The sequence below is a fragment of the Actinomadura gamaensis genome (genome assembly GCF_042652125.1).
GTDB lineage: Bacteria > Actinomycetota > Actinomycetes > Streptosporangiales > Streptosporangiaceae > Spirillospora > Spirillospora gamaensis.
This window is the reverse complement of sequence record NZ_JBHSIT010000010.1, coordinates 112425-224318: the sequence shown is the minus strand read 5'-3', so window position 1 is coordinate 224318 and position 111894 is coordinate 112425. Positions and strand designations below refer to the sequence as shown.

The following is a 111894-nucleotide window of genomic DNA, read 5'->3' as shown; positions in this document are numbered from 1 at the left end:
CCATGCCGCCGCACCCCGCCGCGCCGTGATCCTTTCGGCATGACCGGAGTGCAGGTCGTTCGCCCGGACGAGCCGGACGAACCGGAGGAGCCCGAGGCGGAGGACGAGGAGTGGGTGGACGCCGCCCTCGTCTGTCCGGCGGCGAATCCGAGGAGCGACAGGAGGACCCGTGTCCAGATTCCGACTCACCGCGGCGCTCGCGCGAGCGCGGCGGACCGAGCAGGCGGGGCGACGAAGGCGGCGGGGGATGGGGGCCGCGGTCGGCGTGACCGTGGTGCTGGCGACGGCGGGGGCCGCCGCCGGGACGGCGACGGCGGGACCGGGGGAGCGCGCCCCCAAGCCGCCCGCGCCGCGCGTGGGTCCGAGGCCCGCGCTGCCGGCGAAGGCGTCCGGGAAGGTCGTGAAGAGCGCTGACGTCACGCTCGTCACCGGCGACCGCTTCCGCGTGGACGTCTCGGCCGACGGCTCCCAGCAGGCGACCCCGCTGAGCGCCACCAACAAGCAGGGCGCCACCAACAAGCAGGGCGCCACCGGCAAGCAGGGCGCGACCGGCAAGCAGGGCGCGACCGGCAAGCAGGGCGCGACCGGCACGCAGGGCGGGACGTTCGCGCAGTTCGACTACAACGGCGACACGTACGTGATCCCGGCGAAGGCCGCGCCGTACGTCGGCACGGTGCTCGACCCGCGCCTGTTCAACGTCGGCTACCTGGTCCGGGCCGAGCTGGACGACAGGAACGCCAAGTCGGTGCCGGTGACGGTGCAGGCGTCCGCGGCGAAGGCGGAGGCGCTGCCCGGGACGAGCGTCACCTCGTCGTCCGGCGGGACGGTCCGGGCGAAGGTCACCAAGAAGGACGCGGCCGGGCTCGGCAGGCTGCTGTCGAAGAACTGGCGGACGGCTCGCGACAAGGGCGGCCCGGCCGCGCTGTCAGGCGTGGACCGAGTCGCGCTGGCCGCGCCCAGCGGTGCGCCGAAGCTCCCGCTCGCGCCGCCGCTCGTCCAGCAGCCGTCCCAGCGGACGGCGGCGACGGCCGGAGTCCGCTTCCACAACCTGACCGTCGACGCGATCGACCAGGACGGCCGGCCCGGCGTGATGATCGGGTTCGTCCACAACGTCGACGACGTCGCGCTCGCGGACTTCGGCATCGACTTCCCCGGCGGCGGCAAGCGGGCGTTCAGCGTCCCGGAGGGCACCTACAGCATCGAGGCGAGCGTCTTCACCGGTCCCGGCGACGACCCGGACAGCCGGGCGGCGCTGGTCATCGAGCCGGAGGTCACCGTCAAGGCCGACACCACGGTCGTGCTGGACGCGCGGAAGGCCGTCCAGTACAAGACCGACCTCGCCGCGCCGCCGAAGCCGGACATGCCGCGCATCGACTTCATGTCGTTCATCCGCGCGGACGCGCACGGGAACGAGACCGGCGTCCCGCCGAACGGGCTCGGCGCGCTGCTCGGCTTCTACAACATGCGGCTCGGCTCGGCGGTCTTCAACGGCTATCCGAAGCTCTACGCGACGCCGACCAGGACCGTCACGAAGGGCGCCCTGCACTGGGCAACGACGACCTCGCTGAGCACGGGCACCGAGGAGGCGCTCGGCGCCGGCCCCACCTACAAGATGATCTTCATCTCGGAGGGCTCGGTCCCGGCGGACCTGACGCGCTCGATCGCGCCGTCCGACTTCGCGACCGTGAAGTCGCACCTGCGCAACAAGCCGTGGGACGACCCGTCCGACGGCCCCCGGGACTTCTTCACCACCGCGTTCCTGCCCTGGTCGTACCTCCCGGTCGGCTTCTCGGGGCCCGTGCCGACCGGTGACCGCACCGACTACCTGTACAGCGACGCGCCCGACGAGGTGTTCTGGGAGTGGGGCTACAACCCGGACAAGGGGGAGCGGTTCAACGACCTGCGCCGCACGCTGAAGCCCGGCCAGGTCGTCCAGCAGGAGTTCGCGGCCTGGCCGATCACGCCGTCCATCGCGGCCGACTACCTGGTGACCACCGGCTTCGACATGGGCGGCGGGGGGCACCTCCCCGGCGGCGGCGACGCCCTCGCGCAGGCGTGCGCCGCCTGCCGCCAGGGCGATCTCGGCGCGCTCTTCCTGAAGGGCGGCGCGGACGCCGACCCCACCCACCACTACTACTACGCCCCGGTCGAGGGGAACCGGCTGCGGTTCTACCGGGAGGGCAGGCTCGCCTACGACTCGCAGACCGAACCCGGCGCGTTCAGTCCCGACCCGGCGAACCTGCCGCTGCTGCCGCGCCCCGCGACCTACCGCCTGACCTGGGACCTCGCGGAGCCCGCCACCCCGGACGCCCCCGTCACCACCGACTGGACGTTCCGGTCCGCGCCGGCCGACGCGGCGGCGACCCTGCCGAAGACCGCGTTCTGCGGCCTGGACACCTCGCGCGGCTGCTCGTTCCTCCCGCTGCTGTTCGTGAACTTCGACCTGAAGCTGGACGACGACTCGCGCGCGAAGGCCGGGCAGCCGTTCGACATCGGGTTCCGGGTCTCGCACCAGCAGTACCAGGCCGCGCCGACCGGCGTCACCGCCACCGTCGAGGTCTCCTACGACGGCGGCGCCACCTGGTCGAAGCCCGTGGACGCCTCGGCCGGATCGGACGGCGTGTTCCACGCGGGCGTCACGCACCCGGCCTATGACCGGGACCACCGCTGGGTGTCGCTGCGGGTCACGGCCCGCGACGCGGACGGCTCGTCCGTCACGCAGACGAACGTCCACGCCTACCGGCTCGACGGCTGAGCGGGGAGCTGACATGAGGATCACCAGAACGAGGCTGGCCATGCTCGCCGCCGCCGGCGCGCTGACGTTGCTCGCCGCCGTCCCGCCCTCCGCGACGGCCGCGCCGAAGACCGCTCCGGCGTCCGCGCTCGCGTCCGCTCCGGCGTCCGCACTCGCGTCCGCTCGGGCGTCCGCTCCGGCGTCCGCTCGGGCGTCCGCTCCGGCGTTCGCGCCGGGCGCGGCCCCGCAGGGACGCCCCGGCTGCGCCGCCGCCAAGGGCGACTGCATGCTCGGGGTCGCCAAGCCCAAGGCGGGCAAGGCCCGGACGTTCACCGCGAAGGCGGGCCTCGCCGCCCCCGGCCCCGGACGCGTCGCCGCGCAGAAGGCCGCCGCGGGCGGCATCCCGCCCGGCGGGCTCACGGCCGCCGACCTCCAGGACGCCTACAAGCTGCCGAGCGACCTGCTCGGCGGCGGCAGCACGATCGCCGTGGTCGTCCCGATGGACACCACCTCGGCCGAGAAGGACCTGAACACCTACCGCGCGGCGAACGGCATGCACGTGTGCGACGCCGAGTTCCCGTGCCTGCGCAAGATCGACCAGCGCGGCGGCACGACGCCGCCGCCCGCCAGCCCGAACTGGACGCTGCACACGGCCGTCGGCCTGGACATGGCCTCGGCCGCCTGCCCGAACTGCTCCCTGCTGCTCGTCGAGGCCGACGACGACACCCTCGCCAGCCAGGGCGCGGCCGTGGACCAGGCGGTCGCCCAAGGCGCGCGGACGGTCGTCGTCATGGACGGCTGGTTCCCCGAGTACGAGGGCCAGGACGCGATGGCGCCGCACTTCGACCACCCCGGCGTCGCGATCGTCGCGGCGTCCGGCGACACCGGGTTCAACGGCGGCGGCCACGAGCTGCTGCCCGCCGCGTACCCGACCGTCGTCGCCGTCGCCGGGACGGACCTGTACCGGGACCCGGCGACCAGGCGCGGCTGGGCCGAGACGTCCTGGCGGGCCACCGCGTCCGGCTGCTCGCTGTACGAGAAGCGGCCGTCCTGGCAGCGCGAGGGCGACTGCGGGGACCGCCGGACGGTCGCCGACGTCGCGGCCGTCGCGTCCGACTACACGCCGGTCAGCGCGTTCAACTCCGGCAACGGCGGCTGGGTGAACGTGTCCGGCGGCCCGGTCGCGCCCGCGCTCGTCGGAGGCGTGTACGGGCTCGCGGGCAACCCCGCGTCCACGCCCGCGCCGCAGCGGCCCTACACCCACCGCCGGTACATGTTCGACATCACCTCCGGGACGAACGGCACCTGCGGCGGCAGCATCCTGTGCACCGCGCGGACCGGCTACGACGGCCCGAGCGGCATGGGCGCCCCCAACGGCACCGGCGCCTTCTAGGAGACATGCCATGCGAATTCCCCCACGCTCACGACACCCCCGCGAACGCCTCCCACGCAGACGCCACTCCAGCGAACGCCTCCCACGCAGGCGCCACTCCGGCGAACGCTTCTCACGCAGGCGCCGCCCTGGCGAACGCTTCTCACGCAGTCTCCGCCCGGCCGCGCTGCTCGGGCTCGGCGCGCTGATCACCAGCGCGGTCACCGGCGTCCTCGCCGCCGGCCCGGCGGTTCCCGCGAACGCGGGCTGCTCTCCCGCCTGGAGGCTGGAGACCCCGGCGCACGCCGCGTCCTCCGTCCAGGACGTCCAGGTCCTCTCGGCCAAGGACGTCCGCTTCACCGCCAGCATCGACTTCATGTGGGGCGGCGGCATGTCGGAGTCGGTCTGGAACGGCTCCGCGGTCACCGCCACCGGACCGCAGATCCCTCACCAGCCGAAACGCGGTGGCTTCGCGGGAGGCCACAGCTCGTACGACTCGCCGTCCAGCGGATGGGTGCTCGTCACGCCCGGCGGCGGCACCGGCGACGTCGCGACGACGATCCTGGGCCGGTGGTACGGCGGCCGCTGGACGCTGTACCCGGGCGCGGTCTCGTCCGATCCGGAGAAGAGCCGCGTCCGGCTGTCCGACGTCGCGTCGGTCGCGCCGGACGACGCCTGGGCGGTCGGCGACCTCGACGGGAACGGCGCGCTCATCGAGCACTGGGACGGCACCGAGTGGAAGGCCGTCGACAACCCCGGCGCGTCCTCGCGGGGCGTGCAGCTGTGGCAGGTCAGCGCGTCCTCGGCCAAGGACGTCTGGGCCGTCGGCTTCCGGCGGCTGCCGAACGCCGGGGCGTTCGTCCCCTACGCGCAGCACTACGACGGCGCGAAGTGGTCCGAGGTCACGATGCCGGAGGTCGGCGCGCCCGACGGCGTCGCGAGCACCGTCCTCGCGAAGGGCCCGAACGACGTCTACGTCGGCGGCTGGCGCGGTAGCTGGGGTGACTGGAACGGCTACAAGCCCCTCGTCATGCACTGGGACGGGCAGAAGTGGTCCGTCGACACCGGCCCCGCCGGGGTCGTGAGCGGCGGGTTCATGGACGGCCTCTACGCCCCGGGCCCGAACGACCTGTGGGCCGTGTCCGGTTCGGCCGTGCTGCACCGTACCGGAACGGCCTGGACGAAGGTCACCCCCGAGGGCGCGCAGCCCGGCGGCCCCAACGTCGAGGGGATCCACTACTTCTACACGGCCGTCGGCGGCTCCGGTCCGACCGACGTGTGGGCCGTGGGCCAGGCCATCTCCACCGACCCGTCCCCGACGCCGGGCACGGCCCTGGCGAGCGTCCACACGGCGCTCGCCCACCTGACCTGCGGGAGGAAGTGACCATGCGGCTCACGAGACTGGCCGCCGGGGTCACCGCGGCGGTGGTGGGGGCGGCGTCCCTGGTGACGGCCGCGGTGGCGTCCGGACCGGCGCAGGCGGCACCGTCCCCTGGGGCGAAGCTCGACGGCGACCTGGTCGCCGCCTACTCCCGGGCCGGCGCGACCGGAACCGCGAACCTCTGGGTGCGGATGTCCGACCGGGCCGACCTGGCGGGCGCGCCGAAGCTCAAGGACCGCGCCGTCCGCGGCCGGACGGTCGTGGACGGCCTCAAGGCGAAGGCCGACCGGACGCAGAGCCCGGTCCTGAAGGCGCTGAAGGACGCCGGGCTCACCGGCCGCTCCTACTGGGCGACGAACGCGGTCTACGTCGCGAACGTCCCGGAGAAGGTCGCGCTGAAACTCGCTGCGATCCCGGGCGTGGCGGAGCTCAGGCCGTCCCGCACATACCGGGTGCAGCAGCCGATCGTCTCGCCGAAGCCCGAGCCGAAGGCCAAGCTTGAGCCGAAGGCGAGGCTTGAGCCGAAGGCGAAGGCGAGGCTCAAGGCGGCGGCGGAGTCCGGGGTGGCCTGGGGTGTGGCCGACATCAAGGCCGACCAGGTCTGGAGCCGGACCGGACGGCACGGCGAGGGCCTCGTCGTCGCGAACGTCGACACCGGCGTCCAGTACGACCACCCGGCGCTCGTCCGGCAGTTCCGCGGTACCAACGGCGACGGGACGTTCACCACCGACTACAACTGGTACGACCCGTCCGGGACGTGCAAGACGGCGATGCCGTGCGACAACGCCGGCCACGGCTCGCACACGATGGGCACGATGGTCGGCGACGACGGGCAGGGCGAGCGGATCGGGGTCGCGCCCGGCGCGAAGTGGATCGCGGCGAAGGGCTGCGAGACCGACAGCTGCTCCGACACGAGCCTGCTCGCCGCCTCGCAGTGGATGCTCGCCCCGACCGACCGGAACGGGCAGAATCCCGACCCGGCGAAGCGCCCGGACGTGGTGAACAACTCCTGGGGCTCGCAGCCGTCCAACGACCCGCTGTTCGAGGACGTCCAGCTCGCCTGGGCCGCCGCCGGGATCATGGGCGTGTGGGCCAACGGCAACAACGGCCCGAACTGCGAGACGGCGGGCGCGCCCGGCAGCCGCACGATCAACTACTCGGTCGGCGCGTACGACGCCGGTGGCAAGATCGCCTCGTTCTCCAGCCGGGGCCCCGGCCAGGACGGCACGGTCAAGCCGAACATCTCCGCGCCGGGCGTGGACGTCCGGTCGTCCATCCCCGGCGGCCAGTACGCGACGATGAGCGGCACCTCGATGGCCACCCCGCACGTCGCGGGCGCGGTCGCGCTACTGTGGTCGGCCCGTCCGGAGTACCGGCAGGACCTGGCCAAGACCCGCGAGCTGCTGAACCTGACCGCGATCGACACCCCCGACGACCAGTGCGGCGGCACACCCGAGAACAACAACGTCTACGGCGAGGGCAGGCTCGACGTCCTCGCGGCGGTCACCGCCGGGACCGCCGGGCTGAGCGACCTGTCCGGAACCGTCACCGACGCCGCGTCCGGGCGGCCCCTCGCGGGGGCGACCGTCCACGTGACCGGGCCGATGGACCGGAGCTTCACCACCGGCGCGGACGGCGCGTACCGGTTCCGCCTGGTCGCCGGGAAGTACGAGATCAGCACCACCGCGTTCGGCTACGTCACCGGCACGACCACGCTCACCCTCGCCAAGGACGGCTCGGCCACCCAGGGCGTCGCGCTGGCGCCGACTCCGCGCGTCGACCTGACCGGCACCGTCACCGACGGCTCCGGCAAGGGCGGCGGCCTCCCGGCGAAGGTCACCGCCGAGGACGGCGACGGCCACACCTGGGCCGCGACCGCCGACGCGTCCGGCAGGTACGCCCTGCCGCTCCTGCCGAACCTGTCCTACACCGTCACCTACGCGTCCACCGAGCCCGGCTACGACCCGGCGACCCGCAAGGTCGCGCTAGGCGCGGCCGGCCAGACGCAGGACGTCGCCCTGACCGTCAGCCTCGCCTGCATCGCCAAGGGCTACAAGGTCACCCGCGACGGCAGCACCGAAGGGTTCGACGCGTCGCGCCTGCCGAAGGGCTGGCAGGTCACGAACGTCGATCCGCACATCCCCAACTACGCCTACCAGCCCGGATGGCAGTTCACCGATCCGGGTAAGCGCGGCAACCACACCGGCGGCACCGGCGGCTTCGCCGTCGTCGACTCCCGGCACACCGGCCCGGGGCACGTCCAGGACACCTACCTGACCAGCCCGGTCTACGACCTGTCCAAGCGCACCAAGGCGACCGTCGAGTTCGCCGAGGACCTCAAGCCCGCCATCAACTCCACGACCTCGCTGGACGTCAGCCTCGACGGCGGCCGCACCTGGACGACCGCATGGACCGCGAAGGGCTTCCCGGGCGCGCCCGGACCGTCCGTGCGGGTCGTGCCCGTCCCGCAGGCCAACGGCAAGGCGAACGTCCGCTACCGCCTCCACTACCGGGGCCAGAACTCCGGCTGGTGGGCGGTCGACAACGCCTTCACCGGCGACCGCACCTGCACGCCGTCCGCCAACTGATCCCTAACGGAGAAGCGCCCGAACGAGAGTTCGGGCGCTTCCCCTTTCCCGGTCATGCGAAGGGGTTCGGGACACCCTTGCCCTTCGGCAGGACGGTCAGGTTGGAGATGAGTCCCCTGATGCCGCCGATCCCCTGGAGGCGCGCGAAGGCTTCCGGCGTGCAGGTGACGCGAAGGGCGTACCCCTGGACGTCGCTGACCCAGTAGGTCGGATAGCCGGACCTGACGTAGAACACGGCGTGACCGGCGATGGTCGTCCGGGCGAGGGTGGGATCGTTCTCCACGTGGTCGCCTTCGGCCGCCGGGGTCACGGCGATCGACAGGCCCTTCGCGCCCGGGGCCGTCCCGCCGTCGAGTTCGCCGCCGAAGCCCGGCGCGCCGGACTCCGACTCGGTCGCGTACAGCCCGGTGACGCGGAAAGTCTTGTCCAGCCCCTTGATCCGCACCGGGAAGCTGACCGGGCCCCGGTTCGGCAGCGCGCCGTTCTCCCCGTACCGGATGTTCAGCGCGATCCGGATGATCGTCTGCACGTCCCCGGACACCTGCGGCCCGACGTCGAGCGTCGCCCAGAACCCGGACGGGAGCCGCCAGGTGAGCGTCGCGGTCCCGCGTCCGGGCCGGCTGACCCAGTACCCCTGCATCGTGCCGACCGTGATCCGGATCGCGTTCTGCGGGACGGTCGTCTGCTGCGGCGGGCGGACGCCGAACCGGACCGGCGCGTCGGCGGGGCCCATGTGGAAACCCGGACCGGCCGCCGACAGGGTCCACGTGTACCGGTCCTCGGACGGGGAGACGACGCTCATGCCGATCTCGCGGTAGCCGGAGGGCAGCCAGCCGAACGAGGCCTCCCGGCGGAGGGCGAGCGCGCCCGCCACCCTGGTCTCCCCGGGCGCGACGCCCTGGGCGACCGCCGTGTGGCGGTTCGCCGGGGTTCCGCGGTCCGAGACGGTGTAGGCGACGCCGGCCACGGCGACGCAGGTCGCGGCCACGGCGGCGATCGTCCCCGCCCGGCGGGCGCGCCGGGTCCGGGCGCCGCGGGCGCGGGCCTCGGCGATCCGGACGCGGTCGGACGGCGGGAGCGGGGCGTCCGCGAGGTCGCGCAGGCTCTCGCGCAGGCTCGCGCGGAGGCTCTCGCGGAGGTCGGTCTCGTTCATCGGTCCTCCAGGGAGCCGCGCAGGGTGGCCAGGGCACGGGCGGTCTGGCTCTTCACGTTGCCCTCCGAGCAGCCGAGCACGGCGGCGGTCTCGGTGACCGACAGGTCGCAGTAGTAGCGCAGGACGATCGTGGCGCGCTGGCGCGGGGCGAGCGCGGCCAGCGCGTCGCGCAGGTCGAGGCCGCGGTCCGGGTCGCCGCTCTCGGCGGGCCGCTCCGGGGGCGTGACCAGGGCCGTCCGCCGCCACCACGCCTTGCGCCGCTCCGCCAGGAACTCCCGGACGAGCACGACGCGCGTGTAGGCGTCCAGGCTCTCCGCCCGCCGGGCGCGGGCCCAGTGCACGTACAGCTTGTAGATCGTCTGCTGGGTCAGGTCGTCGGCGGCCGCCCAGTCGCCGCACAGCAGGCGGGCCGTGCGGCGGATCCAGTCGACCCGGCCCGACACGTAGGCCGTGTAGCCGTCCTCGCCGTCCTCCGCCGCGCCATCCTCCGCCGTGCCTTCGGCAGCCCGCAGCGCGAGCTGCTCGCCGGACACGGACGCGGCGGTCATGGGCCGGTCCAATTCGTGCATCGCTTCACACCCACCTGATGGGTCCGGCCGCCCCGCGGGTTGCATGAGGGCCGGGGAAAAACCGCGTCCCGCACGGCCGGTCCGGTCGACCAACTATGCGGGACGCGCGTCGATGCAGGTCACAGCCGTCGATGAGCGATGGGTCACAGTGCGCGGATCACGGTACGCGGAGGCCCGGCCGTCCCCTGACGCGAGGGATAGCCGTAGTCGTGCCAGTGGGTGAGGACGCGCCGCCGGACGTCCTCGGGCCAGCCGTTCTCGAACGAGCCCTTGACCGGACGGTCCCCCTTGGGGAACAGGTCGGCGAGCAGGCAGTTGTGGACGACCTTCCCGGCCCGGTAGGAGTGCTGCTCGGCCTCGGAGAGGTAGACCGAGAGCGCGGCGGTCGGCTCGGCGGGGAAGCGGATCTCACCGTGCTCGGGATGGGTGCGGGTCGCGAACGCCCACACGACCTCGTTCACGTCGGTGATGTCCACGTCGTCCTCGACGAGCAGGATCTTCGGGACGCCGAACCCCGCCTTGCCGGAGAAGACGATCTCGCCGATCCGGTGCGCCAGCTCGGCCGCGCCGATGCCGAGCGTCTCGTGCCAGTCGGCGCGCATCGCCACCAGCAGCCAGTGGTTCGCCGACTCGTAGGAGAACCAGGACGAGGTGACCGGCAGCCCGGCGCGGCGGAGCTGGTAGAGGATCTCGGCGGCGTGCATCGTGCCGGTGCCGGTGTGGTCCTCCTCGACCGGCGGCCCGGCCGCGACGACGGGCAGGATCGCGCCGTCCCGGTGGGTGATCGCCGAGACGTGGAAGACCGGCTTCTCCGAGCGCTCCAGCGCGTTGTAGCCGGGGTACTCGTTCATCGGGCCCTCCATGGCCGTCTCGTCGAGGGCGATGTGGCCCTCGACGACGATCTCGGCCGTGGCCGGGACGGGCAGGTCCACGGTCTCGGCGCGGACGACCTCGACGCCCTCGCCGAACAGCGCGCCGACGAAGTGCGACTCGTCGGCGCCTTCGGGCAGCGGCATCGCGCCCGCGTAGGGCAGGGCCGGCTCGACGCCGAGGGCCAGCGCGATCGGCATCGGCTCGCCGCGCTCGGCCCACCGCGCGCGGATGATCCCGAGGTGCTGCGGGCCGGGGATGAGGCAGGAGAGGCGGTCCCGTCCGGCGATCATCATGCGGTTGACCGACCAGTTCGTCCAGGACCCGTCGGGGGTGCGGGCGATGTTCAGGCCGTACGTCTGGAGGTAGCGCCCGCCGTCGTTGCCGTGGATGAGCGGCGTCGGGAACTGGAACAGGTCCACCTCGTCACCGAGCAGGACGTTCTCCTTGACCGGCGCGTCCGCCCTCGGGACCGTCCGGGGCGGCACGCCCGCCCGGTCGCGCGCCGCGACGACCGTCTCGACGATCTCCCGCCCGGACGCGTCGGCGGGCAGGCCGAGCGCGAGCGCGATCCGCGCCAGCGGGTGCGCCGGCCCGGACAGGCCGCCGGGCGCGCCGAGCACGCGGAACCCGGTGCCCCGGTAGCCGGTGATCGTGCTGAACAGCGGCGCGGCGGCGCGCAGGTCGTAGGAGCGGCGGATGATCGCGCCGATCTCCAGGTTCCAGTCGACCTCGCGCTCCACCCGTTGCAGCTCGCCGATCCTCTCCAGCTCGCCGACGAACTCGCGCAGGCTGCGCAGATGCTTTGCCATGGTCTTCAAGGGGCCTTCCGGAAGGTGTCAGCCGCCCCAGCGGGGCAGGTCGGGGACGTCGATCCCCAGCAGGTCCAGCGCGCGCCCGGCGGTGTGGTCGACGATGTCGTCCACGCTGCCGGGGCGCAGGTAGAACGCCGGGACGGGCGGCATGACGATCGCGCCGGACTCGGTCGCGGCGGTCATCGCGCGCAGGTGCCCGAGCGTCAGCGGCGTCTCCCGGACGAGCAGCACCAGCCGCCGCCGCTCCTTCAGCGTGACGTCCGCCGCGCGGGTCAGCAGGTTGTCGTTCATTGAGTACGCGACGGCCGACAGCGTCCGCACCGAGCAGGGGGCCACGATCATGCCGTCCGTGCGGAACGACCCGGACGCGATGGCCGCGCCGACGTCCGCCGGACGGTGCACGACGTCGGCGAGGGCCGCGAGGTCGCGCGCGCCGAGATCGGTCTCGTACGCGCGGGTCTGCTGCCCCGCGGGCGTGACGACCAGGTGCGTCTCCACGCCCGCCTTGCGCGCGAGTTCCAGCACCCGGATCCCGTACGCGATCCCGGTCGCGCCGCTGATCCCGACCACGAGCCGTCGCACCCGTGCCTCCCGTTCCGGTCCGTTCTGGGGTCGGGCCTCACCCTCGTCCACGGCACCCGGGTGCATCAACGGCGAAGTTCTCGTCGAACGATGAGCCACGCTTCTCGATGCCGTTCCGGGCTCGGCCCGTCAGCGGCGGACGACCGTTCTGGGAGGATTCCGGTGTCCGCCGGGACGGGGTGGGGGAGGGGCGCGATGGAGCTGACCGAACTGGAGGCGTTCTTCGTCCTGTCGGAGGAGCTGCACTTCGGGCACGCCGCCGAGCGGCTGCGCCTGTCGCAGTCGCGGGTCAGCCAGCTCATCCGCGCGCTGGAGCGCGACCTCGGCGCGCCGTTGTTCACGCGGACGAGCCGGAAGGTGGAGCTCACCCCGCTCGGACGGCAGGCCCTGACGATCCTGAGGCCGCCCTACGACGCGCTGCGCGCCGGGTACGCCGAGACCCGCGCGGTCGCGCACGGCGTGGTCGGGCGGCTGCGCGTCGGGTTCCTCGGCGGGGTCAACGGCCCGGCGTTCGCGGGACTGCTGACGGCGTTCGCCGAGCGGCACCCGTCCTGCGAGCTGACGACGCTGGAGGTGCCGATCACCGACTTCTACGGCGCGCTGCGCCGGGGCGAGATCGACCTCGCGCTGACGCTCCTGCCGGTGGACGAACCGGACCTGGAGGTCGGCGACCCGATCGCGTCGTTCGAGCGGGTCGTGGTGCTGCCGGTCGGCCATCCGCTGACCGGCGCGCTCACCGTGGACATCGAGCGGCTCGCCGGGGAGTCCCTGCTCTGCGGCCCGCCCGAGCTGCCGGACGTGTTCCGGCGCGCGTACTTCCCGGCGGCGACGCCGAAGGGCCGTCCGCTGGCGTCCCGCGACGGCGGGCGCACCTACCAGGAGACGTTCACCATGGTCGCGACCGGGCACGGCCTGACCCTCACCCACGCCGGGATCGCCGAGCTCTACCGGCACCCCGGCGTGGAGTTCCGCCCGCTGCGCGGCCTGCCGCCCGCCTATGCCGCGCTGGCCTGGCGCGCGTCCGCCGACAAGCCGCAGATCACCTCGTTCGCCGCCCTGGCGCGCGCCCGGGCCGTCGGCGTCGCCTGACCGGCCTGACCGGCCCGACCGGCCCGACCGGCCCGACCGGCCCGACCGGCCCGAGCGGTCTGACCGGCCGGAGCGATCCCGGCGCGGTTCCGGAGCAGTTCCAGTGTGAGGAAGACGGTCAGTGCGCGGCGTAGAAGTCGGCGACGGCGTGGAACGCCTTCTTCGGCTCCCAGGGCATTCCGGGGTAGGCGGTGCCGAGGCGGTCCTCGTACACCTTGACGATGCCGTAGCTGGCGAGGTCGAGGTCGTCGCGCGGGTCGGCGGCGTCGGGACGGTGCACGTGGTTGTGCAGCGCGAAGGTGAACACGAACGCGGCGTCCACGCCCGCCTCGTCGAAGATCTCCAGGAGTTCGCGCACGTGGGCGGCCTGGCCGTCCTCGTCGCGCTCGCGCGCCTCCTTCAGCCGGACGGGCCCGCGCCGGTCGTCGTACTCGACCAGGTCCAGCCCGTGCGCGCCGAGGTCGCCCGCGCCCCGGTACCCGGCCGACCCGAACTCGGTGACGGCGACCGGCCTGCCCTGCGCGACGATTCCCCGGACGCCCTCGGCGAACCGGTCGGCGATCTCGGCCGAGCGGTAGAGATCGACGGAGACGATGTCGAACGGCGTCCAGTCGACGTTCTCCAGCGGCACGGACGCGTAGGTGAGCCTGCCGCCGAACCGCTCGCGGACGACCTCGGCCGCCTTGCCGAGGAACGCGTTGACGCGTCCGCTGAGCGATCCGATGTGCTCGCGCAGGCGGTCGGGTCGAAGCAGCAGGGCGACCCGGTCGGCGGTGCGGTCGCCGGGCAGGAAACCCTTGTTCATCAGGCTCATCTCGGCTCCGGCGACGAAGACGACCTCGGCCCCGGTGCGCCGCAGCCGCTCGGCGCGCTCCGCGCAGTCGGCGAACAGCGCGAGGATCTCGTCCTCGGCCAGTTCGAGCGGGTAGGGCGAGAACCAGACCTCCAGCCCGAGGCCCGCCGCGATCCCAGCGGCCGTCTCCAGCCGCGCCGGGTCGCCGCCCATGATCCGGACGGCGTCGCAGTGCAGGTCGTCCCGGATGACGCGCAGCTCGCGCTCCACCGTCACCGGGTCGAGTTCCTTGCGCGAGATCCCGCCGCCGTCGACGAACCCCGTGTCGTAGCTGATGCCTTTGGCGCGCATGGCCGTCCACCCTCCGCTTAAGGTACTGGACGTACCTTAAGCGGGGTCGACCGAGGTGGGCAAGGCCGGGCGGGTCGGGTCATCTGAGGCGCTCGCGGACGCGATCGACGTCGAAGCGTTCGGCGGGCGGCAGCGGAGCGCCCACGGACTCCCGGATCGCCTCGGCCTCCGCGAGCAACCGCGCCGCCTCCGCGAGCAGCCGCGCAGGCTCGGCGGGCGGCGGCGCGGGCTTGCCGTCCCGGGCTGCGGCCTGCGCGTTCTGGGCGGCGAGGCTGCGTGCCCCGGCGAGGCCCTCCAACGCGAGCGCGACCGCGCGCGGGTCGTCGGTCTCGCGCGCGGCCTCCAGGGCGATCGCGTGCAGGCGCGCGGCGGACTCCGCGTCGCCGCGCTGCTCGGCGACGAAGCCGAGCTGGGTGTGGATGAACGCGATGCCCGCCGTCCCGCCGATGCCGCGCAGCCACGGCAGCCTGCCGCGCAGGTGCGCCTCGGCGGCGTCCAGGTCGCCGCGCCTGCGGGCGACCAGGGCGAGGCCGATCGCGGCGAACTCCTCGGCCGACCGGGACGACCGGTCGCGGGCGATCTCCAGCGCGCGTTCGTGCAGGTCGTGCGCCTCGTCGAGGTCGCCGTCCAGGAGCGCGACGCGGCCGAGCCCGGACAGCGCGAACGACACCTCGGCCCACATCCCGAGCCGTTCGGCGCGGCTCATCACCTCGCGCCGCATGTGGGCGGCCCGCCGGTAGTCGCCGACGATCTCGGCGTGGCGGGCGACGGCGTCGGCCGCTTCGAGCTCGCCCCACGCGTCGCCGAGCTCGCCGAACAGGCGCAGGCTGCGTTCGGCGTCCCGCTCCATGTGCGCGAGGCCGCCGCCCACCATCCGCAGCTTCGCGCGCGTGCCGAGGACGGCGGCCTCGCCCCACCGATCACCCTGCCGGACGAACATGTCGAGCGCGCGCTCCAGGCGAGCATGGTTCGCGGGCAGATCCCCGTACGGCCAGTGGACGAACGTCAGGAACCACAGCGACCACGCGTCCGCGTCCGGCCCGAGAGCCTCCCTCCGCAAAGTCTCGGACTCTTCGCCTTCGCCCGACAGCATCGTCAGGCCGTTCAGCCAGACGCGCGTCCGGCGGAGCACGGGTTCGGGCGCGTCCTGGGCGAGGGCGAGCGTGAGGTAGCGGCGCGCCTCGTTGAGCCGTCCGCGCAGGAACCAGTACCAGCCGAGCGTGTTCGCCAAGGCCGGGTCGGCCCGGTACTCCAGCGCGGCCCGGAAGTTGGCCGCCTCCTTGTCGAGGCGCTGAAGCCAGGTCTCCTGCTCCGCCCCGCGCAGGCGGGGGACGGCCCGCTCGGCGAACTCCGTGTAGTAACGCGCATGACGCGCGCGCACGAGGTCTTCCTCGCCCGCCTCCCGCAGCCGCTCCAGGCAGTAGTCGGCGACGGACTCCAGCAGCCGGTACCGGCCGTCCTCGGTGAAGACGACGAGCGAGCGGTCCACGAGCCGGGTGAGGACGTCGATCCCCGGATCGCCGCAGACCTCCTCGGCCGCGGCGAGCGTGCAGCCGTCCCGGTGGACGGCCAGCCGCCGCAGCGCGGTCCGCTCCGGCCCGCTCAGCAGCTCCCAGCTCCAGTCGATCACCGCCCGCAGCGTCTGCTGCCGTGCCGGGCCGCCGCGCCGGGTGAGCAGCCGGAACCGGTCGTCCAGCCGCGCGGCGAGGTCGGCCACGCCGAGCGCCCGGACGCGCGTGGCCGCGAGTTCGAGCGCGAGCGGGAGGCCGTCCAGGCGGCGGCAGACGGCCGCGACCGCCGCCGCGTTCTCCTCGCCGACCGTGAAGCCGGGCGCCGCCGCGGCGGCGCGCACCGCGAACAGCCGCTCGGCGTTCCCCGGTCCCAGCGGCCGGACGGCCTGGACGCGCTCGCCCGCGATCCCCAGCGGCTCCCGCGACGTCGCGAGGACGGTCAGCTCCGGCGCGGCGGCGAGCAGCCGTCCGGTCAGGTCGGCGACGGCGTCCACGACGTGCTCGCAGTTGTCCAGGACGAGCAGCGCCCGGCGCGGACGCAGCGCGGACACCAGCCCCTCCACCGGCGAGGACGCGTCGGTCTCGTCCCGGTGGCCGAGCACGCCGGCGACCGCGTCCGCCAGCTCGGACGCGTCGCGCGGGCGGCTCCCGGCCAGCTCCACCAGCCACGTCCCGTCCGGGTACGCCGCCGCCGACCGCGCCGCGATCTCCAACGCCAGCCGCGTCTTGCCGACGCCGCCCGGACCGGTGAGCGTGACCAGCCGCTCGCCGCGCAGCGCCGCCCGCGCGAGCGTCACGTCCCGCTCGCGCCCGACCAGCTCGCCGAGAACGGCGGGCAGATTCGACACCGGAGCCGCGGGCGGATTCGACACCGGACCCGCAGGCAGATTCGACGGCGGAGCCGCGGGCTGGTTCGACGGCGGAGCCGCGGGCTGATCGAGCGTCGGGGTGGCGGGGCGCAGCTCGTCGGCCTGCCGGAGGATCGACCGGTGCAGCGCGGTCAGCTCGGGGCTCGGATCGACGCCCAGCTCGTCGGCGAGGAGCCGCCGCAGCGCCTCGTAGTCCGCCAGCGCCTCGGCCTGACGGCCCGCGCGGTACAGCCCGAGGATGTGCGCCGCGCGAAGCCTCTCCCGAAGCGGATGCTCCGCGACCAGCTCGCCCAGCATCGGGATCTCGCCGATCTCCAGGCGCGCTTGCGCCTGCTCCTCGATCGCGCTGAGCCGCGCTTCTTCCAGAGGAACCTTCGCCGGGATGTCGAAATCGGCGAACGCCGGGCCGCGCCATAGCGCGAGCGCATCGTCGAACAGCTTCACTCGTGCGCGCGCGTCCCGCTCGCCTCGTGCGCGCGCGACCAGCTCGGCGAACTGGCGCGCATCAGTGGCCGCGGCGACGAGGACATAACCGGGTGGCTGCGACTTCACCAGGGCGCGTCCACCGGGTTCGGCGTCGTCCAACGCCTTCCGTAGCTGGGACACGCGCGCCTGCAACGTCCCGAGCGGATTGCGCGGCGGACGGTCTCCCCACAGCTCCTCGACGAGCCGGTCGGACGAGACGACCCCGCCCTCGGCGGCGAGCAGCACCGCCAGCAACAGCCGGACCTTCGCCTCGGGCACCCGGACGGGCTCGCCGCCGTCCGTCCACACCGCGAGCGGCCCGAGCACCCCGAAACGCATGGGCCCCAGCCTACGGACGAACCCGTAGCGCATCCGAAGGGAATCCGTAGCGCCGGACCCGAAGCTGAGGCCACACCAACGAACAAGGAGAAACACCATGTCGGTGACCGTCATCGGGCTCGGCCCCATGGGCACGCGTATGGCCGAGGTCTTCCTGGAGAAGGGCCACGACGTCACGGTCTGGAACCGGACGGCGAGCAAGGCCGAACCCCTCGTCACCAAGGGCGCGACGCTCGCGCCGACCGCCGCCGAGGCACTCGCCGCCAACGAGTTGGTCGTCCTCAGCCAGACCCACTACCAGGCCATGTACGACTCGCTGGAGGGCGCCGAGCACGCGCTGGAGGGACGCGTGCTGGTCAACCTCAGCTCCGGCAGCCCGGACGAGCTGCGCGAGGCCGCGAGGTGGGCCGAGTCCCACGGCGCGCGGCTGCTGCCCGGCGGCATCATGGTGCCGGTCCCCGGCATCGGCACGCCCGTCGCCGAGACGTACATCGCCGGGCCGGAGGACGTTCTCGAACGGCACCGCGCGACGCTCTCCGCGATCACCGCCACCTCCTACGTCGGCGCGGATCCGGGCCTGGCGATGCTCTACTACAACGCCGGGTTCTACCTCTTCGTCGCGACGATGGCGGCGTTCATGCAGGCCACGGCCCTGGTCGCGAGCGCCGGGGTGTCGCCGCGCGAGTACGCCGCGGTCGCGGCGCCGCTCGTCCGCAGCCTCGGCGAGGACGGCCCGATGGGCTTCGTGAAGAGCTCGGCCGAGCAGATGGAGACCGGCGACTATCCGGGCGCCGCCGACACCGTCCTCATGGAAGCGGTCAGCGTCGGCCACGTGGTCGAGTCGGCCCGCGCCGCCGGGATCGACACGTCCGTGCCGGAGGCGGTCAAGGCCCTGTTCGACCGCGCCGTGGACGCGGGCCACCGCGACGAGGGCCTCGGCGCGATCTACGAAGTGATCCGCAAGCCGTCCGCGTGACCCGCGGCCGGAATCCCCGCGCGGCGGTGTTCGCCGCCGCGTAGGGGATTCCCTGTGGCCACCACGGAGATTCTCACCTAACCGGACGGCCTGACATCATGGGAGAGGATCCGGCCCGACCGGCGTCCCAGCGGAGCGGAGGAGACATGGCCGCGTCGTTCCAGTTCTCTCCCGAGCAGTTCCTCTCCGACCTGAAAACGACGGCGGACGCCCTCGGCGCGCCCTATTCCGAATCCGTCGCGCGGGCCGTCCTCGACGCCTATTCGGACTGTTTCCGCAGTGGCGCGGTTCTCTGGCGGGCCACCGACCGGGCGGACGACCCGCTGAACTACCGCTTCTACGAACGGCGCCACACCGACACGGTCGGGGCGGCCGTGCGCGCCGGGCTGCTCCGCGCCGACAACCCGCTGATCGGCCTGATCTCGTCCTGGAGCGCCCTGTACGGCGCCGAGTCCACCGAGCTGGTCGACTTCGACGCCGGGCGGGGGATCGCGAAGACCTGGGTGTTCCTCGGAGGCATGCGGCCGGTCGGTGAAGTGCTGGGCGCGCCCGCCGTTCCGGAGGCGTTCCGCCGGCACGAACCCCGTTTCCGAGCCCTGGGCCTCACTTCGGTCAGGCATGTCGCCGTCGACTATCCGGGGAACACCGCGAACCTCTATTTCAGAACGTCCCACAGAATCACCAGGGACGACGCCGAGCGCCTCATTTCCCTCGCGCACGGAAAGCCGCCCGGCCCTTCGCTGTTCACCGACATGCGCACCTTCACCCCGCCCGACGGCTACACGTTCTCCGTCACGATGGGGCTGGCCGACGGCGAGATCCAGCGGGTCGGCTTCTACGCCCTCCGGCTTCCGGCCGGCCGCCTCCCCGCCGTCGGCGAACGCCTGACCTCGTTCTTCCGCACCTCCCCGTCGCGCGACGACGAGGAGACGAACATCGTGGCCTGGTCCTTCGGGCGGGGCGGGGAGAACTACATCAAGGCCGAGCACAGCTACTGCGGCGGCCTGTCCGGCCTCATGAAGTCCTGGCGCAGCCCCATGACGGCCGCCCGCTGACCCGCCGGGTCAGCGCACCGGGCGCGGCGCGGAGCGGAAGCCGAGGAACAGGATCAGCGCGAGGCCGGCGGCCACGTCCGCCGCCCTCGGCACGGGCACGGTCACCCACTGGCCGAGGGAGACCAGCAGCGGCGCGGCCAGCAGCGCGCCCACGCGGCGTCCGTGCGGGGTGCGCAGGCCGTTCAGCACGAGCGCGGCGAGGATGACCGTCCACGCCTCCTCGTAGTACGGCGTGTCCCCGGCGATCACCGCGCGCAGCGCCGGGTCCTCGATGCCGCCGAGCACCTGCGCGGTGAACGCGGCGGCGGCGAAGCCGAGCATGAGGAGGGTGGCGGGACGTCCGAGCACCCGCGCCCCGCGCCGCGGCCCGTCCGAGAACGCCAGCGCCGCCATGGTCAGGACGGGGGTGACGAGCCCGAACGCGATCAGGCTCAGGGACGACGGGGTGGCCGGCGCGCCGCTGATCGTCCAACCGCAGAGCAGGGCCAGGCCCCCGACCGCGAACCACCGTCCGAGGGAGCCGCCCCACCAGGCCAGTCCCAGCGCGATCGCCCCGGCCGTCCAGAGCGGCGTCGCCCAGACGACGTACGACCAGAAGCCGGAGTGCAGGGGGAGCGCGCCCGTCGCGGTCTTCACGACCAGCTTCGCGAACGACGCCGTGGCGACCGTCAGCAGCAGCGGCGCGACCAGGCTGACGACGGCCAGCGCGTCGCGCCACTCGGGGGCGGTGTAGGGCCTGCCGAGGCCGCGCAGCCGCACCTTGAGGCCGCCGGCGACCAGGTCGAGGGCCTCCCGCGGGCCGCCTCCGCTCTCGGCGAGGACGGCCAGCATCTCCTCGCCGTACTCGGCGCGGTGCCGGCGGGGGTAGGCCCGGAGAAGCCGGCCGTTCCACCGGTCGTTCACGCGATCCCTCCCGCGGCGCCGAGCCGGGTGGCCGCGGCGTCGGCGCCGCGGCGCATGCGGCGTACCTCGGCGGCCAGCGCGTCCGCCCCGGCCGCGGTGATCCGGTAGTAGCGGCGGAGGCGGGTGTCCACGACCTCCTCGCGGTCCACCTCGATCAGCCCCTCGCCGCGCAGCCGGTCCAGGGCCGCGTACAGCGTGCCGGTGCGCAGCCGCACCCGGCCCTGGGAGATCTCCGCGGCGTCGGTCATGATCCCGTACCCGTGCTGCGGCCCCTCGGCCAGCGCGGTCAGGATCAGGAAGGTCGGTTCCTGCATCGCCCGTGTGGTCATGCGATCAACATATGCCGATGATCTACCTATCGGCAAGGCGGGCCGGAGATCACGTCCGGGGCGCTTCCCCCGGCGCTCCGGACGCCGGCCCCGAAGCGCCGGGCTCCTCGGCGGACGCGAGGGGGAGGCGCATCACCAGGCGGGCGCCGCGCGGCGAGTCGGCGACGACCAGGTCACCGCCGTAGATGCGGGCGATCTCGCGGGCGATGGGCAGGCCGAGGCCGGTCCCGGCGGGGTCGCGGCGCCGGGACTCGGCGAGCCGCGCGAACCGCTCGAAGACGCGCTCGCGCGCCTCGGGCGGGATGCCCGACCCGTCGTCGCGGACCTCCAGGACGGCCTCGCCGCCGTCCGCCGCGACGAGCACCTCGACGCGGCTCTCGGCGTGCCGCTCGGCGTTGATGAGCAGGTTGCCGAGGACGCGGCTCAGCCGGATGCCGCTGGCCCGCACGACCACGCCCTCCTCCAGCCGCGTCGCGACCGGCACCCGCCAGGGCCGGGTCGCGACCTCGCGGCGGGCCAGGGCGGCGAGGTCCACCGGCTCGACGGTGGCGGGGGAGCGGGCGTCCAGGCGGGAGAGCTCCAGCAGGTCCACGACGATGTCGTTGAGGCGCAGGCCGTCGCTCAGCGCGTCCCGGACCATCGGCTTCCAGTCGGCGTCGCCCGGCTCGTCGAGCAGGAACTCCAGCCGGGTGTTCAGGCCCGCGATCGGGTTGCGCAGGTCGTGGGACGCCTCGGAGACGAACCGCCGCTCCCGGTTGGTGGCCTGCTCCAGCCGTTCCAGCGTCGCGTTGACGGTGGCGGCGAGCCGCTGCAGCTCGCCGCCGGTGTGCGGCTCGGGCACCCGCCGGTCCAGGCCGCGCGCGGTGGTGATCTCGGCGAGCTGCCGCCGGATCAGCTCGACGGGCCGGAACGCGCGGCCGATCGTCCGCCACGTCCACCACGCCGTCAGCGCGAGCAGCGCCAGCATCGCGGCCCCGACCTCGAGGTACAGCCACGGCGTGGTCAGCGGCCGGGTCACCGGCTCGGCGACGTAGACGACGGCGGTGGCGGGGTACATCCGGCCGCCGATCCGCAGCCCGACGAGCTGGACGCACGACGGCAGGAACCTCGGGCAGGCCGTCTTGCCGATGAGCAGGTCCGTCCGCCGAGCCTCGACGGGGTTCAGCTGCGGGTCGCCGGAGAGGTCCGGCGAGGCGGCGACGACCCGCCCGTCCGGCGCGACGATCTGGATCAGGGACGCCTCGCCGGGACGCGGGTCCACCGGCGTGGCGATCCGCCGCGCGGTGATGTCGTAGACGACGCGTTGCAGCGTCGTGTAGGCCTGCTGCCGGGCCGACGAGCGTCCCGCGAAGACGAGTAGCTGCGCGGCCAGGACGGTGCAGAGCAGGAGCAGCGCCCCCGACATCACGACCGTGATGACGGTGGCGCGCCCGCGCACCGACAGGAACGCGCGCACGGCCCACCGGTGAAGCCTGCCGCCGCCCTCCTCGTCCACGCTGCCAGGTCTAGTGCGTCGGGACGCGCCGCTTCGAGCGGCCCGCAGCCCCATTGCGGAACCATGGAGCCCGGTTGACCGGATGCGACCGGCGCCCTCGCACGGCTGTCCCGAAGGGCAGGTGCGACGTCCCGTCCAAGAGGAACTCACTCTGGCTGGCGTGCCGGTTCGTGCGTTAGGCTCGCCTTTATTCAGGACACGCGTCCTGGAATTTGAGACAGGAGGGTCCATGGCCATCACGGGACTGGGACACACCGGGCTCTGGGTGTACGACCTGCCGCTGATGCGGGACTTCTACGAGCGGGTGCTCGGCCTCACGGTCACCGACGAGGACGCCGGCCTCGGCATCGTCTTCCTCAGCGCCCGGCCGCGGGAGGAGCACCACGAGTTCGTCCTGCAGAAGGGCCGGACGGCGGCCCTCGGCGACAAGCAGCAGCACCAGATCTCCTGGCGGGTCGAGTCGCTGGCGGACCTGCGCCGCTTCCACCGGGTGTTCGCCGAGGAGGGCGTCCGCGTGCAGCAGGAGGTCACGCACGGGAACGCGTTCGGCATCTACTTCTTCGACCCCGAGGGCAACCGGAACGAGGTGTACCTGCGGATCGCGCGGGACGTCCGCCAGCCGTTCCGCAAGACGATCGACTTCGGGCTGCCCGAGGACGAGATCCTCGCCGAGGCCGAGCGGCTGCTCGCCGACGGCGGCCCGGCCTACCAGCCCGTCCAGTAGCGCGGCGCGATCCGGGGCTCCGGAGGCGCCCCCCACCGGAACACCGGAGCCCCGCGACCCGGAGCCCGCGGCCCGGAGCCCCGCGGTCCGGAGCCCCGCGGTCCGGAGCCCCGCGGTCCGGAGCCCCGCGGTCCGGAGCCCCGCGGTCCGGAGCCCGGCAGGGGGTCAGGCGTCGAGCAGGCCCAGCCGCTCGCTGATGGTCGCGGCGGCGTGGGTGACCTCCCGGACGATCTCCGGAAGGTCCTCGTCGGGGACGCGGTGGGACAGCGCCGCGATGCTGACCGCCGCCACGACGCGGTGCTCGGTGTCCCGGATCGGCGCGGCGACGCCGAGGACGTCCGGGTCGAGCTCGCCGCGCGTGACGGCCGTCCCGTCCCGCCGGATCCGCGCGAGCCGGCCGTCCAGCGCGTCCGCGTCGGTGACCGTCGCGTCGGTGAAGCGCGGCAGGCCGCTCTGCCCGACGGCCCGCTCGATCTCGTCCGGCGGCGCCCAGGCCAGCAGGACGAGCGCGGCGGCCCCGGCGTTCACCGGCAGGACGTGCCCGCGCTCGTAGGAGAGCCGGACGGGCTGGTCGGCCTCCTCGCGCTCCAGGCACACGACCGTCGCCCCGGCCCGCCGGGTCAGCAGCACGGTGTGCCCGAGCGCGTCCGACAGCTCGCGCATGACCGGGCGCGAGACCTCCGACAGCCCGATCCCCCGGCGCGCGATCCGGGCCAGCTCGAACACCCGCGGCCCCAGCCGGAACCCCGACGGCCGCTGCTCCTCCACGAATCCGGAGCCGACCAGGCTCTGCAGGTACCGGTAGGCGGTCGAGCGCGCCACCCCGAGGTGGTCGGCGACCTCCTGCGCGCCGATGACGGTCCGGTCGTCGGCGAACATCATCAGAATGTCGAGGGCCCGGTCGGCGGTGGAGTTCCGGCCGCGGTATCCGTTGGTCCGCTCGGCGCTCTGGCTGGTCATGACGACCACGGTACCGAAGCGTGGACGGGTCAGGCGCGGCCCACGGCGCGGCGCAGGACCGCGCGGGGATCGGCGGGGGAGCCGCCGGTCGCGGACCAGGCGACGTGCTGGTCGGGGCGCACGAGCGCGAGCGCGGCCGGCGGATGGTGGAACGGGTGCAGCGGGACGTTCTCGGCGGCGGCGGCCTTCATGAACTCCTCGGCCTCGGGCTGCTCCAGGTCGCCGACCAGGGTGAAGCCGCGGCCGAGGTGGTCGAAGAGCGAGTCGCCGGGAGCGAGCCAGCGGTGTTCGAGGCGTCCGCCCGCCGGGCCGGTGACCAGCGGGGTGCCGCGGTAGGTGTAGCCGAGGACGAGATCGAGGCTGTGGAACTCGGCGTCCTTGGTCTCCTGGACGGCCCGCGCGACGGCCGGGCGGGCCGCGGCGAACTCGGCGCCGGTGCCGGCGAGGCGCGGGTCGGCGAGCTCGGGCGCCAGGGTCGCCATGTTGCGGGCGGCCTCCTCGATCGTCCGCGCCGCGATCGGCCTGCGCTCGGCCTCGTAGCTGTCCAGCAGCGCGGGCGGGGCCCAGCCGGACAGGACGGCGGCGAGCTTCCAGCCGAGGTTCACCGCGTCGCCGACGCCGGTGTTGAAACCGTGCCCGCCCCACGGCGGGTTCAGGTGCGCGGCGTCCCCGGCGAGGAAGACGCGGCGCGTGCCGTACCGGTCGGCCAGCAGCATCTTCGCCTTCCACGGGTCGGTCGCGACGATCTGTGCGTCGATCTCGGCGTCGATGTCCGCGCCGACGAGGGCGCGCACCAGGCCCAGCGGGTCGGCCTCGCCCTCCTCCTGGCCGACGCCCTGGGCGATGCACCACCACAGGTCGTCCAGGTCGAGGCGGCCGACGAGTCCGGGCCGTCCGGGATGGAGCACCCAGTAGTGGACGGCCGGACCGTGCGGGACGCGGTCGGCGAGGCCGGGGGCGCGGAAGACGATGTTGAAGTTGGGCCGCTCGTCGGCGGCGCCCTCGTAGACGGCGCCGATGGCCCGGCGGACCGTGCTGCCCGCGCCGTCCGCGCCCACGAGGTAGTCGGAGCGCATCTCCTCGGCGGCTCCGCCCGGACCGGAGAGCAGCGCGGTGACGCCGTCGTCGTCCTCGGTGAGGGACGCGACGGTCCAGCCGGTGCGCAGCTCGGCGTGCGCGGACGCGGCGACCGCCTCGCGCAGCACCTGCTCGACCGCGGGCTGGCCGATCTGCTGCCCCGCCTCGGCCGCCAGGTCGTCGCCGGCGAGGTCGAGGCCGAAGCAGCCGCGGAACCGGGTGATCTCGCGGCCGAGCAGTCCGGTGGTGAACACGGCCTCGTCCGACCAGGACACCGGCAGCGCCGCGGCGTCGCGGACCGCGTCCGCGACGCCCCAGCGTCGGAACAGCTCCATCGTGCGCGCCGAGGTCGTCTTCGCGCGCGGGCGCAGCCACGACACCTCCTCGCGCGGCTCCACGACGAGCGAGGCGACGCCGTGATGGGCCAGTTCCAGCGCGGTCGCGAGCCCGACCGGCCCGCCACCGGCGATCAGGACGGGAACGCGCGCGGTCATGCCGTCTCCTCTTCCATGCCGTCTCCTCTTCCATGCCGTCTCCTCTTCCACGGGCGTCGCGCCGATGCTCACCGGCTGTGCGCGCCGGTCATGAGGGCGGCCAGGTCGTCGGGCCGCAGGAACGAGGGCGGGGGCGGCGGCCCCCAGTTGAACAGGCCCTTGGCGCCTTCGAGCGTCTCGGGCGTCCAGAGAGTGTCGTCCAGGACGGCGTCCATGTCGGAGTAGTACTCGGAGAAGTTGCCCGCCGGGTCCTTGAGGTACCAGAAGAAGTTCGACCCGGCGTGGTGGCGGCCGAGGCCCCACACGTGCCGCTCGGGGTGGCCCTCCAGCATCGCCGACGCGCCGCGCCCGACGTCGTCCACGTCGTCCACCTGCCAGGACGTGTGGTGCAGGAACGCGACCGGCGCGGCGAGGACCAGGACGTTGTGGTGGTCGGTCGAGCAGCGCAGGAAGACGCCCGCGTCGCCGATCATGTCGCTGGTCCGGAAGCCGAGGCCGTCGCGGAAGAACGCCGAGGTCGCCGCGTAGTCGGTCGTCCCGACGACCGCGTGGCCGAGCTTGCGCGGACGGACCGGCCCGGTGCGCAGCACGCCCGGCGCGCGCGTCCCGGCGCGCTCGATCCGGCCGGGCCCGTTGTACGGCGTCGCCGGGACCTCCGGCTGCTCCACGCGCGGCTCGACCCGCAGGACGGCCCGCACGCCGGTCGCCGCCTCGCGGGCGGTCAGCGTGCCGGCGCCCCGCTCGGCGGCGACGCCGAGACCCGCCAGGCGGCGGGCCGCGCGGTCCAGGTCGTCGGGGTCGTCCACGCCGACGACCAGCTCGACCAGCCGCCGCGTGGGCGCCTGGACGAGGCGGAGCTGGTCGCCGCCGTCGCGGGTGGCGAACCAGCCGTCCGCGCGGGGGGAGAGGCCGAACTCGGCGTAGTAGGCGGCGGTCGCGGCGACGTCCGGGACGCCGACGGTGACGGAACTGAGGCGGTGCAGGCCCATGGGCTTCCTCCGATCGGGCCGGGCGGGCAGAGCGGGCGGTCAGGCCCGGACGAACGACTGGCGCAGCTCGCCGATGCCCTCGATCCGGCTGACGAGCTCGTCGCCGGGCGCGAGCCACCGCTGCGGGTCGCGGCCGAGGCCGACGCCCGCCGGGGTGCCGGTGAACAGCAGGTCGCCCGGCAGCAGCGTCAGCACCGCCGACAACCGGGAGACCAGGACGGGGATCGAGAAGATGAGGTCGCGGGTGCGGCCCTTCTGGACCTCCTCGCCGTTGATCGCGGCGCGCAGCTCCAGGTCGTCGCGGTCGGGGAGCTCGTCGGGCGTCACGACCCACGGCCCGGTCGGCGCGAACCCCGGGAAGGACTTGCCGAGGCTGAACTGCGGGGCCGGGCCGGCGAGCTGGGAGATCCGCTCGCTGAGGTCCTGCCCGACGGTCAGGCCCGCGACGTGGTCCCAGGCGTCGGCCTCGGCGACGTGCGAGGCGGTGCGTCCGATGACCGCGACGAGCTCGACCTCCCAGTCGGTGTGGCCGCCGTCCGGGAGCGTCACCTCGGTCACCGGCCCGGACAGGGACGAGAGGAACTTGGTGAAGACCGGCGGCAGGCCCTCGGGCACCGCGAACCCGGACTCGGCGGCGTGGGCGCGGTAGTTGAGGCCGACCGCGACGATCTGGCGCGGCGCGGGCACGGGCGGACCGAGCCGCGCCGCGTCGAACTCCCGGCCCTCGGGCAGGTCGGCGTCGCGCGCCCAGGCGGTGAAGGCGTCCCAGTCGTCGTAGAGCGCCTGCGGGTCCGGGCCGTAGCGCCCGCCGCTGGCGTCCGCCACGTCCACGGCCCGGCCCCGGACGATCAGGGCCGCGCGTCCGTCAAGGTTGGCTACGCGCATCCTCGCTCCTATTCACCATGATGATTACGGCGATAATGCTGGCCCGGCGGTGAGGGCGTCAAGGGGTCGCACTGATAACGTGCATGACGAATTGCTCGACGCAGGGGAGGGCCGTTGAGGCTCGGACACGGGGGCGGCCCGAGCGCCGGCGGCCGCGCGGAACAGGCCGCCGAGCGCATCGCCGGGCTGGCCCGGAACCGCGAGCCGGGGGCGCGGCTCGGCACCAAGAACGAGCTGCGCGCGCTCTGCGGCGTCTCCGTCAGCACGTTCAACGAGGCCCTGCGCCTGCTCCAGGCGCGCGGCCTGGTCACGGTCCGTCCGGGGCCGGGCGGCGGCCTGTTCGCGGCCGAGCAGTCGCCGATCGTCCGGCTGGGCAACTCGGTGCTCGCGCTGGACGCCGACGAGACGACCGTCGCCGAGGCCATCCGCATCCGCGACGCCCTCGACCCGCTGCTCGTCGAGGACGCGCTCTGGCACGCCTCGCCCGCCGACATCGCCGAGATGCGCGCCATCGTGGACGAGATGGGCCGCTCGGCCGACGCCGGCGACGCGACCGCCTTCGTCCACGCGAACTGGCGGCTGCACCACCGCATCGCCGAGACGAGCAGGCACGTGCTGCTGCGGTCGCTGTACACGAGCCTGCTGGACCTCATCGAGTCGCACACCCTGTCCGTCCTGCCGGACGGGGCCCGGCCGCTCCCGCCCTACCTGCGCGAACGGCACCGCCTGCACGCCGACCTCGTGGACGCCATCGCCGCCCACGACCGCGCGGCGGCGGTGCGGCTGATCCACGAGCACAGCCCGGTCAAGCAGGAGGCGGCGCCCTGACGCGCCGGCGCGACGGGTACCGCGCCCGCCCCTGGCGCGCTCGGCGGCCGGGGATCCGCGGGCGTCTCCGCTCACGAGACCGGCGGCTGGAGATCCGTGTCTTCGCTCATGAGATCGGCGGTAGCGGATCTCCGGGCGTCTCCACTCCTTGCTCTGCCCTGCGCACCAGGTAGTCCCAGCCCGCCTTCAGTTGGCGCTCCGACCAGCACTGCGCGCGCTTGGCCCGCGCCTCGCCGGGGTCGGAGCAGTCGCGGATCGGACCGGCGGCCATCGCGGTGAGCTGGACGCGGCAGGCGCGTTCGAGCAGGACCGCGTGCATGACGGCGGCGTGGACGCTCTCGCCCGCGGCGACCAGGCCGTGCCGGGGCATCAGCGCCGCTGGCGCGTCGCCGAGGGTCTCCGCGAGCGCCCGGCCGAGGGACGCCGTGGAGACGAGTGCGCCGGTCGCGGTGAAGCGCGGCACGTCCTCGCCGCCGAACAGCGCGCCGTCGTGCGAGATGGGCAGCAGCGGCGTGGCGAGCGACGCGAACGCGACGGCCGACTGCGCGTGCGAGTGGACCGTGCAGGTCACCGCCGGGTTCCGGCGCATGACCTCCAGGTGGATGTGGACTTCGAGGTGCGGGGTGCCCTCGCCGTCCAGCACCTCGCCGTCGAACGACACGAGCTGGACGTACCGGTCGCGGGCCTCCTCCAGCCCCCGGCCCGGCGCCTTGATCCAGACGCCGCGCCCGCCGGGGTCGCGGACGGCGACGTGCCCCCACACCATGTCGCCGTGACCGGCCATGGCGAGGACGCGTCCGGCCCGGAGCACGGTCTCCCTCATGCCGCCTCCAGTGATCCGTAGTAGCGGGCGGCTCCCGGGTGCAGCGGGACGGGGCTCCTTCCCATCGCCACCGGATCGAGCGGGTAGGTCAGCGGGCTCCGCTCGGGCGGGAGGTGCCGGTACTGGGCCTCGATCGTCGCGCGGGTCTCGCCGAGGATCCAGGCGATCAGGTAGGCCAGGTCCTCCGGCAGGTCGGAGCGGGTGAGCACGAGGAAGTCGGAGAAGTCGAGGGTCTCGAACTCGGGGCAGTCCGGGAAGTGCCCCTCCGGCACGATCGCTGGCGGCCACCCGAAGTCGTCCGCCAGACCGTCCAGGACGTGGCGCTCGACCGGCAGGAACGCGAGCCGGGAGCCGAACCGCTGCCACGCCGGCAGCATGACCGCCTCGTGGACGATGGCGTCGGCCTCGCCGCTGACGACGCGCTCGAACGTCTGCCACGGACGCTCGTCGGTGAAAATCTCGCCGCCCCACCCGGTCACGTCGATCCCCGAACGGCGGAGGAGCTCGTCGGCGCCCCAGCCGATCAGGTTGGTGCCGTCGTGCGGGCCGGTGGCGAGGCGCAGCCGGGGCGCGGCGGCCCGCAGCTCGGCGAACGTGGTGACGCCGAGGGATCTGTCCACGCCCACCACCAGCCGGTCGCGCTGCGGAAGGCCGCCCAGGGCGCGCAGGTCGGGAACGGCTTCGCCGGCGTAGACGCCCCTGCCGTCCAGCGCGGCGGCGGCGAAGGCGGCCGGGGTGGTCAGCGCGATGTGGACCTGGCCGCGGCCGACCGCGCGCGCGGCGTCGGCGCCGCCGCGTCCGCTGAAGATGCCGACGCGGGTGTGCGGCCCGCAGCGGTCGGTGAGTTCCTGGGCGAGCCAGCCGCAGACGCGGTGCAGGTTCGCGGTGCCCCAGTCCCCCTGGAGGTGCAGGGAGACCGAGCGGCTGAGGGACGGTGCGGATGGAGGCATGCCCGGACTCCATCACAACAATCAATAATAATCAATACGTCTCTAGCCGGCGTTGTGCTCGCGCAGCAGGCTCGTCACGGCGTCGCGGTCGCGCGCGTCCAGGGCGTCCACGAGGGCCACGTGCAGCTCGTGGCGGCGCTGGAGGAAGCCCTTCTCCGGCTCTCCCTCGGGGAGGATCGTCCGGGTGCGCGTCTCGATCACCTCCTGGCTGCGCAGGTAGCAGTCCCGGAGCAGCGGGCCCGGGCTGATGGCGGCCAGCCGCGCGTGGAAGCGCCAGGCGGCGTGCACGTAGGCGGGCCCGTCCAGCCGGTCGGCGGCCTCGCCCATCTCGACCGCCAGGGCGCGCAGCTCGGCGAAGTCGGCGGGGGAGCCGTGCCAGAGCGCGTCCTCGACGATGAGCGGCTCGATCGCCTCGCGCACGCGGAAGGCGTCCTCCAGGGCGGCGCGCGCGGCCGCCTCGTCCTCGGCGTCGGGGGCCGTCCCGCCGTGCGCGGACTCCGGACGCGGGGCCGTGTCGGGAGCGAACAGCCCGCCGCCCGGCCCCGGCCGGACGGTCACCAGGCCGCGTTCCTGGAGCAGTCGCAGCGTCACGTTGAACGTGCCGACCGACACCCCGCACCGCGCACGGACCTGCTCCTTCGTGCCGAGCCGCGCGCCGGGCTCCAGGCGGGCCAGCAGCTCGGAGACGAGCGCCGCCGCCTCCTCCGCGCGACCGGACGGGCGCCGCTCGCCGCGCCCGTCCCGCTCCTCCCGCAAGGTCGCCCTCGGCGCCACGGTGTCCTCCATCGCGATCGTTCGTCCGCGCCGCCTTGACGGCCCGGTCCGGCGCCGTCCATCATACCCGGAAGCATATTCATTATAATTAATTCGTGGACGCGGCCACCGCCGCGCCCCCGAGGGAGGAGCCCGCCTCCGTGGGACTCGTACACGAGATCATCGACGGCTTCGACGCCGCGGAGCCCGTCCGCCGGGTCGCGCGGCGCGAGGAACTGCTGCTGGGCGCGCCCCTGCCCTCGCCCATGCGACCGCCGCGCGCCTACCGGCCCATCGAGGCCGTCCACTTCCCGGCGCACTTCGTCCCGCAGGGGTTCGAACCGCCCCGCGGCATCTTCGAGAGCGACCACCTGCGGGTCGAGCGGCAGACGATGGCCGGGTTCCGGCAGCCGTTCTACCATCGCAACTGCGACGTGGACGAGCTGTCCTACCAGGTCCACGGCACCCGCACGCTCATGACGGAGCGGGGCAGCCTCGACCTCGTCGCGGGCGACTTCTCCCGCATCCCGGTCACGGTCGCGCACGACAACCACGCGCACGACGACATCCACATCCTGTTCTACGTCCCGGCGCACGTGGAGGAGCTGCGGCCTCCCGTCCGCGCGTCCGAGCTCGTGCTTCCGCCGTTCGCCGGCTGGACGCCCGAGGTGCGCAACCTCATGACGACCGAATGCCTCGGCGGCCCCGAGCACGACGTCGTGATGACGCCCGTCGACGAGCGGTTGCTGCTGGAGCAGGCGAACGCCGAACCGGAACGCATCAACGTGCTCCGGGCGTCCGGCGACGACGGCCAGACCGAGTGGCTGTACCGATCCGCGCAGGTCAGGATCGGGCACACGACGATCGAGCGGTCGGACGGACGCGAGTACCGCACCCACCGCGACGCCGACGACATCCAGTACCAGATCAGCGGGCGGCGCGTGCTGGTCACGCAGCTCGGCGTCCTGGAGCTGGAGCCGGGCGACTTCGTCCGCGTTCCCGTCGGCGTCGCCTTCACGAGCATCGTGACCGAGCCGAGCGCGCACCTCACCGTGCTCTCCGCGCTGGCCGTGCCGCAGGTCGCCGAGACCACCAAGACCGGGACCGTGCTCGGCGTCCCGGAGCTGGACGCGCTGCGCTCCGCCGGTTGACCGTCCCCGCCTCTGACTTCCCCCGCTTGAAAGGTAGGACATGGCCATGGCCGAGATGAGAGCAGCGCGCGCGTACCGGGGATCGGACGTCCTCCATCTGGAGAAGGTGCCCGTCCCGGAGGTGGGCGAGCACGACGTGCTGGTCCGCGTCGCCGCCGCCGGGCTCGCGCCGAGCACCATGAAGCTGCTGGCCGCCGGGATGTTCCGGCACCTGCCGACCGTCCCGGGCCATGAGGCGGCGGGGACGGTCGAGCGGGTCGGTTCCGCCGTCGACCCGTCCCTGGTGGGCAGGCGCGTCCGCGTCCATCCGATGCTGTCGTGCCTGGACTGCGACTACTGCACGAGCGACCGCCAGCAGATGTGCGCGGAGGCCGCGATGATCGGGCAGGGCGCCTTCGGCACCGGGAAGCTGGAGCTGTACGCCCGCTACCACGACGGCGGGCTCGCCGACTTCGTCCGCGCCCCGCACTGGCTGATCGACGAGATTCCCGACAACGTCAGCTTCGACCTCGCCGCGAAGGTGCACGACCTGGGCAACGCCATGCGCGCGCTCAAGTGCGCGGGCGCCCTCACCGGCGCCACCGTGGTGATCACGGCGGCCACCGGCACCATGGGCACCGCGTCCATCGTGCTCGCCGAGCACTTCGGCATCGACCGCCTGATCCTGGTCGGACGCTCCGCCGAACGGCTGGAGGCCGCCCGTGGGCTCGTCCCGCACCTGCGCGCGGACACGATCGCGCTGGAAGACCTCGGCTCCGACTGGGAGACCGCGGGCGGGCTCACCGCGCGCATCCGCGAGCTGGTCCCCGGCGGGCCCGAGGCCGTGCTCGACTACCTGCCCGCGGGGCCCGGCGGCGAGCAGGCGCTCCGGTCGATGGCCAACGGGGGCGTCTTCGTGCACATGGGCGGCAATTCCGCCCCGCTCGCCGTCCCGATGCGGGAGACGATGCTCGGCTGCTGGCGCTACGTCGGCACCCGCGGCTGCACCCGCGACGACACCGACGCCGTGCTGCGCCTGCTCGCGTCCGGGGAGGTCCGGGGCGAGCAGCTGATCACCCACCGGTTCGCGCTCGACGACGTCAACGACGCCCTCACCGCCCTCGCCGGACGCCGCGAACCGATGTGGATGGGCGTCATCCGCCCCTGACCGCGACCGCCCGCCGGAGACCACAACGAACGGAAGCACCGCCACATGACCGAATGGACCACCGCCGAGACCGCCGCCGGGCCGATGCGCGTGTACGTCGCGCGCCCGGACGCCCCCGCGGCCCGCGCCGTCGTCGTCCTGCAAGAGGCGTTCGGCGTCAACGACCACATCCAGGACATCGCGCGCCGGTTCGCGGAGCGCGGCCTCCTCGCCGTCGCCCCGGACCTGTTCCACCGCAACGGCGCCGGGACGCTCCGCTACGACCAGCACGCCGAGGCGATGCCGCTGATCGGCGCGATCGGCGCGGACGACATCGTCACCGACGTGCGCGCCGCGCTGGAGTACCTGGCGGGGGAGGGCGTCGCGCGCGACCGGACCGCCGTCGTCGGGTTCTGCTTCGGCGGACGCGCCGCGTTCACCGCCGCGACCGCGATCCCGGGCCTCGCCGCGACCGTCGTGTTCTACGGCCCCGGCATCGCCGCCGGCCCGCACGCCGTGCTCGACCGCGCGAAGGAGATCGACGCGCCGCTGCTCCTGCACGTCGGCGCGGACGACCCGACCATCCCGGCCGAGCAGGTCGCGGCGATCCAGGACGCGCTCACCGCGGCGGGCGCCGACTTCGTCCAGCACGTCTACCCGGACGCGGGCCACGCCTTCGCCTGCGACGCCCGTCCGCACATGTACCGCGAGGAGGCCGCCTCCACCGCGTGGACGCGCACCCACGCCTTCCTCGACCGGCACCTGCCCCTGGACCGGTAACACGCCCCGCCGCCCCGGCGACCGCGCCTCAGCGGTCGCCGGCGGCGAGGGCCTCGATCACGTGCCGGAGGTGGTCGCGCATCGCCGCCTCGGCCGCCTCCGGATCCCCGGCGAGGACGGCGGCGACCACGCGCTCGTGCTCGGCCAGCGACCGCTGCGGACGGTCCGGACGCAGCGCCAGCCGGAACTGGTGCCGCACGAGCTGCCCGCGCAGCCGCTCGATGGTCGCGACGGCCGTCCGCTGCCCGGAGATCTCCAGGATCCGGCCGTGCAGCAGGTGGTTGAGGTCGGAGTAGCCGAGCGGGTCCCCGGCCTCGACGGCGGCGCGCATCCGGGACAGCAGGCCGGTCAGATCGTCGCGGTCGGCGGCCGTCGCGCGCGCGGCGGCCTTGGCCGCGCACAGACCCTCCAGCGCCATCCGGCACTCGGTGATCTCGACCGCCTCGGCGACCTCGACCACCCGGACCCGCGCGCCCTTGTTCGGCACCCGCTCGACCAGGCCCTCGGCGGCCAGGTCGGCCAGGGCCTGCCGGACCCCCGCCCGGCCGGCGGCGAACCGCTCCATCAGATCCGCCTCGACCAGCCGCTGGCCCGGCACGAACTCGCCGCGCCGGATGCCCTCGCGGATCCCGTCCAGCACCGCCACCTCGGCCATCCACCGCTCCCTTCCCGGCCGGTCCGGCCGGTCCCGCTCCCGGCCGAGATTCTCCCGCACCCCGCGCGCACGCTCGACCGTCCTGTTGTTCACAATATTGTTGACAATTTTAGATACAGAATTCTAGGGTTCCCGGCACATCCCTTCCCCTGCGTCAGGAGCAGCCATGCCCGAGGGACCCGTACTGATCGTCAGCGCGCACGCGGCGGACTTCGTGTGGAGGGCGGGCGGCTACGCCGCGCTCGCCGCCCGGCGCGGCGCCGGCGCGCACGTGGTCTGCCTGTCCTACGGCGAGCGCGGCGAGTCGGCCGCGCTGTGGAAGTCCGGCGCGACGCCGGAGCAGGTCAAGGCCGCCCGGCGGGCCGAGGCCGAAGCCGCCGCGAAGGTGCTCGGCGCGGAGATCACCTTCCTCGACGCCGGCGACTACCCCCTGCCGCGCGCGAGCGAGGAGCTGATGGACGCCCTGGTCCAGCGGATCAGGACCGTCCGGCCCGGCGCGATCCTCGTGCACAGCGCCGCCGACCCGTACAACGCCGACCATCCGCGCGCCGCCGAGCTGGCCCTGGAGGCGCGCATCCTCGCCCAGGCCGAGGGCTACCCGAGCGAGCATCCGGTCATCGGCGCGCCACCGGTCTTCCGGTTCGAACCGCACCAGCCCGAGATGTGCGGCTTCCGGCCGGACGTCCTGGTCGACATCACGGCCGTGTTCGACGTGAAGCGGCGGGCCATGGAGTGCATGAACGCCCAGGAGCACCTCTGGGACTACTACACCGACCTGGCCCGCCGCCGGGGGGTGCAGGCCGTCCGCAACGGCGGCGACCGGGCCGTCCGGTACGCCGAGGCGTACCAGCGCGTCTACCCGCAGGTCGCGGGGGTGCTGGCATGACGCCGACCGTGGTGACCGGAACGCCGCGCGCCGCCGCCGAGGACGTCCGCGCGCTGGGCTGGCACGGGGTCGCGACCGTCCACGAGGCCATGGGCCGCGAAGGGCTGCTCGACCCGTCGTTCCGGCCGATCTATCCGGGCACGCCGCTCGCGGGGACGGCGGTCACCGTGCTGTGCCCTCCCGGCGACAACCTGATGATCCACGTGGCGGTCGAGCAGTGCCGGGACGGCGACGTCCTGGTGGTGGCCACGACATCGCCGTGCACGGACGGCCTGTTCGGCGAGCTGCTGGCCACCTCGCTGCGCGCTCGCGGCGTGCGCGGCCTGGTCATCGGCGCGGGCGTGCGCGACGTGGGCGCGCTGACCGCGATGGACTTCCCCGTCTGGTCCACCGCCGTGAGCGCGCAGGGCGCGGTCAAGGCCAGGGCGGGCAGCGTGAACGTGCCGATCGTGATCGGCGGTCGGCTGGTGCGTCCGGGGGACGTGGTGGTCGCCGACGAGGACGGCGTGGTCACCGTCCCCCGGACGCGCGCCACCGAGGTCGCCGCCGCGGCACGGGCGCGTGCCGAACGCGAGGAACGCACCCGCGCCGCCCTGGCGGACGGCCGGCTCGGACTCGACCGCTACGAGCTGCGTCCGCTGCTCGAACGTCTCGGCGTCCGGTACGTGCCCTACACGGTGGACGAGGACGACCGGTGATCCGGACGGCCGTGCTGCGCGGCGGCACGTCCAAGGGCGTCTACCTCGACGCCGCCGACCTGCCCGCCGACCCCGCCGTGCGGGACGGCCTGCTGCTGCGGCTGCTCGGCTCGCCGGACGAGCGGCAGATCGACGGCATCGGCGGCGGCCACCCGCTGACCAGCAAGGTCGCCGTGGTTTCCCCGGCCGCCGACCCGTCCGGCGCGGACGTGGACTACCTGTTCCTCCAGGTGCACGTGGACCGGCCGCTGGTGTCGGCGGAGCAGCCGTGCGGCAACATCCTCGCCGGTATCGGGCCGTACGCGCGGCTGCGCGGCCTCGTCCCGCCGGACGCCGGGACCGTGCGCATCCGCATGGTCAACACCGGCGGCCTGGTCGTCGCGACGCTCGGCCCGGGCGCGCCGGGCGACGAGATCGAGGTCGCCCTGGAGTTCCAGGAGACGGCCGGATCGGTCTGCGGCAGCCTGCTGCCGACCGGGAACGTTCGCGACGAGATCGACGGCATCCCCGTGACCTGCATCGACAACGGGATGCCGGTCGTGCTGGCCGCCGCCGCCGACTTCGGGCTCACCGGCCACGAGGCACTCGCCGAGCTGGAAGCGGACGGCGCGCTGGCCGCCCGCCGGGAACGGCTGCGGCTGCGTGCGGGGGAGCTGATGGGGCTCGGCGACGTGTCGTCCGCGACCGTCCCGAAGGTCACCCTGATCGCGCCGCCGCGCGGGGACGGCACCCTGACCACCCGCACCTTCATCCCGCACCGCTGCCATCCGGCCATCGGCGTGCTCGGCGCGGTCAGCGTCGCGACCGCCGTCGGGCTGCCCGGTTCGGTGGCCGCTGCTCACGCGACGGGCGACGACCTCGTCCGGCTGGAGCACCCGACCGGCCACTTCGACACGCGCCGCACCTCCTCGGGCGGCGCGGCCGTCCTGCGCACCGCCCGCCTGCTGTCCGACGGGACCGCCTGGCCCCGTTCCCCCCACCCCCACCGGAGCTGACCCATGCCGCAGATCCCGTCCGCCGAGTTCACCGAGCGCTGCCGCGACATCGCCCACGTCGGCTCGGTCGAGCTGTTCACCCCCGACGCCGACGCCACGACCGCCTTCTTCACCGACCTGATGGGCATGGAGGAGGTGGGCCGCGCGGGCCGGTCGGTCTACGTGCACGCGTGGGACGACTACGAGCGGTTCACCGTCAAGATCACCGAACGGGACCGGTCCGGCGTCGGCCGCACCTACCTGCGCGCGGCGAGCCCCGACGCGCTCCGCCGCCGCGTCGCCGAGCTGCCCGGCGGCCACTGGACCAGCGGCGAGCTCGGGCTGGGCGACGTCTACCTGTGCCGGGACCCCGACGGCCACGAGTTCGGCCTGTACTGGGACACCGAGTGGTACCGGCCCACCGGGGCGCGGCGTCCGGCGCTGAAGAACCAGGCCGCCCGCTTCCCCGGCCGCGGCGCCAACGTCCGCCGCCTCGACCACGTCAACTACCTGGCCGCCGACATGCCCGGCGCCCGGACGTTCCTGACCGAGCGGATCCGCGCCAGGCCGACCGAGCAGATCACGCTCGACGGCGGCGAGGTCTCCGGCTTCTGGACGACCGTCTCGGACAAGACCTACGACCTCGTCTACACCGGCGACTGGTCGGGCACCCCCGGACGCCTGCACCACGTCGCGTTCGCCACCGACACGCGCGAGGACATCCTGCGCGCCGCCGACGTCTTCCTCGACGCGGGGATCCACATCGAGACCGGCCCGCACAAGCACGCCATCCAGCAGACGTTCTTCCTCTACGTCTACGAGCCGGGCGGCAACCGCATCGAGCTGTGCAACGCGGGGGCCCGCGTGATGCTGGCCCCGGACTGGCAGGTCGTCACCTGGACCGAGGCCGAGCGTGCCAAGGGGCAGGCGTGGGGCCTGAAGACCATCGAGTCGTTCCACCGCCACGGCACCCCGCCCGTGGACTGACCCGCCTGCGAACCGGGCCGAATAATTCAGCGTGTTCATTACGAACGTCGTGCTCCAGAGGTCTTGACGCCGGGACGACCAGTGAGCATTATCACTCTAATCATTATGACGAATTGAGGTCGTGCCGAGCTTCCGTCCCGTCCGACACGGCTCCCCGCCCCGCTCCGCCCACCCCAGCAGGCCCCGCCCCCGCCCCTTCGTGCCGGTCCGGCGCGGGAGCGGGGCCTTCGCGTAAGGAGAAACCGTGACCGCGACCCTCGCGCCTCCAGCGACACGAACGCGAGCGGGCATGCTCGCCCTGGCGTGCCTCGTCCTCTTCATCGACGGCTACGACCTGTTCGCGCTAGGCACCATCGGCCCGAGCCTGCTGCACGACCGGTCCTGGGGCGCGGCGCCGTCCACGCTCGGCACGCTCGGCAGCGTCACCGCCCTCGGCATGCCGATCGGCTCCGTCCTGGCGGGCTGGACCGCCGACCGGTGGGGCCGCCGCGTCCCGCTGGCCGTGTCGGTCGCCTGGATCTCGGCGTCCATGCTGGTCGCCGCGCTCGCCGGGAACCTCACCCAGCTGGGCGCCTCCCGGTTCCTCACCGGCGTCGGGATCGGTGCGCTCGCGCCGCTGGTCTCCGCGCTGGTCTCGGACGGCGCCCCGCCCAAGCGCCGGACCCTGCACCTCGCGGTCGCGCTCGGCTCCATCGGCGTCGGCGGCGCCGCCTCCGCCCTGCTCGGCCGCTCCCTGCTGCCGGAGCACCCCTTCCAGACGCTGTTCTGGATCGGCGTCCTGCCGGTCGTGCTCGTCCCGTTCATCTGGCTGACGGTGCCGGCGGGCCGTCCCGGCGTGCGCCGTCCTGAGGCGAACCGTCCCGAAGCGGGCCGTCCCGAGGCGGAGCGTCTCGAAGCGGGCCGTCCCGAGGCGGAGCGTCCCGCCCGGCGGCCCGTCGCGGAGCTGTTCACCCCGGCCGCCCGGCGCGTGACGATCCTGCTGTGGCTGGCGACGTTCATGAGCATGGCGCTCGTCTACAGCACCACCGCGTGGCTGCCGACGGTGATGATGAGGAACGGCTACAACATCGGCTCGTCGCTGGAATTCATGATCGCCTTCTCGGTCGGCGCGAGCGCGGGCGGCCTCGCCGTCTCCCTGCTCGCCGACCGCGGCCACCTCAAGCTCGTCACCCTCGGCACCTTCGCGCTGGCCGCGCTGGCGCTGCTCACGCTCAGCTCCAACCAGCCGCGCCCGCTGCTGCTGGTGGTGTCCGCCCTGGCCGGGCTCGGCTCGCTGGGCTGCCAGAACATGATCATCGCGTGCATGTCGGCCTTCCACCCGCCGCACCTGCGCGGCACGGGCCTCGGCGTCGGCCTGGGCGTCGGACGGTTGGGCGCGATCGTCGGCCCGTCCTACCTGTCGGCGGCGACCGCCCTGGTCAGCTCGCCCCGCACCGGCTTCGTCGCCTTCATGATCCCCGCCGTCCTCGGCGCCGCCATCGTCGCCCTCCTGCCCCGCGTCCTGTCCGACCCGGGGGAGTAGGCGGCCGCGCGACCGTTCCGAACCCGCGGAAGCGGTGGCGAAGATCATTCGCGGCTGGCTACGCTTACCGGCCAAAACGGCCTCGCGGGAGCACCTCATCTACACCGACCAGCGCGCGTTCTCGGTCCTGTTCACCTCCGCCGAGCCGGCCGACTGGCAGCCGCTGGTCGCCGCGGCCCCCGACTGCTTCGGCGAGTCGGTGGGCCGGGGGCCCGTGCCCGCGGAGCTGGTGGAGGCGCTCCTCCGGGAGAAGCACTTCGAGGCCCTGCACCATCTGGCCGGCAACTGGGAGGTCGTCGGCGCCGACCCCGCCCTGCGCCGGCGCCTGATCGCGACCGGGCGTCCGGAGGTCGGGCGGACGGTCGTCTCCGGTCCGTCCGGTTCGTCCGCGCCGTCCCGCGGCGGCTGGTGGTCCCTGCGCGAGTGCCGGGACGCGCTGGCCGCTGCGAGCCGGCACGACGGCTGGACGAACCCGGCGGGCGTGCTGACCTACCTGAGGACGCGCCGTCCGCGCGAGCGCCGCGCCCTGGTGGTGTGCCCGGTCGGACGGTCCGCGCGCACGATGCTCGTCGACCTGGCCGACGAGCTCACCCGCGCCGAGCAATTGCGCGCGCTGGTGACCGTCCACGACCGCGACGGCGGGCTGGACCGGCTCCGGGAACTCAACCGGAACAAGCTGCGTGCGGAGGTCGCCCAGGTGCTGCAAAGCGTTCTGGAAAGCGAAGACGCCGCCGTTTTGCGTGCCGCGACGGAAACCGCCGAGGGCACCGAAGGTTTGATCGAGGAATTCCGCGAGTTCGAGACGCGCGCCTACGGTCTGGACATCTATCTCGACATGCTCGGCCTGCGCGATGACCTCGATTGGGAATCGTTGCGCAGCGCGCACGCCGACCGTCCGTTCGGCGAGAGGGCATTGCGGGCGCTGGCGACTCGTCCTGACTGCCCGGCGAATCTGCGCCCGCCGGCGGCCAAGGCGGAGACCGGCGTCGCGGAAGTCGATCTGCGCGCGCTGGTCGCCGAGCATCTCGGCGCCGACGTCGAGGCGTGGCGCACCGTCCGCGCCCGATTGACCCGCTTCAGCGGGGACCTCGCCGAGCTGCTGGCGGAGGTCGGCGCGACGCGCGGCGGCAAGTCCGCGAGCAGTAAGAACAAGGCTTGGCCTGGGGCGGGGGAGATGCCCGCCTGGGATCGCGTCGCGTCCGTTTCGGGGGCTCGCGCCCGGTTCCTGGCCCTGCTGGACGCCGCGCCGACCGAAACGCACCTCATCCTGCTGAAGCACCTGGACGATCGGACGGTCGCCGACCTGTTCGGCCAGGGCTCCTGGCGTCCGGAGTGGCTGGACTTCGCGATGCGGGCCAGGGCGAAGCGCTACCGGCTGGCGCTGGCGCAGCGCCCGGCGCTGACCGCCGAGGCGATCGAGGTCCTCATGGGCCCCGGCGACCCGGCCGTCAACGCGCGGCTGTTCCTGCGGAACGGCGCGACCGGTCCGCAGCGGGAACGGCTCCTGGACGGACGGGTGACCAAGGAACTGGTCGAGCGGCTCATGGAACGCGACGGCGGTTTCCGCAGCCGCGACGCGGTGAGCTGCTCCGACGCCCGGCTCCAGCGGCACATCATGACGGTGGTGCGCGTGCGCGGCCTCACTCCGCAACTGCGGCTGCTGCTCAACCTGTGGGAGCGCGGCGGCCCCGAGGCCGTGGCCGACCTGCTCGACAACGAGCCGAAGGGAGTGAAGTTCACGCGCAAGGCCATCCGTGTCGAAGCGCGCCGGACCCTCACGGAACTGCTCCGGCGGCCGGACGCCGACGCGGCCCTGGACGAGCTGCGCGCCGCGGTCGCCGCGGGCGAGACCGCCGAGGCGCAGCTCGCCCGGTTGCGCGCCAAAGGCGCCAATCCCGGTGCCGAGGTGTTCCGCGAGGCGCACGCGTGGCGCTGGGACGAGATCGTCGCCGAGCACCGGCGCGAGCCGTTCGCCCCGACCGTCCTGCTCGGGTTGAGCGAGATCCCCGAATGCCCGCCGCTCCTCCGGGACGAGGCGGAGCGCGTCCGCTGGCGCTGGCTCCCGGACATTCCCGACACGATCGGGGGCGAGACGCCGGAGGAGGTCCTCGGCGGCGCGGACGCCGGGCCGTGGCTGCCCGGCGCCGTCGCAGCCGGCGCGTTGACCTGGGACGACGTCATCGCGCTCGCCCGTCCCGCCAGCGCCGCGCTCGCCGCGATGGACGTTCCCGAAGCCCGCGCGGCGCTCGCCCCGCTCGTCCGCGAGCACCTCGGCACCGGACGCGACCCCTGGATCCTCGCGCTGCGGATGCTCCCGGACTTCTCCGGCTCCACCCTCGAACTCCTCCGCACCGTCACGGCCGCGATCACGCCGTAGGCGCCGACGGCCCGCGGTCAGAGCCGCAATCCGAGCCGCGCCCGAGCCGCGCCCGAGCCGCGCCCGAGGGTCGCGGTGCGGGACCGGCGGTCAGGAGTCGCCGCGGGCCTTGTGGATCATGTCGCGGACGCGGTCGGTCACCGCGGCGAAGGGCCCCGCGAGCATGTTCTTGGACGCCGACTCCACGCCCGGATGCGGGTGGGTGGGCGCGGTCTTCTCGGCGGCCCGGACGGCGGCGGCGAAGCCCTTGAGCTGCTGCGGGCTGAACTGCTCCCGGAGCCGGTCGAACTCGTAGCGCTCCTCGGCGCGGGCGTGGGTCAGCACGTCCAGGCGCAGCGCGTCCAGCGCCTTGAGGAACCGCGGATCGCCGGTCCCCATGTCCTCCAGCTCCGACAGCCGCTCCTTGGCCTGGCGCTCCTCGGTGAGCCGGTCCTCGACGATCCCGTCCCCGCCGGGGATCTTCCGGACGGTCGGGTGGACGATCTCCTCCTCGGCCGTCTCGTGGATCGCCAGCAGCCGGACCAGTTCCTTGAAGGAGTTCTCGCGGTCCTGCCCGTCGGAGTGCAGCGCCTCGTCGAACAGGTCCCGGATCCGGGCGTGCTGGGCGCGCAGCAGGTCGACGACGTCCTGGGTCGTCTGCGTGTCGGTCGGTGTGGTCTGCATGAGGCCGTCCTTCGAAGAGCGATTGGGCGCCGCCGGCGCACGACGGAGCGGGCCGTACCCGCGGAAATTCCGTCTAAGCTGCGCTCCTTCTCATCAGCGTTCAAGGAATCCGTCAGGAAAATCCGGCCGAGGTGAGGACGGTGATGACGAGGGTAGGGGCAGCGGGGATCATGTCTGCCCGCACTGCCACGAAAGGTGAGCCCGGTGGCGTTCAACCCGCTCGAACACCGCGGAATCCCGCTGGAGGACCAGCTACGGAACTGGGACCAGCTGAATGTGGACCCCGTCGACCCCGACGAGTCCGATCCGTACACCAAATGCCGCATCATCACGATGAACGGGATCGAGGTGGAGGCGATCCTGTTCAGCCACCATTTCGCCCGTGTCTGTCCTGATCTCGACGTCAAGCGGAAGCTCGCCCGCGTCCGGTACATCGAGGCGCAGCAGCAGAAGGTCGTCAACTGGCTGCTGCCCGGCCCCGCGTCGGTGCTGGAGACGACGCTGTCCTACGAGCAGGTCGCGGTCGACCTCACCGGCTGGGTCGCCCGCCAGGAGCCGGATCCCTACCTCAAGCAGGCCTACGAGTTCGGGCTGCTGGAGGACTTCGACCACCTGTACCGGTACGCCAACCTGTACGAGATGATCGAGCACCGCAAGGCCGAGAAGATCGTCGACCAGCTCACCGAGGTCATGCCGGGACGTCCCGGCTACCTGCAGCACCGCGATCCGTTCGACAACGTCCGCGACCACTACGACCGGACGGCGGCGGCGCCGCTGTCCAAGCTGCACGCGCTGACGATCATGTCGGCCGAGCAGCAGACGATGAACTTCTACATGAACGTCGGCCCCATGTACATGGAGCCGATCGCCCGGCGGCTCTACCAGGAGATCGGCCTGGTGGAGGAGGAGCACGTCACCCACTACGAGTCGCTGGTCGACCCGGGCGAGTCCTGGTGGGAGCGGCTGGTCAATCACGAGTACAACGAGTGCTACCTGTACTACTCGTTCATGCAGACCGAGAGCGACCCGCGCGTCAAGGACATCTGGGAACTGCACCTGAACATGGAGCTGGAGCACCTCCACATCGCGTGCGACCTGATGCGCGCCCACGACGGCCGGGACCCCGAGTCCGTCCTGGCGCCCGCGCTGCCCGAACCGGTCACCTTCGAGCCGAACAAGCAGCTCGTCCGCGAGCTGCTGGCGACCCAGATCGACTACACCACGCTCGGCACCGGCTACGTCCAGGACATGCACGAGCGGTTCGAGAAGATGCAGGAGCGGATCAACGCGGCCCGGCCGCCGCAGGAGCTCGTCATCGACGAGCACCGCGCCAAGTTCGGCGACGAGTACCGCCTGGCGACCGACGGCCCGCACCCCGTCGAGCGCCTCCGCGACAAGCCGAAGGCGTAGCCCGCACCGAGGATTCGCGGGGCGGGGGGCGCCCGTCCCGCCGTCGAGGTCCCTTCCGGCCGTGGCCCGGCTCCGAAGAATCATGGCCGGGGGGATTGTCGTCCATCGTTACCTAGGTCATGGTGGACGTATGTATCTCGACATCCTCGTCCTGAGCCGGCTGCGGCAGGGTGCCGCTCACGGCTACGAGCTGCGGCGGCGCATCGAGGCGACGACCTCGTTCGCGATGCACAACAACTCGCTGTACCCGGCGCTGCGGCGGTTCGAGGAGGCGGGGGCGGTCGAGAGGACCACCGAACCGCAGGACGGACGGCCGCCCCGGCACGTCTACCGGATCACGCCCGCCGGGACGCGGCTGCTGCACGACATGGCCGCCGACCTGCCGGACGACCTGGCGGGCAACGAGGGCGAGTTCCTCGTGCGCCTCAGCCTGTTCGACGACCTGGCCCCGCACGAGCGGGCGCGGGTGATCGCGGCCCGGGACCGGGCCGTCGAGCTGCGCCTGCGGCGGCTGGAGGAGATCGACGGGCACGCCGCCGGGGCCGGTTCGCCCTGGGGACGGCTCGTCGCGCGCGAGATGCTCGCCCGCGCCGAGCGCGAACGCGGCTGGCTCGCCGAGCTCGCCCGGCGGGCCGCCGCCCTTGACCCCCCGTCCGAGAGGACACCGTGATGATCAGCTTCACCGGACGCGTCGTGCTCGTCACCGGAGCCGGGCACGGCATCGGCGCGTCCCACGCGCGCGAGCTGGCCGCCCGCGGCGCGAGCGTCGTGGTCAACGACCTCGGCAGCGCCGTGGACGGACGCCCCGACGGCACCGACCCCGCCGCCGGCCTCGCCGCCGAGCTCACCCGCGACGGGCACGCGGCGGTCGCCAGCCACCACGACGTGGCCGCACCCGAGGGCGGGCGCGCCATGGTCGACCTCGCCCTCGACCGTTTCGGACGCCTCGACGCCGTCATCCACAACGCGGGCAACCGCCGCAACCGGCCCGTCGGCCGGACCACGCCCGAGGACCTGGACGCGCTGCTGGCCGTCCACCTGAAGGGCGCCCTGCACGTCGCGCAGCCGGCGTTCGCCGTGATGCGCGACCAGGGATACGGACGGCTCCTGGTCACCGGATCGGGCGCGGGCATGTTCGGCAACGACGGCCAGTGCGCCTACGCCGCCGCCAAGGCGGGCGCGTTCGGGCTGGCCCGCGCCCTCGCCGTCGAGGGAGCACCGCACGGCGTCACCGCGAACGTCCTGCTGCCGACGGCCGCGACCGAGCGGTCCATGGCCGGGCTGTCCCGGCAGGCGCGCACCTCGCTCGGCTCGGCCCGCTCGGGCTTCGCCGCCGCCGCCACCCCGCGGAGCGTGACCGCGCTGGCCCTCTACCTGGTCAGCGAGCAGTGCACCCTCACCAACCGCGTGTTCGGCGCGGCGGCCGGACGCTACTACGAGGCGTTCGTCGGCACGACCCCCGGCTGGCGCGCGCCGGCCCCCGCCACGCCCGACGACGTCGCCGCGCACCTGGACGAGATCCTCGACCGCGACGGCTACCTCGTGCCCGCCCGGCTCGGCGACGACCTCGCCGCCTCGATGCGCCCGCCGGCGCCGTCCGGGCGCGACCTGGTCGGCGCCTACTTCGCCGCCGTCCACGCCCGCGACGCCGCCGCGCTGCGCGACCTGTTCGCCCCGGACGCCCGCGTCGAGCTGCCCGGACGCGTCCTGGACGGCGCCGACGCGATCACCGGCTACTACCGCGACCTGTTCGCCCGGGTGGCGCCCGCGCCGCGTCCGGGCCCCGTCGCCACCGCCGACGGCACCGCCGCCGTCCAGGTCGAACTGCGCCTGGGCGACGCGACGGCGTCGATGGTCGACCTCTTCACCCACGCCCGCGGCCGGATCACCCGGCTCCGGGTCTACCGGCACGCCGCCTGACCGGGCGTCCGGAAGGAGCGGACCACGATGTTCGCCACCGCCATGTCCGCAGCCGCCATGTCCGCAGCCGCCATGCCCGCCGCTGCCATGTTCGACACCGCCATGCTGCCCGTCGCGGCCGTCCTCACCGCGCTGGCCGTCGCCTTCGTCGCGACGCTGATCGTCCGGCACCGCCGGTACTGCCCGATCATCCGCGTCCGTTCCGAGTCGCCGCGACCGCTCGCGCCGGCCCGGAAGGGTCCGTGACCTCCGCGAGTCAGGAGATCTTCGGCGTGGCGCGCTCGATGAGCGGAGCGAGGTCGAGACCGGGCGGGAGGGTGCCGAAGGCGATGCCCCAGTCGCCGGACAGGCGGGTGGCGCAGAAGGCGTCCGCGATGGCCGGATGGCCGTGCCTGACCAGCAGCGAGCCCTGGAGGATCAGGGCGAGCTGCTCGGCGACCCGCCGCGCCCGCAGCTCGATGGTGTCGAAGTCGGTGAGGGCGTCCTTGGCCCGGCGAACGGCGCCGTCGAGCCGCGCGTCCGCCCCGGAGGCGAGTTCCACTTCGGTGAAGAACGCCTCGACGGTCTCGGGCTCCTTCGCCATCGCGCGCAGGATGTCCAGCGCCGCGACGTTGCCGGAGCCCTCCCAGATGGAGTTGAGGGGGCTCTCGCGGAAGAGGCGGGGCATGCCCGAGTCCTCGACGTAGCCGTTGCCGCCGAGGCATTCGAGCGCCTCGGCGGCGTGGGCCGGCCAGCGCTTGCACACCCAGTACTTGCTGACGGCCAAGGCGAGGCGCTTGAACGCCGTCTCGGACGCGTCGCCCCGGACGGACCGGTCGGTGGCCCCCGCGAGGCGGAGCATCAGGGTCGTCGCCGCCTCGGACTCCAGGGAGAGGTCGGCCAGCACGTTGCGCATGAGGGCGTGGTCGGCGAGGTACCCGCCGAAGGCGCGGCGGTGCGCGGCGTGGTGCGCGGCGCGCGTCAGGCCCTCGCGCATCCCGGCGGCGGCGCCGATGACGCAGTCCAGGCGGGTCATGTTGACCATCTCGATGATGGTGCGGACGCCGCGTCCCTCGTCGCCGACGCGGTAGGCGACGGCGTTCTCGTACTCGATCTCCGACGAGGCGTTCGACCGGTTGCCGAGCTTGTCCTTCAGGCGCATCAGGCGCAGCGGGTTGCGGGTGCCGTCCGGCAGGACGCGGGGGACCAGGAAGCACGTCACCCCTGCGTCGGTCTGCGCGAGGGTGAGGAACACGTCGCACATCGGCGCGCTGGTGAACCACTTGTGCCCGACGAGCGTGTAGGTGCCGTCCGGCTGGAGGGTGGCGCGGGTGGTGTTCGCGCGGACGTCCGAGCCACCCTGCTTCTCGGTCATCGACATGCCCGCGAGCAGCGCGTTCTTGGTGAGCGGCGCGCGCAGCCCGTAGTCGTACTCCGCCTTGGCGAGCAGCGGCTCGTACTGGGCGGCGAGCTCGGGGGCCTGCCGCAGCGCCGGGACGGACGCGTAGGTCATCGAGATCGGGCAGCCGTGCCCGGCGTCCACCCGCCACACGTAGAACTTGGCGGCGCGGGCGACGTGCGCGCCGGGACGGTCGTCCGCCCAGGCCGCGCCGTGCAGGCCGTGCGTGACGGCGACGTCCATCAGCTCGTGCCAGGCCGGGTGGAACTCGACCTCGTCGATGCGGTGGCCGTAGCGGTCGTGCGTGCGCAGGATGGGCGGGTTCTCGTTGGCGAGGCGGCCCAGCTCCTGGGCGCGCTCGGTGCCCGCGAGGCGGCCCAGCTCGTGCACCTCGGGGGCGGCCCAGGCGGCGTCCTCGCGGATGAGGCCGTCGAGGAGGGCCTGGTCCTCGGCGAGGTCGTGGCCGAGCAGCGGGGGGACCTGGTTGAACACCTCGTGGGTCGGCACGGCGGCCTCCTGGTGGACGGACGGGCGGTACCCCTCGACCTTACAGAATCCAATCACCTGTAGGGAAGATGTATCACCGTTCCGGGATCCTCCCCGAGGGCGGGACCGATCTCGTTCCCCCGGTGGATTCTCCGGCCCCCGCGGGGGCATAACGTCGGAAGCATGAGTCAGCCCACCCCGCAGCAGGCGCAGACTCCCGCCGCCCCGCCACCGGCGCCCGCTCCACCGCGGGAACCGCTCCCGGTCGCGGAGGTCCGCGCCTCGGACGCCGAGCGCGAGGCGGTCGTGGAGCATCTCCGCGTCGCCTCCGTCGAGGGCCGGCTGACCTTCGCCGAGCTGACCGTGCGCACCGAGGCCGCCTACACGGCGGTCACCCTCGCCGACCTGGAGGCGGTCGTCGCCGACCTGCCCGGCATGGGCGCGCCCGGCGCCGCGCCCGCGCCCCTGCTGAAGAGCCGCCGGTTCAGCGCCGTCCTCGGCGACGTCACCGAGCGCATCGCCGGCCGGATCGACGGGGAGCTGGAGATCCTGGCCGTCCTCGGCGACGTGAAGGTCGACCTGCGCGACGCCCAGGTGCCGGCCGGCGCGGTGAGCGTGCTGGCGAACGCGGTGCTGGGGGACGTCACGCTGATCGTCCCGGAGGGCGCCGTGGTGGAGCTGACCGGGCACGCGGTGCTCGGCGACCGGCGGGTCTCGGCCCGCGAGGCCCCGGCCGGGCCCAACATCCCGGTCGTCCGGGTGCGGGCCAACGCCTACCTCGGCGACATCAAGATCGTCGATCGGGAGCCCGCGTCCTGGTGGTGACGCCGGAGGCCGGTCCCCGCACCCTGGTGGTGACGCCCAAGGCCGGCCGCGCCTCGGCGATATGACGTGAGAGGCCGGTCCCCGCGCTCGCGGGAACCGGCCTCGCGGGAACCGGCCTCTCGGGCGTTCCGGTCAGGCGTTGCGGCGCTGGTAGGCGACGCGCGCGCCGAGCCAGCCGAAGTAGGCGGCCACGCCGACCAGCCCGGCCCGCCGGGTCTTCTTGGTGGTCAGCGCGAGGCCGAGCGCCAGCTCGGTGGCGCCGTTCCGCTTGATCCAGGCCTCGGTGTCCTGCGGGAAGCCCACCCGCGAGATCGGCTCGAACATTTTCGGCGCGGCGAAGTGCGCCGCGCCGGTGGCGGCCAGGGCGATGCCGGCCTTGCGGAGCAGAGCCATGTCGGGACGTCCTCTCATCGGGTGTACTCGTAGTCGTCGAGGTCGAAGGTGCGCGACCGCCGCCAAACGTACAGACCGGACTGCGGCCGGATGTACGGGGCCTCCCCGCGCCGGTCGAAGTAGTAGCTGTTGGACCGCGCGCAGCTCGGCTGGGCGAGGATCGTGCCCTTCATCCGGCGGCGCATGTCGGCGGTGAACGCGTCGTGCGGCCCGCGCCGCACCGCGACCCGCCGCGCCCCGCGCCGCCGGGCCTCGGCGACGACCCGGACGATGTGCGTGGTGCCCGCCTCGATGATCGAGAACCAGGACGCGCCGGTCACCGTGTACGGGCCGTTCATCATCCAGAAGTTCGGCGCGAACGGCACCGACAGGCCCTCGTAGGCGTGGTAGCGCTCGCGGTCCCAGTGCTCGCCCAGCTCGACCCCGCCGAGCCCGACGACCGGGAACGGCGGCGTCGCGCCGGGCTGGAGGATCTTGAACCCGGTGGCGAGGACGAGCGTGTCGACCGGCCGCTCCACGCCGTCCCGGGTGACGATCCCGGACGCGGTGACCCGCTCGATCGGCTCGGTCACCAGCGTGACGTCCGGCCGGGTGAACGCGGGGAAGTAGCGGTTGGAGAACGACGGGCGCTTGCAGCCGAACCCGTAGCGCGGCGTCAGCTTGCGGCGGATCTCCCGGTCCGGGACCTGCCGGCGCAGGTGCGCCCGGCACAGCAGCTCCGTCCCGCGCACGAGGAACGGCGCCTTGCTGTAGTGGACGATCCCGAGCACCATCACGATCTCCGACACCAGGGTCGTCACCAGCCGGACGAGCCGCTGCGCGGGCGGGAACAGCCGGAACAGCCGCCGCACCGCGGGCGGGATCCCGAAGTCGACCTTGGGGAGGACCCAGATCGGCGTGCGCTGGTAGACGTCCAGGTGGGCGGCCCGCTCGGCGATCTCCGGGATGACCTGGAGCCCGGACGCGCCGGTCCCGATCACCGCGACCCGGCGGCCGTCCAGCTCGTGGCCGTGGTCCCAGCGCGCGGTGTGGACGATCTTTCCGGTGAACGCGTCCAATCCCGGAATCTCCGGATTCCTGGGCTGGTCGAGCGGTCCGACCGCGCAGACGAGGAACCGCGCCTCGAACTCCCGGTCACTGGTGGAGATGCGCCACCGGTCGGCGGCCGGGTCGAAGACGGCCTTCTCGGCCCGCGTGTTCAGCCGCAGGTGCGGGCGCAGCCCGTACTTGGTCGCGCAGTGCTCGGCGTAGGCGCGGACCTCCTCGCCCGGCGCGAAGGCCCGCGACCAGTGGGGGTTCGGCTCGAACGAGTAGGAGTAGGTCGCGGACGGGATGTCCACGGCGACGCCCGGATAGGTGTTGTGCCGCCAGACGCCGCCGACGCTCTCCGCCGCGTCCAGGATGACGAAGTCGCGGATGCCGCGCCGCAGCAGCCGGATGCCGACGCACAGTCCCGAGAAGCCGGCCCCGACGATCACGATCTCGGGCATCCGGGCCTCTTCTCACAGCGGGGGTCCTGCGTTCGGATACCGAAGGTATGCGAGTGTTGGACGCGACGTCAATAGTCTCCGCGGGGCCGGGCCGGGGCCCGTACACTGCCCGTCATGGCACGAGCGAGCGGCCCGTCCAGGGCGGAGCGGCAGGCGCGCACGCGCGAGCTGCTCGTCGCCACCGCGCGCCGCCTGTTCCTCCGGGACGGCTACCACGCCACGACGCTCGACCGGGTGGCCGAGGCGGCGGGCTTCTCCAAGGGCGCCGTCTACTCCAACTTCGCCACCAAGGACGAGCTCTGCCAGACGGTCATCGACGAGGTCCGCGCCGAGCAGGTCGGCGCGGTGATCGAGGCGTTCGGCGCCGAGGGCACCGCCGAGGACCGCCTCGCCGTCTTCGACGCCTGGGCCGAGCGGACGATCGGCGACCCGGGCTGGACGCTGCTGGAGGCCGAGTTCGCCATCCACGCCACCCGCCGCGACCCCGAGCTGCGCGAACGCGTCGCCGAGGGCGGCCGTCGCTGGGGCGAGGCCCTGCGCGCGCTGCTCGAAGAGGAGTCGCGGCGGCGCGGCGTCACGCTGCCCCTGCCGTCCGCCGACGTGGCCGAGGCGCTGCTCAGCCTCGGCGTCGGCCTGGGTCTGCGCCGGGCCGTCGACCCGGCGCTGTCGTCCCAGCCGCTCACCGAGGTCGTCCGGCTGCTCCTGACCCCCTGAACCGCGCTGTCAGAGGGGCTGGGAGGGCGGACGGCGGGAGTGGTCGGTGCGCTCGGCGTGCTCGACGCCCTCCTCGGTGGGCGGGAGGGTGTCGGGATGGCGGCGCTTGACGCCCGGCATCCCGGTTCCGCCGGTCTCCTCGCCGGGACGCGCGTCCGGGGTGCGGCCCCGGGCGTCCTCGTCCCTGGTCACCGGCGCGAAGCGCTTGTCGTCGACGTGTTCGGGCTCGTGGCCGGGATCGTCGCTCATGTGGCCGGGATCTTCGTTCATGGCGGGGGGATACCCGTGGGACGGGCGCTATGCCTGAGTTGACCTCCCGCTAACGATCGGCGCGGCATCCTGGTCCAAATTCCGTGAGTTTGTAGGGAACTTTCAGGAATGTTCCGGCATCTTCCTCAGTAAGGATCAACGGCAGGGAGCGCGCCATGGGGACGAGGACGAAGGTGGCCGTGGTGACGGCGGGGGCGGTCACCACGGCCGCGGCGGTGTCCGCGGCGCTGCTCTGGACGGGTGGCGGCGGCCATGGCGCCGCCGCGCCCGTCCGGCTGGACGCGGGGTCGTCCGGGCCCGCCTCCCGCGCCGTGATCGCCGGGCGGTACGTGATGCCGTCGGGCGGCGAGTCGTCGGCGTCCTTCGCCGGGCTCGCCGCCGCGCACGGCCGCGTCTGGATGAGCGGCACCGAAGGGCCGATCGGCAAGGCCGGGTCGCCGACCGGGTTCGTCCTGCGGTACGAGAACGGCCGGCTGACCCGGCTGAAGCCGCCGCTGACGCCGGGCCACAGCGACGGCGGCGCGGTGGCGGCGGCCGGGGACCGCGCCTGGATCCTGGCGTCCGACCGGAAGGCCGGTCCGCTGCTCGCCACGGACGGCCGCGGCTGGCACTGGGACGCCCGTCCCGCCCGCGGCGGCCTCCGCCCCTACACGGTCGCGGCGATCGGCGACCGGGACGTGTGGATCGCGGCGTCGGAGTCCCCGTCGTCCGGCGACAGCAAGGACGTGACGGCGCTGCTGCACTACAACGGCGGCGACTGGCGGCGGACGGACAAGGGCGTCGGCGGCGACTCCAGGCTGAACCTCTTCGACCTCACCGCCCGCGCCTCGAACGACGTGTGGGTCGCCGGGGAGCGCTCGACCAGCACCGGGAAGCTCGACGCGGAGCCCTACCTCGCGCACTGGGACGGGCGTGCCTGGAAGGCCCACACCGCGATCCCGGTCCGGCTCGGCTTCGTCCGGGCCGTCGCACCGCTGAGCGGCACGAACGTCTGGGCGGTCGGCGGCGTCGGCTGCGCCTGCTCGTCCGACGCCGGGCCGCTGGTGCTGCACTACGACGGCCGGACGTGGCGCAAGACCTCGACGAGCGGCCTGAGCCTCGCGCTGCAAGCGGTCGTCCCGGACGGGCGCGGCGGGCTCTGGGGCGTGGAGAGCGACGGACGCGTCCTGCGCTTCAACGGACGCCACTGGAAGGCCGTCGCGCTGCCCGAGGGGGCCGAGGCGTCCGCGCTCTCCCGCGACGCGAGCACCGGCCGCGTCTACGCCGCCGCGGCCCAGCCGATGCGAAACGACAAGGTCACGGGCTTCCTGCTCGAACTCCGCTGACCCCGCCCTCCCGCGGCGCTCCGGCACGTTCCGTACCGGGGTCTCTCCGCCATCTGGTGCATCGGCAGGCGCGGGCGTATGCATGAGAGGTGCAGACCCCGCCACTGCGCGGCCGTGACGACTCCCTCGCGGCCGTCCGCGATCTGCTCCGCCACGGCGGAGCGCTGACCTTCGTCGGCAGCGCCGGCATCGGCAGGACCGCGATGCTGGACGCCGCGTCCGAGCAGGCGACGGCCGACGGCATGACCGTCCTACGCGCGGACGGCGCGCCCGCCGAGACCGACGTCCCTTACGCGGGACTCCATGCGCTGCTGCGCGGCTCGCCCGGCGCCGCGTCCGTCCTCAAGCGCATCGAGGCGGGCGACGCGGGCCTGGCCGTGCCCGCCGAAGTGCTCCGCGTCCTCGGCGAGGCCGCGCCCGTGCTGTGCCGCGTGGACGACGCGCACCTGATGGACCGTCCGACGCTCGACGTCCTCGGCTTCGTGGCCCGGCGCTGTGCCCTGGACCGTGCGGGACCCGGCATCGCGCTGCTCGCGGCGTCCGAGACGCCGGTCGGGCTCGGGGCCGAACGCGTGCTCGCCCCGCTGGACGACGCCGACGCCCGCGACCTGCTGTCCACGACGCTGCCCGGCGAGGTCCGGGACGCGGTCGTCGCCGCCGCCTGCGGGCATCCGCTCGCGATCGTCGAGATGGCCGCCGCGCTCACCCCCGAGCAGCGCGCCGGGACCGTCCCGCCGTCCGCGTGCCCGCCGCGCGGCGGCCGGCTCTGGCGCGCCCTCGCCGCCCGCGTGGACGGCCTGCCCGCCGCGACCCGCGAGGTGCTCCTGCTGCCCGCCGCCGAACCCGGCCTCGGCGTGGACGCGCTGGCCCGGGCGACGGGCACCGGCCCGCTCGCCCCCGCCGAGGCGGCCGGGATCGTGGTCGTCGAGGACGGCCGGGTCCGGTTCCGGCACCCGCTGCACGCCCCGGTGGTCTACGCGCTCGCGCCGCTGGACGCGCGCCGCGCCGCGCACCGGCTGCTCGCCCGCGTCCTGCGCCGCGACGACGACGTGCTGCGCCGCGCGCTGCACCGGGCCGCCGCGCTCGACGCCCCGGACGCCGAGCTCGCCGACGACCTGGAGCGCGCCGCGCTCGCCGCGCGCCCGTTCGCCCGTCCGGCCGAGCTGGCGGACGTCCTGGAGCGCGCCGGTGAGCTGACCGCCGACCACCGCGTCCGCGCCGGACGGCTCGCCGCCGCGGCCGGGGCCGCCTGGACGGCGGGCCGCACCCGCCGCGCCGAACGGCTGCTCGCCCGCTCGCGCGCGCTGCTGCCGGAGGGCGACACGCGCGCGGGCCTGGTGCACGGGAACCTGGAGCTGCGCGGCGGCTTCACGGTCGCCGCGGCCGACGAGCTGCTGTCCGCCGCCACCGACCTCGCGGACCGGGACCGGGCGCGGGCCGTCCGCGCGCACCTGCGCGCCGCCGAGGCCGCCTACCTCGGCGGCGACCACCGGCGCTACCTGGCCGTCGCGCGGGAGGCGGGCGCGCTGCGCCGCCCGGACGACCCGCCCTCGCTGCGCCTGATGTTCGACTACCTCGACGGCGTCGCCGCGACCTTCCGCGGACGGCACCGCGAGGCGGCCGGCCCGCTGCGCCGGGTGCTCGCCCTGACCGGACGCTCGTCCAGCCCGTCCGCGCTGGTGTGGGCGAGCGTGGCGAGCCTGCTGCTGGGGGAGGACGCGCGGGCCGTCCGGCTGGGCGAGCGGGCGCTGGACATCGCGCGCGGGCAGGGCGCGGTCGCGGTCGTCCCGCAGGTCATGGAGTTCATCGTGCACGCGCGGACCTGGATGGGCGACCACGCGTCGGCCGAGGCGGTCGCGGTGGAGGGGCTGCGGCTCGCCGAGGAGACCGGGCAGCCGAACACGGCCGTCCAGCACCTGTCGTCGCTGGCGATGTTCGCCGCGATCCAGGGCGACGCGGACGCCGTCCGGGCGCGGTCGCGGGCCGCGTCCCGGCTCGCCGCCGCGCACCGCGTCGCGCTGGTCGAGGCGCGCGGCGCGCTCGCCCTCGCCCAGCTCGACCTGGCCGCCGGACGGCACGCGCGCGCGGTGTCCCGGCTGCGCGCGGCGGCCTGGACGGCCGCCGGCCAGGGACACCTGGTCGTCCAGGTGATGGCGACCCCGCAGTTCGTGGAGGCCGCCACCCGCACCGGGGACGAGGCGGAGGCGCGGGCGGCGGTCGCGGTGTTCGAGCGGTGGGCGGGCAGCACCGGCAGCCCGGACCGGCTCGCGCTCGCCGCCCGCTGCCGCGCCCTGCTCGCCGCGCCCGCCGCCAAGCCCGAGCTCTACCGGTACGCGCTGGACCTGCACCAGCGCGGGCAGGCCGACTTCGAGCGCGCCCGCACCCAGCTGCTGTACGGCGGGGCGCTGCGCCGGCAGCGGCGGCGCGGCGACGCGCGCGAGCACCTGCACGACGCGCTGGAGACCTTCGAGCGGCTCGGCGCGCGGCCGTGGGCCGAGCACGCGCGGGCCGAGCTGCGCGCGTCGGGCGAGCCGGTCCGCTCGCGCGACGCGGCCGCGGCGGCGGATCTGTCCCCGCAGCAGGCGCAGATCGCCCGGATGGCGGCGTCCGGCGCGACCAACCGGGAGATCGCCGCCCGCCTGTACCTGAGCCCCCGCACCGTCGAGCACCACCTCGGCAAGATCTTCACGCGGCTCGGCGTCCGGTCCCGCGTGGAGCTGGCCCGCCTCTTCTGAGCGGCGCGCCCCCGACGCCCGGCCGGACGCCCCGGAGCGCAACCCGGCCGGACGCGCCGGAGCAGCGCCGTGCCGGACGCGCCGGAGCAGCGCCGCGCCGGAGCAGCGCCGCGCCAGGGCGGCGCCGTGCCGGACGTGCCAGGGCGGCGCCGGGCCGGACGTGCCGGAGCGGCGCTGTGCCGGACGTGCCGGACGTGCCGGAGCGGCGCCCTGCGGGATGCGGCGGAGCGGCGCCGTGCCGGACGTGCCGGAGCGCGGGGCCGCGGTTCGCGGCCCCGCGCTCCGGGGCGGGACGGGACGCCGGTGTCCCGCAGCGGTCGGGACGCCGGCGTCCGCTCGGGGGTCAGGACGCCAGGAACGTCCTGACGGCGGTGAGCACCACCGGGTCGGTCAGGTAGGTCAGGTGGTTCTCGCAGACGACGTAGTTGTTGGTCGCGCCCGACAGCATGGTGCTGGTGTAGGGGATGATCACGCCGTCGCAGGGCGAGTACCAGGTGGCGTACCGCGCCGAGCCGGGCGTCTCGTCACCGGCGGCGGCGAGCTGGTTGATGAACGCCGAGCCCGGCAGCATCTCCACGCAGGACGTGTTGACCAGGCAGGACGAGGCGAACGTGGTGCCGTGGTTCGCGCCGGCCAGCGAGGCGACGTGCCGGACGCTGGACGCGCCGCCGAGCTCGGTGACGTACCAGCGGGTGACCAGGCCGCCCATCGAGTGGTTGACGATGTCGACCTGGGCGGAGCCGGTGCGCGCCTTCACCTGCTCGACGTAGGTGGCGAGCTGCTGGGCGCTGATCTTGTTCGACTGGGCCCAGTTGTAGTTGAACGCGTACAGCTCGTTGCTGCTGTAACCGGCGCTCTCGAACAGCGCGATCGCCGTCGACCAGTTGGTGGAGTTGCCGGTGTAGCCGTGCACGAACACGACGGGGGTGTGCGCGGTCGCGGCGGTCGCCGAGGGGGCGGGGGACAGGGACAGGACGGCCGCCGCGAGCGCGGCCACCAGGGCGAGGAGCCGGGTTCGGACGGGGATGCGGAGCCTTCGCATCGGTGCCTCCTGAGGGGTGGGTGCTCAGGAGTCTCACAAGACGGCCCCGGCTCCGAAATCCGTACAATCACCCATTCATCCGTCAGGCGTCGAACGCCGGGGAGGTCGCCAGCAGCGCCGAGACGTCCGACCCGGCGGGGATCTCGGCCGGGGCCGCGCCGCGCCGGAACAGCCGCGCGGGCAGCGCGCCGCCCAGCTCGGCGCGTTCGCCGGAGACCCGCAGCCAGGTGCCCTCGCGCAGGCCCAGCACCGGGACGTCGTTGCACTCCAGGAACTCGGCGAGGCGCTGCTCGCGCGTCTCGCCCATGTGCGTGCCGCCGGGCGCGGGGTCCAGGTAGTGCGGGTTGATCTGGAACGGCAGGAGACCGAGCGCCGTGAACGACGGCGGCTCGACGATCGGCATGTCGTTGGTCGTGCGGAGCGTCGGGCAGGCCATGTTCGTCCCGGCGCTCGCGCCCATGTAGCGCAGGCCGCCGCGGACCGCCTCGCGCAGCGCGTCCCGCAGGCCGGTCGCGTACAGCTCGCGCAGGAGCCGGAAGGAGTTGCCGCCGCCGACGAACACCGCGTCCGCCGAGGCCAGCGCGCCGACCGGGTCGCCGCCCTCGTGGACGCCCCGCACGGTGATCCCGGACGGCCCGAGCGCCGCACGGACGGTCGCGGTGTACGCGTCGTGGTCGGCCAGCGCGTAGGGGACGAACGCGAGCGTCCCGCCGGACGGCACGAACTCCGTCACGGTGCCGAGCGCGTGCTCCAGGTAGCCGTGCCCGTGCTGGGTGGAGTTCGACAGCAGCAGCAGTTCCATGTGTTCCTCTCGATCTTCGGTCGGCGGCGTCCGGGGTGCGGTCGGGCGGCGTCCGGGGCGGTCGGCGGTGGCTGGTTCGCTCGGTCGGCGTCGGCGTCGGCGTCGGCGTCGGCGTGCGGTCAGCGGCGTCCGGTGAGGAGGCGCTCCACCGTCTCGGCCGCGAGCTGGAGCCGGGGGAGCCGGTCGAGCGGCTGCGGGAAGCGCTCCTCGGGCCCGCCGAGGCTGAGGCTCCCGTAGGGCTCGCCGTTCAGGTGGACGGGCACGGCGAGGGTCGCGACGTGCGCGTCGTACTCGCCGACCGTGAACGCGTAGCCCTGCCGCCGGACGGTCCGGAACCGGTCCTCCAGCGCGTCCAGGTCGGTGATCGTGCGGTCGGTGAACCGGGCCATCGGGCGGCTGCGGAACAGCCGCAGCCGGTCCGCCTCCGGGACGTAGGCGTAGTACGCCTGGCTGGTCGCGCCCGCGTGCGCCGGGTACAGCTCGCCGACGAGGGGGTAGTAGCGCAGCGGCCCGGCGGGGCCGTCCACCGCCTCGACGCAGCGCATGTGGAAGGCGTCCGGGACCGACAGCAGCGCGGTCGCGCCGCTCTGCGCGCTGAGCTCGGCCAGCACCGGCCGGACGAGCACGGCGAGCGAGTTCGAGCGCTCCCAGATCCGGCCGAGGTGCAGGGCGGCGGGACCGATCCGGTAGCGCCGGGTGTCCGGGTCGGCGACGAGGAAGCCGCGGTGCGCGAGCGTCGCGAGGAGCCGCTGCGCCACGGACTTGTCCCAGCCGAACTCCTCGGCGACCTCCGTCACGCCCCAGTCGGAGCGGGCGCGGTCGAAGCCGAGCAGCACCAGCAGCGCGCGGTCGGCGGTCTGGAGCAGGCCGCGGGGGGTGGTGCGGTCGGCGGCGAACCCCGATCCGGCCATCCGGCCTCCATGTTGTGATTATCGGGAAAAGGTTGCTGAATAAGATAACACCAGGTCAACTGGGCGGAAACACCCCGATCCGGCCCGGACCGACCCGACGACGCGTCCCTCCAGGCCCCGAGAACCCCCGCGAAAGGACGACCCCGCAATGCTCAAGCACGTCCTGGACGTGATCGACCGCCTGGACGACCCCCACGCCGACGGCAAGGCGCTCGCCGCCCTGCTCGACGAGGCCGCGGGGCCGGAGGGGGCGCGCGCCGAGGTGACCCGCGTCGAGGGCGACAAGGGCCACACGGACTTCGTGACCGTCCGCATCCCCGGCACCCGCGGGAGGACCGCGGGCGGCGACGCCCCGACCCTGGGCATCGTCGGACGCCTCGGCGGCGTGGGCGCGCGGCCCGGCGTCACCGGCTTCGTGTCGGACGGCGACGGGGCCGCCGCCGCGCTCGCCGCCGCCGCGAAGCTGCTGTCCATGCGCGCCCGCGGCGACGCGCTGCCCGGTGACGTGATCGTCGCCACCCACGTCTGCCCGGACGCGCCCACCCAGCCGCACGACCCGGTGCCGTTCATGGACTCGCCGGTGGACATCGCCACCATGAACGAGCACGAGGTCACCGCCGAGATGGACGCGGTCCTGTCGATCGACACCACCAAGGGCAACACGGTGATCAACCACCGCGGCCTGGCGCTGTCGCCGACCGTCCGGTCCGGGTACATCCTGCGGGTGAGCCCGGCTCTGGCCGACCTGCTCGCGATCGTGACCGGCGAGCCCGCCGTGACGTTCCCGATCACCACGCAGGACATCACGCCCTACGGCAACGGCGTCCACCACATCAACTCGATCCTCCAGCCGGCCACCGCGACCGACGCGCCGGTGGCCGGCCTGGCGATCACGTCCGCCGCCGCCGTGCCCGGCTGCGCGACGGGCGCGAGCCACGAGACCGACATCGCCGCCGCCGCGCGGTTCGCCGTCGAGGCGGCCAAGGGCTTCGGCGCGGGCTCGCTCGACTTCCACGACCGGGCCGAGTACGAGGCGCTCGTCGCCCGCTACGGCTCGATGTCCCACCTCCAGACCCTCGGCGTCCCGCCGCGGACCGGCGGCGCGGAGCCGTCGGCCGAGGGAGTCCCGCCGTCCTCGGGGAGGCAGTGATGAAGATCGGCAACGACGACCACGCGCTCGGCCGCGTGCCCCGGGGCGAGCGCTACGGGTTCGGGTCGATGCTCGTGCAGTGGCTGGCGCAGTCCGGCTCGCTGTCGCAGTTCGTGCTCGGCGCGACGCTCGGCCTCGGCATGACCTTCCGGGACGCGTTCTGGGCGTTCACCCTCGGCGCGGTGATCCTGGAGATCGTGATCTTCCTGATCGGCGCGGCCGGGCAGCGCGAGGGCATGTCCACCACCCTGCTGACCCGCTTCGCCGGGTTCGGACGCAACGGGTCCGCGCTGGTCAGCCTGGTGATCTCGGTCAGCCTGGTCGGCTGGTTCGGGGTGCAGAACGGCATCTTCGGCCGGTCCATGACCCGGCTCGCCGGCGGCCCGTCCTGGTTGTGGTGCGTCGTCGCGGGCGTCGTGCTCACCCTGCTGGTGATGTACGGCTTCAAGATCATGATGTGGCTGGCCCGGATCGCGGTGCCGCTGTTCTTCGGGCTGGTCGCCTGGTCGGTGATCAGCGAGCTCCACAAGCACTCGCTGTCGGACCTGGTGAACGCCGCGCCGACCGGCGCGCACATCTCCATCCCGGCCGCCGCGACGATCATCGCGGGCGGGTACATGACCGGCGCGATCACCGCGCCCGACATGACCCGGTACAACCGGAGGCCCTGGCACGTGCTGCTCCAGTCGTCCTGCTCGATGATCCTCAGCGAGTACGTGGTCGGCATGACCGGCGTGCTGCTCGGCCACGCCGCCGGGTCGAGCGACGTCACCAACATCGTGCTGTCCACCTCGGGCCTCGCCGGGCTGGTCATCGTCGTGCTCGCGACCATGAAGATCAACGACTGGAACCTGTACGGGTCCTCGCTCGGCGTCGTGAACTTCTTCTCCACGGTGTTCGGCCGCCGGCTGCACCGCGGCGCGGTCACGGTCGTGATCGGCGCGGCCGGGACGGTCCTGTCCGCGCTCGGCTTCCTCGACCATTTCAAGGACTTCCTGACCGTCCTCGGCGTGGCGATCCCGCCGGTCGGCGGCATCATCGTCGCCGAGTACTGGATCGCCCGGCGGCAGCGTCCCGAGCTGGACGCCACCCGCGCCGCCGGAACCGTCCCCGCGCGCGTCGCGACCTGGATCCCCGGCTCGCTCGCCGTCTGGGTCGCCGCGTTCTGCGTCGGCAAGTTCGTGCACTGGGGCATCCCCGCGCTGAACTCGCTCGGCACCGCGCTGGTCCTGTACGTCGTGCTCGCCTACGCCGGGCTGATCAGGCCGACCGGCCACACCGCCATGGAGGGCGCCGGGACGGGGGCCGTCCCGTCCGCCCAGCCCGCCACGTCCTGAGGGAGGACCGACTTGACGCACGCATCCGCCGAGGACCGCGCACCGGAGGACCGCGCAGCCGAGGACCTCGCACCCGAGGACCTCGCAGTCGAGGATTTCGCAGTCGCCGAGGAGGAGGTCGTCGGCCTCTGCCGCGACCTCATCCGCATCGACACCTCCAACCCGACCAGCGACGAGCGGAAGGCCGCCGAGTACGTCGCGGCGAAGCTGTCGGACGCCGGGATCGAGCCGGCGCTGCTGGAGTCGGCGCCCGGCCGCGCCGGCGTCGTCGCCCGCGTCCCCGGCGCGGACCCGTCGCGCGGCGCGCTGCTCCTGCACAGCCACCTGGACGTCGTCCCCGCCGACGCGTCCGAGTGGGCCGTGGACCCCTTCTCCGGCGAGATCATCGACGGCTACCTGTGGGGCCGCGGCGCGATCGACATGAAGGACACCGTCGCCGTCCACCTCGCGATGGCCCGCGAGTACGGCCGGACGGGCCGCCGCCCCGCCCGCGACCTGGTCTTCGCGTTCCTCGCCGACGAGGAGGCGGGCGGCACGTACGGCAGCAAGTGGATCGCCGACAAGCACCGCCACCTGTTCGACGGCGTGACCGAGGCGATCGGCGAGGGCGGCGGGTTCTCCTACCCGCTGGACGACACCCGCCGCCTCTACCCGATCGAGAACGCGCAGCGCGGCCAGGCGTGGCTGCGGCTCACCGCGCGCGGGCGCGCCGGGCACGGCTCCTCGCCGAACGACGAGAACGCCGTCACCGCCCTCGCCGACACGCTGTCCCGCATCGGCCACCACCGGTTCCCGATCCACCTGATCGACTCGGTGCGCGCCCTGCTGGAGCGGGTCGCCGAGCTGCGCGGCGTCGCGTTCGACCCGGCCGACGTCGAGGGCTCGCTCGACCGCCTCGGCCCGGACGTCCGGGACCTGGTCGAGGTCGTCCTCCGCAACTCGGCGAACCCGACGATGATGGAGGCCGGATACCAGATCAACGTCATCCCCGGCCGCGCGTCCGCCGGGATCGACGGCCGCTTCCTCCCCGGCCAGGAGGACGCCTTCCTCGCCGAGCTCGACACGCTGCTCGACCCGGCCGTCTCCCGCGAGTTCGTCCACCGCGACATCGCCATGGAGACCGCCTACGACGGGCGGCTCGTCGCGGCGATGGAGGACGCGCTGCGCGCCGAGGACCCGGACGGCCACCCGACGCCCTACTGCAACCCCGGCGGCACCGACGCCAAGGCGTTCTCGCGCCTCGGCATCCGCTGCTACGGGTTCAAGGGCCTGCGGATGCCGCACGACCTCGACTACGGCCGCCTGTTCCACGGGGTGGACGAGCGCGTCCCGGTGGACGGCCTGACGTTCGGGGTCCGCGTCCACCGGCGGCTGCTCGCCGCCTGCTGAGAGAGCCGCGCGGACGGCCGCGGCGGCGGTCCACCATCAGACCGCCGCGGCCGTCCGCGCTCACAGGCGGTCGGCGGTCAGACGGCGGCGGCGAGGCCGAGGCGGACGTCCATCAGCGTCCGCTCGTAGCGGTGGACGACCAGCTCGGCGACCTCGGGGGCGTCGCCGAGCGGGGGCGAGACGGCCGCCGCGCCCGCCGCGAGCGCCTCGTCCCGGACCTTGTCGGTGAAGAACCCGGGCGCGAGGAAGTAGGACGCCACGACGACGCGCGGCGCGCCCGCGTCCCGCAGCGCCGCGACCGCGTCGCCCGGCGCCGGACGCGTCGCCGACGCGTACGCGGCCACGACGCCGCGCCAGCCGCGCCGCCGCCAGCGCCGCGCCAGGCCCGCGATCGTCGCGTTGGCGGTCGGGTCGCTCGACCCGGCCGCGGTCAGCACGACGGCCGTGCCCGGATCGCCGATCTCGACGTCCACCTCGCGCAGCCGCCGCTCCAGCGCCGCCGTGAGCAGCGGGTGCGGGCCGAGCGTCCGGGCCGTCCGCAGGTCGAGCCGGGTGTCGGCGGCGCGGAGCACGGCCGGGATGTCGTGCTTGGAGTGGTACGCGGCGGTCAACAGCAGCGGCAGCACGACCGCCGAGGTCGCGCCCGCGTCGGCCAGGCCGTCCAGCACCGGGCCGGGCGCGGGCGGGCAGTGGTCCAGGAACGAGGTGTGCACGGGCACGTCGGGGCGCAGCGCGCGCACCGCGTCCATCAGCCGCGCGACCGTCGCGGCGGCGCGCGGGTCCCGCGACCCGTGCGCCACCGCGACCAGCGGCGTCTCGCCGGACGTCATCAGAGGTGGATCCCGCACTCGGTCTTGCCGGTCCCGGCCCAGCGGCCGCTGCGCGGGTCCTCGCCCGGCGCGACCGGCCGGGTGCAGGGCTCGCAGCCGATGGACGGGTAGCCGTCGTGGTGCAGCGGGTTGACGATGATCCCGTTGTCCTCGATGTAGCCGTCCATCTCCTCCTGCGTCCAGTCCAGGATCGGGTTCACCTTGACCATGCCCCGCCGCCGGTCCCACTCCACGACCCGGCGGTCCCGGCGCGAGGCCGTCTCGTCCCGGCGGATGCCGCTGAACCAGGCCATGTAGCCCTCCAGCGCGCGGCCGAGCGGCTCGACCTTGCGCAGGTGGCAGCAGAGGTCGGGGTTGCGGCCGTACAGCCGCGGCCCGAGCGCCGCCTCCTGCTCGGCGACCGTCCGGGACGGCTCGACGTTGATCACGTTCACCGGGTACACGGCCTCCACCGCGTCCCGGGTGCCGATGGTCTCGGCGAAGTGGTAACCGGTGTCCACGAACAGCACGTCGATGCCCGGCTTCACCTTCGACACCAGGTGGATCAGCGCGGCGTCGGACATCGAGGACGTCAGGCAGATCCGGTCCCCGAACGTCGCCGCCGCCCACCGGATGACCTCCAGGGCGGGCGCGCCGGCGAGCGCGGCGGCGGCGGATTCGACGATGTCCTCGAGATCGAGTGTCGGTCTGTCGGTCTCCAGCAGCGTCACCGGTGTGACTCCTCGGTCTCCGGCCGGGGCGCTCCGGCCTCCCGGGGCCGTCCGACCCCGAGGAACTTCAACTGGAAGGAGCGGACGCAGTCACGGCAGAACCACGCCCCCTCCCCGTCGCGCGGTTCGAGCCGCTCCTCGCCGCAGTACGGGCAGTAGAACGGCGCCGCGCGCTCGCTCATGCCGCCTCCAGCACGGAGGCGCTCACGCTCACGCTCGGGCTCACGCTCACGCGGGCGCTCACGCTCGCGTCCGCGCGGGCGCTGGTCGTCGCGGGGGCGGTCATTTGAGGTCCGCCTCGTCCGCGCGGTGGACCCACTGCGCGAAGGTCTCGCCGTCCGCGCGCTGCGCGTCGTAGTTCCGGACGACCCGCTCCACGTAGTCGGTCAGCCCGGCGGACGTGGTCTTCAGCCCGCGCACCTTCTTGCCGAACGACTGCCCGAGCGCGCCGCCGAGGTGGATCTGGAAGCCCTCCACCTGGTCGCCGTTCTCGTCCACGACGAGCTGGCCCTTGAGCCCGATGTCGGCGACCTGGATCCGCGCGCAGGCGTTCGGGCAGCCGTTGACGTTGATCGTGAGCGGCTGCTCGAAGTCCGGCAGCCGCTTCTCGAGTTCGTCGATGAGGTCCATCGCGCGCTGCTTGGTCTCGACGATGGCGAGCTTGCAGTACTCGATGCCGGTGCAGGCCATCGTCTGCCGCCGGAACGTGGACGGCCCGACCTGCAGGTCGTGCCGGGCCAGCTCGTCCGCGAGGGCCTCGGTGCGCTCCTGCGGGACGTCCAGGATGACCATCTTCTGCTCGGCCGTCGTCCGCACCCGACCGGAGCCGTACTTCTCCGCCAGGTCGGCGATCACGCCGAGCAGCTCGCCGTTCACGCGGCCCACGCGCGGCGCGAAGCCGACGTAGTAGTTGCCGTCGTTCTGCGGGTGGACGCCCACGTGGTCGCGGCGGGGGAGCGGGGCGGCGGGCTCCGGGCCGTCCGGCAGCGCGTAGCCGAGGTACTCGTTCTCCAGCACCTCGCGGAACTTCGCCACGCCCCAGTCGGACACCAGGAACTTCAGGCGGGCGCGGTGCCGCAGCCGCCGGTAGCCGTAGTCCCGGAAGATCGAGACGACGCCCTTCCAGACCTCGTGGCCCTGCTCCGGCCGGACGAACACGCCGAGGCTCTGCGCGAACATCGGGTTCGTGGACAGCCCGCCGCCGACGAACACCTGGTAGCCCGCCTCGCCGTCCTCGTTCACGACGCCGACGAACGCCACGTCGTTGATCTCGTGCACGGTGCAGTGCGCCGTGCAGCCGGAGAACGCCGTCTTGAACTTGCGCGGCAGGTTCGAGAACTCCGGCGACCCGATGTACCGGTCGTGCACCTCGCGCAGCAGCGGGGTCGCGTCGATCACCTCGTCCGCCGCGATCCCGGCCAGCGGACAGCCGATCATCACGCGGGGGGTGTCGCCGCAGGCCTCGGTCGTGTGCAGCCCGACGGCCTCCAGCGCCTCCCAGATCGCGGGCACGTCCTCGATCCGGATCCAGTGGTACTGGACGTTCTGCCGGTCGGTGATGTCGGCGGTGCCGCGCGCGTACCGCGTCGCGATGTCGGCGATCGTGCGGAGCTGCGGGCCGTCGAGCTGGCCGCCGTCGATCCGCACCCGCATCATGAAGTAGCGGTCGTCGAGCTCCTCGTCCGGGAGCGAGCCGGTCTTGCCGCCGTCGATGCCGGGCTTGCGCTGCGTGTACAGCCCGTACCAGCGGAACCGGCCGCGCAGGTCGGCCGGGTCGATGGAGTCGAAGCCGGCCTTGGAGTAGATCTCGATGATCCGGTCGCGGACGTTCAGCCCGTCGTCGTTCTTCTTGTTCTCTTCGTTCTTGTTGAGGGGCTCGCGGTAGCCGAGGGCCCACTGGCCCTCGCCCCGCTTGGGTCTGGCGGTGGAGGTGGTCGCAGATGGCACGGCGCGTCCTTGGGATGGGCAAGGGGACGCGGACGCACCGGCGGCAGGAAGACGGCCGGCTCGACGCTGAGCGGAAGGTCGGTTCGGGGCGACGCCGATGCGCCACGCGCCCGCGGTTCGACAGTTCGGCTACGGCAGGGGCGTGGACTGGGCGTCACCGACAGATAGCGCTGCGGACCCGCTGGAAGTCGACGTGCCGGCGCATGACCAGCAGCGGATCCACGGTAGGCATGCTTGAACTCTGACACGCGCCGTAGCGACCTGTCCAGTTCCGTCCGGCATGCGGACAGGTGACCTGGGTCATCCCGGCCCCGCCCCGCCACCCTTCCGGACGCGCCCCGGACGCGCCCCGGACGCGCCCCGGACGGAAACGATCATGGGCCGGACGGGCTTCCCCGCCGTCGAATCGGGGGCGCGACGCGCCGAGTGGATCACGGAAATGGGTGCGGGGGGCATGTTCCGGACGGGTGACGCTCTACGGTGGAGGGCGGTGAGCATGCACAGGACGCCTGGACCGGGACAATCGGACACGTCCGAGGGTGCGGGGGCGGTTTCGGAGGGAACGAGCCAGAACGTGTCCGAATTCGAGTCGGTTCCGGCGTCGGTGCCGCATCCGCGCGCCGGGAGCGAGCTCGCCCCGGACGCCCCGCGGAGTCCCTGGACCGCCCGGCTGCGGACGGCCCTCGCCACCGCGTGGATCCTCGTGCGCGGCACGGTCGTCGCCGCGTTCCGGTACCGGGTGACCGGCCTGGCGGCCGAGGCGGCGTTCTTCGCGCTGCTCTCGCTGCCGCCGCTCGTGATCGGGCTGGTCGGCATGATGGGCCACCTCAAGGGCCTGCTCGGCGCGGACACCGTCGTCGAGATCCGCACCTGGACGATCCAGCGCGCCGGGAACGTGCTCACCGAGCCCGCCGTGAAAGGCCTGGTCGTGCCGCTGCTCGACGACGTGATCCGGGGCGGCCGTCCGGACGTGGTGTCGGTCAGCTTCCTGATCTCGCTGTGGGCCGGGTCGCGCGCCACCAACGTGTACGTCGACACGATCACGATCACCTACGGACTGTCCGGGGTGCGCGGCGTGATCCGCACCCGGACCCGCGCGTTCTTCCTCTACCTGCTCGGCCTGGTGCTGCTGTCGGCCGTGATCCCGCTGCTCGTCGCGGGGCCCGCGCTCGCCCGGCAGGCCGTCCCGGAGAGCTCCGGCGTCGTGGAGATCTTCTACTGGCCGTTCGTGGTGACCATCTCGGTGGTCTTCCTCGCCCTGCTGTACCACCACAGCATCCCGGTGCGGACGGCCTGGTGGCGCGAGCTGCCCGGCGCGGTCGTCGCGCTGCTGATCTGGATCGTCGGCAGCTTCCTGCTGCGCTTCTACCTCGCCGGGTCGCTGCGCGGGATCTCGGTGTACGGGTCGCTCGCGGCGTCCATCGCGGTGCTGGGCTGGCTGTACGTCGCCGCCCTGGCCGTCCTGCTGGGCGCGGCGCTCAACAGCGAGATCGACCGCCGCTGGCCGAGCGCCGGGACCCTCCAGGCCCGCCGCCGCGCCACCGACCCGCCCGACCGTCCCTGACCGAGCCGCCAAGTCCCCCGGACACCGGTGGGACGGCGGGTTTCGGCGTGCGCCGATGTGACGAACCGGCGGGTAAAGAATCCCCAGCGTTCCGGCGGGAAACCGTCAAGTATGTCGTAACCTCGCCAGGTATGGCCCCCAGTGAGCAGGCCGGGCGGTTGCGCACCGTCACCGGCGCCCTCGACGCGTCCTCCGTCAGCGGTCCCGTGCTCGCGCACGAGCACCTCCAGCTCGACCTGCGCTGGCCGGCGCACCCCGCCCAGCTCGACTCCGACCCCCGCCGCTGGCTGGACGAGGAGAAGGCCGTCACCGCCGAGCTGGCCGCGCTGCGCGCCGAGCACGGCGTCGGCCTCGTGGTCGACCTCACCTGCTCGGGCGTCGGCCGCAACGCCGCCGCGCTGTCCCGGATGGCGGCGGGCTCCCGGGTCGCCGTGGTCGCCGCCACCGGCCTGTTCGCCGGACCGTTCCACCCGTCCTACGTGGACGGCGCGGACGAGGTGAGGCTCGCCGAGCGGCTGCTCGCCGAGATCGGGTTCGGCCTGGACGGCACCAGCGCGCTGCCCGGCGTGATCGGCGAGGTCGGCGCGTGGGGCGAGGTCCCCACCGCCGCCGAGGAGCGCTGCCTGCGCGCCGCCGCCCGCGCGGCCGAGTACTCGGGCCTGTCGGTCGCCGCGCACGGCCGTCCCGGCCTGGCGCTGCTGGAGGTGCTGACGGCCGCCGGGCTCGCCCCGGAGCGCGTCGCGGTGACCCGCCAGGACCTGTCCGACGACCCCGCCGCGCTCCGCAAGATCGCCGAGAACGGCGCGTACGTCTCCTTCAGCATGCTGCCGTTCGACCCGGACGCCGCCACGCCGTCGCTGGAGGCCCGCATCCGGCCCGTCCTGGATCTGCTGGACGCCGGGCACGCCGACCGCGTCATGCTCGCCACCGGCGTCACCCGGATGACCCAGGTGACCCGCTACGACGGCCCCGGCTACGCGCACCTGTTCAACACCGTCGTGCCGGCCCTGCGCGCGGCGGGCGCCGACGACGCCACCCTCGACCAGATCCTGCGCGCGAACCCTCTCGCCTGGCTCACGACGACGCCCTGACGCCCGCCCCGTAAGGTCCACGAAGTTCGGGCCAGGGCGACCCGAGCCGGGGAGCGGCGGCGGATCTAAGCTTGAGTCTCGCCGTGAGCTTCCTGGGGGAGGACGTCATGTCGCCCGTGAAGTTGCCGTTCGCGGACCGTGGTGAGGCCGGGCGGGTCCTCGCCGAGCGGCTCGTGCCGTTGGAGCTGGACAAGCCGGTGGTGCTCGCGCTGCCGAGGGGCGGCGTCCCGGTCGGGTACGAGGTCGCCCGCCGGCTCGGCGGCAGCCTGGACGTCCTGGTCACGCGCAAGATCGGCTATCCGCCGCAGCCCGAGCTGGGCGTGGGCGCGATCGCCGAGGGCGGGGATCCCGTGCTCGACGCGGGCCTGCTGTCCCGGCTGCGGCTGGGCCGGGCCGACCTCGCCGCGACCGTGGCCGCCGAGCGCGCCGAGCTGGGCCGCCGCGTGCGCGCCTACCGGGGCGACCGCCCGCTGCCGACCACCGAGGGCCGCTCGGTCGTCGTGGTGGACGACGGCCTGGCCACCGGCGGGACGGCCCGGGCGGCGCTCGCCGCGGTGCGGGCCCGCAGGCCGGACCGGCTGCTGCTGGCGGTGCCCGTCGGGGCGTCCGCGACGGTGCGGGAGCTGAGCGACGAGGCCGACGCGGTGGTGGCCGTCGCGGCGCCCCGGGTGTTCCGGGCGGTGGGCCAGTGGTACGAGGATTTCGAACAGCTCGGCGACGACGATGTCGTCCGGTTGCTGGAACTCGCCGGAACGCACCGCTGGTAGCCGCGGACCGGCGGTAGTTCGGAGTCGGAAACATCCGTGCGGGTCACCGGCCGGAACCACCCGCGGACGGATCCGAGAGGATCATGGACATGGCCCGGCGGTACTAGTCCGAAAATGGTCCCGCGCGTTTTCTGAATAGTCCGCGCGCCACCGTTCGGATGCGGTACCGGAATGGCGAAGGGCGGACACGCCGACGGCCCCGCCGGAGCGGGGCCGTTGCGTTTAGGTGGCGTGCCGGGGGCTTGCCGTCGGCGACCTTCCGGCACCTTGCCGGAAGGAAGGGGCAATGCCTAGGCGGCGTTGGCGCGGCGCATGCGACGGCGGCGCTCGGAGGCGCGCTCGTCCTCGTTCAGGCCGCCCCAGGTCCCGTACTTCTCGGGCCGGGAGACGGCGTAGTCAAGGCACTCGCTGCGGACCGGGCAGCCCATGCAGATCTGCTTGGCCTTGCGCTCGCGGATCTCGCGTTCGGGCTGGCGCTCGCCGTCGGGGCCGAAGAAGAGCACCAGGTCTTCCCCCCGGCACGCCGCGGCGTCCTGCCAGCCCCACGAGGGACGAGGGAGGTTTGCCTGCCGACGTACCTGAGCCATGGAACACCCACCTTGGTTGTTTTTACTGAGCAATTTCAGGACATGGACGCTCGACGTGCCTCAGCCGCTAGCGTCCGAAGCGCCGAATGGTCCAACGTCTGGAGTTGCCGCTCTTGTTCCCCGCCCGGATCACCGGGTCCGTGGGGTCGAGACGACGGGAGACCCTCGAATAATGGGGCCTCGGAGAGATTACACGAGGGCCGCCTCGTTGAGAAGGGTGAGGTCGGTAACAAGGTGGGTCTGGAGTCTCTCCCGGCACTCCGGACCGCACCCGCCGGGCTCTTCGGCCCGTTCCACGACCACTCGGTAACGCTTCCCTCCGGCGGACACCACCGCGGTGTGGGGAGAGGCCCCCGAGAGGGTCTCGACGGTCACGCCCGCCACGTCCAGTACGCCGGTCCGCGTCCGGACGGCGTGCTCGGCGGCCTGGGCGGGCTCGGGCGTTCCGGCCCGTCCGCGCAGGTTGTCGAGCACGACCTCGCCGTTCAGATAAGCGGAGACGGCGGTCTCAGCCTCGTCCGGGCCGAGGTTCCCGTAATAGACCGCATGCGGAAGGCACACGAGGTTCGCCGCATATCGATCACCTCCGACATGGGTGGTCTCCCATACGAGGGCGCCGAAACGTGATGCGAGTCGCCGTGCCAGGGGGGCTCCGGTCCGGGCGCAGCAGGCGTTGCGCCGCCCGTGCGTGCACACGAGCAGGACGGGTTCCTCGACGGACTCGCCCCAGCCGGGACGCCGTCCGGCGGCGAGGGCGGCGAAGTCGATCTCGGCGAGCTGCCCGTGGTCGTCCAGCTCGCGCGTCTCGATCCAGACGTCCGACCCGTAGGACCAGCCGATATAGACGCGGACGGGCGGAGTGGCCCGGCGGCCCCGCCCGGGCCGGCGGATGAGCTGGGGCCGGACGCCCGCGGCCGGCGCGGCGCCGATCGCGTCCACGAGGCCCTGCGGTCCGGTGATCTCCTCGACCCGCTCGGGCCAGGGCCCGGGGTGCTCGACGAGCAGCCAGGCCCGTGGCTTCACCGTGGCGCTCGCCAGGCACGACCGCCCGGGAGTGTGGCTCCCCGGACAGTGCCCGCAACTGCTGTGGCGCGCCACGCGAGGCCTCCCGTCATCCCGGATGTGAATTAGGTTAGGTTAACCTCACATCCTGCCACGATGCCACTGCGGGTGACTCACCTCATACCCGGTTCGATCTTGCTCGATTCCCCGGCTTCACCTGCTAGGGGACGGTCGTCCCCGCCGCGGCGAGGAGGGCCTCGGCCGCGGGCAGGGCGGCGGCGCGGTCGGCCGCGACGAGGCCGACGCGGGTCCGGCGGTCCAGGAGATCGGACGCGTCGAGCGCGCCCTCGTGGCGGACGGCCCAGGCGAGTTCGGCCCGCAGCACGGGCGAGCCCGGCGCGACCGGTTCCAGGAGCGAGGGGTCGTCCCGGCCGAGCGCGGCCAGAAGCGGCGCCTCGGTGCCGTACCGCTGGACGAGCCGTCGAGGCGCGTCGAGCCGTGCGAGGTCATCGGGACGAGCCGCCCCCACCAGCGGGACGCGGGACGTCCTGGACGGCCCGGCGGTCAGGCGCCCGCCCGCCAGGACGGCGTCCACGGCGTCCTCGGCCATGCGGCGGTAGGTGGTCAGCTTGCCGCCCACGATGGTGACGATCCCGTCCGGCGAGGTGAGGACGGCGTGGCGGCGCGAGATGTCGGCGGTGGAGCCGTGCGCGTCGTCCAGCAGAGGGCGCAGCCCGGCGAACGCGCCGAGCACGTCCGCGCGCCGGACGGGCACGTCGAGCGCGGAGTCCAGGATGTCGAGCAGGAAGCCGATCTCGGCGGGCGCCGGCTCCGGCACGTCCGGGATCGGGCCGTCGGCGGGCTCGTCGGTGAGGCCGACGTAGACCCGTCCGTCGCCCTGCGGGATGACCAGGACGAACCGGTTGGTCTCGCCCGGAATCGGGATGTGCAGCCCGGCGCCGAGCCCGCCGAGGGCCTCCGCGCGGACGACCAGGTGCGTCCCGCGCGAGGGGCGCAGCCGGACGCCGTCCACCAGCCCGCCCGCCCAGACCCCGGCCGCGTTGATCACGGTGCGGGCGCGCAGGGTGATCTCGCGGCCGGTCGACTCGTCGCGCGCCTGCGCGCCCGAGCCGTCCAGGCGCAGCGCCCGGACGCGGGTGAGGATCCGCGCGCCGTGCGCGGCGGCGGTCCGCGCGATCGCGGTGACCAGGCGCGCGTCGTCGGCGAGCTGGCCGTCCCAGGAGAGGAGCCCGCCGCGCAGCCCGTACGGGCGAAGCGCCGGAGCGAGGCGCAGCGTCTCCACCGACGACAGGCGGCGCGGCCCGGGCAGGAGCGCGCGCGGCGTGCGGGCGGCGACGCGGAGCGCGTCCCCGGCCTGCAATCCGGTGCGCACGAGCGCGGCCTGGGAACGCGACACGAGCGGGGTGAGCGGCATCACGAACGGCAGCGCGCGCACCAGGTGCGGCGCGGTGCGCGCCATGAGCACGCCGCGCTCGACGGCGCTCTCGTGCGCGACGTCCACCTGCCCGGACGCCAGGTAGCGCAGCCCGCCGTGGACGAGCTTGGAACTCCAGCGGGACGTCCCGAAGGCCAGGTCGCGCGCGTCGATCGCGGCCACCGAGAGCCCGCGCGACGCGGCGTCCAGCGCCACGCCCGCGCCGGTCGCGCCGAGGCCGACGACCAGCACGTCCACGACCTCGCCGACGGCCAGCGCGTCCAGCTCGCGGGCGCGCCGCGCGGCGTTCAAGGATGACCTGACGGGCGTCATGGCGCGAGGGTCCTCTCCAGGATGGTGCGAAGCTCGGCGTCGAAAGCCTCGTAGGTGAGCGCCGGATCGTCCGGAACGGCGACCGTCCGCCCGGACAGCGCGAACGACTGGACGACCAGCAGCAGCGCCCGGGCCTGCCGGGCGGGGTCGTCCCGGCGGATCGAGCCGTCCGCGTGCCCGGCGGCCAGCGCCTCCTCGAAGATCTCCAGGAACGCGCTCTGGCTGGCGCCGAGCCGGTCCAGCAGGTACGGCAGCAGCAGCTCGGGATCAACGTCGAGGATCTTGCGCATCAGCGGATGCGCCCGCAGCTCCGCGACCCCGCTGACCAGCCCGTCCACCAGCATCTCCCGCACCGGCCCGGCGCTCCCGCCGTCGCCGGTGTGGGGGCGGACGGCGGTGGCGACGGCGGTCCACTCGCGCGTCATCAGGTCCGCGACGATGGTCCGCACGTCCGGCCAGCGGCGGTACAGGGTCATCCGGGAGACCCCGGCGCGGCGGGCGATGTCGGTGAGGGTGGTGCGGCGCACGCCGACCGCGAGGACGCAGTCGCGCGCCGCGTCCAGCACCGCCTGCTCGTCCCTCTTGTTGTGACGATTCGACGTCATGTGTCACAGTGTAAGCACGTACGGACGTGCCGAGCCACTTGGAGGAGCGGTGGGAACCGGGGACATGCTGTGGAGCGGCTGGGGCGATCCGTCCCGGGCCACGCCCCTGCCCGAGCCCGTCGTCGGGCTGCTGCGGGAGCTGCTGGGCGTGAAGCCGGCCGAGGCCGCGCCGCTCGCCCTGGACGAGATCATCCCCCCCGGGCCGAGGCTCTCCGACACCGCTCTCGCCGCGCTCGGCGACGCGGTGGGGGAGGAGCACGTGCGCACCGACGCGGAGGCCCGCGTCCGGCACACCCGCGGCAAGTCCACGCCCGACCTGCTGCGCATCCGCGCGGGCCAGGCGGACGACGCGCCCGACGCCGTCGTCCTGCCCGCCTCGCACGACGAGGTGCTGGCCGTCCTGCGGGCCTGCGCCGAACACCGCGTCGCCGTCGTCCCGTTCGGCGGCGGCACGTCCGTCGTCGGCGGTCTCGCGCCCACCGGCATCGCGCGGCCGGACGACGGCTCGACCGGTTTCAGCGCTTTCATCTCGCTCGACCTGCGACGCCTGGACGCGCTCGTCGAACTGGACGAGGTGTCCCGGACGGCCGTGTTCCAGCCGGGCCTGCGCGCGCCGCGGGCCGAGGAGCTGCTGCGCGAGCGCGGGTACACGCTCGGCCACTTCCCGCAGTCGTTCGAGTGGGCGACGATCGGCGGGTTCGCGGCGGCCCGGTCCAGCGGCCAGGCGTCCGCCGGCTACGGACGGTTCGACGAGATGGTCGTCGGCCTCACCGTCGCGACGCCCGCCGGGACGCTCGACCTCGGCCGCGCGCCGAAGTCCGCCGCCGGACCCGACCTGCGGCAGCTCGTCCTCGGCTCGGAGGGCGCGTTCGGCGTCATCACGTCCGTCCGGGTGCGGATCCGGCCCGTCCCGGACGCGCGCGCGTACGAGGGCTGGCGCTTCCCGGACTTCGCGTCCGGCTCCACGGCGCTGCGCGCCCTCGCGCAGGACGGCCCTCTGCCGACCGTCCTCCGCCTCTCCGACGAGACGGAGACGATGATCGGCCTGGCCGACCCGTCCGGCGTCGGCGCCGGCCTCTCGGACGCGGCGGGCTGCCTCGTCGTCCTCGGCCTCGAAGGCATCCCGGACGAGATCGAGGCGCGCCGCGCGAAGATCCGCGACGTGCTCTCCGGCCTCGGCGGCGAGCCGCTCGGCGCGGAGCCCGGCGAGAAGTGGGAGCACGGCCGCTTCAACGCCCCCTACCTGCGCGACGCGCTGCTCGACGTCGGCGCGTTCGCCGAGACGCTGGAGACGGCCGGGTTCTGGTCCGACCTGCCCGCGCTGTACGCGGGCGTGAAGGGCGCGATCACCGGCACGCTCGCCGCGAACGGGACGCCGCCGCTGGTCATGTGCCACATCTCGCACGTCTACCCGTCCGGCGCGTCGCTGTACTTCACCGTCGTCTCGGCGCAGGGCGAGGACGCCGTCGCGCACTGGGAGAAGGCCAAGCACGCGGCGAACGACGCGATCCTCGCGGCGGGCGGGACGATCAGCCACCACCACGGCGTCGGCACCGACCACCGCGACTGGTACGCCCGCGAGACCGGCCCGCTCGGCGTCGCCGCGCTGCGGGCGGTGAAGTCCGCGCTGGACCCGGCCGGGATCCTGAACCCCGGCATCCTGCTCCGCCCCGAACCGGACCACGAGTCCCGCCGGGGGGTGCGGGGGAACGCCCCGGCGCGACAGAATCAGCTCCCCCCGGCCGCCGAGGAGTAGCCCGCCATGACCCCCCGTGTGTTCACCGCCGTCGTCAACCCGACGGCGGGCGGCTCGGCCTCCGCGGCGACGCTGATCCCGCTCGCCCGCGCGCTGCGCGAGGCGGGGGCCGAGCTGGTCGTGGAGTACAGCCGCGGCCTGGAGCACGCCACCGCCCTCGCGCGCGGCGCGGCCGACGCCGGGCACGTGGTCCTCGGCGTCGGCGGGGACGGCATGGTCGGCACCGTCGGCGGCGCGCTCGCCGGCACGGACGCGGTGCTCGGGATCGTCCCGGCGGGGCGCGGCAACGACTTCGCCCGGCAGCTCGGGATCCCGTCCGAGCCGTCCGCGCTGGCCGAGCTGCTGCTGCGCGGGGAGCCGCGCGCGGTGGACGCGATCGAGGCGAACGGCGTGCCCGTGCTCGGCAGCGTCTACGCGGGCGTGGACGCGGTCGCGAACCTCAACGCGAACCGCTCGCGCTGGCTGCGCGGCTCGGCGTCCTACTACGTGGGCGCGCTGCGCGCCGTCGCTGCGTGGAAGCCCGCCCGCTACCGCGTCACCGTGGACGGCGCGGAGCACCGCTTCCGCGGCTACACGGTCGTCGCGGCCAACTCCGGCTACTACGGCTTCGGCCGCCACGTCGCCCCGGACGCCTCGGTCGACGACGGCCTGCTCGACGTGGTCGTGGTCAAGCACGGCCCGAAGCCGCTGTTCTTCGCGGTGATGCGCGAGCTCGCGGACGGCTCGCACGTCCGCCGCGACCAGGTCGAGGTGCTGCGCGGACGCGAGGTCCGCATCGAGCTGGACGACCCGGACCGCGTCCTGCCCTACGGCGCGGACGGCGAACTGCCCGGCGAGCTTCCCGTCACCGCGCGCGTCCTGCCCGGCGCCCTCCGCGTCCTCGCTCCGTAGGGATCTCGTCCGGTAGGGATCTCGCCCCGGAGGAATCTCGTCCGGCCAGGGTTGGGGCGGGTCGCACGCCGGGTATCAGGGCACTGACCTGGAGTTTCGAGATTTGCCTCCGAAATTTGGGCGGGTTTACAGGAACATTACGGACGTGCCACTAGTGTTCTTAGTGCGTCCCGGTTCAACTGGGACCAGGGCCGTCTGTGGAGGCATCATGAGAAGGCGACTCGTCGCCGTTCTGGGGGGACTCATGATGGCCGCAGGCGCCCTCGCCGTGGTGGCGCCGGTGTCCATGGGGGTGGCACCGGCGCCCGCCGCGACGGAGGGCACCCGGCCGATCCCCATCAGAAGCGTGACCTGACCGACCCGTCCGGTTCGACGTCAGCGGTCGAACACACGGAAGGCTTAGGGTTGGTTCCGTGCGCACCCTCCTGAACATCGTCTGGCTCGTGTTCGCCGGTTTCTGGATGGCGCTCGGTTACGCCGTCGCCGGGATCATCTGCTGCATCCTCATCATCACGATCCCGTTCGGGATCGCCTCGTTCCGGATCGCGATGTTCGCCCTGTGGCCGTTCGGCCAGAAGGTCGTGAAGCGCTCCGACGCGGGCACCGGCTCGTGCGTCGGCAATGCGATCTGGCTGGTCTTCGCCGGGATCTGGCTCGCCATCGGGCACATCGTGACGGGCATCGCGCTCTGCATCACGATCATCGGGATCCCGTTCGGCATCGCGAACTTCAAGCTCGTCCCGATCTCGCTGACGCCGCTCGGCCGCGAGATCGTCCCCGCCGACGACCCGCGCTCCTTCACGGTCGTCTGACCGCCGGCCGTCCGATCCGTCCGGTCCGGGGCGATCGATCCCCTGTGACCTAGGTCACAGCAAGGCATCGCTCCCGCATCGGGACGGTATCCGGTTCATCTGGTCGGCCAAGTTCTCGCTCAACTGGCCCGCACCGGCCACCTCCTTAGGGCATCGTCGCCTCCGATCGCGGTGACATTCAGTGAGGGATCTACTCCCGGAGGTGACCAGTGACCACAGAGTCCACCGGACGACCCGAGCCCCCGGGCCGCGGGCTGGACGAGGCGGCGTACCTGAGGATCGACGCGAGCCCGGAGTTCCAGCGGCTCAAGTCCGCCTTCCGCCGCTTCGTGTTCCCGCTGACCGCGGCGTTCCTGGTCTGGTACCTGCTCTACGTCGTGCTGTCGGCCTACGCGCGCGACTTCATGGCGAAGAAGGTGTGGGGCGACATCAACGTCGCCCTCGTCTTCGGACTACTCCAGTTCGTGTCCACCTTCCTCATCGCCTACGCCTACGAGCGCTACTCGCGCCGCAGGCTCGAACCGCTGGCGGCCGACGTCCGCGCCGGCGCGCACGTCCCCGTCGTGCCGGCCCAGGCCGGCGAGCCCCCGGCCTCCGCCACCGCCGGGACTCCGGCGGCCACGACGGTCGAGACCCCGGCGGCCAGGCCCGTCGAGACCCCGGCGGGCACGACCGCGGGCGCGACCGCGGACGCGTCCACCGAGACGTCTCCCGAGAACGGCGCGGCGGCGGGCGAGGAGGAGGGCAAGTGAACGCTCAGCACGTCCTCGCGGCGGTCGCCGCCGCCCCGAAGAACGAGCACCGCACCTTCTCGCTGGTGCTGTTCGCCCTCTTCGTGGCGATCACGCTCTACATCACGGTGTGGGCCTCCCGGCAGACCCGCACGGCCGCCGACTTCTACGCGGGCGGACGCCAGTTCTCCGGCCTGCAGAACGGCCTGGCCATCGGCGGCGACTACATGTCCGCCGCGTCCTTCCTCGGCATCGCGGGGATCTTCGCGCTGTCCGGCTACGACGGGTTCCTGTACTCGATCGGGTTCCTGGTCGCGTGGCTGGTCGCGCTGCTGCTGGTCGCCGAGATGCTGCGCAACTCCGGCCGGTTCACCATGGCGGACGTGCTGGCGTTCCGGATGCGGCAGCGCCCGGTCCGGGCCGCGGCCGGGATCTCCACCATCGTGGTGTCGATCTTCTACCTGCTGGCCCAGATGGTCGGCGCGGGCGCGCTGGTCAACCTGCTGCTCGGCACGCACGGCGAGGCCGCCAAGATCTGGACGATCGTGGTGGTCGGGGCGCTGATGATCTTCTACGTCACGGTCGGCGGGATGAAGGGCACCACCTGGGTGCAGATCGTCAAGGCCGTGCTGCTGATGGCCGGCGCGGTCGTGATGACGGTCTGGGTGCTGTCGAAGTTCGACTTCAACCTGTCCCACCTGCTCGGCGCGGCGGCCGAGAAGTCCGGCAAGGGGGACAAGTTCCTCCAGCCGGGCCTGAAGTACGGCGCGACCGACGTGTGGTCCAAGCTCGACCTGCTGTCGCTGGGTCTCGCCCTCGTGCTCGGGACGGCGGGCCTGCCGCACGTCCTGATCCGCTTCTACACCGTGCCGAACGCGCGCGCCGCCCGGACGTCGGTCAACTGGGCGATCGGCATCATCGGCGTGTTCTACCTGATGACGCTCGTCATCGGGTTCGGCGCGGCGGCGCTGGTCGGCAGCAAGGCGATCCTGGAGCAGGACAAGGGCGGCAACACCGCCGCGCCGCAGCTCGCCGAGAACCTCGGCGGCGGGCCGGGCACGAACGGCGGCGCGATCTTCCTCGCGATCATCGCGGCCGTCGCGTTCGCGACCATCCTCGCCGTGGTCGCCGGGCTGACGCTCGCCTCGTCCTCGTCGTTCGCGCACGACCTGTACGCCAACGTCTTCAAGCGCGGCCGGACGGGCGAGAAGGACGAGGTCAGGGTCGCGCGCGTCTCGGCGCTGGTCATCGGCGCGGTCGCGATCGTCCTGTCGATCTTCGCGCGCGGGCTGAACGTGGCGTTCCTGGTGGCGCTGGCGTTCGCGATCGCCGCGTCCGCGAACCTTCCGACGCTGCTGTTCTCGCTGTTCTGGAAGCGGTTCAACACGGCGGGCGCGGTCGCGGGCATCTACGGCGGCCTCGTGTCGGCGGTCGGCCTGGTGCTGCTCAGCCCGATCTGCTGGGGCGGCAAGACCGAGACCATGCCGAAGGGCAACCCGGACGCGCTGTTCAGCGAGCACGTCGTCGCGCCGTTCCACATGCAGAACCCCGGTCTCTTCTCGATCCCGATCGGCTTCCTCTGCGCGTACCTCGGAACGGTCCTGTCCAGGGAGCGGACGGACGAGAAGTTCGCCGAACTGGAGGTGCGCGCCCTCACCGGCGAAGGCGCGCACTGACGCACCGCCGCTGACGCACCGCCGCTGACGCACCGCCGCTGACGCACCGCCGCTGACGCACCGCCGCGTTCGCTGGAGTGCCCGGCGGACGTTGCGGACGGTCCGGTCGCGGGGGCGCGCACCGGACTGTCGCCGACCGGCTTGACGGTGGCGGAGACCTCCGGGAAAGGTTGGGGACACCCCCCAGCCCCCCGGAGGTCTCTTCATGCATGCCGAGGACCGGTCCCGCAAGGTCGAGAACTCCCGGACGTCCGAGGCCGGGGCCGGCTGGACCTGCGGGCGGCCCGGCACCTTCCTGCGGCTGATGCCCGAGCACGTGCGGGCGTTCTCGTGGCGCCGTCCTAGCGTGCTGTGGCGGTCGCGGAACGACGTGGTGGCGCGGCTGTGGGGCGATCCGTCGGGGCGGCTGCGGCGCCGGGCGGTGGCGGCGCTGACCGAGCGCGGCGCGCCCGCCGCGTTCACGATGCACCGTCCGGAACGCGAGTTCTCGTTCATCATCATGGGTGACACGGGGGAGGGCGACCGGTCGCAGTACGCCGTCGTCCCGCCGCTGCTGTCGGTCGGCTCGGACACCGACTTCCTGGTCATCGCGTCCGACGTCATCTACCCGACCGGTGACACGGGCGACTACGAGGACAAGTTCTTCCGGCCCTACGCCGGCTATCCGGGGCCGATCTACGCCGTTCCCGGGAACCACGACTGGTACGACGGCCTGCGCGGCTTCCTCAACGTGTTCTGCGAGCTGGACATGGACTGCACGCCGTCCTGGAACGGGCGGCTCGCGTGGCTGGCGCGGCGGCTCTGGCGCAGATCGGGCGCCGTGGACCCGGCGGAGCTGGCCGAGGTGCGGTCGCGGTACCGGGGCGCGCCGGGGCAGCGGGCCGTCCAGCCCGCGCCGTACTGGGCGATCGACACGCCGGCGCTGCGGATCGTCGGCATCGACACCGGCATCCGCGGCGGCATCGACGAGGAGCAGGGACGCTGGCTGCGCGGCGTCTCGGCCGGACCGAAACCCAAGCTGCTGGTGACCGGGAAGCCGCTGGTGGTCGAGGACATGCACCATCCCGACCCGATCGAGGGCGGCGGCACCGTGGACGACATCGTCCGCGACCCGGCGAACCACTACGTCGCCGCGATCGGCGGCGACATCCACAACTACGAGCGGTACCCGGTGAAGGTCGGCGACCGGACGCTCCAGTACGTCGTCTCGGGCGGCGGCGGCGCCTTCATGCACGCGACCCACATCATCCCGAAGACCACGATCGTGGACGAGTCGGACTACCGCTGCTACCCGCTGCGCGGCGACTCCCTGTCCCGCTACAGCCAGCTCTACGGACGCTGGTTCCGGATGCCGTGGCTCTTCAACCTGACGCCGCGCGAGGCGACGGCGGCCGTCGAGAGGCGCACGGGCATCCGTTCCGCGCGGCGGTACGACGACGGGGAAACCGTCTCGCTCCGCGCGCGCTTCGTCGCGGCCCTCCTCGGGGTGCCGCGCGGCAAGCAGCGGCGCGGACGCCTCCAGCGGCTGCCGGTGAAGCGCATCCCGCAGCGGTTCCGCTCGGAGATGGCCGACTGGGACAACCCGCCGTTCTTCAAGAGCTTCCTCCGCCTGGACGTCACGGAGACCGAGGTCCGCGTCCGCTGCTACGCGGTGACCGGCTGCGGCGAGCACGAGACCGACCCGCCGGTCGAGGACGAGTTCGTCCTCCCCCTCCGCTGACCGGGCACGATGCGGTTCTGTCGGACGCGGACGGCACAATGTGCTGGTGAGGATCGCCGTCGCCGCCGGGGCGCGAGGCGGGGGAGCGCTCCAGCCCCTCGCCGATGACGGCACGCCCGCGGGGCCGGTGACGTCCGTGCCGTCGCTGGTGGCGGCCGTGGCGGAGCGCGAGCGTGCCGACCGTCCGCGCTGGGTGTGGTCGTCGTCGGCGCGGCTGTACCCGGTGCTGCTGCGCGCGGGCGCGCGGGTCGAGCGCTGCCACGACCTGGAGCTGGTCGAGAGCCTGCTGTCGGGCTACGACGGACGGTACGGAGAGCCGCGCTCGGTCGCCGCGGCCTGGGCGCGGCTGCGGGGCGAGCCCGTGCCTCCGGACCGTCCGCCCGCCGCCGAGTCGGGCCCGCAGGCGTCCCTGTTCGACGACGTGGACGAGGAGGAGACCGAGGAGATCGCCCAGATCGTGGCCGTCCACGCGGAGCAGCAGAAGCGCATCGCCCGCGTCCCGGGGTTCGCCCTGCTCGCCGCCGCCGAGTCGGCCGGGTCGCTGATCGCGGCGGAGATGACGCACGCGGGCCTGCCCTGGTCGGCGTCCGCGCACGACGAGCTGCTGACGGAGATGCTGGGCCCGCGCCCGTCCGGCGGCCTGCGCCCGCGCAGGCTCCAGGACCTCGCCGACAAGATCGGCGCCGCGTTCGGACGGCACGTCAACCCGGACTCGCCCGCCCAGATCGTCAAGGCGCTGTCCGCGGCGGGCTACCAGGTCAAGACGACCCGGGCGCACGTCCTGAAGGAGATCGACCACCCCGCCGTGCCGCTGCTCCTCGAATACAAGGAACTGTCGCGCCTGCACACCGCCCACGGCTGGGCCTGGCTCGACACCTGGGTGAAGGACGGCCGGTTCCGTCCGGAGTACGTCGTCGGCGGCGTCGTCTCGGGCCGCTGGGCCACCAACGGCGGCGGCGCGCTGCAGATCCCGCGCGTCCTGCGCTCGGCCGTCATCGCCGACGAGGGCTGGTCGCTCGTCGTGGCCGACGCCGCCCAGCTCGAACCCCGCGTCCTCGCCGCGCTGGCGGGCGACCGCGCCTTCGCCGACGCCGCCGCCCAGGGCGATCTTTATGCTGCTCTGGCCGACGTGTTCACGCCGTCCGCGGAACTCACGGCCCGCGACAAGGCCAAGCTGGCGCTGCTCTCGGCCATGTACGGCGGCGGCACGGGCGAAGCGGTGCAGCTCCTCGGCGTCCTCAAGAAGCGCTTCCCGGACGCCTTCGAGTTCGTCGAGGCCGCCGCACAGGCAGGTGAAAGGGGACATCTCGTCCGCTCTCGCCTGGGCCGCACGTGCCCGCCGCCGTCCGCCGACTGGCGCGAACTGACGTCCACCGGCGAGGACACCCGCTCGGCCTCGGCCGTGCGGAGCCGGGGCCGCTTCACGCGCAACTTCGTCGTCCAGGCGACCGCCGCCGACTGGGCCCTCACCCTGATGGCCCGCCTCCGCCAGCGCCTCACCGCCCTCGGCGACCCTCACCTGGTCTTCTTCCAGCACGACGAGGTCATCGTCCACACCCCGACCCCTCTCGCGGACGAGGTCGTCGCGGCCATCGAAGCGTCCGCCGAAGAAGCGGGCCGCCTCCTGTTCGGACGGACACCGGTCGTGTTCCCGATGGAGGCGGCCGTCGTCCGCCGCTACTCGGACGCCAAGTAGAACCAGACGCGGAGCCGCCCGTCCTCCAGCACCCGGAACCCCCACTCGGATGCGAGCGCCCGCAGGATGGGCAGCCCGCGCCCCCCGACCCCGCACGGATCGTCGACGTAGTGCGGCAGCGCCCCGCCACCCCCGTCGAGAACCCCGACCCGCACCCCGCGCCCGTCCTCCTCAATAAGCACCTCGACTTTCTCGCCGCCCCCATGGACGACGGCATTGGTGAACGTCTCGGAGACCAGGAGGACGCAGTCGTCCAGCAGCGGATGCGTCGCCCCGAGCACGTCCGCGACCCACCGCCGCGCCGCCGCGACCTGCCGCCGCTCGGACGCGAACGTCCGGCTCTCCTCGGAGCAGGCGTTCACCACACGACCCGCGTGGGCATCCCCGCGGCGAGCCGGCAGGGCTCCAGCCGGACGTCGATCCCGTCCACGACCTGCCCGATCCGCGCGACACGCCCCAGCGTGTTCCCGGAACTGTCGACGAAGCACAGACGCCCCCGCCGTCGCCGTACCTGAATCGATTCGCCGACCCCGGACACGATCGGGTGGAACACCCGCAGCACCCGAGGCCGCTCCCAGGCCCGCGAGGAGGTCATCCACCCGCGCTCGGCCAGCGCCCACGCCAGCCGCCCGAGATGCCGGTCCGCAACATCCGCGCGCACCGGCCAAGCGCCCGCCGTCCGTCGTATTCTCATGTACGTCCTCCCAGTGAGGATGGGCCGCGCGGCCGGGGGAGGCTGCCAATCCACACCCGGCCGCGCGGCGGTTCCGTCCGCGGCGAGCCCGTGGCTCAACTGCACTGATCACGCACGGTCGCCGCTCGATCGCACTCGCCCATCGTGAACCGCGCCGTCGCTCTGTGTCCATGCTTCGGTGCAAGTCGTTCATGATTCTTTTGTGGAACCGGTTGCCGCGGTTCGCGCCCCTGCCTCATGCTCCGGTCATGACCGGTATCAAGAGCCCTACGGTGCGTCACCGTCGCCTGGCCCGCGAGCTGCGCAAGCACCGCGAGCGCGCCGGCCTGACCACCGAAGCGGCCTCCGACCAGCTCGGCTGGTCCCGCTCCAAACTCGTCCGCTTCGAGGCCGCCCGCACCCGCCCCACCGCGGCCGACGTCAACGCGGCCCTGGACCTCTACGGCGCCGACATGACCGACCGCGCCGCCCTCGTGGAACTCGCCCGCCAGGCCCGCCAACGCGGCTGGTGGACGGCCTACTCGGACGTCTTCCAGTCCTCCTACGTAGCCCTCGAGGACGAAGCTTCGGAAATTCTCTCCTGGCAGCCGAGCATCATTCCAGGCCTGCTCCAGACTGAGGCATATGGACATGCGCTCCTCACCTCTGGGCGCATCGGGGACGATGAGGAGACGACTCAGCGATGGCTTCAGGCGCGCATCGCGCGCAAAGCCTTGCTCATGCGGTCGAACGCACCGGCGTTGCACGCCATCCTGGACGAGTCGGTGATTCTTCGGGGCCCCGAGCCAGACGTGATGGACGAACAGCTGCGGGCGCTCGTGGCCGCTGCGAAGCGTCCCAACGTCACGCTCCAGATCCTGCCTTTCTCGGTGGGGCTTCACCCTGGGGTGATCAGTTCGGTCGTTGTCTTCGAGTATGAAGATCCGGAAGACCCGGCCGTCGCCTACGTGGAGTCAGTCGGCGGAGAGATCTATATTGAGAGTGCTCCTCACGTTCGAAGGATTAAGGTGGAGTTTGACAGGATTCGTGACTTGGCGCTGAGCCCCGACGAGTCGGTGGGCTACATCGCCGCAGCTGTCAAGGAGCGTCCACCCTCATGAACGACTTCGGAACGGTACCTCTCACTTGGCGGAAGAGCACTCACAGTTCACCGCAGCACTCTGACTGCGTCGAGCTCGCTGATCTGGGGGTCGCGATCGCGGTCCGTGACTCGAAAGACCCGGAGGGGCCGAAGCTCGCCATCGCCTCTGCAGACTGGCAAGCGCTTACTGCGGCCATCAGGAGGCGCTCACACGCATGAGCACTCTTGAGTGGCGCCCTCCCCGCTGGCGGAGAAGTAGCTTCTGTGGACAGGGTGGTGGTGACTGCGTGGAAGTCGCGCTCGCTGACCCCCTGGTCACCGTCCGCGATTCGAGGGACCCTTCCGGGCCGAAACTGGCTGTTCCAGCTACCGAGTGGCGAGCGTTCACCGCCACCATAAAGGCACGAGCGACAACATGCGTGGCGTGACCGTCCAGCCCACCTGGCGGAAGAGCAGTCACAGCACGCCCACGGGTTCCGATTGCGTGGAGGTGGCCAACCTCGACGGTGCGGCCATGCTCGTTCGTGACTCCAAGGCTCCGAACGGTCCCCGGCTTGCGCTTGCTGCGGCTGAGTGGCGGGTGTTCGCTGCGGCGGTCAAGAGACGCCCGCACTGCTAAGACCTTCTGCGCCCGACAGTGGTCGGTGTTGCGATGAAGATGAAACCGGTTCGGCGTGTTCTGTACTGCTGGGGGCCGGTGACGTTCGGCAGTGGGCTGTGGCTCGGCTGCTGGTTCGGCCTTCTGGTCGAGGGAAGCACTCCTGGCGCATGGGCCCTGGTGCTGGTCGTTACCGCGTCGCTGACCGCCATCTGGTCAGTGGGCTGGGGAAACGCCGTTCGCTATAACGACACTCACGTGTCGGTGACGAACGTGCTGATCACGCGTCGCGTGGCTTGGCAGGACGTCGTGCGCGTGCGCGTGGGTAAGGGTGAGGGCCTGGTCATCTGGATACGGGACGGCCGGGAGCTGCATTCCATCCAGTACGGAAAGTCCCTGCTAGGCGACATCTGCGGCTACCGCACTTTCCAACGGCCCCGCGAAATCCTGGACGCCGCCCACAAGAAAGCCTTGAGTCAGCACCTGGGGGAGCGCACGAATCCCGTCCGCGTGGAGACCACCCTCTGGTGGCGTCCGCCCCTGGTGACGGCCGTCGTGATCGCAGCCTCGTTCGCCTTCGCCTTACTCCTTTCCCCAGCCGTCAATTGACCCATGCGTGGCGGCGCTCGCGGCTGGGGCCCGCGCATCGCGCGTGTTCCCGCCGTGAGCGCCGAGCGCGGACGCCGTCTGCTCACGCCTCCCGTGGGGCGACCCGGACGTGCTGGGCCTGAGTGGTGACGGTCAGCCCGAAACGGTCGGGGGTGCTGACGGCAAGAGCGCGGACTCCGGCGGTTCGGTAGCTCCTGGACTGGGCAGGTCGGGATCGAATAAGTTTTCGATCATGGTTCCGGGCCTCCTGTATCTCGACCGTTGGCTGGACGAAGATGATCAGCAGCGACTCATGGCGGCCATCGACGCCGCCCCGTGGTCGTCGCAACTGCGGCGCCGTGTCCAGCACTACGGGCACCGCTACGACTACGGCAGTCGCGGCGTCGGCGGCGCTCCGGCCCCACCGCTGCCCGCCTGGGCGCTGATGCTGGCCCGGCGACTGCACGAGGACGGCCACTTCGACCGGCCCCCCGACCAGGTGATCGTGAACGAGTACCTTCCCGGCCAGGGCATCAGCGCCCACGTCGACCACGTTCCCTCCTTCGGACCGGTCGTCGCCTCGGTCAGCCTGCTGTCGGCATGCGTGATGGAGTTCGTCCACCCGGAGGACAAGACACGCGAGCCGATCCGTCTCGACGTCGGCGGTCTATGTGTGATGACCGGCCCGGCACGCTTCATCTGGCGGCACGCCATTCCGGCCCGCAAGACCGACCCCGGCCCGAACGGACGGGTGCCGCGCGGCCGACGGGTGTCCGTCACACTGCGGACGGTCCTCTAGCGGTTGCGATCAATCCCGAAGTCACCACCTCCATACGAGAGTGGGCGGCCGCTTCGAGGCCCGGCCTACTGGTCCAGCCGTCAATTGATCCGTACGTGTCTGCGCTTGCGGCTGGGGCCGCGCATTGCCCATGTTTCCACCGCAACCCGCCATGCGGGCGCTGTCTGCTCAGGCCCCTCGCGGGGAGTCGAGCCAGACGTGCTGGGTCTGGGGCGTGACGGTCAGGCCGAAACGGTCGGGGGTGGGACGGCCCCACGCATGCCACTGATGGACGGCCGCCTCCAGCTCGTCCCAGAGGTTGCGGGGGCCGCGCTGGACGACCTCGGCCCTCGCGCTTCGCGGGGAGAGAACGGCGAGCGCGTGCGAGTCGCCTTCGCGGGCGGCGATGCGAACCGTGCCGTCCGGGCTGGTGACGGCGTGGCCCCGGACGTCCGGCAGGAGGCCCGCGATGGCCAGCGACAGACCCTCGTCGGCGGACGCCAGGCCACGCGCGTCCAGCGTGCTCGCGGAGACGCGCGGCTCACCGGTGATCGGTGGCTCGGACGGCCGCTGTGCGCGCATCAGCATGAAGCCGGACGTCCCGTGGAACCGGCCGGACGCGACACCATCCTCGACAGTGAGCCGGGCGAGATGGCCCGTCTGCCATCCGGGCATCCACGGCAGCACGATCACGCCGCCGGGCCGCGTCTGCTCGACCCACGCGTAAGGGATCCTCGTCACGCCGCAGGAGACGTGGACGCGATCGTAGGGGGCGCGAGCGGGATACCCGAGCGCGCCGTCACCGACCACCACGTCGGGATCGAGGCCGACGGAGCTGAGGTTGGCGCGGGCGAAAGTGGCCACGTTCGGATCAACCTCGACGCTGATGACGTTGCGCGCGCCGACGCGCGTGGCGAGCAGCCCCGCCGTCCAGCCCGTGCCGGTGCCGATCTCCAGCACGACCTCGCCGTCCTGTGGATCGAGGAGGTCGAGCATCGCGAACACCAGGCCCGGTGCCGAGCACGAACTCGTCGCCACCGCGAACGGGTCGGCGGGCTTGCTAGCGATGTCGAGCGCGCCGTCGTCCAACTGGACGGCGACGGCAGCGTCCGAATACACGGCGCGAAGCCAAGCGTCGGGCGCGGTGCGACGGTCGATCCAGGACGCGGGATCGTCCGGGCGCGGACCGACCAGCGCGACGTCCGGAAGGAATTTCTCCCGGGCCACTACGCGCGCGGGCTCGGCCCATGCTTCCGGGACGGTCACGCCGTCGAACTCCACGGCCACATCGTATTCAAGTAGTTACAAGCTGTCACGAGCGTTTTGCCTCGGACGATCTGAGTGGTCTGGGAAGGTGGCCGGACGGTGCTCGACGACGGGAGATGAATCCATGCGCGCTGGCTGGGGCGAGCTTCCAGGTGAGATCACGCGAATTGTGAAGGAGCACGCGGGAACTGTCGCGGCGGTCGTCCCGGCGGCGGCCGGGAACCACGCGGACATCGCGTCCACGGTGACAGGGTCTCGCGGACGCGTCTTCATCAAGGCGGCGCGCAAGGCGTCACCCGAGACGGACGGTCCGGAGGCGCGCTCGCTGCGCTGGGAGAAGGCGATCAACCCGCACGTCGCCGAGTTCGCTCCCCAGCTCCTGCACGCCGTGGAGACCGACGAGTGGATCGCGCTGATCTTCGAGCACGTGGACGGACGCAAGGCCGACCACGCACCCGGCTCGCCCGATCTCCTGCTGCTCGCGAAGACGATCCACGCGCTTCAGGCGACGCCGTGCCCCGCGTTCGTCCAGCGCCAGGTGGAACGGCGCTGGACCGACCTCGGATCCGACGCGTCGCCGATGGCGGGGACCGCGCTGCTGCACACCGACCTGAACACCGACAACCTCATCATCACCGGCGACCGCGTCCACGTCGTGGACTGGGCGTTCGTGAGCCGCGGCGCCGCGTGGGTCGAACTCGCCCAGCTCGTCCCGTGGCTGCTCGGCGCGGGCCACACGCCCCAGGCGGCGGACGAGTGGCTCGCGCAGTTCCCCTCGTGGCTCGAAGCCCCGGCCACGGCGATCGACCTGCACGCTCAGCTGCACCGCAAGCTGTGGGAAGGCCGCCTGGCGCTGCGGCCCGAACCGTGGATGCCGCCGTACGTCAACGCCGTCCGCCAGTGGGCGACCCACCGACAGTAGGTATGGCGACGAGCGACCTACTGACAGTAGGTAACGGGGCTACTGTCAGTAGGTACCGCCATGAGTGGCCCGGCGCGCGCCTACTCTTCCGGCAGCTCCACGATCACCAGCGTGCCGCGGCTGCCCGAGCTGACCGTGTGCGGGGTTCCGGCCGCGACCATGAACAGCTCGCCGGCCCGCACCGACACCGGCGTGCCGTCCACCACCAATTCCAGCAGGCCGTCGAGCACCAGAAGCGCCTCGGCGCCGCCGTGACTCTCCTCCGCGACCGGCATCTCGTCCATGCGCAGGACCTTCACGCAGGCCGTCCCCACCCGTCCCAGCGGAAGCGACCTCCACGCCTCGGGAAGCCCGGCCGCCGTCTCCACCAGGTTGACCACACTCATGGCGCACGCCTCTCCACGGACACGGCCGGTCAAGCCGGACGAGCCCGCACATCAAGATCAAGGGATGCCGTGGAAGTTACCTGACCAGCGCCGACCGTTGGTCGACCGTTTGGTAAAGACCGCAACCGTTCGAGAATGCGTCCGGAGTCTGTGAGGATGGACCGAATGTCAGACGATCGTCTCCGGCGGGCCTGCAGTTCGCTGATCGGGCTCGCGCTCGGGGATGCGCTGGGGTCCCAGTTCTTCGTTCCGTCCAACCGTCCCTACCTGGACGAGCGCGCGTTGCCGCCCGCGCCCTGGCAATGGACGGACGACACCGAGATGGCCTGCTCCATCCACCTCACCCTGGCCGTCCACGGCCGGATCGACCAGGACGTGCTGGCGGCGTCGTTCGCCGAGCGGCACGACTTCGACCGCGGGTACGGTCCTGCCACGAATCGGATGCTCAGGCTCGTCCGGGAGGGCGGAGACTGGCGGAAACTCGCCTCGGAACTCTTCGACGGCAACGGCTCGTGGGGGAACGGGGCCGCCATGCGGGTCGCGCCGCTCGGGGCGTACTTCGCGGACGACCTGGACGAGGCCGCTCGGCAGGCCGCGCTCTCGGCGACGGTGACGCACACCCATCCGGAAGCGGTCGCGGGCGCGATCGCGGTTGCTGTCGCCTCTGGCTTGGCGGCCGACGGTGACTGGCGGCCGGGGCCGTTCATCGACCGGGTACTCGAGTACGTCCCGGACGGAAGAGTGCGCGACGGCGTGCGGGAGGCGCGGCATCTGCTGACCGTGTCCGATGCCGAGACGGCCGCCTACGTCCTCGGGAACGGACGCGCCGTGGCCGCGCATGACACCGTGCCGTTCACGATCTGGGTCGCCGCCCGGCATCGCGACGACTTCGAGCGTGCCGTCTGGGCCACCGCGTCCGCGGGCGGGGATGTCGACACGACCTGCGCGATCGTCGGGGGGATCGTCGCGGCCGGGCTCAAGCCCGGGGAACTCCCGGCGGAGTGGCTCGCGGCGGCGGAGCCACTGCCGCACTGGTCCCGGTGCCGCGCATGAACCTCTGTCGCGCGTGAGTCGCTGTCGCGCGTGAGGTGCTGCTGGGCTGGAGCGGTCCTGGTCGGGTGGGGCTGTGACAGGTGAGGGTAGTTTTTACCTTTGGGGCGGGAGCCAACTCGGCGGGCCGGGCGTCACAGTGCGCATGAGAAACAAGATTGTCGCCACGGTGGCCGCCGCGGGCGTGGGGGCTGCTCTCCTGGCGTCTCCGGCGGTGGCCGCGGAGCAGCCGCCCGTCGCGCCCTCGGTCGCGGGGGCGGCCAAGGTCGCCAGCGTGCTGAAGCCCGGGCAGGGGCTCAAGCCCGGCCACTACCTCCGCTCTCACAACCGCAAGTACGTGCTGGCCATGCAGACGGACGGGAACCTCGTCCTCTACAAGGGGAAGACCCCGCTGTGGGCGTCCAACACGGGACGGCACAAGGGCGCGTTCGCCCTCATGCAGACCGACGGGAACCTCGTCGTCTACAAGGGGAGGACGCCACTGTGGGCGTCCAACACCGGTGGGCAGCGCGGGGCGTTCCTCGCGGTGCAGGACGACTCGAACCTCGTGATCTACAAGGGCCGGACGGCGCTGTGGTCGCGGTACATGTACGTCGGCGCGCTCCCCTCGGGGATGCTGCTGAAGGGCGGGCAGTACGTGCGCTCGCCCAACTCGAAGTACCGGCTGGTCATGCAGACCGACGGGAACCTCGTGCTGTACACGGGCAAGAGCACCGCGCTCTGGTCGACCGTCACCGGACGCCACCCCGGCGCGTTCGTCATCATGCAGACGGACGGGAACCTCGTCGTCTACAAGGGCCGGACGGCGCTGTGGAGCAGCCGGACGCAGGGCAAGGGCGCGTTCCTCGCCGTGCAGAACGACGGGAACGTCGTGATCTACAAGGGCCACAAGGCGCTGTGGAGCCGGCACGGCTGAGGTAGCTGAAAGGGGGGTGGACGCCGCGCGGCGTCCACCCCCTTTTTTTCTGCTTTCAGGCTCCGCAGCGGGACGCCGGGAGCTTGCCGGTGATGAGGTAGTCCGCCTCGGCGGCGCGCGCGCAGGCGGAGTTGAAGAAGGCCGTGTGGCCGGTGACGTCCGCGACGAGCAGGCCGCTTCCGGCGATCTCGCGGTGCAGGCCCTGCGCCCAGACCAGCGGGGTGGACGGGTCGTCGCGGGTGCTCGCGACCAGGATCGGCGGGGTGCCGGTGATCTTCCGGGCCGTCCACGGGTCGGACGCGGGCACCGGCCAGGACGCGCACAGGTCCGTGATCGCCCACGCCTCGGACGCGCCGCCCGTGTGCGGGGAGATCGCGCGGGCCTTGCGGAGGCGGGCGGCGGCGTCGGCGTAGCCGCGCAACTGGGGCGGGAAGTCCTGGCAGCCGACCGACGCGTAGGCGTCCTGCGGCTGGCCGACCGAGGAGTTGTCGGCCATCAGCGACGCGTCCCCGGCTCGTGCGCGCGCGATGGCGTCGCCCAGCGTCGGCCAGGACGAGGGCAGCAGCGAACTCGTCGGACCGAACAGCAGCAGGTTCGGCAGCACCATCCGGATCGCGTCGTCGTTCACCGTCGTCGCGCCGCCGCTCGCGTTCGGGGCGGGGATCGGCTTCCGGGCGGCGCGGGCGAGCAGGTCGTCCCAGACCTTGGTGACGTCCTGGCCGTGCAGCGCGCAGGACGCCGTCGCCGAGCACCACCGCGCGAACTGGCCGAACACGCGGGACAGCTCCGAGGACTCCTGGTACAGGAAGTCACGCGGGCCGACGGCGTGGTCCATCGCGCCGTCCAGCACCATCGTGCCGACGCGGTGCGGGAACAGGCGGGCGTAGGTCTGGCCGAGGAACGTCCCGTACGAGACGCCGAGGAAGCTGATCTTCCGCTCGCCGAGCGCGACGCGGATCGCGTCCATGTCGCGCGCCGCGCTGGGCGTGTCCACGTTCGCGACGAGGCCCGGCGTGGAGTTCCGGACGCAGGACGTCCCGTAGGCGGCGCTCTGCCGCTGCACCGCGGCGAACTGGGCGCGGTTCTTCGGGAAGACCGGGACCTTGGGGGAGAGGCCCGGGCCGCCGCACTTCACGGCGGTGCTCTTGCCGACGCCGCGCGGGTCGAAGCCGATGATGTCGAAGCGGTCCTGGAGCGCCTTGGGCAGCAGCACGCGCCCGTATTCGGCGATCGTCTCGGCGCCCTCGCCGCCCGGGCCGCCGGGGTTGAACAGCAGCACGCCGAGGCGGTGCTTCGGGTCGAGCGCGGACAGGCGCGACAGGTGCAGCGAGATCGTCCGTCCGCGCGGGTTCGCCCAGGACAGCGGCACGCGGATGTCCGCGCAGTCCGCCGGATCCGGTCCCTTCCCGGCGTCAGGGCACCTGCTCCATTTCGGCGCGACCGCAACCTCGGCCGGTGCCGGAGCCGGTGCCGGTGCCGGTGCCGATGCCGGTGTCGCGGCGGACGCCGATCCCGGTAGCGAGACGGCGGTCGCGGCCACCGCCGCCACAGCCGCGACGCCGGATGTCACCCAACGTGGTCTCCTCATGCGAGGGACGCTACCGAGCCCGGCCGTGCGGCTCATCCCACTTCGGGCCGATGCCCGATCAGCCGATGGAATGAGCCCGGCGATGCGTCACCGCGAACCGGTCGTCCCTCACGTGCCCGACTGTCCGTCCGGAAACGGCGGCGGGACGCTCGGACCCGGCTGGGGAAACGGCGGCGGCACGGCAGGTCCCGGCTGAGGCTGAGGCGGCGGGACGGTCGGACCGGCCTGCGGCGGCCCGGCCTGTGGCGGCCCGGCCTGCGGCGGGACGGGCTGGTTCGGCGGAAGCTGGTTTTGCGGGTACGCGTACGGAGGCGGAGGCGGATACGCGGGGGCCCAGGCGGTGGCGGGCTTCGGGGCGCGCAGCGCGAAGACCGCCGTCAGGCCGCCCGCCACGACCGGGACGGCCAGGATGGCCGCCCAGTCGAGCAGGGTGTAGAGCACGGAGTCGTCGAGATTGGCGTGAAAACGGACTTCCAGGGACTGCTTGCCGAGATCCAGGGACGCGTTGCCGGCCAGCCACGCCAGCCGTTCGGCGATGAGCCCTCCGATCGCGGCGGCGATCGGGGCGACCGGCCCCTTGGCCTTGGCGATCAGGAACACGACGGCCATGAGCATGCCGAGGGCCAGCGCCTCGGCGACCCGGAAACCGTAGAACACCAGGATGTGGTCCGTGTTCGCGCTCACCACGTAGACGAAGAACAGGACGACGTACGCGGCGATCGTGGTCACGGCGAGGCCGCAGGCGAACGCGCCGGCCAGCCGGGCCGGGGAGGCGCCGGGCGAGGGCGGCCGGGCCGGGGAGCCGCCGGGTGGGGACGGCTGCGGGGGGACGGCCGGAGGCCGGGGCTGCGTCATCCTGCCATTGAACGCCGCTCCGGTTCCGGTCGGCAATGACCTTGCCGCCGTCCGCCCGCGTCAGGGTGTCCGAAGCCGGACGGCGACGAGGGCGCGGGTCGTGAAGTTCATGGTGAAGGAGCCGCCGAGGGCGTCCACGGCGTCCCCGAGACCCGCCAGGAGCTCGGTCATCTTCGGCTCCGGGATGTGCGGGGCGGCGCCGGTCGTGGGGACGTGGTCCAGCCACTCGTCACGGGTGTAGTCGCGCGTCCACTCGTACGTCCAGGACTCGGGTGCGGTGAAGGCGGACGTCGCGCGGATGCCGCCGGACGCCTTCTCCTCGATGGCCGAGTATCCGCTGGCGGCGGCCTGCGGCCGGGCGAGCGCCCCGAGTTCGGGCACGACGCGCGCGTACACGGCGGCGAACGCCTCGGCGGCCTCGGGCTGCGGCTCGAAGACGTGCCAGAACGCGGCGAGGACGCCGTCCGGGCGCAGCACCGACGCGGCCCGCGCGGCGGCGGCGTCCGGTTCCAGCCAGTGCCAGGTCGTCGCGGAGACGACGGCGTCGAACGTGCGGCCGGCCGGATCCCACTCCTCGAACCTGGCGACCTCGACGTCCAGGCCGCGGGAGCGGGCGACGGCGGCCATGCGCGCGTCCACGTCCACGCCGAGGACGGTGCAGCCCGCCGCCTGGAACTGCCGGGACGCGATGCCGGTGCCGCAGCCGACGTCCAGGACGTCGCGTCCGGGCGCGGCGGCGGCGATCCGCCGGATCAGCGCGTCGGGGTAGCCGGGGCGGGCGCGGTCGTAGCGTTCGGCGGCCGAGCCGAACGACTCGGCCATCTCGCGGGCCTGGTGGGCCTCGCGTCCCTCGAACGGACGGGCGGGCGGGGTGGTGCCGGACGGTAGAGTGGGCATGTGCCCACACGATAGTGGGCGCGTGCCCACTTGACAAGGGGGACCGTCCGTGCCGACCGGTGTGGCCATCCGCGACCCGCGCCAGCAGCTGTTCGACGCCGCCGAGCGCGTCCTGCTGCGGGCCGGGCCGAACGCGCTGACCAGCCGCGCCGTCACCACCGAGGCGGGCGTCGCCAAGGGCGTGCTGCACCGGCACTTCACCGACTTCGACGCCTTCCTCGCCGGCCTCGTCGAGGACCGGGCGCGCGCGGTCGAGGCGCGCGCCGGGGCGCTGGTCGCCGCCGCGGGCACGGGCGACCTGGTCGAGAACCTCACCGCGGGGCTGACCGACCTGTTCAGCCCCGTCGCGGTGGCGATGGTCGCGCTGATCACCTCGCGGGACGGGCTGCGCGCCCGGCTGCGCGCCGCCGGGCACGCCGGCATCCCCGTGCTGAGCCACGGCGTCCGGATGGTGACGGCCTACCTCGAAAGCGAGCGCGCCGCCGGACGGATCGCCGCCACCGCCGACGCGGACATGCTCGCCTTCATGCTCATCGGCAGCGCGCACATGCACTTCACCAGCGGGGACGGCGGGCCGGAGACGATCCGCGAACTCGTCTCGACCACCGTCGTCATGGCCGCCTGACCCCGCGGGACGGCCTCCTGGATCAGCCGCCTGGTCTTGTGGGACGGCCTCGTGGATCAGCGGCCTGGCCTTGCGGGACGGCCTCCTGGATCAGCGGCCTGACCTCGCGGGACGGCCTTGTGGATCAGCCGCCTGATTTTGTGGGACGGCCTCCTGGATCAGCCGTCGGAAGCCGGCGCGGCGCCGTCGTCCCCGGCTGGGCCGACGGCCGCCTCGGACGAGGCCGCTGCCGCGGCGGCGGTCTTCGCGGCCTGTTCCAGCCTGTTCCGGTAGTCGGTCCACCAGTTCCGGTCGTCGCTCGGCATGTTCTCGCGGCCGACGCGCATGCCGACCGCGCCGTCGATCAGCTCGCGGACGACGTCGGCGTGCCCGGCGTGCCGGTGCACCTCGGCGGTGACGTGGATGATGATCGCGTCGAGCGTCACGCCGGCGCGGTCGTCCGGCCACCAGGGGACGCGGCCCGGCGCGTCCAGGGGGAGCTCGGTGATCGTCGCGTCCGCGAAGGCCCGGACGCGGCCGTAGAGCCCGAGGATGTCCTCGCGTGACTCGTCCGGGGTGGCCCACATGTCGGCGTTGTCCTCGGCGTCGTCCGTGATCCAGGGGAGGGGCTCGGGGAACGGACGGCCGAACGTCTCGCCGAAGTACCCCGCCTCGACGCCCGACAGGTGTTTCACCAGGCCCAGAAGGTTGGTTCCGGTCGGTGTCAGCGGGCGGCGGACGTCGTACTCGGAGAGGCCGTCGAGCTTCCAGAGCAGGGCGTCCCGCCCGAAGTCCAGGTACCGGTGCAGGTGGGCCTTGGTGCCGGGTCGCGTCATGCGGACATTCTGGTGGTCACCCACCGATCTCCAACCTCATCGGCCCGCCGCCTCGGCCTCGTCCTGCTCGGCCGACGCGGCGGCGGCTTCCTTGGCGGCCTGCTTGGCGGCCTGCTCGACGCGGTCGCGGTGCGCGGCCCACCAGGCGGCGTCGCCCTCGGCCACGTTGCCGCCGCCCGCGCGCTGGCCGACCGCGCCGTCCGCCAGCTCCCGGACGATGTCGGCGTGGCCCACGTGCCGGTGCGTCTCGCCGATCATGTGCACGAGGACGCGGTGCAGCGTCAGCCGCGCGCCGTCCCCCCAGGGCAGCGTGCCGACCGCGTCCAGGTCCAGCGCGGCGATCGTCGCGTTCGAGTGCCGCCACGCCGCGCGGTATCCCTCGACGATCCGTTCCCGCGACTCCTCGGCGGTGGCCCAGAGGTCCGCGTTCGGCTCGACGCCGCCCGCGAACCACAGGCGGGGGCCGTCGAACGGCCGTCCGAACGTCGTCCCGAAGTAGGCGGCCTCGGCACCGGTCAGGTGCTTCACCAGGCCCAGAAGGTTGGTTCCGGTCGGTGTGAGCGGGCGGCGGACGTCGTACTCCGAGAGCCCGTCCAGCTTCCACAGCATGGCGTCGCGGGCGTCCTGGAGGGTGAGCAGGAGGTCGGCCTTGGCATCGAACGCGGTCATATCGATCATTCTGCCGGTTGCGACCTACCAACCGGTAGCCTCTCCTGCCGTCGGTGTGGCGGTACCGGGGACCGGCGAAGATCGGCGGGTTTAGGGTGTGCGCAGGGGACCGGGTGGGAGGGGCGTGCGGGTGACGGACTACGTCAGCGAACTGCGGCAGCTCGTCGGGACGCGGCCGCTGCTGCTGCCCGGCACGTCGGTGGTGCTGGTGGACGAGGCGTGGCGGCTGCTCCTGCTCGACCGGGCGGACGGCGCCGGCTGGTGCCTGCCGGGCGGCCTGATGGAGCCCGGCGAGTCCTTCGAGGAGACCGGACGGCGCGAGGTGCGCGAGGAGCTCGGCGTCGAGCTCGGCGAGATGGCGCTGCTCGACGTGTTCTCCGGCGCCGAGTACTACTACCGCTTCCCGCACGGCGACGAGATCTACAACGTGACCGCCGCGTACCTGGCCCGCGTCCGCTCCGACGTCGAACTCGTCCTGGACGCGCGCGAGGCGAAGGCGGCGCGCTTCTACGACATCGACGACGTCCCGGACGAGGTGATCCCGCCGGAACGTCCGATCATCGCCCGGTACGCCGCCCACCTGATGTCGAGCCGCCCGCCCGGCGCCGACGACTGACCACCCGTCACAGGGGGTGGGGGCGCGGGATCTGAGTATTCGAGCGGATGCCGCGGCGCTCCCGCCTGGCCGATCATGGGCGCATGCGCAGAATCATGCCCGTCGTGGCCGTCCTCGGGTTCGTCGCCGGATGCGGGGCCATGCCGTCCGCCGAGGACCGGGCGACGCTCTCGGCCCGCGAGCAGGCCCGCCGGATGGGCAACGTGCTGCGCGGCTCCGGCCTCGACGACCCGCAGGACCTCGCCCACCGCGCCTCCGAGCTGGACGGCGCGCAGGTCATGAAGGTGTCCGGGACGTCCGTGCGCGAGCGCGACGGCGTCCGGGTGGTCGTGCGGGTGAAGGGCACGAGCACCGAGTCGTTCGGCGGGAACGAGGTCACGGTCGAGCGGTGCTTCGAGCTCCGCGTCCACGGCGATACGCCGTTCGACGCCGTCCCGCCGCGGGTCGACTGCCCGGCGACCGCGCCGCTCACGTTCGGGCCCTGGCCGAAGGGGCCGGAACTGCCGTCCGAAAAGCGGCTGCTGAAGGCGATCCCGGCCGTCCCCGCGGGCGGACGCGCCGACGAGAACGAGATCCGGCGGGCCGTCGGACGGATGCGGCTCGATCCGGCCATCGAAGCCGGCTACCTGACCAAGGACGACACGGTCGGAGTCTCGCTGACCGTGCGGCCCGTCCACGGGAACGGGCCGCTGGACTGCGTCCTGATCAGTGTCGCGCCGGGACGGACGAGCGTGTTCGTCCCGTCCACGATCCAGCGCATGCCGGGAGAGGGCGGATGCGGACCGGGCAACGCGATCGACCCCCTGCCCCCGCCCCACTGAACGTCGCGGGAACCCGATCGGGGGCTGCGGGCGACAACGAGTGTGCGAACCCACTCCCCGACCCGAGAAGGACGCCATGACACCAGGGACCCGCTCGTGACGGCCGCCGTCACACCGGGGCCCTCGCGGGCCGGACGGCTGGACGACGCGGCGCTCATCGGGCTCTCGCTGGACGAGCCCGAATGGTTCGCGGTCCTGTTCGACCGGCACGGGGGCCGGATCCACGACTACGCGGCGCGGCGGCTCGGCGTCCAGGCCGCCGAGGACATCACGGCGGAGACGTTCTGCACCGCGTTCCGCCGCCGCGGCTCCTACGACCGGACGCAGCCGCAGGCGCGGCCCTGGCTCTACGGCATCGCGAGCAGGCTCATCGCCCGGCACCGCCGGGCCGAGGAGCGGTACCTGCGCGCGCTCCAGCGCACGGGCGTGGACCCGCTCCCCGAACCGCTGGACGACGCCGTCGTCGAACGCGTCGCCGCCCAGGCGGAGCGGCGGCTCGCGGGGGCCGTCGCGAAGCTCAACCCGGGCGACCGCGACGTCCTGCTCCTGGTCGAGGACGCGACCCGCGACTTCAGCCGCGGCGGGGTCCACGTCAAGAAGGGGACGCTGCTGATGTGGTACGCCATGTTCGACAGCAAGATCGTGGACAAGCCCGGGCAGCGGTGAGGGACGCTCCGCCCGCCCGGGGGCGGGGGCTCAGGCGGGCGGGGCGATCGTGTAGGACGGGCGGGTGTTGAGGGCCTCGGCGTCCTGGAAGGACGTCTTGCGGTAGGCGCTGGAGATGCCCGCCAGCTCGTCGGGGGACAGGACGTCCTCGATGCGCGTGAAGCCGTCCGGGGCGCGCTGGGCGACCGTGTGCAGGACGCGGTCGGCGGGCATGTCGCGGCAGGCCAGGACGATCGCGTTCACCGGCTCGCGGCGGGCGCGCTCGTACGCTTCGAGCCCCTCGGACGGGTCGTCCGCGCGGGCCAGTTCGTAGGCGAGGACGCGCGCGTCCAGGATCGCCTGCGAACCGCCGTTCGACCCGATCGGGTACATCGGGTGGGCGGCGTCGCCGAGCAGGGTGACCCGTCCGTGCGTCCAGCGCGGCAGCGGATCCCGGTCCACCATCGGGTATTCGAGGATGGTGTCCGTGCCCGACAGCAGCGCCGGGACGTCCAGCCAGTCCCAGCGCCAGTCGGCGAAGTGGGGGAGGACGTCGGCGAGGCGCCCCGCGCGCGTCCAGTCGGCGGTGCCGGCCGTCGCGTCCGGCTCGCGCGCCTCGGCGACCCAGTTCAGCAGGGCGCGGCCGGACGCGCGCTCGGTCCGCGCGGAGATCGGGTAGACGACGAGCTTGACGGTGGCGTTGCTGCCCGCGACGACCATCGTGCGGCCGTCCAGGACGGGATCGGCCTCGACCACGCCGCGCCACATCCGGATGCCGTTCCAGAGCGGCCCGCCCTCGTCCGGGTTCAGGACGCGCCGGACGGTCGATTGCAGCCCGTCCGCGCCGACGAGGACGTCCGCTTCGAGGATCTCCTCGGCACCCGTCGCGCGGTCGCGGAGACGCGCGCGCACGAGGCCGTCCTGCTGCTCGAAGCCCAGAAGGTTCGTCCCGCAGCGGACGGCCGCCTCGCCCAGGCGCTCGCGGGCGGCGTCGAGGAGCGCCATCTGCAACTCGCCCCGGTGGATCGAGTACTGCGGCCACCGGTACCCGAGCGCCATCCCGCGCGGCTCGGCCCAGATCAACCCGCCGTGCCGGTCGAAATGCGACATCCGCCCGGTCGGGATCGCGAGGTCCGCGAGCGTCTCGCCGAGGCCCAGCTCGGTCAGCTCGCGGACGGCGTGCGGCAGCAGGTTGATGCCGACACCCAGCGGACGCGGCACGGCGACCGACTCCACGACGGTCGCCGCGATGCCGTTGGCGTGCAGGGCGAGCGCGGCGGTCAACCCGCCGACGCCCGCCCCCGCGACCAGGACGCGCACCGTCCGCGCCCTACTCGGCCGACCGCCGCCGCGACCGCGACCGCGACGCGGCCTGCACGACCGTGGTCCGCTTCCGCGTCTTCCGCGCCCCGGACGCGCCGTTCCCGTCGCTCTTGCCGTCCTTCCCCGCGTCCCCGGCCTCGGTCCCGGTCCCGGTCCCGGCCGCGTCGGACGCCTCGGCGCCCTCCTTGGCCTCACCCTTCACCGAATCCGCGGCACCGTCGGCGTCGCCCGCCTCAGCCTCCACGGCGTCCGCATCAACCTCCGCGCCACCGGCCGCGTCGGCCTTGGTACCGGCCGCGTCAGCCTTCGCGCTCGCTGCCTCAGCCTTCGCGCTGCTTGCGGCGCCGCCCTTCGCGTCCGCAGCCTTGGCCTTCGCGCCGACCGCCTGAGCCTTCGCGCCCTGCGCGCCAGTCTTCGCGTCTTCCGCGTCGTCCTTCGCGTTCTGTGCGTTGTCCTTCGCGTCTTCCGTGACGGCTTCCGCGTCCTGCGCGTTGGCCTTCGCGTCCTCGGCTTGGCTCTTCGCCTCCTGCGCGTCGCTCTTCGCGTGCTGCGCGTCGCTCTTCGCAGCTTCCGCGTCGGCCTTCGCACCTTCCGCGTCGGTCTTGGCGGCGTCCACGGTGGCCTTCGCGTCGGTCTTCGCGTTGGCCGCCCGAGACTTAGCGTTCGCGCCGTTGGCCTTCGCATTCTTGGCCGCGCCCTTCGCGCTCTGCGCGGTGGCCTTCGCGTCCTCGGCCTGGCTCTTCGCGTCCTGCGCGTCGGTCTTTGCGCTCTTCGTGTCGGCTGCGTCGGTGCTCGCGTCGGCTGCCTTGGTCTTCGCGCTCGCCGCGGTGGTATTCGCGTCCTTGGCCTCGGTCTTCGCGTCTTCCGCGTCGGCCTTGGCAGTCTCAGCCTTGGACTTCGCTTCCAGCGCTTCGCTCTTCGCGTCGTCCGCCTTGGCCTTGGCGGCGGCCTTGCGGGAGCGGGAGCGGCCGCGGGGCTTGGAGGACGAGGCCTCCGCCTCCGGGGCCGGCGCTTCGCTCTCGGACTTCTCGCTCTCGGACGTCTCGGCCTCGGGCGTCTCGTCCTCGGGCTTGGGGTCCGCGGTGCCGCTGCGGATGAGGCGGCCGACCTCGGCGCGCATGCGGATGAACTCGGGGTCCGCGCGGGTCTCGATCTGGTCGCGCTCGCTCGGGAGGTCGACCGGGAGGTCGGCCTTGACGCCCGCGGGGGACTTGCCGAGGACGACGACGCGGTCGCCGACGTAGACGCTCTCGTCGATGTCGTGGGTGACGAGCAGGATCGTCATCTTCTGCGAGCGGTGCAGGCGGAGGACGAGGTCCTCCAGGTCCTCGCGGGTCTGGGCGTCGACCGCGCCGAACGGCTCGTCCATGAGCAGCAGGGACGGCTTGTACGCCAGCGCCCGCGCGATCGCGACGCGCTGCTGCATGCCGCCCGACAGCTGCCAGTGGTACTTGCGGCCCGCGCCGTCGAGGCCGACCTCGGCGAGGGCCTTCTCGGCGGCCTCGCGGCGCTCGGAGCGGGACAGGCCCTTGCGCTTCAGCGGCAGCGCCACGTTGTCGCGGACGGTCAGCCACGGGAACAGCGAGCGGCTGTAGTCCTGGAACACGACGGCCAGGTCGTCCGGGACGCCGTCGATGGGCCTTCCGTTGAGGGTGACGGTCCCGCCGGTCGGGCGGATCAGCCCGGCGATGCAGCGCAGCAGCGTGGACTTGCCGCAGCCGGACGGCCCGACGAGGCTGACCAGCGAGCCGTCCTCGACGCTGAGAGTGAGGCCGTCGATCGCCGTGTGCCCGTCGGCATAGGAATGGGTGAGGTCGGCTATCTCCAGCACGAGCGTCCTCTTCTCGGAGTCGTTGGGGAAGGCCGGGGCCGTCCCGCGCGCGGCGGGACGGCCCCGGTGCGGGTCACTGGGCCCAGGGCTGGTACATCGGGGAGTTGTCCGAGGCCACGGTGATGTCGAGCAGGTAGGGGCCGGAGTGCGCCAGGGACTCCGCCAGGGCCTTGTCCAGTTCGTCCGGCGAGCCGATCCGCCGGCCGGGGACGCCGAGCCCGGCGGCGACCGTCGCGAAGTCCAGCTCCGGGATGTCGGAGCCGGGCGGGTTCTGCATGCCGAGCCGCCGCCCGAGCGCCTTGACCGCGCCGTACCCGCTGTTGTTCAGGATGAGGATCGTCAGCGGCACGTCGTGCTGCGCCGCCGTCCACAGGGCCTGCACCGAGTACATCATCGAGCCGTCGCCGATGACCAGGGCGATGCGCTCGCCCGTTCCGGCCTGCGCCGCTTCCAGCGCGCGGCCCACCGCGAGCGGCAGGCCCCAGCCGAGCGCGCCGCTGCCCGTGGTGAGGAAGCCGCCGCTCTGGTTGATCGGGATGCGCGCGTGGAAGGCGTCCCGGTAGCTCGGCACCTCCTCCACGATGACGGTGCCCTCGGGCAGCGCCGCGCGGATCCCGTCGAGGACGAGGCCGACGTCCATCGGCTCGGTCGCGGCCGGCGTCGCGGGCAGGCCGCGCGGCTCCGGCGCGGTCCGGCCGAGCCGGTCGGCGGCCCCGTCGTCGATCAGGCCGAGCAGGGACGTCACGGCGGGCTTGATCGTGGTGAGCAGGCTCGTCCCGGTCGGGGACCACGCGACCTGCTTGGGGTCGCAGTCCAGGTGGAACAGCCGCGCGCCCTCCGGGACGAACGGTCCCTCGCCGTGCACGTGGTAGGCGAACACCTGCGCGCCGAGGACGACGATCAGGTCGTGCTCGGCGAGCCGTCCGACGATGTGCTCGCGGACGGGCGGCAGGAAGCCGCGGAACAGCTCGTGCGTCTCGTCGAACCCGGACCGGCCGGACAGCGGCGAGATCCACACGTGCGAGCGGGTCCGCTCGGCGAGCTCGACGACCTGCGGCATCGCCTGCTCGTCGTCCACGCCCGACCCGACGACGAGCACCGGGTTGCGCGCGGTGTTGAGCGCCTCCGCCAGCTCGGCGAGCGCCTCCGGCGACGCGGAGAAGTCGCCGCGCACCTCGCGGACCTCGACCGGTTCGGCCGGCTTGTCCCAGTCGTCCTCGGGGATGGAGAGGAAGACCGGGCCGCGCGGGTGCGTCATCGCGATCCGGTGCGCCTCGGCCAGCGCGACCGGGACGTCCTCGGCGCGCGCGGGCTGGAGGCTGGACTTGACGTACGGGCGGGGGAACTCGGCGGGCTCGTCCGCCCCGAGGAACGGGCGGTACGGCAGCATCGCGCGGCCCTGCTGGCCGGCGATGATCACGACGGGCACCCGGTCCCGGTAGGCGTTGAAGACCGCGCCGAGCGAGTGCCCCACGCCGCCCGCCGAGTGCAGGCTGGCCAGGCCCGCCCGGCCGGTGCCGAGCGCGTGCCCGGCGGCGGCCGCGACCGCCACCGTCTCCTGCAGGGCGAGGACGTACTCGAAGTCGTCGGGCCAGTCGGTGAACATCTTCAGCTCGGTGGAGCCGGGGTTGCCGAAGATGGTCGTCATGCCCACCCGACGGCAGTAGTCGTAGAAGGCGTCGCGGACCGTGTATTCCGTCATGACGGGGAAAAGCCTTTCAGCTGACTCAGGACTGCGGGGTGAACAGCAGCGACTTGATGTCGGGCTTCTGCTTGAGCAGCTTGGCCGCGGTCATCAGGTCCACCACCCGCTGGAGCCGGGTCTCGTTGTTGGAGGTGGGGTAGCCGGGCAGGGTGATGACGGGCGCGACCTGCGCGGGGATGTGCGCGTAGCCGGGCAGCACCTGCTCGACCTGCTTGCGGTCGCCGGCGGCGATCGCCTGCGCCTTCAGGATCGCGCGCTGGAACGCGGCGGCGACCTTGGGGCTCTTGGACGCGAACTCCTGGGTGGTGACGTAGCCGGAGATCGGCATGTCCTTCACCGGCTCGGAGCCGCCGTCCACCACGACCCGGTCGCCGCTCTTCTTCTGCGCGTCGGACAGGAACGGCTCGACCATGTGCGCCGCGTCCACGTCGCCCTTGTCGAGCGCCTGGCTCATCTTCGGGAACGCGATCTGGACGTACTTGACCTTGGTCGGGTCGACGTTCTTGGCGCGCAGGATGGCGTCCAGCGTCAGGCTCTGGATGTTGTTGGGGATGTTGACCGCGACGGTCTTGCCCTCCAGGTCCTTCGGCTCCTTGATCGGGGAGTTCGCCTTGACCACGACGTTCATCATGTTCGAGGTCAGCGTCGCGCCCTCGTTGAGGATCTTCAGGTGCAGCGCGCCCTGGTCGTTGGCCTGCAGGAAGGAGACGTAGTTCGCGCCGGCGATGACGTCCACCTGGCCGTTCTTCAGCGCGGGCAGCGCCTGGATGGACTGCTGCACCGGCTTGACGGTGACCTTCAGGCCCTCGGCCTCGAACAGCTTCTTGTTCTGCGCGATGTAGAGGGCCGCGCCGTCCACCAGCGGCAGGGCGGCGACGGTGATCTTGCCGCCGTGCTCCAGGCCCTTGCCCTTGTCGGACTTGTCGTCCCCGCCGCAGGCGGCGAGGGAGGACCCGGCGAGCGCGAGGCCCACCACGGAGGCGGTGAGTCGTCGAAGCGACCGCATGTGTACTCCTTGAATGGTGCGGGGGAGAGGAACTAGCGGGGTCGGGGAGCGGCGGCGGGGGGACGGGTCGGTGGGGTGGAGACGAGCGGTGCCGGGGCGGACGGTCCGGGCGGGGGCCCGGCGGCGCCCGCCCGGCGGACGCGGGCGCGCGCGGCGGCTCAGACCTCGACGCGGCGGGCGGCCAGGTGCCAGGCCAGCGCGCGCCGCTCGACGGCGGTGAGCACCGCGTTGAGGATGTAGCCGAGGATGCCGAGCAGCACGACGACCGCCCACACGGTGGGCAGGTCGCTGCGGCTCTGCGCGTCGGTCAGCTCGAAGCCGAGCCCGTTCCGCGTGCCGGGCAGCAGCTCGGAGAAGACCATCAGGATCAGCGACAGCGAGAGCGACAGCCGCAGCCCCGCGAAGATCTTCGGCAGCGCGGACGGGATCATGAGCCGGCGCAGCCGGTCGGCCGCCGACAGCCGGAACACCCGGGCCGACTCGACCTGCAGCGGGTCCACGGTGCGGGCGCCGTCGGCGGTGTTGATGAGCACCGGCCACACCGCGCTGAACACGATCGAGGTGACCTGCATCGTCGAGCCGAGGTGCATCAGCACCATGAACAGCGGGACGATCGCGGGCGGCGGGATCGCGCGGGCGAACTGGAACACCGGGTCGACGTAGGCGTACACCCGCTCCGACCGTCCGAGCAGCATCCCGAGGACGACGCCGGCGAGGGCCGACAGCGCGAACGCGACGGCCATCCGGCCGAGGCTCGGGAAGATGTTGCCCGTGGCGTCCTTGGTGAGGAACAGCCGGTCCGCCCCGGCGGAGAACCACATCTGGTGCATCCGCTGGACGATCTTCGAGGGCGGCGGGAAGAAGGTGTCGTCCATCGCGCGGGTGCCCCACTCCCACGCCCCGACGGCGAGGACGAAGACCAGCCAGCGGTCGAGGACGGCGCGCAGCGCGCGCCAGGCGAGGCCGCCGCGCGGGCGCCGGGACGCCACGGCGCTCATTTGCCGACCTCCCGGAAGTGCCAGTGGAACAGCCGCTTCTCGCCGAGCATCAGCAGGACGTTCGCGAGCAGGCCGAGGCTGCCCGCCCAGACCGTCCCGGCGAGGACGTCCCTGGTGCCGCCGAGCGCGTTGGCGGCGTCGCCGATGAAGTTGCCGAGGCCCTCGCCGAACCCGGAGAGCACCTCGGTGCCGACCGCGAGGATCAGCGCGATCGAGGCGGCGAGCCGGACACCGGTGTAGATGAACGGCGCGGCGGCGGGCAGCACCGCGCGCCACAGGACCGCCAGCGGGCCGAAGCCGAACGCGCGCAGCGTCTCCTTGGCCAGCGGGTCCACGTCGCGCAGCCCGTAGAGGGTGTTGAACAGCAGCGGCCACACGGCGGCGTAGACGATCAGCGTGACCTTCATTTCGAGGCCCGCGCCGAGGATGAGCCCGACCAGCGGGATCAGCGCCACCGACGGGATCGGCCGCAGGAACTCCACGATCGCCCGCGCCGCGGTGTTCGCGATCGGCACGGTGCCGAACAGCAGCCCGAGCGGGACGGCGATCAGGACGGCCAGGAGCATGCCGTAGCCCCAGGCCTCCAGCGTCGCCTTGAGCTGGACGAACACGAAGTCGTGGTCGCCGGCCAGCTCGACCGCGCGGCCGAGCACCTTGGAGGCGGGCGGGAAGTCGTCCTCGCTGGCGAGGTGGGCCCGTCCGAGGGCCTCCAGCGCGCCGACGGTGACGAGGACTCCGACGAGGCCGCGGACGAACCGGCCGCGGCGGGTCAGCCCGCCGGATCCGGAGCCGCGGGCGCGGGTGCGGCGGGGGGCCGCGGGGCTGGCGGGGGCGGCGGAGGTCGCGGTGTCGGACGAGGAGAGGTCGGGGGCGGCCGTCACCGGTCCGCCGTCCTCGCCGAGACGGCCGCCAAAGACGGTCCGGCTACGCGTTCGACCAGCGCGGCGCCGGATGGGACGCCGGTCGCGCTGATCCCTGGGCCGGTTCCGGCGTTATCACGCCTCGACCGATTCATCTCGTTCCTTCGGTACTTGGAGGGTGCGGCGGGCGGTGCGGCCAGGGGGGTGGGCACCGGCGCCGTGTGCCGACCGAGCTGGTTCTACTTGATCGACAGCGGTCGGACCATATCGCAATCAGGAGCGTATCGGCGCAATCCACTTGCAGTTCGAACAATTGTTCGAGGACGTCTTCCGGTGAGCGGAAAAAGGATGCGGAAATGTGATCGGAAACCTGTCGGGGATGGGGCTTGCGGGCGACTGGGATTGTGCCGCCGTATGCGCTTCGCGGGGGCTCGGAGATGGTGCGCTTTCTACTCCGAGTAGCGGAGCCGAGGCGCTCGGTGTGGACCCGTTCGGGTGCTTTGTCGGGGGACACCGAGTGCCAAATCGGACATAGCACGCGCGTTTCGCGAGGTCAGCCCCCAAAGATCACCAAGTGGTGCATCTCTTTGCGGCGTTTCCCCTAATGTGCTCCAATGTCGGGCGCAGCGGAGGGCGTCCCGCGGTGGCGCGTGCCTAAAGCGCCCCGTTCGTCGGTCTCGTCCGCCACGCGGCGCCAGGACCCCGGCTTCCGCGGAGGGGCGGCCGTGAACGGCACAGTAAGTGAGAGGGTGTAAACGCCAAGTGCGCAATCGAGCGGGCGATCCGGCATCGGAGGCCCTGCCGGACGAAGGCTCCCGGGCAGGGGGCTCCCGAGCCGTGCCCGGCGACCGACCCGTACCCGGGGACCGGACCGAGCCGGGGGCGGCTCCAGAAAGCCCGGCGGGCGGCGCGAGCGCCCCGGCCGCGCAGAACCGACGCGGGGGCGGCAGCAGGCTCCGGCCGTCGAACTGGCGCGTGCCGGTCCGGCTGGTCGCCCTGATCCTCATCCCCACCGCGGTCGCGGTCGTCCTCGGCGGGCTGCGCGTCCTCAGCGCCGACCAGGACGCCAAGGACTACGCCAAGGTCGAGCGGATGGCCCGGCTCGGCGGCAGCGTCACCGACCTCGTCCACGAGCTCGGCACCGAGCGCGACCTGTCGGCCGGCTACATCGCCGCCGGACGGCCCGCCTCCGGCAAGGCGCCCATCGACCAGCAGTACGCCAAGGTCGACCGGATCGCCGCCGAGGTCCGCCGCCGGGTGGACACGGTCGTGTCGTCCGACGGCGACAACGACGTCCGCGCCCTGGTCACCCGCCTGGACGGCCTGACCGCGCTGCGCCAGCTCACCCAGGCGCGGGTGCCCGCCGACACCGTGACCACCAAGTACAGCGAGATGCTCGGCGAGGTCATCGGCTACCTGGACGACATCTCCGGCGCCACCAACGACGCCCAGCTCACCTCCGACACCCGCGCGCTCGCCGCGCTCAGCCGCGCCGCCGAGCAGGCGTCCCGGCAGCGCGCCGTGCTGCTCGCGGGCGCCAACGTCGGCCGCCTCGACACCGACGGCCTGCGCAACCTGCTCGACGGCCGCGCGCAGATGGACGGCGACCTCGCCAACTTCCGCACCGCCGCCCGGCTGCCCCAGCGCCAGCTGTACGACGACACCGTCACCGGCCCCGACGTCGACCGCGCCGCCGAGTTCCGCGAGCGGGCGCTGACCGAGAGCCTGCGCGGCAGCAAGCTCCGCCTCGTCAAGGGCGGCAACGACGGCGAGGAATGGCGCAAGGCCATGACCGGCACCGTCGACAAGATGTACTCGGTGCAGCGCAGCATGATCGACGGCATCATCACGACCGCCGGGCAGCGCAAGAGCGACGCCCAGCAGTCGGTGTACGCCCAGGGCGCGGTCGTCGCCGGCGTCCTCATCCTGGTCCTGCTGTTCACCTTCGGCGTCGCCCGCTCGCTGGTCCGGCCGCTGCGCCGGCTGAAGGACGGCGCGCTGGAGATCGCCGGCACCCGGCTGCCCGGCCTGGTCGACCGGCTTCGCGACCCGGAGGCCGCCGCCCAGGGCATCGAGGTCGAGCCGATCGACGTCGACTCCACCGACGAGATCGGCCAGGTGGCCCGCGCGTTCGACGAGGTCCACCGCGAGGCGGTGCGGCTGGCGGCCGACGAGGCCGTCCTGCGAGGCAACATCAACGCGATGTTCGTCAACCTCTCGCGCCGCAGCCAGACCCTCATCGAGCGCCAGCTCCAGCTCATCGAGGAGCTGGAGCAGAGCGAGCGGGACGAGGAGCAGCTGAGCAACCTGTTCCGGCTCGACCACCTCGCCACCCGCATGCGCCGCAACAACGAGAACCTGCTGGTCCTCGGCGGCCAGGACCAGGCCCGCCGGTGGAACCGGCCGGTCCCGTTCATCGACGTCGTCCGCGCCTCGCTGTCGGAGGTCGAGCAGTACGAGCGGGTCGAGGTCCGGGTGCACGGCGACATGACCGTCGCCGGCCCGGTCGTCAACGACCTGGTCCACCTGCTCGCCGAGCTGGTCGAGAACGCCACCGTCTTCTCCGACGGCCGCACCCGCGTCACCGTCTCCGGCCAGCGGCTCAGCGGCGGCGGCGCGATGCTCCAGATCACCGACAACGGCGTGGGCATGACCGCCGAGGAGCTCGACCAGGCCAACTGGCGCCTGGCGAACCCGCCGGTCATCGACTTCTCCGCGGCCCGCCGCATGGGCCTGTTCGTGGTCGGCCGCCTGGCCATCCGGCACGGCATCCGGGTCGAGCTGCGCGCCGCGCAGGGCGGCGGCCTCACCGCGTTCGTCATGCTGCCCGACCACGTCGTCAGCCCGGTCGACAACGCCAGCGTCGGCACCCGCGGGGCCGGCGGCACGGCGCAGCTCGAAGGCGGGCCCGTCCCGGCGCTCGCCGCCCCGGCCGCGACCGCCGTCGAGGACCGTCCCGGCTTCGGCGACCACCCGAGCGGCGCCTACCAGAACGGCGCGCACCCGGGCGCCGAGGCCCCCGGCGCGCCGCGCTTCGGCGAGAACGGCACCCGCTTCGACGGGCAGCCCGGCCGCCGCTTCGGCGACACCGGTCCGCAGCCCGTCTTCGGCGGCACCGGCGACCAGCGCGACCTCGGCTACGGCGGCGCGGACGACCGCATGGACCTGCGCCACGACCCGCGCATGGACCCCCGCATGGACTCCCGTACGGACTCACGCGCGGACGGTCCCGGCGACGGCGCGGGAACGCGTCCGCCCGCGCCGCACGGCGAGGACGAGCCGTCCCGCAGCAGCTCCACCGGCCTGCCGGTGCGCCGCCCCGGCGCGCAGCTGCCCGGTGTGGGCACGCCGTCCGACAACGTCTTCCAGCCGAGCGACCGGTCCGGCCAGGACCCGCGCGCCTCGGTGGCGCCCGCCGCGTCCGGCGCGTGGCCCGCGTCCGGCCACGACGACCTCGGGCACGACGGCCCGCGCCAGGACGTCCCGCGCCAGGACGGCCGGCACGACGTCCCGCAGCCGGACGGCCGCCACCACGACACCCCGCATGCGGACCGCACGCTCGCGGACCGCGCGCCGATCGACCGTACGATCGACCGCGCTCCGCTCGACCGCACGCACGCAGACCGGTCCGCCCCCGCGGACCGGACCCCCGCCGCCGAGCCGTACGCCGGAGACCCCGGCGTCACGGCGCCGCTGCCGCAGCGTTCCGAGACGTCCGAGCCGGCCCCGGCCCGCCGTGCGTTCTCCTGGGACACCGGCCCGGTCAGTGCCATCCCGGAGGAAACGAACAACCCGGAGGACGCCATTCCGGAGCAGACGAACCGGCCCCCGACCAGGCAGCGCCCCGACCGGGCGCCCGTCGCGCCGCAGGCCGGACCGCCGGCCGCGCCGCCCGCGTCGCCGCCCGCCGGGGCCGCGCGCGCCGCCGAGACCGGGCCGCCTCCCGCGCCCCAGCGTCCGCCGGGCCGTCCCGCCCGCTCGCCGATCTTCGAGGCGATGCAGTCGGAGTGGTTCCAGCGCGGTTCGGGCGAGTCCGCCGATCCGGTCAAGGGCTGGTCGTCCCCGGCCGACGAGGCCTTCCAGGCCGTCGAGGCGCTGCGCGAGCCGGTCGCCGACAAGCAGACCCGCGCCGGCCTGCCCAAGCGGGTGCCCGGCCGCAACCGGGTGCCCGGCGCGGTGGGCGCGCGCAACGGCGCCAACGGCAACGGCGCTCAGGCCGCGCCGGCGAACGGCGCCGCTCCGATGAGGGGTGCCGGCGGGCAGCCGGGCGCACCGGCCGGTCCGGCGCGGCCGGCCGCCGGCCCGCCCGCGGACACCGTCCGCAACAGGTTCGCGAGCCTGCAGCGCGGCGTCCAGCGCGGACGCACCGAGGCGCGCGGCGCGACCCCCGACCTGCCCGGCGGGGGCGGCCCCGCGGACGGCACTACAGGCGAAGATCCGTCGCGCAGGAGCGGCGGAGAGACAGGAGGCACGCGGTGAGCGGGCAGGATCTCAACTGGTTGGTGACGAACTTCGCGGACCGTGTCCCGAAGGTCGCGCACGCCGTGGTGGTCTCCTCCGACGGACTGCCGATGGCGTACTCGGCGGGGTTCCCGCCCGAGCGCGCCGACCAGCTGTCGGCGATCGCCTCGGGGCTGATGAGCCTCACCCAGGGCGCGGCGAAGATCTTCGACGCGGGCGGGGTGAACCAGACCGTCGTGGAGATGGACCGCGGGCTGCTGTTCGTGATGTCCATCGCCAACGGCTCGGTGTTCGCGGTGCTGGCCGCGCCGGACTGCGACCTCGGCCTGGTGGCCTACGAGATGACGCTGCTGGTGGAGCGCGTCGGCCGGGTGCTGACCCCGGCGCTGCGCAACGCCGAGCAGCAGCCCCCCTACGCCGGACCTCCCGTGTCGGGCATGGGCGCCGGCCCCGCCCGGTACTAGCGGACCCTGAACACGGAGGTCGGTGCGATGGATCAAGGTGGTTCCTTCGGTCCCGGACCGGGCGGCGGCCCGCCGGGCGGCTGGCACGGTGACGTCCCCCAGGGCGGACGCGGCGGGCACAGCGGCGGTTACCCGGCACACGGGCAGCAACCGCCCCTCGGCCCGGGCCGCGCGCCCGGGGCGCGGCAGGGCGCGGAGCCGGGCGGCGAGTCCAGCTCGCTCGTGCGCCCCTACGCGGTCACCGGCGGCCGGACCCGGCCCCGGTACGACCTCGCGATCGAGGCGATGGTGACGGCGGCGCCGCATCCGCCGCGCGACATCTCCTCGCTCACCCCGGAGTACCGGGCGATCATGGACATCTGCCGGACGGCGCGGTCGGTGGCCGAGGTGTCGGCGCTGCTGCGGCTGCCGCTCGGCGTCGCCCGCGTCCTCGTCGCCGACATGGCCCTGGAGGGCCTGCTGCGGCTGCACCAGTCCCGGCCCGCGGGCGCGCAGCCGGACATCAGACTGCTTGAGAGGGTTCTGAGTGGGCTTCGGAAGCTATGACCAGCCGTCGGCTCCGGCCGCGCCCGGGGACGGGCCGGAGCTGACCTCGGTCAAGATCGTCGTCGGCGGCGGCTTCGGCGTCGGCAAGACCACCTTCGTCGGCTCGGTGTCGGAGATCATGCCGCTCACCACCGAGGCCGTCATGACCGCCGCGAGCGCGGACGTGGACGACCTGTCGGCGGTGCCCGACAAGACGACCACCACCGTCGCGATGGACTTCGGCCGCGTGTCGCTCGACAGCGAGCTGATCCTGTACCTGTTCGGCACCCCGGGCCAGCACCGCTTCTGGTTCATGTGGGACGACCTGGTCAAGGGCGCCATCGGCGCCGTCGTCCTGGTCGACACCCGCCGCCTGGCCGACTGCTTCGCGGCCGTCGACTACTTCGAGGAACTGGGCCTCCCGTTCGTCGTCGGCGTCAACGGCTTCCACGGCGAGTTCCAGTACGCCGTGGAGGACATCCGCGAGGCACTCTCGGTCAGCGCGCACGTCCCGATCGTCGAGTGCGACGCCCGCAACCGCGAGTCCACGAAGGCCGTCCTCATCACCCTGGTGCAGCACGCCCTCTCCATGGTGAGTCCAGCGCGCTGAGTTCATTGAGCCTCCGGCTGTGTTTATTGA

At 73.3% G+C, this 111894-nt stretch carries 104 protein-coding genes and 1 pseudogene; 56 read left to right on the top strand and 49 right to left on the bottom strand.

All coding sequences use genetic code 11. The features are described from left to right. Positions 1 to 169: 169 nt before the first annotated feature. From ACFPCY_RS31275 to ACFPCY_RS31260, 4 genes are read left to right on the top strand one after another with little or no spacing between them, the layout of a single operon-like run. Positions 170 to 2755: a hypothetical protein gene (locus ACFPCY_RS31275; protein ID WP_378261123.1), complete on the top strand. Its 2586-nt coding sequence runs from the start codon at positions 170 to 172 to the stop codon at positions 2753 to 2755. 13 nt (positions 2756 to 2768) lie between these two features. Continuing rightward, entirely contained in the window at positions 2769 to 4127 is a 1359-nt protein-coding gene (locus ACFPCY_RS31270; RefSeq protein WP_378261121.1) for a S8/S53 family peptidase, read from the top strand. A 10-nt stretch (positions 4128 to 4137) separates the two neighbouring features. Next, positions 4138 to 5490, top strand: a complete 1353-nt coding sequence (locus ACFPCY_RS31265) for a hypothetical protein (protein ID WP_378261119.1) — start codon at positions 4138 to 4140, stop codon at positions 5488 to 5490. A 2-nt stretch (positions 5491 to 5492) separates the two neighbouring features. Next, positions 5493 to 8075 carry a S8 family serine peptidase gene (locus ACFPCY_RS31260; protein WP_378261117.1) on the top strand — a complete coding sequence of 861 codons (2583 nt, stop codon included), beginning with the start codon at positions 5493 to 5495 and terminating at the stop codon, positions 8073 to 8075. Positions 8076 to 8127: 52 nt separating this feature from the next. Here the strand turns inward: ACFPCY_RS31260 and ACFPCY_RS31255 are convergent, their stop codons facing one another. The 4 genes from ACFPCY_RS31255 to ACFPCY_RS31240 all read right to left on the bottom strand — a co-directional run bounded on the left by ACFPCY_RS31255 (position 8128) and on the right by ACFPCY_RS31240 (position 12064). Further along, positions 8128 to 9228 (bottom strand): hypothetical protein, encoded by a 1101-nt coding sequence (locus ACFPCY_RS31255; protein WP_378261115.1) that lies wholly within the window; start codon positions 9226 to 9228, stop codon positions 8128 to 8130. Then, complete coding sequence (locus ACFPCY_RS31250) at positions 9225 to 9797, bottom strand: SigE family RNA polymerase sigma factor (protein WP_378261113.1); 573 nt, start codon at positions 9795 to 9797, stop codon at positions 9225 to 9227. The genes ACFPCY_RS31255 and ACFPCY_RS31250 overlap by 4 nt, the downstream gene beginning before the upstream one ends. A 143-nt stretch (positions 9798 to 9940) precedes the next feature. Continuing rightward, positions 9941 to 11479: a UbiD family decarboxylase gene (locus ACFPCY_RS31245; RefSeq protein WP_378261111.1), complete on the bottom strand. Its 1539-nt coding sequence runs from the start codon at positions 11477 to 11479 to the stop codon at positions 9941 to 9943. Between the two features lie 27 nt (positions 11480 to 11506). Further along, on the bottom strand, positions 11507 to 12064 hold the full coding sequence (locus ACFPCY_RS31240; protein ID WP_378261109.1) for a UbiX family flavin prenyltransferase: 558 nt from the start codon (positions 12062 to 12064) through the stop codon (positions 11507 to 11509). A gap of 195 nt (positions 12065 to 12259) precedes the next feature. Between ACFPCY_RS31240 and ACFPCY_RS31235 the strand changes: the two genes are divergently transcribed. Continuing rightward, entirely contained in the window at positions 12260 to 13153 is an 894-nt protein-coding gene (locus tag ACFPCY_RS31235) for a LysR family transcriptional regulator (protein WP_378261107.1), read from the top strand. 118 nt (positions 13154 to 13271) lie between these two features. Here ACFPCY_RS31235 and ACFPCY_RS31230 read toward each other — a convergent pair whose 3' ends face one another. Next, positions 13272 to 14297: a hypothetical protein gene (locus ACFPCY_RS31230; RefSeq protein ID WP_378261105.1), complete on the bottom strand. Its 1026-nt coding sequence runs from the start codon at positions 14295 to 14297 to the stop codon at positions 13272 to 13274. Positions 14298 to 14376: 79 nt separating this feature from the next. Continuing rightward, positions 14377 to 17481, bottom strand: a complete 3105-nt coding sequence (locus tag ACFPCY_RS31225) for a BTAD domain-containing putative transcriptional regulator (RefSeq protein ID WP_378261103.1) — start codon at positions 17479 to 17481, stop codon at positions 14377 to 14379. A 97-nt stretch (positions 17482 to 17578) separates the two neighbouring features. On the opposite strand from ACFPCY_RS31225, the gene ACFPCY_RS31220 reads away from it, so the two are divergent. Continuing rightward, complete coding sequence (locus ACFPCY_RS31220; protein ID WP_378261101.1) at positions 17579 to 18457, top strand: NAD(P)-dependent oxidoreductase; 879 nt, start codon at positions 17579 to 17581, stop codon at positions 18455 to 18457. Positions 18458 to 18603: 146 nt separating this feature from the next. Continuing rightward, positions 18604 to 19512 (top strand): aromatic prenyltransferase, encoded by a 909-nt coding sequence (locus ACFPCY_RS31215; RefSeq protein WP_378261099.1) that lies wholly within the window; start codon positions 18604 to 18606, stop codon positions 19510 to 19512. A gap of 9 nt (positions 19513 to 19521) precedes the next feature. Here ACFPCY_RS31215 and ACFPCY_RS31210 read toward each other — a convergent pair whose 3' ends face one another. From ACFPCY_RS31210 to ACFPCY_RS31200, 3 genes are read right to left on the bottom strand one after another with little or no spacing between them, the layout of a single operon-like run. Continuing rightward, on the bottom strand, positions 19522 to 20415 hold the full coding sequence (locus ACFPCY_RS31210) for a hypothetical protein (RefSeq protein ID WP_378261097.1): 894 nt from the start codon (positions 20413 to 20415) through the stop codon (positions 19522 to 19524). Further along, complete coding sequence (locus ACFPCY_RS31205; RefSeq protein WP_378261095.1) at positions 20412 to 20744, bottom strand: PadR family transcriptional regulator; 333 nt, start codon at positions 20742 to 20744, stop codon at positions 20412 to 20414. The genes ACFPCY_RS31210 and ACFPCY_RS31205 overlap by 4 nt, the downstream gene beginning before the upstream one ends. A 49-nt stretch (positions 20745 to 20793) precedes the next feature. Next, the gene (locus tag ACFPCY_RS31200) at positions 20794 to 22239 is read right to left on the bottom strand and encodes a sensor histidine kinase (protein WP_378261093.1); all 1446 of its coding nucleotides are present in this window, start codon (positions 22237 to 22239) and stop codon (positions 20794 to 20796) included. A 229-nt stretch (positions 22240 to 22468) separates the two neighbouring features. Between ACFPCY_RS31200 and ACFPCY_RS31195 the strand changes: the two genes are divergently transcribed. Then, a complete protein-coding gene (locus tag ACFPCY_RS31195) occupies positions 22469 to 22963 on the top strand; it encodes a VOC family protein (protein ID WP_378261091.1) in 495 nt (164 codons plus the stop codon). Positions 22964 to 23128: 165 nt separating this feature from the next. Here ACFPCY_RS31195 and ACFPCY_RS31190 read toward each other — a convergent pair whose 3' ends face one another. The 4 genes from ACFPCY_RS31190 to ACFPCY_RS31175 form a co-directional block, all read right to left on the bottom strand. Beyond that, complete coding sequence (locus ACFPCY_RS31190; RefSeq protein ID WP_378261089.1) at positions 23129 to 23923, bottom strand: IclR family transcriptional regulator; 795 nt, start codon at positions 23921 to 23923, stop codon at positions 23129 to 23131. 29 nt (positions 23924 to 23952) lie between these two features. After that, on the bottom strand, positions 23953 to 25494 hold the full coding sequence (locus ACFPCY_RS31185; protein WP_378261087.1) for an FAD-dependent monooxygenase: 1542 nt from the start codon (positions 25492 to 25494) through the stop codon (positions 23953 to 23955). Between the two features lie 68 nt (positions 25495 to 25562). Further along, positions 25563 to 26483, bottom strand: a complete 921-nt coding sequence (locus ACFPCY_RS31180) for a VOC family protein (RefSeq protein WP_378261085.1) — start codon at positions 26481 to 26483, stop codon at positions 25563 to 25565. A gap of 39 nt (positions 26484 to 26522) precedes the next feature. Continuing rightward, positions 26523 to 27368: a fumarylacetoacetate hydrolase family protein gene (locus tag ACFPCY_RS31175; RefSeq protein WP_378261083.1), complete on the bottom strand. Its 846-nt coding sequence runs from the start codon at positions 27366 to 27368 to the stop codon at positions 26523 to 26525. Between the two features lie 114 nt (positions 27369 to 27482). On the opposite strand from ACFPCY_RS31175, the gene ACFPCY_RS31170 reads away from it, so the two are divergent. Beyond that, positions 27483 to 28196, top strand: a complete 714-nt coding sequence (locus ACFPCY_RS31170) for a FadR/GntR family transcriptional regulator (protein WP_378261081.1) — start codon at positions 27483 to 27485, stop codon at positions 28194 to 28196. Positions 28197 to 28302: 106 nt separating this feature from the next. Here the strand turns inward: ACFPCY_RS31170 and ACFPCY_RS31165 are convergent, their stop codons facing one another. From ACFPCY_RS31165 to ACFPCY_RS31155, 3 genes are read right to left on the bottom strand one after another with little or no spacing between them, the layout of a single operon-like run. After that, entirely contained in the window at positions 28303 to 29019 is a 717-nt protein-coding gene (locus tag ACFPCY_RS31165; protein ID WP_378261079.1) for a class II aldolase/adducin family protein, read from the bottom strand. Further along, positions 29016 to 29969, bottom strand: a complete 954-nt coding sequence (locus ACFPCY_RS31160) for a TAXI family TRAP transporter solute-binding subunit (protein ID WP_378261077.1) — start codon at positions 29967 to 29969, stop codon at positions 29016 to 29018. The genes ACFPCY_RS31165 and ACFPCY_RS31160 overlap by 4 nt, the downstream gene beginning before the upstream one ends. Before the next feature lie 42 nt (positions 29970 to 30011). Beyond that, positions 30012 to 30755, bottom strand: coding sequence for a FadR/GntR family transcriptional regulator (locus ACFPCY_RS31155; RefSeq protein WP_378261074.1), 744 nt, complete (start codon positions 30753 to 30755; stop codon positions 30012 to 30014). Positions 30756 to 30883: 128 nt separating this feature from the next. On the opposite strand from ACFPCY_RS31155, the gene ACFPCY_RS31150 reads away from it, so the two are divergent. The 3 genes from ACFPCY_RS31150 to ACFPCY_RS31140 are packed head-to-tail and all read left to right on the top strand — an operon-like array spanning position 30884 to position 33779. Continuing rightward, complete coding sequence (locus ACFPCY_RS31150) at positions 30884 to 31873, top strand: hypothetical protein (protein ID WP_378261072.1); 990 nt, start codon at positions 30884 to 30886, stop codon at positions 31871 to 31873. Positions 31874 to 31919: 46 nt separating this feature from the next. After that, the gene (locus ACFPCY_RS31145; RefSeq protein ID WP_378261070.1) at positions 31920 to 33020 is read left to right on the top strand and encodes an alcohol dehydrogenase catalytic domain-containing protein; all 1101 of its coding nucleotides are present in this window, start codon (positions 31920 to 31922) and stop codon (positions 33018 to 33020) included. Positions 33021 to 33065: 45 nt separating this feature from the next. Then, positions 33066 to 33779: a dienelactone hydrolase family protein gene (locus tag ACFPCY_RS31140; protein WP_378261068.1), complete on the top strand. Its 714-nt coding sequence runs from the start codon at positions 33066 to 33068 to the stop codon at positions 33777 to 33779. 28 nt (positions 33780 to 33807) lie between these two features. On the opposite strand, the gene ACFPCY_RS31135 is transcribed toward ACFPCY_RS31140, so the two are convergent. Continuing rightward, on the bottom strand, positions 33808 to 34434 hold the full coding sequence (locus ACFPCY_RS31135) for a GntR family transcriptional regulator (protein ID WP_378261066.1): 627 nt from the start codon (positions 34432 to 34434) through the stop codon (positions 33808 to 33810). Between the two features lie 166 nt (positions 34435 to 34600). Here ACFPCY_RS31135 and ACFPCY_RS31130 point away from each other — a divergent pair, with 166 nt between their 5' ends. The 6 genes from ACFPCY_RS31130 to ACFPCY_RS31105 all read left to right on the top strand — a co-directional run bounded on the left by ACFPCY_RS31130 (position 34601) and on the right by ACFPCY_RS31105 (position 41878). Next, positions 34601 to 35320 (top strand): PIG-L deacetylase family protein, encoded by a 720-nt coding sequence (locus ACFPCY_RS31130; RefSeq protein WP_378261064.1) that lies wholly within the window; start codon positions 34601 to 34603, stop codon positions 35318 to 35320. Continuing rightward, complete coding sequence (locus ACFPCY_RS31125; RefSeq protein WP_378261062.1) at positions 35317 to 36018, top strand: 4-carboxy-4-hydroxy-2-oxoadipate aldolase/oxaloacetate decarboxylase; 702 nt, start codon at positions 35317 to 35319, stop codon at positions 36016 to 36018. Before ACFPCY_RS31130 ends, ACFPCY_RS31125 begins: the two co-directional genes overlap by 4 nt. Further along, entirely contained in the window at positions 36015 to 37013 is a 999-nt protein-coding gene (locus ACFPCY_RS31120; RefSeq protein ID WP_378261060.1) for a PrpF domain-containing protein, read from the top strand. Before ACFPCY_RS31125 ends, ACFPCY_RS31120 begins: the two co-directional genes overlap by 4 nt. A gap of 3 nt (positions 37014 to 37016) precedes the next feature. Beyond that, the gene (locus tag ACFPCY_RS31115) at positions 37017 to 37979 is read left to right on the top strand and encodes a VOC family protein (RefSeq protein WP_378261058.1); all 963 of its coding nucleotides are present in this window, start codon (positions 37017 to 37019) and stop codon (positions 37977 to 37979) included. A gap of 244 nt (positions 37980 to 38223) precedes the next feature. Continuing rightward, positions 38224 to 39501 carry an MFS transporter gene (locus ACFPCY_RS31110; protein ID WP_378261056.1) on the top strand — a complete coding sequence of 426 codons (1278 nt, stop codon included), beginning with the start codon at positions 38224 to 38226 and terminating at the stop codon, positions 39499 to 39501. Positions 39502 to 39535: 34 nt separating this feature from the next. Then, positions 39536 to 41878 (top strand): hypothetical protein, encoded by a 2343-nt coding sequence (locus tag ACFPCY_RS31105; RefSeq protein ID WP_378261054.1) that lies wholly within the window; start codon positions 39536 to 39538, stop codon positions 41876 to 41878. Positions 41879 to 41968: 90 nt separating this feature from the next. Here the strand turns inward: ACFPCY_RS31105 and ACFPCY_RS31100 are convergent, their stop codons facing one another. Beyond that, entirely contained in the window at positions 41969 to 42541 is a 573-nt protein-coding gene (locus ACFPCY_RS31100; protein ID WP_378261052.1) for a hemerythrin domain-containing protein, read from the bottom strand. A gap of 204 nt (positions 42542 to 42745) precedes the next feature. Between ACFPCY_RS31100 and ACFPCY_RS31095 the strand changes: the two genes are divergently transcribed. The 4 genes from ACFPCY_RS31095 (at position 42746) to ACFPCY_RS31080 (ending at position 46117) form a co-directional block, all read left to right on the top strand. Further along, the gene (locus ACFPCY_RS31095) at positions 42746 to 43951 is read left to right on the top strand and encodes a hypothetical protein (protein WP_378261050.1); all 1206 of its coding nucleotides are present in this window, start codon (positions 42746 to 42748) and stop codon (positions 43949 to 43951) included. A gap of 130 nt (positions 43952 to 44081) precedes the next feature. Continuing rightward, positions 44082 to 44621, top strand: coding sequence for a PadR family transcriptional regulator (locus ACFPCY_RS31090; RefSeq protein ID WP_378261048.1), 540 nt, complete (start codon positions 44082 to 44084; stop codon positions 44619 to 44621). Then, positions 44621 to 45871, top strand: coding sequence for an SDR family NAD(P)-dependent oxidoreductase (locus ACFPCY_RS31085; RefSeq protein WP_378261046.1), 1251 nt, complete (start codon positions 44621 to 44623; stop codon positions 45869 to 45871). The genes ACFPCY_RS31090 and ACFPCY_RS31085 overlap by 1 nt, the downstream gene beginning before the upstream one ends. Positions 45872 to 45898: 27 nt before the next feature. Next, positions 45899 to 46117, top strand: coding sequence for a hypothetical protein (locus ACFPCY_RS31080; protein ID WP_378261044.1), 219 nt, complete (start codon positions 45899 to 45901; stop codon positions 46115 to 46117). A gap of 10 nt (positions 46118 to 46127) precedes the next feature. Here ACFPCY_RS31080 and ACFPCY_RS31075 read toward each other — a convergent pair whose 3' ends face one another. Beyond that, positions 46128 to 47756, bottom strand: a complete 1629-nt coding sequence (locus ACFPCY_RS31075) for an acyl-CoA dehydrogenase family protein (protein WP_378261459.1) — start codon at positions 47754 to 47756, stop codon at positions 46128 to 46130. A gap of 162 nt (positions 47757 to 47918) precedes the next feature. Here ACFPCY_RS31075 and ACFPCY_RS31070 point away from each other — a divergent pair, with 162 nt between their 5' ends. Beyond that, the gene (locus ACFPCY_RS31070; RefSeq protein ID WP_378261042.1) at positions 47919 to 48560 is read left to right on the top strand and encodes a DUF1707 SHOCT-like domain-containing protein; all 642 of its coding nucleotides are present in this window, start codon (positions 47919 to 47921) and stop codon (positions 48558 to 48560) included. Between the two features lie 132 nt (positions 48561 to 48692). On the opposite strand, the gene ACFPCY_RS31065 is transcribed toward ACFPCY_RS31070, so the two are convergent. After that, positions 48693 to 48953, bottom strand: a complete 261-nt coding sequence (locus ACFPCY_RS31065) for a hypothetical protein (protein ID WP_378261040.1) — start codon at positions 48951 to 48953, stop codon at positions 48693 to 48695. Positions 48954 to 48967: 14 nt separating this feature from the next. Beyond that, complete coding sequence (locus ACFPCY_RS31060; protein ID WP_378261038.1) at positions 48968 to 50443, bottom strand: flavin-containing monooxygenase; 1476 nt, start codon at positions 50441 to 50443, stop codon at positions 48968 to 48970. 114 nt (positions 50444 to 50557) lie between these two features. Here ACFPCY_RS31060 and ACFPCY_RS31055 point away from each other — a divergent pair, with 114 nt between their 5' ends. Beyond that, positions 50558 to 51157, top strand: a complete 600-nt coding sequence (locus tag ACFPCY_RS31055; protein WP_378261036.1) for a TetR/AcrR family transcriptional regulator — start codon at positions 50558 to 50560, stop codon at positions 51155 to 51157. Between the two features lie 9 nt (positions 51158 to 51166). Here ACFPCY_RS31055 and ACFPCY_RS31050 read toward each other — a convergent pair whose 3' ends face one another. After that, positions 51167 to 51427 (bottom strand): hypothetical protein, encoded by a 261-nt coding sequence (locus ACFPCY_RS31050; protein WP_378261034.1) that lies wholly within the window; start codon positions 51425 to 51427, stop codon positions 51167 to 51169. A 155-nt stretch (positions 51428 to 51582) separates the two neighbouring features. On the opposite strand from ACFPCY_RS31050, the gene ACFPCY_RS31045 reads away from it, so the two are divergent. Both ACFPCY_RS31045 and ACFPCY_RS31040 read left to right on the top strand, forming a co-directional pair. Beyond that, positions 51583 to 52752, top strand: a complete 1170-nt coding sequence (locus tag ACFPCY_RS31045) for a hypothetical protein (RefSeq protein WP_378261032.1) — start codon at positions 51583 to 51585, stop codon at positions 52750 to 52752. Positions 52753 to 52841: 89 nt separating this feature from the next. Then, a complete protein-coding gene (locus tag ACFPCY_RS31040; RefSeq protein ID WP_378261030.1) occupies positions 52842 to 55487 on the top strand; it encodes a helix-turn-helix transcriptional regulator in 2646 nt (881 codons plus the stop codon). A 343-nt stretch (positions 55488 to 55830) separates the two neighbouring features. On the opposite strand, the gene ACFPCY_RS31035 is transcribed toward ACFPCY_RS31040, so the two are convergent. The 3 genes from ACFPCY_RS31035 to ACFPCY_RS31025 all read right to left on the bottom strand — a co-directional run bounded on the left by ACFPCY_RS31035 (position 55831) and on the right by ACFPCY_RS31025 (position 58242). After that, positions 55831 to 56529, bottom strand: coding sequence for an esterase/lipase family protein (locus ACFPCY_RS31035; protein ID WP_378261028.1), 699 nt, complete (start codon positions 56527 to 56529; stop codon positions 55831 to 55833). 82 nt (positions 56530 to 56611) lie between these two features. After that, a complete protein-coding gene (pepE, locus tag ACFPCY_RS31030; RefSeq protein WP_378261026.1) occupies positions 56612 to 57331 on the bottom strand; it encodes a dipeptidase PepE in 720 nt (239 codons plus the stop codon). A 119-nt stretch (positions 57332 to 57450) separates the two neighbouring features. Beyond that, positions 57451 to 58242, bottom strand: a complete 792-nt coding sequence (locus ACFPCY_RS31025) for an IclR family transcriptional regulator (RefSeq protein WP_378261024.1) — start codon at positions 58240 to 58242, stop codon at positions 57451 to 57453. Positions 58243 to 58390: 148 nt separating this feature from the next. Here ACFPCY_RS31025 and ACFPCY_RS31020 point away from each other — a divergent pair, with 148 nt between their 5' ends. From ACFPCY_RS31020 to ACFPCY_RS31010, 3 genes are read left to right on the top strand one after another with little or no spacing between them, the layout of a single operon-like run. Then, positions 58391 to 59392 (top strand): DUF1177 domain-containing protein, encoded by a 1002-nt coding sequence (locus ACFPCY_RS31020; RefSeq protein ID WP_378261022.1) that lies wholly within the window; start codon positions 58391 to 58393, stop codon positions 59390 to 59392. After that, on the top strand, positions 59392 to 60729 hold the full coding sequence (locus ACFPCY_RS31015; RefSeq protein ID WP_378261020.1) for a cytosine permease: 1338 nt from the start codon (positions 59392 to 59394) through the stop codon (positions 60727 to 60729). Before ACFPCY_RS31020 ends, ACFPCY_RS31015 begins: the two co-directional genes overlap by 1 nt. A 12-nt stretch (positions 60730 to 60741) precedes the next feature. Further along, the gene (locus tag ACFPCY_RS31010; RefSeq protein ID WP_378261018.1) at positions 60742 to 62118 is read left to right on the top strand and encodes a M20/M25/M40 family metallo-hydrolase; all 1377 of its coding nucleotides are present in this window, start codon (positions 60742 to 60744) and stop codon (positions 62116 to 62118) included. A gap of 77 nt (positions 62119 to 62195) precedes the next feature. Here the strand turns inward: ACFPCY_RS31010 and ACFPCY_RS31005 are convergent, their stop codons facing one another. From ACFPCY_RS31005 to ACFPCY_RS30990, 4 genes are all read right to left on the bottom strand, one after another. Next, on the bottom strand, positions 62196 to 62948 hold the full coding sequence (locus ACFPCY_RS31005) for a sirohydrochlorin chelatase (protein WP_378261016.1): 753 nt from the start codon (positions 62946 to 62948) through the stop codon (positions 62196 to 62198). After that, the gene (locus tag ACFPCY_RS31000) at positions 62948 to 63658 is read right to left on the bottom strand and encodes a phosphoadenylyl-sulfate reductase (RefSeq protein ID WP_378261014.1); all 711 of its coding nucleotides are present in this window, start codon (positions 63656 to 63658) and stop codon (positions 62948 to 62950) included. Before ACFPCY_RS31000 ends, ACFPCY_RS31005 begins: the two co-directional genes overlap by 1 nt. Continuing rightward, positions 63655 to 63840 carry an Insertion element protein gene (locus tag ACFPCY_RS30995; protein WP_378261012.1) on the bottom strand — a complete coding sequence of 62 codons (186 nt, stop codon included), beginning with the start codon at positions 63838 to 63840 and terminating at the stop codon, positions 63655 to 63657. The genes ACFPCY_RS31000 and ACFPCY_RS30995 overlap by 4 nt, the downstream gene beginning before the upstream one ends. Positions 63841 to 63940: 100 nt before the next feature. After that, positions 63941 to 65605: a nitrite/sulfite reductase gene (locus tag ACFPCY_RS30990; RefSeq protein WP_378261010.1), complete on the bottom strand. Its 1665-nt coding sequence runs from the start codon at positions 65603 to 65605 to the stop codon at positions 63941 to 63943. Positions 65606 to 66179: 574 nt separating this feature from the next. Here ACFPCY_RS30990 and ACFPCY_RS30985 point away from each other — a divergent pair. The 3 genes from ACFPCY_RS30985 (at position 66180) to ACFPCY_RS30975 (ending at position 69027) form a co-directional block, all read left to right on the top strand. Then, on the top strand, positions 66180 to 67169 hold the full coding sequence (locus ACFPCY_RS30985; RefSeq protein WP_378261008.1) for a YihY/virulence factor BrkB family protein: 990 nt from the start codon (positions 66180 to 66182) through the stop codon (positions 67167 to 67169). A 131-nt stretch (positions 67170 to 67300) separates the two neighbouring features. Continuing rightward, positions 67301 to 68260 (top strand): phosphotriesterase family protein, encoded by a 960-nt coding sequence (locus ACFPCY_RS30980; RefSeq protein ID WP_378261006.1) that lies wholly within the window; start codon positions 67301 to 67303, stop codon positions 68258 to 68260. 83 nt (positions 68261 to 68343) lie between these two features. Then, positions 68344 to 69027, top strand: a complete 684-nt coding sequence (locus ACFPCY_RS30975; RefSeq protein ID WP_378261004.1) for a phosphoribosyltransferase — start codon at positions 68344 to 68346, stop codon at positions 69025 to 69027. A gap of 290 nt (positions 69028 to 69317) precedes the next feature. On the opposite strand, the gene ACFPCY_RS30970 is transcribed toward ACFPCY_RS30975, so the two are convergent. From ACFPCY_RS30970 to ACFPCY_RS30955, 4 genes are all read right to left on the bottom strand, one after another. Continuing rightward, positions 69318 to 69614, bottom strand: a complete 297-nt coding sequence (locus tag ACFPCY_RS30970; RefSeq protein WP_081640018.1) for a WhiB family transcriptional regulator — start codon at positions 69612 to 69614, stop codon at positions 69318 to 69320. Positions 69615 to 69803: 189 nt separating this feature from the next. Continuing rightward, positions 69804 to 70637 carry a sucrase ferredoxin gene (locus ACFPCY_RS30965; RefSeq protein WP_378261002.1) on the bottom strand — a complete coding sequence of 278 codons (834 nt, stop codon included), beginning with the start codon at positions 70635 to 70637 and terminating at the stop codon, positions 69804 to 69806. 199 nt (positions 70638 to 70836) lie between these two features. Continuing rightward, positions 70837 to 72384, bottom strand: a complete 1548-nt coding sequence (locus ACFPCY_RS30960; protein ID WP_378261000.1) for a glycerol-3-phosphate dehydrogenase/oxidase — start codon at positions 72382 to 72384, stop codon at positions 70837 to 70839. Next, a complete protein-coding gene (locus ACFPCY_RS30955) occupies positions 72381 to 72989 on the bottom strand; it encodes a TetR/AcrR family transcriptional regulator (RefSeq protein ID WP_378260998.1) in 609 nt (202 codons plus the stop codon). The genes ACFPCY_RS30960 and ACFPCY_RS30955 overlap by 4 nt, the downstream gene beginning before the upstream one ends. 64 nt (positions 72990 to 73053) lie before the next feature. Between ACFPCY_RS30955 and ACFPCY_RS30950 the strand changes: the two genes are divergently transcribed. The 7 genes from ACFPCY_RS30950 to ACFPCY_RS30920 all read left to right on the top strand — a co-directional run bounded on the left by ACFPCY_RS30950 (position 73054) and on the right by ACFPCY_RS30920 (position 82271). Then, positions 73054 to 74745, top strand: a complete 1692-nt coding sequence (locus ACFPCY_RS30950) for an FAD-binding oxidoreductase (RefSeq protein WP_378261457.1) — start codon at positions 73054 to 73056, stop codon at positions 74743 to 74745. A gap of 6 nt (positions 74746 to 74751) precedes the next feature. Continuing rightward, entirely contained in the window at positions 74752 to 75636 is an 885-nt protein-coding gene (locus ACFPCY_RS30945; protein WP_378260996.1) for a diacylglycerol/lipid kinase family protein, read from the top strand. A 413-nt stretch (positions 75637 to 76049) separates the two neighbouring features. Further along, a complete protein-coding gene (locus tag ACFPCY_RS30940) occupies positions 76050 to 76448 on the top strand; it encodes a YccF domain-containing protein (protein WP_378260994.1) in 399 nt (132 codons plus the stop codon). Positions 76449 to 76657: 209 nt separating this feature from the next. Next, entirely contained in the window at positions 76658 to 77200 is a 543-nt protein-coding gene (locus tag ACFPCY_RS30935; protein ID WP_378260992.1) for a DUF485 domain-containing protein, read from the top strand. Beyond that, positions 77197 to 78855, top strand: a complete 1659-nt coding sequence (locus ACFPCY_RS30930) for a solute symporter family protein (RefSeq protein WP_378260990.1) — start codon at positions 77197 to 77199, stop codon at positions 78853 to 78855. Before ACFPCY_RS30935 ends, ACFPCY_RS30930 begins: the two co-directional genes overlap by 4 nt. Before the next feature lie 205 nt (positions 78856 to 79060). Beyond that, entirely contained in the window at positions 79061 to 80575 is a 1515-nt protein-coding gene (locus ACFPCY_RS30925; RefSeq protein ID WP_378260988.1) for a metallophosphoesterase family protein, read from the top strand. Between the two features lie 46 nt (positions 80576 to 80621). Then, a complete protein-coding gene (locus tag ACFPCY_RS30920; protein WP_378260986.1) occupies positions 80622 to 82271 on the top strand; it encodes a bifunctional 3'-5' exonuclease/DNA polymerase in 1650 nt (549 codons plus the stop codon). On the opposite strand, the gene ACFPCY_RS30915 is transcribed toward ACFPCY_RS30920, so the two are convergent. After that, a complete protein-coding gene (locus tag ACFPCY_RS30915; RefSeq protein WP_378260984.1) occupies positions 82253 to 82633 on the bottom strand; it encodes an ATP-binding protein in 381 nt (126 codons plus the stop codon). The two genes, ACFPCY_RS30920 and ACFPCY_RS30915, sit on opposite strands and share 19 nt — an antisense overlap. Further along, positions 82630 to 82965, bottom strand: coding sequence for a hypothetical protein (locus ACFPCY_RS30910; RefSeq protein WP_378260982.1), 336 nt, complete (start codon positions 82963 to 82965; stop codon positions 82630 to 82632). Before ACFPCY_RS30910 ends, ACFPCY_RS30915 begins: the two co-directional genes overlap by 4 nt. A gap of 248 nt (positions 82966 to 83213) precedes the next feature. Here ACFPCY_RS30910 and ACFPCY_RS30905 point away from each other — a divergent pair, with 248 nt between their 5' ends. From ACFPCY_RS30905 to ACFPCY_RS30880, 6 genes are all read left to right on the top strand, one after another. Then, the gene (locus tag ACFPCY_RS30905) at positions 83214 to 84065 is read left to right on the top strand and encodes a helix-turn-helix domain-containing protein (protein WP_378260980.1); all 852 of its coding nucleotides are present in this window, start codon (positions 83214 to 83216) and stop codon (positions 84063 to 84065) included. Then, entirely contained in the window at positions 84062 to 84265 is a 204-nt protein-coding gene (locus ACFPCY_RS30900) for a DUF397 domain-containing protein (protein WP_378260978.1), read from the top strand. Before ACFPCY_RS30905 ends, ACFPCY_RS30900 begins: the two co-directional genes overlap by 4 nt. Then, positions 84262 to 84474 carry a DUF397 domain-containing protein gene (locus ACFPCY_RS30895; RefSeq protein WP_378260976.1) on the top strand — a complete coding sequence of 71 codons (213 nt, stop codon included), beginning with the start codon at positions 84262 to 84264 and terminating at the stop codon, positions 84472 to 84474. Before ACFPCY_RS30900 ends, ACFPCY_RS30895 begins: the two co-directional genes overlap by 4 nt. Continuing rightward, positions 84462 to 84665: a DUF397 domain-containing protein gene (locus ACFPCY_RS30890; protein ID WP_378260974.1), complete on the top strand. Its 204-nt coding sequence runs from the start codon at positions 84462 to 84464 to the stop codon at positions 84663 to 84665. Before ACFPCY_RS30895 ends, ACFPCY_RS30890 begins: the two co-directional genes overlap by 13 nt. A 33-nt stretch (positions 84666 to 84698) precedes the next feature. Next, positions 84699 to 85253, top strand: a complete 555-nt coding sequence (locus ACFPCY_RS30885) for a hypothetical protein (RefSeq protein WP_378260972.1) — start codon at positions 84699 to 84701, stop codon at positions 85251 to 85253. A 232-nt stretch (positions 85254 to 85485) separates the two neighbouring features. After that, positions 85486 to 86031 carry an alpha-ketoglutarate-dependent dioxygenase AlkB gene (locus ACFPCY_RS30880; RefSeq protein ID WP_378260970.1) on the top strand — a complete coding sequence of 182 codons (546 nt, stop codon included), beginning with the start codon at positions 85486 to 85488 and terminating at the stop codon, positions 86029 to 86031. Between the two features lie 168 nt (positions 86032 to 86199). Here ACFPCY_RS30880 and ACFPCY_RS30875 read toward each other — a convergent pair whose 3' ends face one another. Then, positions 86200 to 87291: a methyltransferase domain-containing protein gene (locus ACFPCY_RS30875; protein ID WP_378260968.1), complete on the bottom strand. Its 1092-nt coding sequence runs from the start codon at positions 87289 to 87291 to the stop codon at positions 86200 to 86202. A 109-nt stretch (positions 87292 to 87400) separates the two neighbouring features. Between ACFPCY_RS30875 and ACFPCY_RS30870 the strand changes: the two genes are divergently transcribed. Continuing rightward, on the top strand, positions 87401 to 88198 hold the full coding sequence (locus ACFPCY_RS30870; protein WP_378260966.1) for a phosphotransferase: 798 nt from the start codon (positions 87401 to 87403) through the stop codon (positions 88196 to 88198). Between the two features lie 80 nt (positions 88199 to 88278). Here the strand turns inward: ACFPCY_RS30870 and ACFPCY_RS30865 are convergent, their stop codons facing one another. Further along, on the bottom strand, positions 88279 to 88584 hold the full coding sequence (locus ACFPCY_RS30865; RefSeq protein ID WP_378260964.1) for a cupin domain-containing protein: 306 nt from the start codon (positions 88582 to 88584) through the stop codon (positions 88279 to 88281). Between the two features lie 156 nt (positions 88585 to 88740). Here ACFPCY_RS30865 and ACFPCY_RS30860 point away from each other — a divergent pair, with 156 nt between their 5' ends. Together ACFPCY_RS30860 and ACFPCY_RS30855 are read left to right on the top strand one after the other, a co-directional pair. After that, positions 88741 to 89637, top strand: coding sequence for an ADP-ribosylglycohydrolase family protein (locus ACFPCY_RS30860; protein WP_378260962.1), 897 nt, complete (start codon positions 88741 to 88743; stop codon positions 89635 to 89637). Positions 89638 to 89779: 142 nt separating this feature from the next. Continuing rightward, complete coding sequence (locus ACFPCY_RS30855) at positions 89780 to 90550, top strand: hypothetical protein (RefSeq protein WP_378260960.1); 771 nt, start codon at positions 89780 to 89782, stop codon at positions 90548 to 90550. Positions 90551 to 90605: 55 nt separating this feature from the next. On the opposite strand, the gene ACFPCY_RS30850 is transcribed toward ACFPCY_RS30855, so the two are convergent. From ACFPCY_RS30850 to ACFPCY_RS30835, 4 genes are all read right to left on the bottom strand, one after another. Further along, positions 90606 to 91919 (bottom strand): alpha/beta hydrolase, encoded by a 1314-nt coding sequence (locus tag ACFPCY_RS30850; protein WP_378260958.1) that lies wholly within the window; start codon positions 91917 to 91919, stop codon positions 90606 to 90608. Positions 91920 to 91962: 43 nt separating this feature from the next. After that, positions 91963 to 92124 (bottom strand): hypothetical protein, encoded by a 162-nt coding sequence (locus ACFPCY_RS30845; protein WP_378260956.1) that lies wholly within the window; start codon positions 92122 to 92124, stop codon positions 91963 to 91965. Positions 92125 to 92246: 122 nt separating this feature from the next. After that, complete coding sequence (locus tag ACFPCY_RS30840) at positions 92247 to 92993, bottom strand: hypothetical protein (protein ID WP_378260954.1); 747 nt, start codon at positions 92991 to 92993, stop codon at positions 92247 to 92249. 60 nt (positions 92994 to 93053) lie between these two features. Beyond that, positions 93054 to 93890, bottom strand: coding sequence for a class I SAM-dependent methyltransferase (locus tag ACFPCY_RS30835; protein ID WP_378260952.1), 837 nt, complete (start codon positions 93888 to 93890; stop codon positions 93054 to 93056). Between the two features lie 49 nt (positions 93891 to 93939). Here ACFPCY_RS30835 and ACFPCY_RS30830 point away from each other — a divergent pair, with 49 nt between their 5' ends. Then, on the top strand, positions 93940 to 94515 hold the full coding sequence (locus tag ACFPCY_RS30830; protein WP_378260950.1) for a TetR/AcrR family transcriptional regulator: 576 nt from the start codon (positions 93940 to 93942) through the stop codon (positions 94513 to 94515). Between the two features lie 158 nt (positions 94516 to 94673). Here ACFPCY_RS30830 and ACFPCY_RS30825 read toward each other — a convergent pair whose 3' ends face one another. Then, positions 94674 to 95330 (bottom strand): DinB family protein, encoded by a 657-nt coding sequence (locus tag ACFPCY_RS30825; protein WP_378260948.1) that lies wholly within the window; start codon positions 95328 to 95330, stop codon positions 94674 to 94676. A gap of 36 nt (positions 95331 to 95366) precedes the next feature. Continuing rightward, the gene (locus tag ACFPCY_RS30820) at positions 95367 to 95999 is read right to left on the bottom strand and encodes a DinB family protein (RefSeq protein ID WP_378260946.1); all 633 of its coding nucleotides are present in this window, start codon (positions 95997 to 95999) and stop codon (positions 95367 to 95369) included. A gap of 130 nt (positions 96000 to 96129) precedes the next feature. Between ACFPCY_RS30820 and ACFPCY_RS30815 the strand changes: the two genes are divergently transcribed. The 3 genes from ACFPCY_RS30815 to ACFPCY_RS30805 all read left to right on the top strand — a co-directional run bounded on the left by ACFPCY_RS30815 (position 96130) and on the right by ACFPCY_RS30805 (position 98102). Next, complete coding sequence (locus tag ACFPCY_RS30815) at positions 96130 to 96615, top strand: NUDIX hydrolase (RefSeq protein ID WP_378260944.1); 486 nt, start codon at positions 96130 to 96132, stop codon at positions 96613 to 96615. Positions 96616 to 96698: 83 nt separating this feature from the next. Continuing rightward, entirely contained in the window at positions 96699 to 97436 is a 738-nt protein-coding gene (locus tag ACFPCY_RS30810; protein ID WP_378260942.1) for a hypothetical protein, read from the top strand. Positions 97437 to 97532: 96 nt separating this feature from the next. After that, positions 97533 to 98102 carry an RNA polymerase sigma factor gene (locus ACFPCY_RS30805; protein WP_378260940.1) on the top strand — a complete coding sequence of 190 codons (570 nt, stop codon included), beginning with the start codon at positions 97533 to 97535 and terminating at the stop codon, positions 98100 to 98102. A 30-nt stretch (positions 98103 to 98132) separates the two neighbouring features. Here ACFPCY_RS30805 and ACFPCY_RS30800 read toward each other — a convergent pair whose 3' ends face one another. The 6 genes and pseudogenes from ACFPCY_RS30800 to ACFPCY_RS30775 all read right to left on the bottom strand — a co-directional run bounded on the left by ACFPCY_RS30800 (position 98133) and on the right by ACFPCY_RS30775 (position 105825). Then, complete coding sequence (locus ACFPCY_RS30800; RefSeq protein WP_378260938.1) at positions 98133 to 99401, bottom strand: flavin-dependent oxidoreductase; 1269 nt, start codon at positions 99399 to 99401, stop codon at positions 98133 to 98135. A gap of 1075 nt (positions 99402 to 100476) precedes the next feature. Continuing rightward, positions 100477 to 101235: pseudogene (locus ACFPCY_RS30795) on the bottom strand (ABC transporter ATP-binding protein); the annotation flags it as partial. A 73-nt stretch (positions 101236 to 101308) separates the two neighbouring features. After that, a complete protein-coding gene (mdlC, locus tag ACFPCY_RS30790; RefSeq protein WP_378260936.1) occupies positions 101309 to 102937 on the bottom strand; it encodes a benzoylformate decarboxylase in 1629 nt (542 codons plus the stop codon). Positions 102938 to 102962: 25 nt separating this feature from the next. Further along, a complete protein-coding gene (locus ACFPCY_RS30785; protein WP_378260934.1) occupies positions 102963 to 103946 on the bottom strand; it encodes an ABC transporter substrate-binding protein in 984 nt (327 codons plus the stop codon). Positions 103947 to 104104: 158 nt separating this feature from the next. Beyond that, complete coding sequence (locus tag ACFPCY_RS30780; RefSeq protein WP_378260932.1) at positions 104105 to 104944, bottom strand: ABC transporter permease; 840 nt, start codon at positions 104942 to 104944, stop codon at positions 104105 to 104107. Beyond that, entirely contained in the window at positions 104941 to 105825 is an 885-nt protein-coding gene (locus ACFPCY_RS30775) for an ABC transporter permease (protein WP_378260930.1), read from the bottom strand. Before ACFPCY_RS30775 ends, ACFPCY_RS30780 begins: the two co-directional genes overlap by 4 nt. Before the next feature lie 954 nt (positions 105826 to 106779). Between ACFPCY_RS30775 and ACFPCY_RS30770 the strand changes: the two genes are divergently transcribed. The 4 genes from ACFPCY_RS30770 to ACFPCY_RS30755 are packed head-to-tail and all read left to right on the top strand — an operon-like array spanning position 106780 to position 111864. Beyond that, positions 106780 to 110283: a sensor histidine kinase gene (locus ACFPCY_RS30770; protein WP_378260928.1), complete on the top strand. Its 3504-nt coding sequence runs from the start codon at positions 106780 to 106782 to the stop codon at positions 110281 to 110283. Then, positions 110280 to 110729, top strand: coding sequence for a roadblock/LC7 domain-containing protein (locus ACFPCY_RS30765; protein ID WP_253873441.1), 450 nt, complete (start codon positions 110280 to 110282; stop codon positions 110727 to 110729). The genes ACFPCY_RS30770 and ACFPCY_RS30765 overlap by 4 nt, the downstream gene beginning before the upstream one ends. Before the next feature lie 27 nt (positions 110730 to 110756). Then, positions 110757 to 111275, top strand: a complete 519-nt coding sequence (locus tag ACFPCY_RS30760) for a DUF742 domain-containing protein (RefSeq protein ID WP_378260925.1) — start codon at positions 110757 to 110759, stop codon at positions 111273 to 111275. 40 nt (positions 111276 to 111315) lie between these two features. Next, entirely contained in the window at positions 111316 to 111864 is a 549-nt protein-coding gene (locus tag ACFPCY_RS30755; protein WP_378261455.1) for a GTP-binding protein, read from the top strand. The last annotated feature ends 30 nt before the right edge of the window (positions 111865 to 111894 follow it).

Excerpts from the sequence above, each read along its gene's own strand:
- ACFPCY_RS31015 (WP_378261020.1), top strand. The coding sequence starts at position 59,392 with ATGAAGATCGGCAACGACGACCACGCGCTCGGCCGCGTGCCCCGGGGC.
- ACFPCY_RS30925 (WP_378260988.1), top strand. The coding sequence starts at position 79,061 with ATGCATGCCGAGGACCGGTCCCGCAAGGTCGAGAACTCCCGGACGTCC.
- ACFPCY_RS30760 (WP_378260925.1), top strand. The coding sequence starts at position 110,757 with ATGGATCAAGGTGGTTCCTTCGGTCCCGGACCGGGCGGCGGCCCGCCG.
- ACFPCY_RS31220 (WP_378261101.1), top strand. The coding sequence starts at position 17,579 with ATGTCGGTGACCGTCATCGGGCTCGGCCCCATGGGCACGCGTATGGCC.
- ACFPCY_RS30900 (WP_378260978.1), top strand. The coding sequence starts at position 84,062 with ATGAACGACTTCGGAACGGTACCTCTCACTTGGCGGAAGAGCACTCAC.
- ACFPCY_RS30885 (WP_378260972.1), top strand. The coding sequence starts at position 84,699 with ATGAAGATGAAACCGGTTCGGCGTGTTCTGTACTGCTGGGGGCCGGTG.
- ACFPCY_RS31070 (WP_378261042.1), top strand. The coding sequence starts at position 47,919 with ATGAGTCAGCCCACCCCGCAGCAGGCGCAGACTCCCGCCGCCCCGCCA.
- ACFPCY_RS31140 (WP_378261068.1), top strand. The coding sequence starts at position 33,066 with ATGACCGAATGGACCACCGCCGAGACCGCCGCCGGGCCGATGCGCGTG.
- ACFPCY_RS30825 (WP_378260948.1), bottom strand. The coding sequence starts at position 95,330 with ATGACGCGACCCGGCACCAAGGCCCACCTGCACCGGTACCTGGACTTC.
- ACFPCY_RS31230 (WP_378261105.1), bottom strand. The coding sequence starts at position 14,297 with ATGCGCGCCAAAGGCATCAGCTACGACACGGGGTTCGTCGACGGCGGC.
- ACFPCY_RS30995 (WP_378261012.1), bottom strand. The coding sequence starts at position 63,840 with ATGAGCGAGCGCGCGGCGCCGTTCTACTGCCCGTACTGCGGCGAGGAG.
- ACFPCY_RS30905 (WP_378260980.1), top strand. The coding sequence starts at position 83,214 with ATGACCGGTATCAAGAGCCCTACGGTGCGTCACCGTCGCCTGGCCCGC.
- ACFPCY_RS31205 (WP_378261095.1), bottom strand. The coding sequence starts at position 20,744 with ATGACCACACGGGCGATGCAGGAACCGACCTTCCTGATCCTGACCGCG.
- ACFPCY_RS31180 (WP_378261085.1), bottom strand. The coding sequence starts at position 26,483 with ATGGGCCTGCACCGCCTCAGTTCCGTCACCGTCGGCGTCCCGGACGTC.
- ACFPCY_RS31060 (WP_378261038.1), bottom strand. The coding sequence starts at position 50,443 with ATGCCCGAGATCGTGATCGTCGGGGCCGGCTTCTCGGGACTGTGCGTC.
- ACFPCY_RS31175 (WP_378261083.1), bottom strand. The coding sequence starts at position 27,368 with ATGCGCGTAGCCAACCTTGACGGACGCGCGGCCCTGATCGTCCGGGGC.
- ACFPCY_RS31090 (WP_378261048.1), top strand. The coding sequence starts at position 44,082 with ATGTATCTCGACATCCTCGTCCTGAGCCGGCTGCGGCAGGGTGCCGCT.
- ACFPCY_RS31055 (WP_378261036.1), top strand. The coding sequence starts at position 50,558 with ATGGCACGAGCGAGCGGCCCGTCCAGGGCGGAGCGGCAGGCGCGCACG.
- ACFPCY_RS31245 (WP_378261111.1), bottom strand. The coding sequence starts at position 11,479 with ATGGCAAAGCATCTGCGCAGCCTGCGCGAGTTCGTCGGCGAGCTGGAG.
- ACFPCY_RS30785 (WP_378260934.1), bottom strand. The coding sequence starts at position 103,946 with ATGCGGTCGCTTCGACGACTCACCGCCTCCGTGGTGGGCCTCGCGCTC.
- ACFPCY_RS31160 (WP_378261077.1), bottom strand. The coding sequence starts at position 29,969 with ATGCCTCCATCCGCACCGTCCCTCAGCCGCTCGGTCTCCCTGCACCTC.
- ACFPCY_RS30890 (WP_378260974.1), top strand. The coding sequence starts at position 84,462 with ATGCGTGGCGTGACCGTCCAGCCCACCTGGCGGAAGAGCAGTCACAGC.
- ACFPCY_RS31135 (WP_378261066.1), bottom strand. The coding sequence starts at position 34,434 with ATGGCCGAGGTGGCGGTGCTGGACGGGATCCGCGAGGGCATCCGGCGC.
- ACFPCY_RS31145 (WP_378261070.1), top strand. The coding sequence starts at position 31,920 with ATGGCCGAGATGAGAGCAGCGCGCGCGTACCGGGGATCGGACGTCCTC.
- ACFPCY_RS31050 (WP_378261034.1), bottom strand. The coding sequence starts at position 51,427 with ATGAACGAAGATCCCGGCCACATGAGCGACGATCCCGGCCACGAGCCC.
- ACFPCY_RS30855 (WP_378260960.1), top strand. The coding sequence starts at position 89,780 with ATGAGAAACAAGATTGTCGCCACGGTGGCCGCCGCGGGCGTGGGGGCT.
- ACFPCY_RS31025 (WP_378261024.1), bottom strand. The coding sequence starts at position 58,242 with ATGGCCGGATCGGGGTTCGCCGCCGACCGCACCACCCCCCGCGGCCTG.
- ACFPCY_RS30865 (WP_378260964.1), bottom strand. The coding sequence starts at position 88,584 with ATGAGTGTGGTCAACCTGGTGGAGACGGCGGCCGGGCTTCCCGAGGCG.
- ACFPCY_RS31080 (WP_378261044.1), top strand. The coding sequence starts at position 45,899 with ATGTTCGCCACCGCCATGTCCGCAGCCGCCATGTCCGCAGCCGCCATG.
- ACFPCY_RS30960 (WP_378261000.1), bottom strand. The coding sequence starts at position 72,384 with ATGACGCCCGTCAGGTCATCCTTGAACGCCGCGCGGCGCGCCCGCGAG.
- ACFPCY_RS31235 (WP_378261107.1), top strand. The coding sequence starts at position 12,260 with ATGGAGCTGACCGAACTGGAGGCGTTCTTCGTCCTGTCGGAGGAGCTG.
- ACFPCY_RS31260 (WP_378261117.1), top strand. The coding sequence starts at position 5,493 with ATGCGGCTCACGAGACTGGCCGCCGGGGTCACCGCGGCGGTGGTGGGG.
- ACFPCY_RS30910 (WP_378260982.1), bottom strand. The coding sequence starts at position 82,965 with ATGAGAATACGACGGACGGCGGGCGCTTGGCCGGTGCGCGCGGATGTT.
- ACFPCY_RS30820 (WP_378260946.1), bottom strand. The coding sequence starts at position 95,999 with ATGACCGCGTTCGATGCCAAGGCCGACCTCCTGCTCACCCTCCAGGAC.
- ACFPCY_RS30950 (WP_378261457.1), top strand. The coding sequence starts at position 73,054 with ATGCTGTGGAGCGGCTGGGGCGATCCGTCCCGGGCCACGCCCCTGCCC.
- ACFPCY_RS31065 (WP_378261040.1), bottom strand. The coding sequence starts at position 48,953 with ATGGCTCTGCTCCGCAAGGCCGGCATCGCCCTGGCCGCCACCGGCGCG.
- ACFPCY_RS31250 (WP_378261113.1), bottom strand. The coding sequence starts at position 9,797 with ATGCACGAATTGGACCGGCCCATGACCGCCGCGTCCGTGTCCGGCGAG.
- ACFPCY_RS30860 (WP_378260962.1), top strand. The coding sequence starts at position 88,741 with ATGGACCGAATGTCAGACGATCGTCTCCGGCGGGCCTGCAGTTCGCTG.
- ACFPCY_RS31270 (WP_378261121.1), top strand. The coding sequence starts at position 2,769 with ATGAGGATCACCAGAACGAGGCTGGCCATGCTCGCCGCCGCCGGCGCG.
- ACFPCY_RS30895 (WP_378260976.1), top strand. The coding sequence starts at position 84,262 with ATGAGCACTCTTGAGTGGCGCCCTCCCCGCTGGCGGAGAAGTAGCTTC.
- ACFPCY_RS31045 (WP_378261032.1), top strand. The coding sequence starts at position 51,583 with ATGGGGACGAGGACGAAGGTGGCCGTGGTGACGGCGGGGGCGGTCACC.
- ACFPCY_RS31165 (WP_378261079.1), bottom strand. The coding sequence starts at position 29,019 with ATGAGGGAGACCGTGCTCCGGGCCGGACGCGTCCTCGCCATGGCCGGT.
- ACFPCY_RS30810 (WP_378260942.1), top strand. The coding sequence starts at position 96,699 with ATGCGCAGAATCATGCCCGTCGTGGCCGTCCTCGGGTTCGTCGCCGGA.
- ACFPCY_RS31125 (WP_378261062.1), top strand. The coding sequence starts at position 35,317 with ATGACGCCGACCGTGGTGACCGGAACGCCGCGCGCCGCCGCCGAGGAC.
- ACFPCY_RS30945 (WP_378260996.1), top strand. The coding sequence starts at position 74,752 with ATGACCCCCCGTGTGTTCACCGCCGTCGTCAACCCGACGGCGGGCGGC.
- ACFPCY_RS31225 (WP_378261103.1), bottom strand. The coding sequence starts at position 17,481 with ATGCGTTTCGGGGTGCTCGGGCCGCTCGCGGTGTGGACGGACGGCGGC.
- ACFPCY_RS30955 (WP_378260998.1), bottom strand. The coding sequence starts at position 72,989 with ATGACGTCGAATCGTCACAACAAGAGGGACGAGCAGGCGGTGCTGGAC.
- pepE (WP_378261026.1), bottom strand. The coding sequence starts at position 57,331 with ATGGAACTGCTGCTGCTGTCGAACTCCACCCAGCACGGGCACGGCTAC.
- ACFPCY_RS31190 (WP_378261089.1), bottom strand. The coding sequence starts at position 23,923 with ATGACCAGCCAGAGCGCCGAGCGGACCAACGGATACCGCGGCCGGAAC.
- ACFPCY_RS31130 (WP_378261064.1), top strand. The coding sequence starts at position 34,601 with ATGCCCGAGGGACCCGTACTGATCGTCAGCGCGCACGCGGCGGACTTC.
- ACFPCY_RS31100 (WP_378261052.1), bottom strand. The coding sequence starts at position 42,541 with ATGCAGACCACACCGACCGACACGCAGACGACCCAGGACGTCGTCGAC.
- ACFPCY_RS30970 (WP_081640018.1), bottom strand. The coding sequence starts at position 69,614 with ATGGCTCAGGTACGTCGGCAGGCAAACCTCCCTCGTCCCTCGTGGGGC.
- ACFPCY_RS31255 (WP_378261115.1), bottom strand. The coding sequence starts at position 9,228 with ATGAACGAGACCGACCTCCGCGAGAGCCTCCGCGCGAGCCTGCGCGAG.
- mdlC (WP_378260936.1), bottom strand. The coding sequence starts at position 102,937 with ATGACGGAATACACGGTCCGCGACGCCTTCTACGACTACTGCCGTCGG.
- ACFPCY_RS30870 (WP_378260966.1), top strand. The coding sequence starts at position 87,401 with ATGCGCGCTGGCTGGGGCGAGCTTCCAGGTGAGATCACGCGAATTGTG.
- ACFPCY_RS31115 (WP_378261058.1), top strand. The coding sequence starts at position 37,017 with ATGCCGCAGATCCCGTCCGCCGAGTTCACCGAGCGCTGCCGCGACATC.
- ACFPCY_RS31185 (WP_378261087.1), bottom strand. The coding sequence starts at position 25,494 with ATGACCGCGCGCGTTCCCGTCCTGATCGCCGGTGGCGGGCCGGTCGGG.
- ACFPCY_RS30880 (WP_378260970.1), top strand. The coding sequence starts at position 85,486 with ATGGTTCCGGGCCTCCTGTATCTCGACCGTTGGCTGGACGAAGATGAT.
- ACFPCY_RS31215 (WP_378261099.1), top strand. The coding sequence starts at position 18,604 with ATGGCCGCGTCGTTCCAGTTCTCTCCCGAGCAGTTCCTCTCCGACCTG.
- ACFPCY_RS31265 (WP_378261119.1), top strand. The coding sequence starts at position 4,138 with ATGCGAATTCCCCCACGCTCACGACACCCCCGCGAACGCCTCCCACGC.
- ACFPCY_RS31155 (WP_378261074.1), bottom strand. The coding sequence starts at position 30,755 with ATGGAGGACACCGTGGCGCCGAGGGCGACCTTGCGGGAGGAGCGGGAC.
- ACFPCY_RS31005 (WP_378261016.1), bottom strand. The coding sequence starts at position 62,948 with ATGACGTCCGGCGAGACGCCGCTGGTCGCGGTGGCGCACGGGTCGCGG.
- ACFPCY_RS30840 (WP_378260954.1), bottom strand. The coding sequence starts at position 92,993 with ATGACGCAGCCCCGGCCTCCGGCCGTCCCCCCGCAGCCGTCCCCACCC.
- ACFPCY_RS31195 (WP_378261091.1), top strand. The coding sequence starts at position 22,469 with ATGGCCATCACGGGACTGGGACACACCGGGCTCTGGGTGTACGACCTG.
- ACFPCY_RS31035 (WP_378261028.1), bottom strand. The coding sequence starts at position 56,529 with ATGCGAAGGCTCCGCATCCCCGTCCGAACCCGGCTCCTCGCCCTGGTG.
- ACFPCY_RS30835 (WP_378260952.1), bottom strand. The coding sequence starts at position 93,890 with ATGCCCACTCTACCGTCCGGCACCACCCCGCCCGCCCGTCCGTTCGAG.
- ACFPCY_RS30780 (WP_378260932.1), bottom strand. The coding sequence starts at position 104,944 with ATGAGCGCCGTGGCGTCCCGGCGCCCGCGCGGCGGCCTCGCCTGGCGC.
- ACFPCY_RS31085 (WP_378261046.1), top strand. The coding sequence starts at position 44,621 with ATGATCAGCTTCACCGGACGCGTCGTGCTCGTCACCGGAGCCGGGCAC.
- ACFPCY_RS31020 (WP_378261022.1), top strand. The coding sequence starts at position 58,391 with ATGCTCAAGCACGTCCTGGACGTGATCGACCGCCTGGACGACCCCCAC.
- ACFPCY_RS30980 (WP_378261006.1), top strand. The coding sequence starts at position 67,301 with ATGGCCCCCAGTGAGCAGGCCGGGCGGTTGCGCACCGTCACCGGCGCC.